Origin of the sequence: Citrobacter sp. CK195 (assembly GCF_030333365.1) — a bacterium.
Classification (GTDB): domain Bacteria; phylum Pseudomonadota; class Gammaproteobacteria; order Enterobacterales; family Enterobacteriaceae; genus Citrobacter_B; species Citrobacter_B koseri.
Genome location: NZ_JAOWGB010000022.1, coordinates 283,309 through 398,651 on the forward strand (window position 1 = coordinate 283,309; position 115,343 = coordinate 398,651).

Annotated in this window: 105 protein-coding genes, 1 tRNA gene and 1 pseudogene (2 of these 107 only partly in view); 61 read left to right on the forward strand and 46 right to left on the reverse strand. The window is 54.3% G+C overall.

Annotated elements, in window-relative coordinates:
* Positions 1 to 614, forward strand: partial view of a nicotinate-nucleotide adenylyltransferase gene (nadD, locus tag OGX93_RS06285; RefSeq protein ID WP_114847778.1) — the 3' portion only. Its footprint begins 28 nt before the window's first position; only the last 614 of its 642 coding nucleotides appear in the window; its start codon lies beyond the left edge, outside the window; its stop codon occupies positions 612 to 614.
* Here the strand turns inward: nadD and cobD are convergent.
* Entirely contained in the window at positions 589 to 1,683 is a 1,095-nt protein-coding gene (gene cobD, locus OGX93_RS06290) for a threonine-phosphate decarboxylase CobD (protein ID WP_286449691.1), read from the reverse strand. The two genes, nadD and cobD, sit on opposite strands and share 26 nt — an antisense overlap.
* A 94-nt stretch (positions 1,684 to 1,777) precedes the next feature.
* On the opposite strand from cobD, the gene OGX93_RS06295 reads away from it, so the two are divergent.
* From OGX93_RS06295 to lipA, 11 genes are all read left to right on the forward strand, one after another.
* Positions 1,778 to 2,389 (forward strand): adenosylcobalamin/alpha-ribazole phosphatase, encoded by a 612-nt coding sequence (locus OGX93_RS06295; RefSeq protein ID WP_200075475.1) that lies wholly within the window; start codon positions 1,778 to 1,780, stop codon positions 2,387 to 2,389.
* 258 nt (positions 2,390 to 2,647) lie between these two features.
* Positions 2,648 to 2,965 carry a ribosome silencing factor gene (gene rsfS / locus OGX93_RS06300; RefSeq protein ID WP_012133350.1) on the forward strand — a complete coding sequence of 106 codons (318 nt, stop codon included), beginning with the start codon at positions 2,648 to 2,650 and terminating at the stop codon, positions 2,963 to 2,965.
* Positions 2,966 to 2,968: 3 nt separating this feature from the next.
* Positions 2,969 to 3,436, forward strand: a complete 468-nt coding sequence (rlmH, locus tag OGX93_RS06305; RefSeq protein ID WP_003022725.1) for a 23S rRNA (pseudouridine(1915)-N(3))-methyltransferase RlmH — start codon at positions 2,969 to 2,971, stop codon at positions 3,434 to 3,436.
* Between the two features lie 30 nt (positions 3,437 to 3,466).
* Positions 3,467 to 5,368 carry a peptidoglycan DD-transpeptidase MrdA gene (mrdA, locus tag OGX93_RS06310; RefSeq protein WP_071259763.1) on the forward strand — a complete coding sequence of 634 codons (1,902 nt, stop codon included), beginning with the start codon at positions 3,467 to 3,469 and terminating at the stop codon, positions 5,366 to 5,368.
* 2 nt (positions 5,369 to 5,370) lie between these two features.
* Entirely contained in the window at positions 5,371 to 6,483 is a 1,113-nt protein-coding gene (gene mrdB / locus OGX93_RS06315; protein WP_012133352.1) for a peptidoglycan glycosyltransferase MrdB, read from the forward strand.
* A 10-nt stretch (positions 6,484 to 6,493) separates the two neighbouring features.
* Entirely contained in the window at positions 6,494 to 7,624 is a 1,131-nt protein-coding gene (gene rlpA / locus OGX93_RS06320; RefSeq protein WP_104868930.1) for an endolytic peptidoglycan transglycosylase RlpA, read from the forward strand.
* A gap of 139 nt (positions 7,625 to 7,763) precedes the next feature.
* The gene (gene dacA, locus OGX93_RS06325; RefSeq protein ID WP_012133355.1) at positions 7,764 to 8,975 is read left to right on the forward strand and encodes a D-alanyl-D-alanine carboxypeptidase DacA; all 1,212 of its coding nucleotides are present in this window, start codon (positions 7,764 to 7,766) and stop codon (positions 8,973 to 8,975) included.
* A gap of 106 nt (positions 8,976 to 9,081) precedes the next feature.
* Positions 9,082 to 9,345 (forward strand): DUF493 family protein YbeD, encoded by a 264-nt coding sequence (gene ybeD, locus OGX93_RS06330; RefSeq protein ID WP_000850547.1) that lies wholly within the window; start codon positions 9,082 to 9,084, stop codon positions 9,343 to 9,345.
* 97 nt (positions 9,346 to 9,442) lie between these two features.
* Positions 9,443 to 10,084 (forward strand): lipoyl(octanoyl) transferase LipB, encoded by a 642-nt coding sequence (gene lipB, locus OGX93_RS06335; protein ID WP_047458192.1) that lies wholly within the window; start codon positions 9,443 to 9,445, stop codon positions 10,082 to 10,084.
* A gap of 300 nt (positions 10,085 to 10,384) precedes the next feature.
* Complete coding sequence (locus OGX93_RS06340) at positions 10,385 to 11,359, forward strand: YbeF family transcriptional regulator (RefSeq protein ID WP_047458193.1); 975 nt, start codon at positions 10,385 to 10,387, stop codon at positions 11,357 to 11,359.
* Positions 11,360 to 11,546: 187 nt separating this feature from the next.
* Positions 11,547 to 12,512: a lipoyl synthase gene (gene lipA / locus OGX93_RS06345; protein ID WP_012133358.1), complete on the forward strand. Its 966-nt coding sequence runs from the start codon at positions 11,547 to 11,549 to the stop codon at positions 12,510 to 12,512.
* A 100-nt stretch (positions 12,513 to 12,612) separates the two neighbouring features.
* Here the strand turns inward: lipA and tatE are convergent, their stop codons facing one another.
* Complete coding sequence (gene tatE / locus OGX93_RS06350; protein ID WP_012133359.1) at positions 12,613 to 12,816, reverse strand: twin-arginine translocase subunit TatE; 204 nt, start codon at positions 12,814 to 12,816, stop codon at positions 12,613 to 12,615.
* Positions 12,817 to 12,945: 129 nt separating this feature from the next.
* Positions 12,946 to 13,734, reverse strand: coding sequence for a deaminated glutathione amidase (locus OGX93_RS06355; RefSeq protein WP_071259767.1), 789 nt, complete (start codon positions 13,732 to 13,734; stop codon positions 12,946 to 12,948).
* Between the two features lie 91 nt (positions 13,735 to 13,825).
* Between OGX93_RS06355 and crcB the strand changes: the two genes are divergently transcribed.
* A complete protein-coding gene (gene crcB / locus OGX93_RS06360; RefSeq protein WP_024130549.1) occupies positions 13,826 to 14,209 on the forward strand; it encodes a fluoride efflux transporter CrcB in 384 nt (127 codons plus the stop codon).
* 54 nt (positions 14,210 to 14,263) lie between these two features.
* On the opposite strand, the gene cspE is transcribed toward crcB, so the two are convergent.
* Both cspE and pagP read right to left on the reverse strand, forming a co-directional pair.
* Positions 14,264 to 14,473, reverse strand: coding sequence for a transcription antiterminator/RNA stability regulator CspE (gene cspE, locus OGX93_RS06365; RefSeq protein WP_000034825.1), 210 nt, complete (start codon positions 14,471 to 14,473; stop codon positions 14,264 to 14,266).
* Between the two features lie 187 nt (positions 14,474 to 14,660).
* The gene (pagP, locus tag OGX93_RS06370; protein WP_012133363.1) at positions 14,661 to 15,224 is read right to left on the reverse strand and encodes a lipid IV(A) palmitoyltransferase PagP; all 564 of its coding nucleotides are present in this window, start codon (positions 15,222 to 15,224) and stop codon (positions 14,661 to 14,663) included.
* A gap of 459 nt (positions 15,225 to 15,683) precedes the next feature.
* Between pagP and dcuC the strand changes: the two genes are divergently transcribed.
* Positions 15,684 to 17,069 (forward strand): anaerobic C4-dicarboxylate transporter DcuC, encoded by a 1,386-nt coding sequence (gene dcuC / locus OGX93_RS06375; protein ID WP_012133365.1) that lies wholly within the window; start codon positions 15,684 to 15,686, stop codon positions 17,067 to 17,069.
* Between the two features lie 275 nt (positions 17,070 to 17,344).
* Here the strand turns inward: dcuC and dpiA are convergent, their stop codons facing one another.
* Together dpiA and dpiB are read right to left on the reverse strand one after the other, a co-directional pair.
* A complete protein-coding gene (dpiA, locus tag OGX93_RS06380; protein WP_012133367.1) occupies positions 17,345 to 18,022 on the reverse strand; it encodes a two-component response regulator DpiA in 678 nt (225 codons plus the stop codon).
* Positions 17,991 to 19,652 carry a sensor histidine kinase DpiB gene (gene dpiB / locus OGX93_RS06385; RefSeq protein ID WP_012133368.1) on the reverse strand — a complete coding sequence of 554 codons (1,662 nt, stop codon included), beginning with the start codon at positions 19,650 to 19,652 and terminating at the stop codon, positions 17,991 to 17,993. The genes dpiA and dpiB overlap by 32 nt, the downstream gene beginning before the upstream one ends.
* Positions 19,653 to 20,038: 386 nt before the next feature.
* Between dpiB and citC the strand changes: the two genes are divergently transcribed.
* The 11 genes from citC (at position 20,039) to uspG (ending at position 29,126) form a co-directional block, all read left to right on the forward strand.
* Entirely contained in the window at positions 20,039 to 21,115 is a 1,077-nt protein-coding gene (gene citC / locus OGX93_RS06390) for a [citrate (pro-3S)-lyase] ligase (protein ID WP_012133369.1), read from the forward strand.
* Complete coding sequence (gene citD / locus OGX93_RS06395) at positions 21,112 to 21,408, forward strand: citrate lyase acyl carrier protein (protein WP_012133370.1); 297 nt, start codon at positions 21,112 to 21,114, stop codon at positions 21,406 to 21,408. The genes citC and citD overlap by 4 nt, the downstream gene beginning before the upstream one ends.
* The gene (locus tag OGX93_RS06400; RefSeq protein ID WP_104868931.1) at positions 21,405 to 22,313 is read left to right on the forward strand and encodes an aldolase/citrate lyase family protein; all 909 of its coding nucleotides are present in this window, start codon (positions 21,405 to 21,407) and stop codon (positions 22,311 to 22,313) included. The genes citD and OGX93_RS06400 overlap by 4 nt, the downstream gene beginning before the upstream one ends.
* 9 nt (positions 22,314 to 22,322) lie before the next feature.
* Complete coding sequence (gene citF, locus OGX93_RS06405) at positions 22,323 to 23,855, forward strand: citrate lyase subunit alpha (protein ID WP_012133372.1); 1,533 nt, start codon at positions 22,323 to 22,325, stop codon at positions 23,853 to 23,855.
* A gap of 3 nt (positions 23,856 to 23,858) precedes the next feature.
* Entirely contained in the window at positions 23,859 to 24,410 is a 552-nt protein-coding gene (gene citX, locus OGX93_RS06410; RefSeq protein ID WP_012133373.1) for a citrate lyase holo-[acyl-carrier protein] synthase, read from the forward strand.
* A complete protein-coding gene (gene citG / locus OGX93_RS06415) occupies positions 24,382 to 25,290 on the forward strand; it encodes a triphosphoribosyl-dephospho-CoA synthase CitG (protein WP_049007971.1) in 909 nt (302 codons plus the stop codon). Before citX ends, citG begins: the two co-directional genes overlap by 29 nt.
* 24 nt (positions 25,291 to 25,314) lie before the next feature.
* Positions 25,315 to 26,778, forward strand: a complete 1,464-nt coding sequence (gene citT / locus OGX93_RS06420; RefSeq protein ID WP_012133375.1) for a citrate/succinate antiporter CitT — start codon at positions 25,315 to 25,317, stop codon at positions 26,776 to 26,778.
* 128 nt (positions 26,779 to 26,906) lie between these two features.
* Positions 26,907 to 27,713: a ribonuclease I gene (gene rna, locus OGX93_RS06425; protein WP_012133376.1), complete on the forward strand. Its 807-nt coding sequence runs from the start codon at positions 26,907 to 26,909 to the stop codon at positions 27,711 to 27,713.
* Between the two features lie 218 nt (positions 27,714 to 27,931).
* Positions 27,932 to 28,342: a nucleoside diphosphate kinase regulator gene (gene rnk, locus OGX93_RS06430; protein WP_012133377.1), complete on the forward strand. Its 411-nt coding sequence runs from the start codon at positions 27,932 to 27,934 to the stop codon at positions 28,340 to 28,342.
* Between the two features lie 137 nt (positions 28,343 to 28,479).
* On the forward strand, positions 28,480 to 28,569 hold the full coding sequence (yldA, locus tag OGX93_RS06435) for a small membrane protein YldA (protein ID WP_272917174.1): 90 nt from the start codon (positions 28,480 to 28,482) through the stop codon (positions 28,567 to 28,569).
* A 128-nt stretch (positions 28,570 to 28,697) separates the two neighbouring features.
* Positions 28,698 to 29,126 carry a universal stress protein UspG gene (gene uspG, locus OGX93_RS06440; protein ID WP_024130553.1) on the forward strand — a complete coding sequence of 143 codons (429 nt, stop codon included), beginning with the start codon at positions 28,698 to 28,700 and terminating at the stop codon, positions 29,124 to 29,126.
* Between the two features lie 76 nt (positions 29,127 to 29,202).
* Here the strand turns inward: uspG and ahpF are convergent, their stop codons facing one another.
* Both ahpF and ahpC read right to left on the reverse strand, forming a co-directional pair.
* A complete protein-coding gene (ahpF, locus tag OGX93_RS06445; protein WP_012133379.1) occupies positions 29,203 to 30,768 on the reverse strand; it encodes an alkyl hydroperoxide reductase subunit F in 1,566 nt (521 codons plus the stop codon).
* Between the two features lie 239 nt (positions 30,769 to 31,007).
* Positions 31,008 to 31,571 (reverse strand): alkyl hydroperoxide reductase subunit C, encoded by a 564-nt coding sequence (ahpC, locus tag OGX93_RS06450; protein ID WP_012133381.1) that lies wholly within the window; start codon positions 31,569 to 31,571, stop codon positions 31,008 to 31,010.
* A gap of 374 nt (positions 31,572 to 31,945) precedes the next feature.
* Between ahpC and dsbG the strand changes: the two genes are divergently transcribed.
* From dsbG to OGX93_RS06470, 4 genes are all read left to right on the forward strand, one after another.
* Complete coding sequence (gene dsbG / locus OGX93_RS06455) at positions 31,946 to 32,692, forward strand: thiol:disulfide interchange protein DsbG (protein WP_104868933.1); 747 nt, start codon at positions 31,946 to 31,948, stop codon at positions 32,690 to 32,692.
* A 214-nt stretch (positions 32,693 to 32,906) separates the two neighbouring features.
* Entirely contained in the window at positions 32,907 to 33,809 is a 903-nt protein-coding gene (gene citR / locus OGX93_RS06460) for a DNA-binding transcriptional repressor CitR (protein WP_024130554.1), read from the forward strand.
* Positions 33,810 to 33,993: 184 nt separating this feature from the next.
* Positions 33,994 to 35,229 (forward strand): phosphoadenosine phosphosulfate reductase, encoded by a 1,236-nt coding sequence (locus tag OGX93_RS06465; RefSeq protein ID WP_104868934.1) that lies wholly within the window; start codon positions 33,994 to 33,996, stop codon positions 35,227 to 35,229.
* Complete coding sequence (locus OGX93_RS06470; protein WP_012133386.1) at positions 35,202 to 35,819, forward strand: IbrB-like domain-containing protein; 618 nt, start codon at positions 35,202 to 35,204, stop codon at positions 35,817 to 35,819. The genes OGX93_RS06465 and OGX93_RS06470 overlap by 28 nt, the downstream gene beginning before the upstream one ends.
* On the opposite strand, the gene OGX93_RS06475 is transcribed toward OGX93_RS06470, so the two are convergent.
* Positions 35,820 to 36,980, reverse strand: a complete 1,161-nt coding sequence (locus tag OGX93_RS06475) for a pyridoxal phosphate-dependent aminotransferase (protein ID WP_024130556.1) — start codon at positions 36,978 to 36,980, stop codon at positions 35,820 to 35,822.
* A 130-nt stretch (positions 36,981 to 37,110) separates the two neighbouring features.
* Here OGX93_RS06475 and OGX93_RS06480 point away from each other — a divergent pair, with 130 nt between their 5' ends.
* Positions 37,111 to 38,199 carry an oxidoreductase gene (locus OGX93_RS06480; RefSeq protein WP_047458216.1) on the forward strand — a complete coding sequence of 363 codons (1,089 nt, stop codon included), beginning with the start codon at positions 37,111 to 37,113 and terminating at the stop codon, positions 38,197 to 38,199.
* 183 nt (positions 38,200 to 38,382) lie between these two features.
* On the opposite strand, the gene OGX93_RS06485 is transcribed toward OGX93_RS06480, so the two are convergent.
* From OGX93_RS06485 to entC, 7 genes are all read right to left on the reverse strand, one after another.
* The gene (locus OGX93_RS06485) at positions 38,383 to 38,580 is read right to left on the reverse strand and encodes a YbdD/YjiX family protein (RefSeq protein ID WP_012133390.1); all 198 of its coding nucleotides are present in this window, start codon (positions 38,578 to 38,580) and stop codon (positions 38,383 to 38,385) included.
* Between the two features lie 60 nt (positions 38,581 to 38,640).
* Complete coding sequence (gene cstA / locus OGX93_RS06490) at positions 38,641 to 40,746, reverse strand: pyruvate/proton symporter CstA (RefSeq protein ID WP_012133391.1); 2,106 nt, start codon at positions 40,744 to 40,746, stop codon at positions 38,641 to 38,643.
* A gap of 175 nt (positions 40,747 to 40,921) precedes the next feature.
* Positions 40,922 to 41,335: a proofreading thioesterase EntH gene (gene entH / locus OGX93_RS06495; RefSeq protein WP_134769641.1), complete on the reverse strand. Its 414-nt coding sequence runs from the start codon at positions 41,333 to 41,335 to the stop codon at positions 40,922 to 40,924.
* Positions 41,336 to 41,337: 2 nt separating this feature from the next.
* Entirely contained in the window at positions 41,338 to 42,093 is a 756-nt protein-coding gene (gene entA / locus OGX93_RS06500) for a 2,3-dihydro-2,3-dihydroxybenzoate dehydrogenase EntA (protein WP_112002157.1), read from the reverse strand.
* Positions 42,093 to 42,950, reverse strand: a complete 858-nt coding sequence (locus OGX93_RS06505) for an isochorismatase (RefSeq protein WP_047458220.1) — start codon at positions 42,948 to 42,950, stop codon at positions 42,093 to 42,095. Before OGX93_RS06505 ends, entA begins: the two co-directional genes overlap by 1 nt.
* A gap of 13 nt (positions 42,951 to 42,963) precedes the next feature.
* Positions 42,964 to 44,574, reverse strand: coding sequence for a (2,3-dihydroxybenzoyl)adenylate synthase EntE (entE, locus tag OGX93_RS06510; RefSeq protein WP_112002156.1), 1,611 nt, complete (start codon positions 44,572 to 44,574; stop codon positions 42,964 to 42,966).
* A 9-nt stretch (positions 44,575 to 44,583) separates the two neighbouring features.
* Positions 44,584 to 45,759, reverse strand: a complete 1,176-nt coding sequence (gene entC / locus OGX93_RS06515; RefSeq protein ID WP_060815865.1) for an isochorismate synthase EntC — start codon at positions 45,757 to 45,759, stop codon at positions 44,584 to 44,586.
* A 187-nt stretch (positions 45,760 to 45,946) separates the two neighbouring features.
* Here entC and fepB point away from each other — a divergent pair, with 187 nt between their 5' ends.
* On the forward strand, positions 45,947 to 46,903 hold the full coding sequence (gene fepB / locus OGX93_RS06520; protein ID WP_110494549.1) for a Fe2+-enterobactin ABC transporter substrate-binding protein: 957 nt from the start codon (positions 45,947 to 45,949) through the stop codon (positions 46,901 to 46,903).
* Positions 46,904 to 46,946: 43 nt separating this feature from the next.
* Here the strand turns inward: fepB and entS are convergent, their stop codons facing one another.
* Positions 46,947 to 48,197 (reverse strand): enterobactin transporter EntS, encoded by a 1,251-nt coding sequence (gene entS / locus OGX93_RS06525; protein WP_286449690.1) that lies wholly within the window; start codon positions 48,195 to 48,197, stop codon positions 46,947 to 46,949.
* Positions 48,198 to 48,308: 111 nt separating this feature from the next.
* Between entS and fepD the strand changes: the two genes are divergently transcribed.
* The 3 genes from fepD to fepC are packed head-to-tail and all read left to right on the forward strand — an operon-like array spanning position 48,309 to position 51,099.
* Positions 48,309 to 49,316 (forward strand): Fe(3+)-siderophore ABC transporter permease, encoded by a 1,008-nt coding sequence (gene fepD, locus OGX93_RS06530; protein ID WP_058668750.1) that lies wholly within the window; start codon positions 48,309 to 48,311, stop codon positions 49,314 to 49,316.
* Positions 49,313 to 50,305, forward strand: coding sequence for an iron-enterobactin ABC transporter permease (gene fepG / locus OGX93_RS06535; RefSeq protein ID WP_214143458.1), 993 nt, complete (start codon positions 49,313 to 49,315; stop codon positions 50,303 to 50,305). Before fepD ends, fepG begins: the two co-directional genes overlap by 4 nt.
* Positions 50,302 to 51,099 carry an iron-enterobactin ABC transporter ATP-binding protein gene (fepC, locus tag OGX93_RS06540; protein ID WP_058668748.1) on the forward strand — a complete coding sequence of 266 codons (798 nt, stop codon included), beginning with the start codon at positions 50,302 to 50,304 and terminating at the stop codon, positions 51,097 to 51,099. The genes fepG and fepC overlap by 4 nt, the downstream gene beginning before the upstream one ends.
* A gap of 72 nt (positions 51,100 to 51,171) precedes the next feature.
* Here the strand turns inward: fepC and wzz(fepE) are convergent, their stop codons facing one another.
* The 4 genes from wzz(fepE) to fes form a co-directional block, all read right to left on the reverse strand.
* A complete protein-coding gene (gene wzz(fepE), locus OGX93_RS06545) occupies positions 51,172 to 52,308 on the reverse strand; it encodes an LPS O-antigen length regulator Wzz(fepE) (RefSeq protein WP_047458238.1) in 1,137 nt (378 codons plus the stop codon).
* Between the two features lie 252 nt (positions 52,309 to 52,560).
* The gene (gene entF, locus OGX93_RS06550; RefSeq protein WP_286449689.1) at positions 52,561 to 56,445 is read right to left on the reverse strand and encodes an enterobactin non-ribosomal peptide synthetase EntF; all 3,885 of its coding nucleotides are present in this window, start codon (positions 56,443 to 56,445) and stop codon (positions 52,561 to 52,563) included.
* The gene (locus OGX93_RS06555; RefSeq protein WP_058668745.1) at positions 56,442 to 56,660 is read right to left on the reverse strand and encodes an MbtH family protein; all 219 of its coding nucleotides are present in this window, start codon (positions 56,658 to 56,660) and stop codon (positions 56,442 to 56,444) included. The genes entF and OGX93_RS06555 overlap by 4 nt, the downstream gene beginning before the upstream one ends.
* Before the next feature lie 29 nt (positions 56,661 to 56,689).
* Entirely contained in the window at positions 56,690 to 57,904 is a 1,215-nt protein-coding gene (gene fes, locus OGX93_RS06560; protein WP_104868942.1) for an enterochelin esterase, read from the reverse strand.
* Between the two features lie 305 nt (positions 57,905 to 58,209).
* Here fes and OGX93_RS06565 point away from each other — a divergent pair, with 305 nt between their 5' ends.
* Together OGX93_RS06565 and entD are read left to right on the forward strand one after the other, a co-directional pair.
* A complete protein-coding gene (locus OGX93_RS06565) occupies positions 58,210 to 60,453 on the forward strand; it encodes a TonB-dependent siderophore receptor (RefSeq protein WP_012133407.1) in 2,244 nt (747 codons plus the stop codon).
* Between the two features lie 48 nt (positions 60,454 to 60,501).
* A complete protein-coding gene (gene entD / locus OGX93_RS06570; protein WP_286449688.1) occupies positions 60,502 to 61,155 on the forward strand; it encodes an enterobactin synthase subunit EntD in 654 nt (217 codons plus the stop codon).
* Positions 61,156 to 61,324: 169 nt separating this feature from the next.
* Here entD and OGX93_RS06575 read toward each other — a convergent pair whose 3' ends face one another.
* Entirely contained in the window at positions 61,325 to 63,358 is a 2,034-nt protein-coding gene (locus tag OGX93_RS06575; RefSeq protein WP_047458253.1) for a choline transporter, read from the reverse strand.
* A gap of 282 nt (positions 63,359 to 63,640) precedes the next feature.
* On the opposite strand from OGX93_RS06575, the gene betI reads away from it, so the two are divergent.
* The 5 genes and pseudogenes from betI to OGX93_RS06600 all read left to right on the forward strand — a co-directional run bounded on the left by betI (position 63,641) and on the right by OGX93_RS06600 (position 67,984).
* On the forward strand, positions 63,641 to 64,234 hold the full coding sequence (betI, locus tag OGX93_RS06580) for a transcriptional regulator BetI (protein WP_024130562.1): 594 nt from the start codon (positions 63,641 to 63,643) through the stop codon (positions 64,232 to 64,234).
* A 13-nt stretch (positions 64,235 to 64,247) separates the two neighbouring features.
* Entirely contained in the window at positions 64,248 to 65,720 is a 1,473-nt protein-coding gene (betB, locus tag OGX93_RS06585) for a betaine-aldehyde dehydrogenase (protein ID WP_286449687.1), read from the forward strand.
* A gap of 13 nt (positions 65,721 to 65,733) precedes the next feature.
* Positions 65,734 to 67,410 (forward strand): choline dehydrogenase, encoded by a 1,677-nt coding sequence (gene betA, locus OGX93_RS06590; protein ID WP_012133412.1) that lies wholly within the window; start codon positions 65,734 to 65,736, stop codon positions 67,408 to 67,410.
* A gap of 158 nt (positions 67,411 to 67,568) precedes the next feature.
* Positions 67,569 to 67,667 (forward strand): annotated as a pseudogene (locus OGX93_RS06595) (hypothetical protein); the annotation flags it as partial.
* A gap of 68 nt (positions 67,668 to 67,735) precedes the next feature.
* Entirely contained in the window at positions 67,736 to 67,984 is a 249-nt protein-coding gene (locus OGX93_RS06600) for a DUF1158 domain-containing protein (RefSeq protein ID WP_012133415.1), read from the forward strand.
* Here the strand turns inward: OGX93_RS06600 and OGX93_RS06605 are convergent.
* Positions 67,913 to 69,538 (reverse strand): alpha/beta hydrolase-fold protein, encoded by a 1,626-nt coding sequence (locus OGX93_RS06605; protein WP_115609512.1) that lies wholly within the window; start codon positions 69,536 to 69,538, stop codon positions 67,913 to 67,915. The genes OGX93_RS06600 and OGX93_RS06605 overlap by 72 nt on opposite strands.
* A gap of 157 nt (positions 69,539 to 69,695) precedes the next feature.
* Here OGX93_RS06605 and OGX93_RS06610 point away from each other — a divergent pair, with 157 nt between their 5' ends.
* Positions 69,696 to 71,840, forward strand: a complete 2,145-nt coding sequence (locus OGX93_RS06610) for a TonB-dependent siderophore receptor (protein WP_060815872.1) — start codon at positions 69,696 to 69,698, stop codon at positions 71,838 to 71,840.
* A 36-nt stretch (positions 71,841 to 71,876) separates the two neighbouring features.
* On the opposite strand, the gene OGX93_RS06615 is transcribed toward OGX93_RS06610, so the two are convergent.
* Complete coding sequence (locus OGX93_RS06615; protein ID WP_024130566.1) at positions 71,877 to 72,218, reverse strand: RamA family antibiotic efflux transcriptional regulator; 342 nt, start codon at positions 72,216 to 72,218, stop codon at positions 71,877 to 71,879.
* A gap of 29 nt (positions 72,219 to 72,247) precedes the next feature.
* The gene (locus OGX93_RS06620; RefSeq protein WP_012133420.1) at positions 72,248 to 73,348 is read right to left on the reverse strand and encodes an MBL fold metallo-hydrolase; all 1,101 of its coding nucleotides are present in this window, start codon (positions 73,346 to 73,348) and stop codon (positions 72,248 to 72,250) included.
* Between the two features lie 190 nt (positions 73,349 to 73,538).
* Here OGX93_RS06620 and OGX93_RS06625 point away from each other — a divergent pair, with 190 nt between their 5' ends.
* The 3 genes from OGX93_RS06625 (at position 73,539) to nfsB (ending at position 75,262) form a co-directional block, all read left to right on the forward strand.
* On the forward strand, positions 73,539 to 74,120 hold the full coding sequence (locus OGX93_RS06625; protein ID WP_012133421.1) for a TetR/AcrR family transcriptional regulator: 582 nt from the start codon (positions 73,539 to 73,541) through the stop codon (positions 74,118 to 74,120).
* Positions 74,120 to 74,488 (forward strand): MmcQ/YjbR family DNA-binding protein, encoded by a 369-nt coding sequence (locus tag OGX93_RS06630; RefSeq protein ID WP_058668738.1) that lies wholly within the window; start codon positions 74,120 to 74,122, stop codon positions 74,486 to 74,488. The genes OGX93_RS06625 and OGX93_RS06630 overlap by 1 nt, the downstream gene beginning before the upstream one ends.
* Before the next feature lie 120 nt (positions 74,489 to 74,608).
* On the forward strand, positions 74,609 to 75,262 hold the full coding sequence (nfsB, locus tag OGX93_RS06635; RefSeq protein ID WP_047458272.1) for an oxygen-insensitive NAD(P)H nitroreductase: 654 nt from the start codon (positions 74,609 to 74,611) through the stop codon (positions 75,260 to 75,262).
* A gap of 91 nt (positions 75,263 to 75,353) precedes the next feature.
* Here nfsB and OGX93_RS06640 read toward each other — a convergent pair whose 3' ends face one another.
* Positions 75,354 to 76,220, reverse strand: a complete 867-nt coding sequence (locus OGX93_RS06640) for a helix-turn-helix transcriptional regulator (RefSeq protein ID WP_049010291.1) — start codon at positions 76,218 to 76,220, stop codon at positions 75,354 to 75,356.
* Positions 76,221 to 76,327: 107 nt separating this feature from the next.
* On the opposite strand from OGX93_RS06640, the gene OGX93_RS06645 reads away from it, so the two are divergent.
* Both OGX93_RS06645 and OGX93_RS06650 read left to right on the forward strand, forming a co-directional pair.
* Entirely contained in the window at positions 76,328 to 77,764 is a 1,437-nt protein-coding gene (locus tag OGX93_RS06645; RefSeq protein WP_286449686.1) for an MFS transporter, read from the forward strand.
* A gap of 74 nt (positions 77,765 to 77,838) precedes the next feature.
* Positions 77,839 to 79,083, forward strand: a complete 1,245-nt coding sequence (locus OGX93_RS06650; RefSeq protein WP_286449685.1) for a mechanosensitive ion channel family protein — start codon at positions 77,839 to 77,841, stop codon at positions 79,081 to 79,083.
* Between the two features lie 2 nt (positions 79,084 to 79,085).
* Here OGX93_RS06650 and OGX93_RS06655 read toward each other — a convergent pair whose 3' ends face one another.
* The 6 genes from OGX93_RS06655 to OGX93_RS06680 form a co-directional block, all read right to left on the reverse strand.
* Positions 79,086 to 80,066 carry a LacI family DNA-binding transcriptional regulator gene (locus OGX93_RS06655; RefSeq protein ID WP_049010295.1) on the reverse strand — a complete coding sequence of 327 codons (981 nt, stop codon included), beginning with the start codon at positions 80,064 to 80,066 and terminating at the stop codon, positions 79,086 to 79,088.
* A gap of 77 nt (positions 80,067 to 80,143) precedes the next feature.
* The gene (locus OGX93_RS06660) at positions 80,144 to 81,295 is read right to left on the reverse strand and encodes a Gfo/Idh/MocA family protein (RefSeq protein ID WP_153258200.1); all 1,152 of its coding nucleotides are present in this window, start codon (positions 81,293 to 81,295) and stop codon (positions 80,144 to 80,146) included.
* Positions 81,292 to 82,320 carry a sugar phosphate isomerase/epimerase family protein gene (locus OGX93_RS06665; RefSeq protein ID WP_199971346.1) on the reverse strand — a complete coding sequence of 343 codons (1,029 nt, stop codon included), beginning with the start codon at positions 82,318 to 82,320 and terminating at the stop codon, positions 81,292 to 81,294. The genes OGX93_RS06660 and OGX93_RS06665 overlap by 4 nt, the downstream gene beginning before the upstream one ends.
* Before the next feature lie 15 nt (positions 82,321 to 82,335).
* Positions 82,336 to 83,577 (reverse strand): MFS transporter, encoded by a 1,242-nt coding sequence (locus OGX93_RS06670; protein WP_199971345.1) that lies wholly within the window; start codon positions 83,575 to 83,577, stop codon positions 82,336 to 82,338.
* Positions 83,578 to 83,768: 191 nt separating this feature from the next.
* Positions 83,769 to 85,163 (reverse strand): phenylalanine transporter, encoded by a 1,395-nt coding sequence (gene pheP / locus OGX93_RS06675; protein ID WP_153258196.1) that lies wholly within the window; start codon positions 85,161 to 85,163, stop codon positions 83,769 to 83,771.
* A 125-nt stretch (positions 85,164 to 85,288) separates the two neighbouring features.
* Positions 85,289 to 86,374 (reverse strand): YncE family protein, encoded by a 1,086-nt coding sequence (locus OGX93_RS06680; protein ID WP_024130569.1) that lies wholly within the window; start codon positions 86,372 to 86,374, stop codon positions 85,289 to 85,291.
* Positions 86,375 to 86,781: 407 nt separating this feature from the next.
* Here OGX93_RS06680 and OGX93_RS06685 point away from each other — a divergent pair, with 407 nt between their 5' ends.
* Positions 86,782 to 87,957, forward strand: coding sequence for a coiled-coil domain-containing protein (locus OGX93_RS06685; protein ID WP_012133435.1), 1,176 nt, complete (start codon positions 86,782 to 86,784; stop codon positions 87,955 to 87,957).
* Between the two features lie 64 nt (positions 87,958 to 88,021).
* Here the strand turns inward: OGX93_RS06685 and OGX93_RS06690 are convergent, their stop codons facing one another.
* The 5 genes from OGX93_RS06690 to OGX93_RS06710 form a co-directional block, all read right to left on the reverse strand.
* On the reverse strand, positions 88,022 to 88,717 hold the full coding sequence (locus tag OGX93_RS06690; protein WP_012133436.1) for a flagellar brake protein: 696 nt from the start codon (positions 88,715 to 88,717) through the stop codon (positions 88,022 to 88,024).
* 627 nt (positions 88,718 to 89,344) lie between these two features.
* Positions 89,345 to 92,491, reverse strand: coding sequence for a CusA/CzcA family heavy metal efflux RND transporter (locus OGX93_RS06695; protein ID WP_130028760.1), 3,147 nt, complete (start codon positions 92,489 to 92,491; stop codon positions 89,345 to 89,347).
* Positions 92,492 to 92,502: 11 nt separating this feature from the next.
* Entirely contained in the window at positions 92,503 to 93,780 is a 1,278-nt protein-coding gene (locus OGX93_RS06700; RefSeq protein ID WP_286449684.1) for an efflux RND transporter periplasmic adaptor subunit, read from the reverse strand.
* A gap of 98 nt (positions 93,781 to 93,878) precedes the next feature.
* On the reverse strand, positions 93,879 to 94,226 hold the full coding sequence (gene cusF / locus OGX93_RS06705; protein WP_024130571.1) for a cation efflux system protein CusF: 348 nt from the start codon (positions 94,224 to 94,226) through the stop codon (positions 93,879 to 93,881).
* Positions 94,227 to 94,257: 31 nt separating this feature from the next.
* Positions 94,258 to 95,640 carry an efflux transporter outer membrane subunit gene (locus OGX93_RS06710; protein ID WP_286449683.1) on the reverse strand — a complete coding sequence of 461 codons (1,383 nt, stop codon included), beginning with the start codon at positions 95,638 to 95,640 and terminating at the stop codon, positions 94,258 to 94,260.
* Positions 95,641 to 95,834: 194 nt separating this feature from the next.
* Here OGX93_RS06710 and cusR point away from each other — a divergent pair, with 194 nt between their 5' ends.
* A complete protein-coding gene (gene cusR / locus OGX93_RS06715) occupies positions 95,835 to 96,518 on the forward strand; it encodes a copper response regulator transcription factor CusR (protein ID WP_024130574.1) in 684 nt (227 codons plus the stop codon).
* Positions 96,508 to 97,959 (forward strand): Cu(+)/Ag(+) sensor histidine kinase, encoded by a 1,452-nt coding sequence (locus OGX93_RS06720; RefSeq protein ID WP_012133444.1) that lies wholly within the window; start codon positions 96,508 to 96,510, stop codon positions 97,957 to 97,959. Before cusR ends, OGX93_RS06720 begins: the two co-directional genes overlap by 11 nt.
* Positions 97,960 to 98,016: 57 nt before the next feature.
* On the opposite strand, the gene OGX93_RS06725 is transcribed toward OGX93_RS06720, so the two are convergent.
* Positions 98,017 to 98,093 (reverse strand) — tRNA-Arg (locus OGX93_RS06725).
* Between the two features lie 257 nt (positions 98,094 to 98,350).
* On the opposite strand from OGX93_RS06725, the gene fimW reads away from it, so the two are divergent.
* From fimW to fimZ, 4 genes are all read left to right on the forward strand, one after another.
* Complete coding sequence (fimW, locus tag OGX93_RS06730) at positions 98,351 to 98,944, forward strand: fimbria biosynthesis transcriptional regulator FimW (RefSeq protein ID WP_047458307.1); 594 nt, start codon at positions 98,351 to 98,353, stop codon at positions 98,942 to 98,944.
* Positions 98,945 to 99,122: 178 nt separating this feature from the next.
* Positions 99,123 to 99,848: an EAL domain-containing protein gene (locus OGX93_RS06735; protein ID WP_286449424.1), complete on the forward strand. Its 726-nt coding sequence runs from the start codon at positions 99,123 to 99,125 to the stop codon at positions 99,846 to 99,848.
* A gap of 19 nt (positions 99,849 to 99,867) precedes the next feature.
* Positions 99,868 to 100,590, forward strand: coding sequence for a fimbria biosynthesis regulator FimY (gene fimY, locus OGX93_RS06740; protein ID WP_047458315.1), 723 nt, complete (start codon positions 99,868 to 99,870; stop codon positions 100,588 to 100,590).
* A 602-nt stretch (positions 100,591 to 101,192) separates the two neighbouring features.
* Positions 101,193 to 101,825: a fimbria biosynthesis transcriptional regulator FimZ gene (fimZ, locus tag OGX93_RS06745; protein ID WP_012133449.1), complete on the forward strand. Its 633-nt coding sequence runs from the start codon at positions 101,193 to 101,195 to the stop codon at positions 101,823 to 101,825.
* A gap of 55 nt (positions 101,826 to 101,880) precedes the next feature.
* Here the strand turns inward: fimZ and sfmF are convergent, their stop codons facing one another.
* From sfmF to fimA, 6 genes are all read right to left on the reverse strand, one after another.
* A complete protein-coding gene (gene sfmF, locus OGX93_RS06750; protein ID WP_047458317.1) occupies positions 101,881 to 102,393 on the reverse strand; it encodes a fimbria assembly protein in 513 nt (170 codons plus the stop codon).
* Positions 102,394 to 102,408: 15 nt separating this feature from the next.
* Positions 102,409 to 103,416 (reverse strand): type 1 fimbria D-mannose specific adhesin FimH, encoded by a 1,008-nt coding sequence (fimH, locus tag OGX93_RS06755; RefSeq protein WP_104868971.1) that lies wholly within the window; start codon positions 103,414 to 103,416, stop codon positions 102,409 to 102,411.
* A 13-nt stretch (positions 103,417 to 103,429) separates the two neighbouring features.
* Positions 103,430 to 106,042 (reverse strand): fimbrial biogenesis usher protein, encoded by a 2,613-nt coding sequence (locus OGX93_RS06760; RefSeq protein WP_286449423.1) that lies wholly within the window; start codon positions 106,040 to 106,042, stop codon positions 103,430 to 103,432.
* Positions 106,043 to 106,073: 31 nt separating this feature from the next.
* Positions 106,074 to 106,766, reverse strand: coding sequence for a type 1 fimbria chaperone FimC (gene fimC, locus OGX93_RS06765; RefSeq protein WP_286449422.1), 693 nt, complete (start codon positions 106,764 to 106,766; stop codon positions 106,074 to 106,076).
* Positions 106,767 to 106,810: 44 nt separating this feature from the next.
* The gene (fimI, locus tag OGX93_RS06770; RefSeq protein WP_071260125.1) at positions 106,811 to 107,344 is read right to left on the reverse strand and encodes a type 1 fimbrial protein subunit FimI; all 534 of its coding nucleotides are present in this window, start codon (positions 107,342 to 107,344) and stop codon (positions 106,811 to 106,813) included.
* Between the two features lie 75 nt (positions 107,345 to 107,419).
* Positions 107,420 to 107,971 carry a type 1 fimbrial major subunit FimA gene (gene fimA / locus OGX93_RS06775; RefSeq protein ID WP_024130577.1) on the reverse strand — a complete coding sequence of 184 codons (552 nt, stop codon included), beginning with the start codon at positions 107,969 to 107,971 and terminating at the stop codon, positions 107,420 to 107,422.
* Between the two features lie 576 nt (positions 107,972 to 108,547).
* Here fimA and folD point away from each other — a divergent pair.
* Positions 108,548 to 109,414: a bifunctional methylenetetrahydrofolate dehydrogenase/methenyltetrahydrofolate cyclohydrolase FolD gene (gene folD, locus OGX93_RS06780; protein ID WP_012133456.1), complete on the forward strand. Its 867-nt coding sequence runs from the start codon at positions 108,548 to 108,550 to the stop codon at positions 109,412 to 109,414.
* Position 109,415: 1 nt separating this feature from the next.
* Positions 109,416 to 109,628, forward strand: a complete 213-nt coding sequence (ybcJ, locus tag OGX93_RS06785; protein WP_047458327.1) for a ribosome-associated protein YbcJ — start codon at positions 109,416 to 109,418, stop codon at positions 109,626 to 109,628.
* Positions 109,629 to 109,726: 98 nt separating this feature from the next.
* Here the strand turns inward: ybcJ and cysS are convergent, their stop codons facing one another.
* Entirely contained in the window at positions 109,727 to 111,112 is a 1,386-nt protein-coding gene (gene cysS, locus OGX93_RS06790; RefSeq protein WP_049011837.1) for a cysteine--tRNA ligase, read from the reverse strand.
* Positions 111,113 to 111,285: 173 nt separating this feature from the next.
* Between cysS and ppiB the strand changes: the two genes are divergently transcribed.
* From ppiB to mnmH, 5 genes are all read left to right on the forward strand, one after another.
* On the forward strand, positions 111,286 to 111,780 hold the full coding sequence (gene ppiB / locus OGX93_RS06795) for a peptidylprolyl isomerase B (RefSeq protein ID WP_003021875.1): 495 nt from the start codon (positions 111,286 to 111,288) through the stop codon (positions 111,778 to 111,780).
* Between the two features lie 2 nt (positions 111,781 to 111,782).
* Positions 111,783 to 112,505 carry a UDP-2,3-diacylglucosamine diphosphatase gene (lpxH, locus tag OGX93_RS06800; protein WP_286449421.1) on the forward strand — a complete coding sequence of 241 codons (723 nt, stop codon included), beginning with the start codon at positions 111,783 to 111,785 and terminating at the stop codon, positions 112,503 to 112,505.
* 118 nt (positions 112,506 to 112,623) lie between these two features.
* Positions 112,624 to 113,133 (forward strand): 5-(carboxyamino)imidazole ribonucleotide mutase, encoded by a 510-nt coding sequence (gene purE / locus OGX93_RS06805; RefSeq protein ID WP_049011469.1) that lies wholly within the window; start codon positions 112,624 to 112,626, stop codon positions 113,131 to 113,133.
* The gene (purK, locus tag OGX93_RS06810; protein WP_286449420.1) at positions 113,130 to 114,197 is read left to right on the forward strand and encodes a 5-(carboxyamino)imidazole ribonucleotide synthase; all 1,068 of its coding nucleotides are present in this window, start codon (positions 113,130 to 113,132) and stop codon (positions 114,195 to 114,197) included. The genes purE and purK overlap by 4 nt, the downstream gene beginning before the upstream one ends.
* 99 nt (positions 114,198 to 114,296) lie before the next feature.
* A protein-coding gene (gene mnmH / locus OGX93_RS06815; RefSeq protein WP_286449419.1) for a tRNA 2-selenouridine(34) synthase MnmH crosses the window boundary here: on the forward strand, positions 114,297 to 115,343 show its 5' portion. It continues 36 nt past the right edge of the window; 1,047 of the gene's 1,083 nt are visible here — the first part of the coding sequence; the start codon lies at positions 114,297 to 114,299; its stop codon lies beyond the right edge, outside the window.

Consider the following 115,343-nt stretch of genomic DNA (forward strand, 5'->3'; position numbering starts at 1 on the left):
GCACCTTTGATCCCGTGCATTATGGTCATCTCAAGCCCGTGGAAACACTGGCCAATCTGATTGGCCTGTCGCGGGTGATTGTCATGCCCAATAACGTACCGCCTCATCGTCCACAGCCTGAAGCGTCCAGCGCACAGCGTAAATATATGCTTGAGCTGGCTATCGCCGACAAACCGCTGTTTATCCTGGATGAGCGCGAACTCAAACGCGATACCGCCTCTTACACCGCGCAAACGCTGAAAGAGTGGCGGGAAGAGCAAGGCCCGGACGCGCCGCTGGCGTTTATCATCGGCCAGGACTCCTTACTGACGTTCCCGACCTGGCACGACTATGAAACCATTCTGGACAATACTCACCTGATCGTTTGCCGACGCCCCGGCTACCCGCTTGAGATGGTGAAAGAGCAACATCAGCAGTGGCTGGAGCGCCATTTAACCCATACGCCGGACGATCTGCACGCGCTCCCGGCGGGTAAAATTTATCTGGCTGAAACGCCCTGGTTCAATATCTCCGCCACCCTTATCCGCGAGCGACTGGAGAAAGGCGAACCGTGCGACGATCTCATGCCGGAATCCGTCCTGAACTACATCAACCAGCAAGGGTTGTATCGGTAAAGACTTCCGCAAGCGCCGTCAGCAGACGGCTGTTCTCTTCCTGACTGCGAATCGCCACCCGGTAATAACGCGCGTCAAGCCCCGGATAGTTAGCACAGCTGCGGATCAGAATGTGCTTCTCCAGCAAGGCGCGTTGCAAATCCAGACCTTCCCGCTCACAGCGCAATAAAAGATAATTCGCCCGACCGGGATAAACCGTTAGCTCAGGAAACGCATGTAACCACTGACGGAAGCGTTGCCCCTCCTCCGCCAGCCACTGCCTGGTCGCCTGGTGATAGGCGGCATCCTGCAAGATAACCTCTCCGGCCAGCGCCGCAAACGCGTTGATTGACCAGGGCATCTGTTGCGCTCTCATTTGCGCGACCGCCTGCTCGTCGCTGTTCACCAGATAGCCCAGCCGCAGCCCCGGAATGGCGTAAAATTTGGTGAGCGAACGCAGCACCCAGATATGCGGGTTGCCCTGCAACAGCGGAATAAAGCCCTCTTCACCCGGAATAAAATCGATAAACGCCTCATCCAGGATCAGCGCGATCCCCTGCGTCTTACAGCGATCCGCAATAGCCAGTAACAGTTCGCGGGCAGGCAGGAGTCCGGTTGGATTATTTGGCGTACAGAGAAACAGGCAGTCCAGTTCCGGGGTCAGCGCATTCAGAATGGCGTCCGTGAGTTGCCAGCCATCGGCTTCGCGAAGCGCAAATTCATGTATCTCACACGCGCCCCACTGTAGCGCACGGCGATACTCGGCAAAGCCCGGCGTGACGAGCATGGCATGACGCGGCTTCAGCCCGTGAACCAGCGTGAAGATGGATTCCGTCTCGCCATTTCCGGCCAGGAGCCATGACGCGGGGATCTGATGGTGCTGCGCCAGCGCCTGGTGCAGATGCTGATAATCCACATCAGGATACCGCTCCGCGCAGGTAAGATTGTCGATAAGCGCGCGTTTTAAGCGCCCTGGCATACCCAGAGGATTAATATTTGCGCTAAAATCCAGCAACTGTTCAGGCGAGATGCCCAACAATGCGGCGGCTTCCCGGGTGTTACCGCCATGCGCACTCTTCAGTAAAGGCATCTTGCCTCCGATAAAAAGTCTATTTTAGTGAAAAAGCGCTGCGCAATCAGGGTGAATATCATATTTTGCGCGAATACGTATCACGAGGAAAAACATGCGACTCTGGTTAGTTCGTCATGGGGAAACCGAAGCCAATGTAGCCGGATTATACAGCGGCCACGCCCCCACTCCGCTGACAGAAAAAGGGATATCCCAGGCGCAAACGCTGAATAATCTGCTGCGCAATGTCCCCTTTGACAACGTATTCTGTAGCGAACTGGAACGCGCCCGCCACACGGCGCGGCTGGTGCTTCACGACCGCGACGTACCGCAGCGCCTGTTCCCGGAGCTTAACGAGATGTTTTTTGGCGACTGGGAGATGCGTCATCACCGCGATCTGAGCCGCGAAGACGCGGCAAGTTACGCGGCCTGGTGCACCGACTGGCAGAACGCCGTCCCGACCAATGGGGAAGGCTTCCAGGCGTTCTCACAACGCGTAGAGCGTTTTATTGCACAACTTGCTGATTATAAAGATAATAAAAACCTGCTGGTCGTGAGCCACCAGGGGGTTCTGAGTCTCATGATCGCGCGATTATTGTCCATGCCCGCCGCCTCATTATGGCATTTCAGGGTTGAGCAAGGATGCTGGAGCGCCATTGATTTTTGTGAAGATTTCGCCACGCTGAAGGTGTTAAACAGTCGGGCTGTCTGGCATCACGGCGAGTGATATTTCTGTTTTTTCTCCTCGGGGGCGTTTCGGCCATTGACACCCCCTGACAGGCTGCTATCCTCCGCGCCAGACTTCTCCCGCCCTTCAGAGCTTTGCAGAAATTGTTTTACAAAAATGGCGATGCAATCTGTTGTGCGGGATGGGATGATAACCCACTTTTAAACGCCCGTTGATGACATTAGTCCCGACATCGCCTCGGGTTCAGGTATACTGACAGGCTTATTTATATTCATCCGTAATACCCAGGGGGAAAACTTGCAGGGTAAAGCACTCCAGGATTTTGTAATCGACAAAATTGATGACCTGAAAGGTCAGGACATCATCACCTTAGATGTTCAGGGTAAATCCAGTATCACCGACTGCATGATTATCTGCACCGGTACATCCAGCCGTCACGTTATGTCTATTGCTGACCACGTTGTACAGGAATCTCGCGCGGCGGGCATGTTGCCGCTTGGCGTTGAAGGTGAAAGCGTAGCCGACTGGATTGTCGTTGACCTGGGTGATGTGATTGTCCATGTCATGCAGGAAGAGAGCCGTCGCCTGTATGAACTGGAAAAACTCTGGAGTTAATGCGTGAAGCTTCAACTTGTCGCTGTCGGTACGAAAATGCCCGACTGGGTACAAACCGGTTTTACGGAGTATCTCCGGCGTTTTCCGAAAGACATGCCGTTTGAGCTGATCGAAATTCCAGCGGGCAAACGCGGCAAGAACGCGGATATTAAACGTATTCTCGACAAAGAGGGTGAGCAGATGCTGGCGGCCGCAGGCAAAAACCGTATCGTCACCCTTGATATCCCAGGGAAACCCTGGGACACGCCGCAGCTGGCGACTGAGCTGGAGCGCTGGAAGCTGGATGGTCGCGACGTCAGTCTCCTGATTGGCGGCCCTGAAGGGTTGTCTCCGGCCTGTAAAGCGGCGGCGGAACAAAGCTGGTCACTTTCTGCGTTAACCCTCCCCCACCCGCTGGTTCGGGTGCTGGTGGCAGAGAGTCTGTACCGGGCGTGGAGCATTACCACCAACCACCCTTATCACCGTGAGTGATTATTAAGCCTTGAGTAGATTAAGCAGCGGATGAAACTACAGAATTCTTTTCGCGACTATACGGCTGAGTCCGCGCTGTTCGTGCGCCGGGCGCTGGTCGCTTTTTTGGGTATTTTGCTGCTGACCGGCGTGCTCATCGCCAACCTTTATAATCTGCAAATCGTGCGTTTCACCGATTACCAGACCCGCTCAAACGAAAACCGCATCAAACTGGTCCCTATCGCCCCCAGCCGTGGGATCATCTATGACCGTAACGGCATCCCTCTCGCCCTCAACCGCACTATTTATCAGATAGAAATGATGCCGGAGAAGGTCGATAACGTTCAGCAAACGCTGGATGCGTTACGCAGCGTGGTCGATTTGAACGACGATGACATTGCCGCGTTCAAGAAAGAGCGCGCGCGTTCACACCGTTTTACCTCTATTCCCGTCAAAACGAACCTGACCGAAGTGCAGGTCGCGCGTTTTGCCGTCAACCAGTACCGTTTTCCTGGCGTGGAAGTGAAAGGCTACAAGCGCCGCTACTATCCTTACAACTCCGCGCTGACCCACGTCATCGGCTACGTTTCGAAGATTAACGATAAAGACGTCGAACGCCTTGATAAAGACGGTAAGCTGGCCAACTACGCCGCCACACACGATATCGGCAAGCTGGGGATTGAGCGCTATTACGAAGAGGTGCTGCACGGCCAGACGGGTTATGAAGAGGTTGAAGTTAACAACCGTGGCCGCGTCATCCGTCAGCTTAAAGAGGTGCCGCCGCAGGCCGGGCATGACATCCATCTCACAATTGACCTGAAACTCCAGCAATATATTGAAACGCTGCTGGCGGGCAGCCGCGCCGCCGTGATCGTAACCGACCCACGGACAGGCGGCGTACTGGCGCTGGTTTCCATGCCGAGCTACGACCCGAACCTGTTTGTGGATGGCATCTCCAGCAAAGATTACTCAGGGTTGCTCAACGACCCGAATACGCCGCTGGTTAACCGGGCGACGCAAGGTGTTTACCCGCCGGCCTCAACGGTCAAACCGTATGTCGCGGTGTCCGCTTTAAGCGCTGGGGTGATCACCCGTAATACCAGCCTGTTCGACCCCGGATGGTGGCAGTTGCCGGGTTCTGAGAAGCGTTACCGCGACTGGAAAAAATGGGGTCACGGTCATCTGAATATCACCAAATCCCTTGAAGAGTCAGCGGATACCTTCTTCTACCAGGTGGCCTATGACATGGGGATAGACCGACTCTCCGAGTGGATGAGCAAATTTGGATACGGGGAATATACCGGCATCGATCTGGCTGAAGAGCGTTCCGGCAATATGCCAACCCGCGAATGGAAGCAAAAACGCTTTAAAAAGCCGTGGTATCAGGGCGATACCATCCCGGTGGGCATCGGCCAGGGTTACTGGACGGCAACCCCGATCCAGATGAGCAAGGCGCTGATGATCCTGATTAACGACGGGGTGGTAAAAGTACCGCATCTGCTGATGAGCACGGCGGAGAATGGCAAACAGGTGCCGTGGGTACAGCCGCACGAACCGCCTGTCGGCGATATTCACTCCGGTTACTGGGAAATCGCCAAAGACGGCATGTACGGCGTCGCAAACCGCGCGAACGGCACTGCGCATAAATATTTCGCCAGCGCGCCGTATAAAATCGCCGCGAAGTCTGGTACGGCGCAGGTCTTTGGCCTGAAAGCCAACGAAACCTACAACGCGCACAAAATTGCTGAACGACTACGCGACCATAAACTGATGACGGCATTCGCGCCGTATAACAATCCCCAGGTTGCTGTCGCCATGATCCTGGAAAACGGCGGCGCGGGCCCGGCTGTCGGTACAATCATGCGTCAGATTCTTGACCACATCATGTTGGGCGACAACAACACCAATTTGCCTGCGGAAAACCCGGCGGTTGCAGCGGCGGAGGACCAATAATCGTGACGGATAATCCGAACAAAAAAACATTCTGGGATAAAATCCATATCGATCCCACAATGTTACTGATTCTGCTGGCGCTGCTGGTTTACAGTTCATTAGTCATCTGGAGCGCCAGCGGCCAGGATATTGGCATGATGGAGCGAAAAATCGGTCAGATCGCGATGGGTCTGGTCATTATGGTGGTGATGGCGCAAATCCCGCCTCGTGTCTACGAAGGATGGGCGCCCTATCTCTATATTTTCTGCATCATCCTGCTGGTGGCGGTAGACGCCTTCGGGGCGATATCCAAAGGAGCGCAACGCTGGCTGGATCTGGGGATCGTCCGTTTTCAGCCTTCTGAAATCGCCAAGATCGCCGTCCCCCTGATGGTGGCGCGCTTTATCAACCGTGATGTCTGCCCGCCGTCGCTGAAAAACACGGCTATCGCGCTGGTATTGATTTTTATGCCGACTCTGCTGGTCGCCGCGCAGCCTGACCTGGGCACCTCGATTCTGGTCGCCCTTTCCGGCCTGTTCGTGCTGTTTTTGTCTGGTTTGAGCTGGCGTTTAATCGGCATTGCGGTGGTGCTGATTGCCGCGTTTATCCCGATCATGTGGTTCTTCCTGATGCATGATTATCAGCGCCAGCGCGTCATGATGCTTCTCGACCCGGAGACCGACCCTTTAGGCGCGGGTTATCATATCATCCAGTCTAAAATTGCGATTGGCTCCGGCGGCCTGCGCGGTAAAGGCTGGCTGCACGGCACTCAGTCGCAGCTTGAGTTTTTACCCGAACGCCACACCGACTTTATCTTCGCCGTACTGGCGGAAGAGTTAGGTCTGGTGGGAATATTAATCCTGCTGGCGCTCTACATTCTGCTGATTATGCGCGGACTGTGGATCGCTGCCCGCGCGCAAACCACCTTTGGCCGCGTGATGGCCGGTGGTTTAATGTTGATATTATTCGTTTATGTCTTCGTAAATATTGGTATGGTGAGCGGTATTCTGCCCGTTGTAGGGGTTCCACTCCCGCTGGTCAGTTACGGAGGCTCCGCACTGATAGTGCTGATGGCCGGGTTCGGGATTGTTATGTCGATCCACACCCACAGAAAAATGTTGTCGAAAAGCGTGTAAGGGGTGCGCAATGCGTAAGCAGTTGCCAGGAGTCTGCGTCGCGGCAGGAATAATGTTACTCGCGGCGTGTTCGAGTGATGATGGTCAGCAGCAGGTTGCCGTCGCGCCGCAGCCTGCGGTGTGTAACGGGCCGATTGTTGAGATCGGCGGGGCGGAGCCACGTTATGAACCTCTGAGCCCGACAGCAAATCAGGATTATCAACGAGACGGTAGAAGCTACAAAATTGTCCAGGACCCGTCTCGCTTTAGCCAGGCCGGGCTTGCCGCCATTTATGATGCGGAACCCGGCAGCAATTTGACCGCATCAGGCGAAGCGTTTGACCCGATGCAGCTCACCGCTGCGCATCCAACGCTGCCGATCCCGAGCTATGCGCGAATCACGAATCTGGCGAATGGCCGGATGATCGTGGTACGCATTAACGATCGCGGCCCTTACGGTAACGATCGGGTGATTTCACTCTCCCGCGCGGCGGCCGATCGTCTGAATACATCGAATAACACCAAAGTCCGCGTTGATCCCATTATCGTTGCGCAGGATGGTTCACTGTCAGGGCCAGGCATGGCCTGCACGACAGTGGCGAAACAGACCTACGCCCTGCCCGCGCGCCCTGATTTAAGCGGCGGCATGGGCAGCGTCTCTTCCGCGCCGGAATCAGTACAGCCGCAAGGCGATGTCCGGGCGATAAGCAATTCGACGCTGAAAAGCGATGATCCAAGCGGCGCACCGGTCAACAGCAGCGGCTTCCTTGGCGCGCCGACCACGCTCGCCTCCGGGGTGCTCGAAGGCAGCGAAGCAACGCCCGCGCCACAGCCCGCCGCAGCGACACCCGCCGCGCCGGTAACGGCTCCTGGTTCGACTCAGGGCGCAGTCGCTGCCCCGACGCCGGCTCCAGCTCCAGCTCCGGCCGCCGCAAGCAGCGGTTTCGTGGTTCAGGTTGGCGCGGTCAGCGATCAAACGCGCGCGCAGCAGTACCAGCAGCGTTTAAGCCAGCAGTTTGGCGTACCGGGGCGTGTGATGCAAAACGGCGCGGTCTGGCGCATTCAGCTTGGGCCATTCGCCAGCAAAACTGAAGCCAGCGCGTTGCAGCAGCGTCTGCAATCTGAAGCCCAGTTACAGTCCTTTATCGCCAGCGCGCAGTAGCCTGCAAAGGGCATCTGAATTGTCAATTTCTGTAAATGACATTAACAAAGTCACGCGGAAAGTCAGATGCCTGCCGGTTATGCTTTTGCTATAGTAGGGCACTTTTTTTAATTCCATCACGGACGTCGTAGTTCAGACCATGAAGACCACTTTTTCCGCTCGTTTCATGCAGCGCATGGCGCTCACCACGGCTCTTTGCGCCGCCTTTATCACAAGCGCGCATGCCGATGACCTGAATATCAAAACCATGATCCCAGGCGTTCCGCAGATCGATGCGGAGTCGTATATCCTGATCGACTACAACTCCGGCAAAGTGCTGGCGGAACAGAATGCGGATACGCGCCGCGATCCCGCCAGCCTGACCAAAATGATGACCAGCTATGTCATCGGCCAGGCGATGAAAGCAGGGAAATTTAAAGAAACCGATCTGGTGACGATCGGCAACGACGCCTGGGCTACCGGCAACCCGGTATTTAAAGGCTCGTCCCTGATGTTCCTGAAACCGGGTATGCAAGTTCCTGTTTCCCAGTTAATCCGTGGTATTAACCTGCAATCCGGCAACGACGCCTGCGTGGCGATGGCCGACTTTGCCGCCGGCAGTCAGGATGCCTTCGTCGGGCTGATGAACAGCTATGTGAATGCCCTGGGTCTGAAAAACACCCACTTCCAGACCGTTCATGGCCTGGATGCTGATGGACAATACAGCTCTGCGCGCGACATGGCGCTGATCGGCCAGGCGTTAATCCGCGATGTGCCAAACGAATACTCCATCTACAAAGAAAAAGAGTTCACCTTCAACGGGATTCGCCAGTTAAACCGCAATGGTCTGCTGTGGGACAACAGCCTGAACGTTGACGGGATCAAAACCGGCCACACGGATAAAGCAGGCTACAACCTCGTGGCGTCGGCAACTGAAGGCCAGATGCGCCTGATCTCTGCGGTGATGGGTGGACGTACCTACAAAGGTCGTGAAACAGAAAGCAAAAAACTGCTGACCTGGGGCTTCCGCTTCTTTGAAACCGTGAACCCGCTGAAAGTCGGGAAAGAGTTTGCCTCTGAACCGGCCTGGTTTGGCGATACCGATCGCGCCTCGCTGGGTGTGGATAAAGACGTCTATCTGACCATTCCTCGCGGCCGCATGAAAGATCTGAAAGCCAGCTACGTGCTGAACACGGCTGAACTGCATGCCCCGTTGCAGAAAAACCAGGTCGTCGGCACAATCAACTTCCAATTGGATGGCAAAACCATTGAGCAGCGCCCGCTGGTGGTACTACAGGAAATTCCTGAAGGTAACTTCTTCGGCAAAATCATTGATTACATTAAATTAATGTTCCATCACTGGTTTGGTTAAAAATTAAGCACTTGAAAGTGTGATTTCCATCCCCATATACTGAGTATCCTGATAACTCCCACACGCTGTGGGAGTTATTATTTTTTGATGTAATGCCGGAGCTGACATGAAAACCAAACTTAACGAACTGCTTGAATTCCCTACGCCATTTACTTACAAAGTAATGGGGCAGGCGTTGCCTGAGCTGGTTGATCAGGTGGTTGAAGTGGTACAGCGCCATGCGCCAGGTGATTACTCCCCGACGGTAAAACCGAGCAGCAAAGGTAACTACCACTCGGTCTCTATCACCATCAACGCAACCCATATCGAGCAGGTTGAAACACTGTACGAAGAACTGGGTAATATCGATATCGTTCGTATGGTGCTGTAATACATCCGTTCGTTACCCGGCGTTGCCCGGGTAACATCCTCCCCCGCTGTGATATACTTTTCTCCCTCTTTTGTTCATTCTCTACGGAGATGCCGTTTTGTATCAGGATAAAATTCTTGTCCGCCAGCTCGGTCTTCAGCCCTACGAACCCGTTTCCCAGGCCATGCACGAATTCACCGATACCCGCGATGAAAACACGCCCGATGAGATCTGGTTAGTTGAGCACTTTCCTGTTTTCACCCAGGGTCAGGCCGGTAAAGCGGAGCATGTATTAATGCCCGGCGATATTCCGGTGATCCAGAGCGATCGTGGCGGGCAAGTCACCTATCACGGCCCCGGCCAGCAGGTAATGTATGTTCTGCTGAATCTTAAACGCCGTAAGCTGGGCGTGCGGGAACTGGTGACGCTGCTGGAACAAACCGTCGTCAATACGCTTGCCGAACTGGGCATTGATGCGCATCCGCGAGCCGATGCGCCCGGAGTTTATGTGGGAGAAAAAAAGATCTGCTCACTGGGTTTACGAATCCGTCGCGGCTGCTCTTTTCATGGTCTGGCATTAAACGTCAATATGGATCTCTCTCCGTTCTTACGCATCAATCCTTGCGGTTATGCCGGGATGGAAATGGCGAAAATATCGCAATGGGATAATAACGCAACGACGGATAATATTGCCCCTCGCCTGTTGGCCAATATTTTAGCCCTGCTAAACAATCCACCTCATGAATATATTCCTGCTTAATCAATAAAATATAATGACCCACGCAATTCATGGGTCATTAACTATATATTGCTTGAATGCTTTACTTCTCCGCCCGGTTTCTATATTTTCGTTATGCCTAAGCTAAAACCGTCAATGACGCAACCTCATCAGCCATCAGAATGAGGGGATTCACTGTGGCTAAAATCCGAATGTACTGTTTGTTACCCTGTTGAAATTGTTACTGATATTGACATTCAGGCGATATTTAAGCCAAATCAAAAATGCAATAAATATAAACCCTACTATTATTTATAACGTGAATAAATTCGGAGCGAGAGCGTGAATGATAATAATCTGCCGGGACGACGTCTAATCGAGCAACGGCCAGAAGACAAACCTCAAATTTTCAGAACGCTGAGAAATATTGACCTTAATCTCTTGACTATTTTTGAAGCGGTATACGTTCATAAAGGCATCGTCAATGCTGCGAAAATTCTTAATTTAACGCCATCCGCTATTAGCCAGTCTATTCAAAAATTACGCGCTATATTTCCCGACCCGCTATTTATCCGTAAAGGCCAGGGCGTGACCCCGACGGCCTATGCCACCCATCTGCATGAGTATATTAGCCAGGGGCTGGAATCTATTCTGGGCGCGCTGGATCTGACCGGCAGTTATGACAAACAGCGCACCATCACGATAGGCACGCCTCCCTCTATCGGGGCGTTAGTCATGCCAACCATCTATCAGGCGATCAAATCCCGGTATCCGCAGCTTCTGTTACGCAACATTCCGGTAAGCGACGCCGAATGCCAGCTCAGCCAGTTTCAGACCGATTTGGTCATCGATACCCATATCTACAGTAGTCGGGCCATTCATCACCATGTGCTGTTTGCCGATACTGTTGAGCTGGTTTGTCGCCAGGATCACCCTTCACTTTCCGCCCCGCTAACCGAAGAGAAGCTGAAAGCGGTCGACCATACTCTGCTGATGCTCGAAGGGCAGAATTTCAGCCTGGTGCGTCAGCGTATCCAGGACCTCTTCCCTGAACGACAAATCAACTTTAGCAGCTACAACATCTTCACCATTGCCTCACTCATCGCCAGCAGCGACCTGCTGGGGATGATGCCCACCCGGTTCTACACCTTATTTAGCCGTTGCTGGCCGCTCAAGCGCATTCCCTATGCGCCACTGAGCGATGAGAGAATCGACTTTTCGCTGCATTACAACAAATTAAGCTTACGTGACCCGGTGCTGGAGAATGTTATTGATGTGATACGCGATGCGTTTCGAACCGGAGATGTTGCTGCTTAGTCACAGGAGATGTTGGGCAAATGGCACAAAACAACAACTATTTTACATTTTGCCGACCACTCAGGCTGCTTTATGGCCCGTTTCAATGATATACTGCCTGTAGTTAATTCAAAAATAGTTGATAAATACAACATTCCCTTGAATTGAAACGCTTTCCTTCGTTATTCGCAACTGGAACACGCACGCTATGAGTAAACCCATTGTGATGGAACGCGGTGTCAAATACCGCGATGCCGATAAGATGGCCCTTATCCCGGTTAAAAATGTGGCAACAGAGCGCGAAGCCCTGCTGCGTAAACCGGAATGGATGAAAATAAAGCTTCCAGCGGACTCCACTCGTATCCAGGGCATCAAAGCGGCAATGCGCAAAAATGGCCTGCATTCTGTCTGCGAGGAAGCCTCTTGCCCTAACCTGGCGGAATGTTTCAATCACGGAACCGCCACCTTTATGATCCTCGGCGCGATTTGTACCCGCCGTTGCCCGTTCTGTGACGTTGCCCACGGTCGCCCTGTCGCCCCGGATACCAACGAACCGTTAAAACTGGCTCAGACGATTGCGGATATGGCGTTACGCTATGTGGTTATCACCTCCGTTGACCGCGATGATCTGCGCGATGGCGGCGCTCAGCACTTTGCTGACTGCATTACCGCGATTCGTGAAAAAAGCCCGGCAATTAAAATTGAAACGCTGGTGCCTGACTTCCGTGGCCGTATGGATCGCGCACTGGAGATCCTTAACGCCACTCCGCCAGATGTCTTCAACCATAACCTTGAAAACGTGCCGCGAGTCTATCGTCAGGTACGCCCAGGCGCCGATTACAACTGGTCGCTGAAGCTGCTGGAGCGTTTCAAAGAGGCCCACCCGGAAATCCCAACCAAATCGGGTCTGATGGTCGGTCTGGGAGAAACCAACGCTGAAATCATTGAGGTTATGCGCGACTTGCGCCGTCATGGCGTCACCATGCTGACGCTGGGCCAGTATTTACAGCCAAGCCGCCATCACCTGCCGGTACAGCGTTATGTTAGCCCGGAAGAGTTCGATGAGATGAAAGCCGAAGCCATGGCGATGGGCTTTACCCATGCCGCCTGCGGGCCGTTTGTTCGTTCTTCTTACCATGCAGACATGCAGGCGAAAGGACTGGAAGTGAAGTAATCGAGTAATACTCGCTTACATTTAACGCATAAAAAACCCGCTTAAACGCGGGTTTTTTCTCTTCAGAGTCAGATGAAGGAGCATCCTGCTCGCGTCATGATCACTCTTTATGAGAGAGTTTCTCAGCCTGAATATCGCCGCCCGCTTCTTTTTTCGCGCCAGCGTCTTCATCATTCATCGCCTTTTTGAAACCTTTAATTGCCGTGCCCAGGTCTCCGCCCAGCGTACGTAACTTCCTGGTACCAAACAGCAGAACGACCAGTGCGGCAACCACCAGCAGTTTGGTAATACTAATCTCACCCATAGATACCTTCTTGACTTAAAATCAGGCGGCTTAACGCGCCATATTAACCTGAGAATATTAACGGTCATTCGACGCGCGCACACAATAGCAATCTGTAACAAGGTGAATCAAGCTTAGTTTAAAAAAACATCATAATAATTGCGGTGGCGCAAAACGACGGTTACGTAAAACGGGAAGTTGCGCCCGAACTTGCCTGACGCGCTCGGCGGAGACCTCGGCCATAATCAGCGCCGGAGTCTCTGCCGCAGCGGCTACTGTGACGCCAAACGGATCGACGATTCGGCTCTGACCGATATTTTTGTTGCCGCACTCCCCTGCGGCAACGATATAGCAGGTTGAATCCAGCGCTCTTGCCGCCAGCAAGGTCGCCCAGTGATGCTCTTTCAGCGCCCCTCTTACCCAGGCGGCAGGCAGCACCAGAATGTCAGCCCCCTGCAAAGCCAGCGCCAGTGCCAACTCCGGGAAGCGCAGGTCATAGCAGGTCATTAACCCAACTTTGATCCCCTCAACATCCAGCAGCGGGGCAATGGTGTCGCCTGCATCAACGCTGCGGGACTCCTGAATCGAAAAGGCATCGTACAAATGCAGCTTGGCGTAATGCGCAACAATCTTTCCCCCGCACAACGCAACCTGCATGTTGAATGCCCGCCCCGGCGTTGAAGGAACATGAATCGTCAGGATTGTCGTCATCGTATTGCGCGCGCTCTCACGCAGCAAGCAGCGCAAAAATCCGCCCTCCAGTAGCTGCGCGGACTTAACCGACAGATCGGGATCGCGATCGTCGCGAGCCAGCAGCGCCTCAGGCAACACCAGTAAGGAAACGCCATTTTCTGCCGCCTGAGACATTAACGAAACGCATGTTTCGGCGTTCTTTTCCCAGACCGACGCCACGGCAAATTGTCCTGCTGCAACGAGCATACTCCCCTCCGACCAGATTCGTTAAACTCGCCAAAGATGCTTATTCGGCGTTACACTCATCCCATATACAATCAAATAGCAGGAATATTCAGTGTTACAACTCCTTTTAGCAGTTTTTATTGGCGGTGGTACAGGAAGCGTAGCGAGATGGATGTTGAGTATGCGGTTTAATCCGCTTCATCAGTCCATTCCGTTCGGCACCCTGACGGCGAATTTGATCGGCGCCTTCATCATCGGTATGGGCTTCGCCTTATTTAGTCGCATGACGAATATTGATCCGATGTGGAAGGTGTTGATTACCACCGGTTTTTGCGGCGGCCTGACCACGTTTTCCACCTTCTCAGCGGAAGTTGTTTTTTTGCTCCAGGATGGGCGTTTTGGCTGGGCGATGGTGAATATACTGGTCAACCTGCTCGGGTCATTTGCCATGACCGCGCTTGCGTTTTGGCTGTTTTCGGCATCCACCGCGCATTAAGGGCATAAAAAAACCCGCCAGTTGGCGGGTTTTGGAATTCTTGCTGTCGTATGCTTACAGAGCGATTACGTTAGCAGCAGAAGGGCCTTTGGCACCGTTAGTGATTTCGAACTCTACGCGCTGACCTTCAGCCAGAGTTTTAAAACCATTAGTCTGGATTGCAGAGAAGTGTACGAACACGTCTTTGCTGCCATCTTCCGGAGTAATGAAACCGAATCCTTTGGATTCATTAAACCACTTAACGTTACCTTTAATCTTAGACATCAAAATTACCTTTACATGAAAAATAGACACAAATGCTGTGTCGGGTACCAGTACATCAATTGTGGTGCATTTTGTCCAGTCCAACTTTGCCAAAAAGTGATAAATATCGCGTTATTTTTTAGATTTTTTGTACTACCTATTGTTTTATAACGCTATTTTATATACCACTAACAAGGCATATCACTCATCAAAACTGGAAACGCATCCAGGCAAAGTAGACGTTACCGTTGTTATACGTACCGGGGATGTAGGTCATCTGGAACGTTGCCGGACCGTAGCCTATCGAGGCTAACGGCAACAGAACCGGCACCGGAATGTACTTCCAGTTATCACGCGCCGTTGCGCCAGCGGTAAATCCCAGCCCCATGTGGAAGTTTTCATCTGCCAGAGGTCGCCAGGTTTTTTCCCAACCGTAACCGCCGATAGGCTCCCACTTATTGAAGGAGTCTTTAAACGCCATGATGTAAAGCCCATGCCAGTTGCCTTTATCATCCCAGCGTGACTGACCAAACCCGGCCCCCCACGGGCGCTCATTGTAGCGATCCGTTTTTTCTTTATCGTAGGCAAACCGCGCATGCCAGGTAATGGCCGGCACGTACAAATCATAATGCTCGGGTTGTTGCCAGGTTTCCGACACATTATCTTTCAGCGTATCAAACCAGCCTTTATCTGCTGAAAAGGCCTGGGGCAGAAGGGCGAATTGCACAAAGAGAAATGAAAGAACAAGAAAATATTTTTTAGCGACAATCACAACTTAATTACCATCCTGGAGTTCAATACCGATCGTAGCAAAACGAACCTGAATGGAATCTTAACAAAAAACAGGTAACGAAAAATCAGAAAACTCCCCTTTGCAATAACGAACCCGCTTATTTCCCGTTTATTTCATACGGATCATCGCCGTTTACTGAAACTTTTTATCATCAGGAAAGGGAATCTGGCCTGTTATAATTCTGTACACCACCCCATCATTAACATTACATTTCCATAAAAATAACAAATACAAAACAAATACGTTTCTACGTAAATTTTTCACCTGAGAGATTTCATATTCGTTGCCTGCATGAAAAAATAACAACACAGGACGTTTAATCCGTCCTTTTCTTGATTTTAATCAGCAAGGGGAAGCGGTTTATTCGGCACATTTTCACACCACTTTCTGTTCCTTTTTTATTCTTACTTTCTGGGCGTCCAGGCGACAGGGGAAACAATGTTAACGTTTATTGAACTCCTTATTGGGGTTATGGTTATTGTGGGTGTAGCGCGCTACATCATTAAAGGTTATTCAGCAACCGGTGTGCTCTTTGTGGGCGGCCTGGTGCTGCTGATTATCAGCGCGTTAATGGGGCATAAAGTCCTGCCCGCCAGTGAAACCAGTACCGGCTATACCGCGACGGACATCGTTGAATACATTAAGATTCTGTTGATGAGCCGTGGTGGCGACCTCGGTATGATGATCATGATGCTGTGCGGTTTCGCCGCCTACATGACGCATATCGGCGCAAACGACATGGTTGTAAAACTGGCCTCCAAACCGCTGCAATACATTAACTCACCTTACCTGCTGATGATCGCCGCCTATTTTGTCGCCTGCCTGATGTCGCTGGCGGTCTCTTCGGCAACAGGGCTTGGCGTATTGTTGATGGCAACGCTCTTTCCGGTGATGGTTAACGTCGGGATCAGCCGTGGCGCTGCCGCCGCCATCTGCGCTTCCCCCGCAGCGATCATCCTCTCTCCGACCTCAGGCGACGTGGTTCTGGCGGCAAAAGCGGCTGAGATGCCGTTGATTGATTTTGCCTTTAAAACGACCCTGCCGATCTCCATTGCCGCCATTATCGGTATGGCGATTGCCCACTTTTTCTGGCAGCGTTATCTGGATAAAAAAGAGAACATCTCCCATGAAATGCTGGATGTAAACGAAATTACCACCACCGCCCCGGCGTTTTACGCCATTCTGCCATTCACACCGATTATCGGCGTTCTGGTTTTTGATGGTAAATGGGGTCCGCAGCTGCACATTATTACTATTCTCGTCATCTGTATGCTGCTCGCTGCCGTGCTGGAGTTCATTCGCGGATTCAATACACAGAAAGTCTTTTCCGGTCTGGAAGTCGCGTACCGCGGGATGGCTGACGCGTTTGCGGGCGTGGTGATGCTGCTGGTCGCCGCCGGGGTATTCGCTCAGGGGCTGAGCACTATCGGCTTCATCCAGAGTCTGATCTCTATCGCCACCTCGTTTGGCTCCGCCAGTATTATCCTCATGCTGGTACTGGTGATCCTGACCATGCTCGCGGCAATGACCACCGGTTCCGGTAACGCGCCTTTCTATGCCTTTGTCGAAATGATTCCTAAACTGGCGCACTCTTCCGGTATTAACCCGGCTTACCTGTCCATTCCGATGTTGCAGGCTTCAAATCTGGGGCGCACGATCTCCCCGGTCTCTGGCGTCGTCGTTGCGGTGGCAGGGATGGCGAAGATTTCGCCGTTTGAAGTGGTGAAGCGTACTTCCGTTCCGGTTATGGTCGGGCTGCTGGTTGTCATTATTGCAACTGAAGTGATGGTGCCAGGCACTTCTTCCGCTGTGGCGGGTGGTTAAGCAAATTAATTTGTAGATGATTCGCCGGATGGCGGCGTAACGCCTTATCCGGCCTACAAATCTTACCGTAGGCCCGGTAAGCATAACGCCACCGGGCGATTCGCCGGATGGCGGTGTAACGCCTTACCCGGCCTACAAAACTTACCCGTAGGCCCGGTAAGCGCAGCGCCACCGGGCGATTCGCCGGATGGCGGCGTAACGCCTTATCCGGCCTACAAAACTTACCCGTAGGCCCGGTAAGCGCAGCGCCACCGGGCGATTGGTCAATCTCGAATTCAACCGTGGTAAATACGCTGCGGTCTGCCCACTTTTCCGTGAATAATCTCGGCAATAATCAAATGCTGACTGGCGCAATACTCCAGATACCGCCGGGATGTGGTACGGCTGATCGTCAGCGCCTGCGCCACCGTCTCAGCCGTATGGCGCGTCGCTGGGTCGCTAAACAGCTTCAGCACGGCATTCAGCGTCAGAGCATCAATCCCGGTCGGCAAATCACCTTTTGGCTCCCCTCGCGCATAGGCATTAAACATCTCGTCAATCTGCCGTTGGCTGGCGCTATCGTTACCCGCCAGCATACGCCGGCGTTGCTGATACCGCGTAAGCGTCTGCCCCAGACGCTCATAGGCAATCGGCTTCACCAGATAATCAAACGCCCCCCAGCGCACCGCTTCGGAGACGGTTTCCATATCACTGGCGGCCGTGGTAAACACGATTCCGCCGGGATAGCGCGCCTGCATCAGTTCATGCAGCAACGTGATGCCCTTCCCATCCGGCAGATAGTTATCCAACAGAATAAGCCCGGGTTTAAAACGTTCGATCATCATACGGGCCTGCGCCAGATTGCCCGCCAGCCATATCTGGCTGAAACCGGGAATATGGCGGATATATTCCGCATGCATTTCCGCCAGCAGCGTTTCATCCTCAACGATCAATAGGGTTAATGGTTCCGTCATCGTTTTTTTTCACTTTCGGAAGAAATAGAGAAAACAAGGTGCCACAGGGATCATTATCTTCCAGCGTAATCACCCCGCCACAGCGCCCCACATAACTTGCAATCAGATACAGCCCGATGCCATGTTCGCCTGGTTCATCGGTTCGGGTGCTGACACCCTGTTCAAATATTTTTTCGCGCAGAGATTCAGGAACGCCGCATCCCTGATCGGCAACTTCAATCACCACATCGTCCCCTTCGTCGCTCAAATAGAGTTCAACGACGTTATTCCCTTCCCGGGTACGCAAACTGGCTTCAAACGCGTTATCGAGAAGATTGCCGACAATCGCGGCAAATTCGGTGCTATCAAGCCCTTCCGGGAGTCGGTGCAGTTGACTGCCAGGCACGATCGTCATTTTTAGCCCCAGCTCCCGCGCCCGCTGGACTTTGCCGAACAGCAGACCGGCGACCTGGCGATCGGCAAACGCGCTGCGTAGACTATCGATCAGTTGCTGTTGCGCCTGCGACTCGCCCTGCACCATTTCCCTGACCCGATCATACTCTTTCATCTGGAGCAGACCGTTGAGCGTCGACATCCAGTTCAGGTGTTCATGACGCAGCGTTCTCAGGCTCTCCACATACTGTTTTATTTGCGTCAGTTGGGCGTTCAGGGTGGAAATTTCATCCTTGCTGCGAAAGCTGATGATCGCCCCCAGTAATTCATCCCCGGAGCGAATGGCCTCACGATTGGCAATAACGCTCAGCCCATTGAAATTCGCCATCACATCCTGGCGTTTTTCCGCAATCTGCTGTGTGAAGAAGTCCGCAGGATTAACAACCGTCTCTATCGACTTACCCAGCCATTGCCGCCCCGGCGAACGCAGCCCCAGCATTTTTCGCGCGTTGCGGTTAATGGCGGTAATGTGCCCTTCCGGGTCGACTGCAATTAATCCTTCATACACTGAACTGAATAATGCCTCCTGCTGGCGCACAACGCGCGCAATCTGCTTTGGCTCCATCCCCAGCATCTGGCGGCGAATGTGGGCGGCGAAAAACCAGGAAAGCAGCATAAGCACCACCAGCAGCAGGACGAATACGCCCGCCATCGGCAGTAAAAAATCCAGTCGCCAGCTGTCAATTTTACTGACCAGATAACCGATGGAAACCACGCCGATCACGTTGCCATTGTCGTCAAATATCGGCGTTTTAGCGCGCATCGCCATACCAATAGACCCCTTGCCGGTGATGAAATAGCTCTCACCGTTCTCCAGCGCGCCGGGTTTCGTGAACTGCATCGGGTAACCAATTTTTTCCGGGTTAGGATGGTAGAGGCGAATCGAGTTTTTGTCGCCGATGACCACATAATCAAAATCGGTGTCGCTTTGTAGTTTATCCGCGATGGTCGCCAGCCGCCTGTAATCCCGGTGTTTCACGGCCGTGATGATACTGTCGTTAGAGGCGATAATTTTTGCCTGGTTCATCGCCATATCCCTGACATGCGATGCCAGATAGTCTTCAAAGCTGGCGGAAAAATAGCGGGCTAACGCGGCGATGATGAAAACAGAAACGACCAGAATGAGCAGAAAAATCCGCAGCGGGAACGCGAGTTGACGAAAAAAAAGAAACCGTTTTTTATTTTTTGGGTCGGGCATTGTTATTCCTTCGCTGGCGTAAGCGTCTCATTTCCCGTATATGTAATAAAAATGTTTTAACTTTCTGCTGTGCATTTAATAGCGATCGTTACAGATTCCCCACCTTAAATCAATTAAACAAATAAAACCCACCGCGCAATTTGCTATTAAATTAATTAAAAAACTTAAAACCATTAAACACATAAAAACCATCTAAGTGTTTGTGAAATAAATCAAAATTTACCACCAAAATACCCCTTACGATGTAGGCAACAGAGAGAAAAAGAAATACGTCGTAATAAAAACAACGACCGCTCCAATTGAAAACAAAACGTTATCAGGTTGCAACGACACACAACATACGCAAAAAACTGGCAACAAAATATATCATCAGGACGCTCAATACTATGTTCGGTAATAATGTATTCACGCAAGTGAAACGCTCAGAAAATAAAAAGATGGCGGTTATCACGCAATTTCTGAAAGAGAATGATTTAAGCGTAGATACCACCGTCGAAGTTTTTATTACCGTTACGCGCGATGATCGTCTTATTGCCTGCGGCGGTATTGCCGGAAATATCATTAAATGCGTTGCTATCTGCCAATCCGTGCGCGGCGAAGGGCTGGCGCTGACGCTGGCTACAGAGTTAATCAACCTCGCCTACGAAAGGCACTGTACGCACCTCTTCATCTACACCAAAACAGAATACGAAGCGCTCTTTAAACAGTGTGGCTTCTCAACGCTGGCTGATGTGCCTGGCGTGATGGTGCTCATGGAAAACAGCAATACGCGCCTGAAACGCTACGCTGAATCCTTAACGAAACTGCGTCATGACGGGAAAAAAATCGGCTGTATCGTCATGAACGCCAACCCCTTCACAAACGGGCATCGCTATCTGATCCAGCAGGCCGCCGCACAGTGCGACTGGCTGCATCTGTTCCTGGTAAAAGAGGATACGTCGCGTTTTCCGTACGAGGACAGGTTTGATCTGGTGATCAAAGGAACAACGGATATTCCACGCCTGACTGTGCATCGCGGTTCCGAGTACATCATCTCGCGTGCGACCTTTCCGTGCTACTTCATCAAAGAACAAAGCGTCATTAACCACTGTTACACCGAAATCGACCTGAAGATTTTCCGCCAGTACCTGGCGCCAGCATTGGGTGTAACACACCGTTTTGTCGGCACGGAACCGTTTTGCACCGTCACCTCCCAGTACAACCACGATATGCGCTACTGGCTGGAGACGCCAACGCTTCCCGCCCCACCCATCGAGCTGGTGGAAATTGAGCGGCTGTGTTTCCAGGAGATGCCGATTTCCGCCTCCTGGGTGCGCAAGCTGCTGGTTAAAAAAGATCTCACGGCTATCGCACCGCTGGTTCCCAACCCCACTCTGCACTATCTGCAAGGCATGGTTGAACGTAACCCGTCCAGCGCGGTAGTCCGCCAAAAGACCCCCGCATTAGAAACAGGTGAAAAATGAAAATAGACCAGGCTGCCGTCGCTGGCACACTTGAGTCCGGTGATGTGATGATTCGCATTGCTCCACTCGACACGCAGGATATTGACCTGCAAATCAACAGCAGCGTTGAAAAACAGTTTGGCGACGCCATTCGCGCCACCATTCTGGATGTGCTTGCCCGTTATAACGTCCGCGGCGTGCAATTAAATGTTGATGACAAAGGCGCGCTGGACTGCATTTTGCGTGCTCGGCTGGAAGCATTACTGGCTCGCGCCAGCGGCATCCCCGCTCTGCCGTGGGAGGATCGCCAATGATTTCCGCTTCTCTGCAACAACGTAAATCCCGCACCCGCCGCAGCATGCTGTTCGTCCCCGGCGCAAATGCCGCGATGGTCAGCAACTCGTTTATCTACCCGGCCGATGCGCTGATGTTCGACCTGGAAGACTCCGTCGCGCTGCGTGAAAAAGATACCGCTCGCCGTCTGGTGTATCACGCCCTGCAACACCCGCTGTACCGTGATGTGGAAACCATTGTCCGCGTTAATGCGCTGGATTCCGAATGGGGCATTAACGACCTTGAAGCGGTGGTTCGCGGCGGCGCTGACGTTGTCCGTTTGCCGAAAACCGACACCGCTCAGGATGTTACCGACATCGAGAAAGAGATCCTGCGCATTGAGCAAACCTGCGGCCGTGAACCCGGCAGCACCGGACTGCTGGCCGCAATCGAGTCGCCGCTGGGCATTACCCGCGCCGTTGAAATCGCCCACGCCTCCGAACGTCTCATCGGGATCGCGCTGGGGGCGGAAGACTATGTGCGCAATCTGCGTACCGAACGTTCCCCGGAAGGCACCGAGCTGCTGTTTGCCCGCTGCTCCATTTTACAGGCGGCACGCTCCGCAGGCATTCAGGCGTTCGATACCGTCTATTCCGATGCCAATAACGAAGCGGGTTTCCTGCACGAAGCGTCACACATCAAACAGCTGGGTTTTGACGGCAAGTCCCTCATCAACCCACGCCAGATTGAACTGCTGCACAACCTGTATGCCCCGACGCTTAAAGAAGTCGCCCATGCGCGTCTGGTCGTGGAAGCCGCGGAAGCCGCCGCCCATGAAGGCCGCGGCGTCGTCTCCCTGAACGGCAAAATGGTAGACAGCCCGGTGATTGAACGCGCCCGTCTGGTGCTCTCCCGTGCAGAACTTTCCGGCATTCGCGAAGAATAAGGCAAAAAAATGACGCAGAAAATCGAACAACTTCAACGACAAGAACGGGTAGCGGCCTGGAGTCGCCATGCCGAAAGCGAATTTTCCGCTTTTCAGAGCACTTCGAAACTGAATTTACAGGCGCAAAAACCGCGCGATAAAAAACTGTGCGCCACGCTTGAAGAAGCCATCCGCCGTTCTGGTTTACAGGATGGAATGACCATCTCTTTCCACCACGCTTTCCGTGGCGGCGACCTGACGATCAACCTGGTGATGGACACCATCGCCAGCATGGGCTTTAAAAACCTGACGCTGGCCTCCAGTTCGCTGAGCGATTGCCACGCGCCACTGGTCGGGCATATTCGCCAGGGCGTCGTGAGCCGAATTTACACGTCTGGTCTGCGTGGCCCTCTGGCGGAAGAGATCTCCCGCGGATTGCTGGATGAGCCCGTACAAATCCACTCCCACGGCGGTCGCGTCCATCTGGTGCAAAGCGGTGAGCTCAATATCGATGTGGCCTTCCTCGGCGTGCCGTCCTGCGATCCGTTTGGCAATGCCAACGGCTACACCGGTAAAGCCTGCTGCGGTTCGCTGGGCTATGCGAAAGTGGATGCCGAAAACGCTCGCCAGGTTGTTCTGCTGACGGAAGCGCTGCTGCCGTATCCGCATAATCCAGCCAGTATCGCCCAGGACCAGGTGGATCTCATTGTGCAGATCGAACGGGTAGGCGACGCCGACAAAATTGGCGCAGATGCGACCCGTATGACCACCAACCCGCGTGAACTGTTAATTGCCCGCAGCGCGGCAGACGTGATTGCCAACTCAGGCTATTTCCAGGAAGGCTTCTCTCTGCAAACCGGAACCGGCGGCGCTTCTCTGGCGGTAACCCGTTTTCTGGAAGACAAAATGCGCAGCCGCGATATTCACGCGGATTTCGCGTTGGGCGGCATTACCGCCACGATTGTCGACCTGCATGAAAAAGGGCTGATCCGCAAATTGCTGGACGTACAGAGCTTCGACCGTAACGCCGCAGAATCGCTGGCCCGCAACCCGAATCACATCGAAATCAGCGCCAATCAGTATGCCAACTGGGGCTCAAAAGGCGCATCGGTCGATCGTCTGGATGTCGTGGTGCTGAGCGCCCTGGAGGTGGATACCCAGTTCAACGTGAACGTGCTGACCGGTTCCGATGGCGTACTGCGCGGCGCGTCAGGCGGTCACTGCGATACCGCCGTTGCCGCCGCGCTGTCAATCATCGTCGCACCGCTGGTTCGCGGCCGCATCCCGACGCTGGTCGATAACGTGCTCACCTGCGTAACGCCTGGCTCCAGCGTCGACATTCTGGTGACCGACCACGGCATCGCCGTCAACCCGGCGCGCCCGGAACTGGCGGAACGCCTGAAAGAAGCGGGAATGAAAGTGGTCTCCATTGAATGGCTGCGTGAACGTGCGCAGTTGCTCACCGGTCAACCTCGCGCCATTGAATATACCGATCGCGTCATCGCCGTAGTGCGTTACCGCGACGGTTCGGTCATTGACGTTGTTCATCAGGTGAAGGAATAAGCCATGCACCTGCTCCCTGAACAGGCCACTCGCCATGCGGTTTCCATTCCCGAGCTGCTCGTCAGCCGTGATGAGAGACAAGCGCGGCAACACGCCTGGCTGACGCGCCATCTCACTCCACTGGTCTCCTTTACCGTGGTGGCGCCTGGCCCGATTAAAGACAGCGAGCTTACTCGCCGAATCTTCAATCACGGCGTAACCGCCCTGCTCGCCGTGGCGAAAAAAGCAGGCTGGTCTGTCAGGGAGCAGGCTGCACTGGCCTCAGCCAGTGGGCCGGAAGGGTTCCTCGCCATTGAGGCGCCGGCCCGCGATCTCAAGCTCGCCACGATCGAGCTTGAGCATCAGCATCCGCTGGGACGTTTATGGGATATCGATGTGCTGACGCCGGAAGGCGACATTCTGTCCCGCCGTCATTTTTCGCTTCCTGCCCGCCGCTGCCTGTTGTGCGAGCAAAGCGCCGCTGAATGCGCCCGGGGGAAAACCCACGCGCTTTCCGACTTACTTATTCGCATGGAGGCGCTGCTGCATGATGCCGATTCCAGCCACATCAACTGATTCCGCCGCCATTCCTCAGACGCTGCTTGACGCGTACGCCCTGCTGGCGTGGCGCGCCATGCTGACTGAGGTCAATTTATCTCCCAAGCCGGGTCTGGTCGATCGCATTAACTGCGGCGCGCACAAAGACATGGCGCTGGAAGATTTCCATCGCAGCGCGCTGGCCATTCAGGGCTGGCTGCCGCGTTTTATCGAATATGGCGCGAGTTGCGCGCAGCTGCCGTCAGACGATGTACTGAAAGGGCTACGTCCATTAGGTATGGCCTGCGAAGCCGACATGTTTCGCGCCACTGCCGGCGTTAACACGCATAAAGGCAGCATATTTTCCCTGGGACTGCTGTGCGCCGCCATCGGACGCCTGCACCAGCAGCATTCCCCGATCACACCTGCAAACATCTGCTCGACCGCCGCAACATTTTGCCGGGGTCTGACCGAGCGTGAACTGCGACAGAACAATCAACAACTCACCGCAGGTCAACGCTTGTACCAACAGCTGGGGTTAACTGGCGCGCGCGGCGAAGCCGAAGCGGGTTACCCGTTAGTGATCCGCCATGCTTTACCACACTACCGCGCATTGCTGGCGCAGGGGCGCGACCCCGAGCTGGCGCTGCTCGACACCCTGCTGCTGCTGATCTCAATGAACGGCGACACCAACGTCGCATCACGCGGCGGCGCGGAAGGCCTGCGCTGGATACAACAGCAGGCGACAACATTATTACGGCAAGGAGGCATTCGTTCTCCTGCCGATCTTGAACATCTCCACCGGTTCGATCAGCAGTGCATTGCACGCAACCTCAGCCCTGGCGGCAGCGCCGACTTACTGATCGTCACCTGGTTTTTAGCACAAATTTCGCAAGTTAATCATTTACATAATTATTGAAAGATCCTTTTCGGAGAATCACTTATGTCTTTATCTAAAGATAATATATGGAAGTTATTGGCCCCATTAGTCGTTATGGGCATCATGTTTTTGATCCCCGTCCCGGACGGCATGCCCCCTCAGGCATGGCACTACTTCGCCGTTTTCGTGGCGATGATCGTCGGGATGATACTGGAGCCGATTCCGGCCACCGCGATCAGTTTTATCGCGGTGACCATTTGCGTTATCGGCAGCAACTATCTGTTATTTGATGCCTCAGAGCTGGCCGACCCGGCCTTTAACGCGGGCAAGCAGGCGCTGAAATGGGGTCTGGCGGGCTTCTCCAGCACCACCGTCTGGCTGGTGTTCGGCGCATTCATTTTCGCGCTGGGCTATGAAGTCACCGGTCTGGGCCGCCGTATTGCGCTCTTCCTGGTGAAATTCATGGGTAAACGTACCCTGACGCTGGGTTATGCCATTGTCATCATCGATATTCTGCTGGCGCCGTTTACGCCGTCCAACACCGCGCGTACCGGCGGTACGGTATTCCCGGTAATCAAGAACCTGCCGCCGCTGTTTAAGTCGTTTCCAAACGATCCTTCCGCGCGCCGCATTGGCGGTTATTTGATGTGGATGATGGTCATCAGTACCAGCCTCAGTTCTTCCATGTTCGTGACCGGCGCGGCGCCTAACGTTCTGGGTCTGGAATTCGTCAGCAAAATTGCCGGTATTCAGATCAGCTGGTTGCAGTGGTTCCTGGGCTTCTTACCGGTAGGGATCATTCTGCTGATCGTCGCACCGTGGCTCTCTTACGTACTCTACAAACCCGAAGTGACCCACAGCGCCGAAGTTGCGGCATGGGCTGGTGAAGAGTTAAAAACGATGGGTACGCTGACCCGCAAAGAGATGACGCTGATCGGTCTGGTGTTGCTCAGCCTCGGACTGTGGGTATTTGGCGGTGAAGTGATTGATGCCACCGCTGTCGGCCTGCTGGCGGTATCCCTGATGCTGGCGCTGCACGTTGTGCCGTGGAAAGACATCACGCGTTATAACAGTGCGTGGAACACCCTTGTTAACCTCGCGACGCTGGTTGTCATGGCCAACGGTTTAACCCGTTCGGGCTTTATCGACTGGTTTGCTACCACAATGAGCGCTCATCTGGAAGGCTTCTCACCTAACGCAACGGTGATTGTGCTGGTACTGGTGTTCTACTTTGCTCACTACCTGTTCGCCAGCCTGTCCGCACATACTGCAACCATGCTGCCGGTCATTCTGGCGATAGGTAAAGGTATTCCAGGCGTTCCGATGGAGCAACTTTGTATTCTGCTGGTGCTGTCCATCGGTATCATGGGTTGCCTGACGCCGTATGCAACAGGGCCGGGGGTCATCATCTACGGCTGCGGCTATGTAAAATCCAAAGATTACTGGCGTCTTGGCGCGATCTTTGGGGTCATCTACATCACCATGCTGCTGGTGGTTGGTTGGCCGATTCTGGCGCTGTGGAACTAAACATCGGCACATAATGCCGGATGACGGCTAACGCGTTATCCCTCTCATGCCAGTCAGATAAACCTGACTGGCTTTTTTTATGGTTAAATAGGTGATATTCAATATTTGTATGAGTTTCAGCATCCATCATGAAATCAACATGGCGTTATGGTTCTCTCCTGGCGGTATTCCTGCTTCCCCTCTTCAACGTTAACGCTGAGCCACTTCAGGCAAAACAGTACGCTGATTTTGACCGCTATGTGCTGGCGCTCTCCTGGCAAACCGGTTTTTGTCAAAGTCAGCATGAGCGCGATCATCGGGAACCCGAAGAGTGCCGTCAGCAGAAAGAGATTCCCAACAAAGCTGATTTTCTGACTGTCCACGGTCTGTGGCCAGGTCTGCCGGGATCGGTTGCCGCGCGTGGCGTGGACGAGCGCCGCTGGATGCGGTTTGGCTGCGCGACTCGTCCGATCCCCAATCTGCCGGAAGCGCGCGCCAGCCGTAAATGCGCCGCGCCTGAAACCGGCCTTTCACTGGAGAGCGCGGCAAAACTCAGCGCGGTCATGCCCGGAGCCGGTGGAAAATCCTGCCTGGAACGTTATGAATACGCCAAGCACGGTGCCTGCTTTGGATTTGATCCAGACGTTTATTTCGGCACAATGGTACGGCTGAACCATGAGATAAAACACAGCGCGCTGGGCGATTTTCTGGCCGCAAATTACGGGAAAAGGGTCAGCCGCGCCGCGTTTGACGCCGCCGTCGCCCAAAGCTGGGGGAAAGAAAACGTGAAGGCGGTGAAACTGAGTTGCCACGGGAACCCGGCTTATCTGACAGAAATACAGTTCTCGCTCAACGCCGCCAGGATTAACGATCCGCTTTCCGCTTCCTCGTTTATATCGCAACCCCATCCGGGCAATTGCGGGAAGCGGTTTGTGATTGACAAAGCGGGTTACTGAGGCGGTATACAAACTTGAGAACCATCACGGCTTGCGACTAAAATTTACGCAAAGACAACCGTATTGAGGATTTCCCCGAATGTGAGCTAAATCACTTCAAAGAAGGGGGAAGTCTCAGTATTATCATGAAAGCTAAACCCTCGCCGCCTGACGGTGAGGGTTTTCTTTTGGGATTATTTACCTGCGGCACTCGCAGCATCGACGACATGGAGTAACAAATGTCCAGACCAACTATTATCATCAACGACCTCGACGCCGAACGCATCGACCGCCTGTTGGAGCAGCCTGCGTTTGCTGGTTTACCCATTGCTGACGCATTAAATGCGGAGCTGGATCGCGCCCAGATGTGCTCGCCGGAAGCCATGCCGCACGACGTCGTCACCATGAACAGTCGGGTGAAATTCCGCAATCTCAGCGATGGCGAGATTCGCGTGCGCACGCTGGTGTATCCGGCGAATATGACCGACAGCAATACGCAGCTTTCCGTAATGGCGCCGGTGGGCGCGGCATTGCTGGGCCTGCGCGTCGGCGATACCATTCACTGGGACCTGCCTGGCGGGGCGTCCACTCACCTTGAAGTGCTGGAACTTGAATATCAGCCTGAAGCAGCGGGCGACTACCTGCGCTAAACCATCTGGATAAGCGTTCACCCGTTTACACAGAGGATGCTCCCTGCATCCTCTTTCCGAAAATCACCCATTCCTCCTGGTTCACCCCCATTCCCCGTCATCCAGAATTAATCCGTTTCATTGCCGCGAGTACGGTCATGAATGAGGCTCTTTTCATCACGCTGGCATTTCTTATTATGATGGCGATTATCGTCGTGGCCGTGCTTTACCTTGAGCGACGCTGGTAGCTTCTGGTCATAAGCATCAATCAGTCGTAAAGAAACGTTGTGATATGAAAAGTGCCGGGCAGATACCAGAAAGAAATATTATTATATGTTTGAATGAATTCAGTATTAGTTAACAGGGAGAAACGGGTATGTATAAGACAATCATTATGCCGGTTGATGTTTTCGAAATGGAACTTAGCGACAAGGCCGTGCGCCACGCAGAGTTTCTGGCGCAACAGGATGGCGTCATTCATCTGTTGCATGTTCTTCCGGGCTCCGCCAGCCTGAGTCTGCACCGCTTTGCCGCCGACGTTCGTCGTTTTGAGGAGCATTTGCAGCACGAAGCGGAGACTCGCCTGCAAACGATGGTGAGTCATTTCAGTATCGACCCTTCCCGGATTAAGCAGCACGTCCGCTTTGGTAACGTGCGGGATGTGGTGAACGAACTGGGCGAAGAGCTGAATGCGGACGTCGTGGTCATTGGCTCCCGCAATCCGTCTATCACCACGCATTTGCTGGGTTCTAACGCCTCCAGCGTTGTCCGCCATGCTACGTTGCCGGTGCTGGTTGTGCGGTAAATCGCAAGGCTGTTGCGTAAAAAAAGAGGCTGCCATTGGCAGCCTCTTGCATTGCAGGTGTAGTCTTACTTTCTTTTTATGCCGTCTTACTGCGGATCAGATAATCAAATGCGCTCAGAGAGGCTTTCGCGCCTTCGCCCGTCGCGATGATGATCTGTTTGTAAGGAACCGTGGTGCAGTCGCCTGCGGCGAATACGCCCTTCACGCTGGTTTCGCACCGGCCATCAATGATGATTTCGCCCATACGGTTACGCTCAATCGCGCCTTCCAGCCAGTTGGTGTTTGGCAGCAAGCCAATCTGTACGAAGATCCCAGACAGCGCAACGTTGTGGATGTCGCCGCTTACGCGATCGCGATATTCCAGCCCCGTCACTTTACTGCCGTCGCCTTTCACTTCCGTTGTCTGCGCGTTCAGAATAATGTCGACGTTTTTCAGGCTACGCACTTTATCTTGCAGAACCTGGTCGGCTTTCATTTCTGGCGCAAATTCCAGCAGCGTAACGTGCTCAACGATCCCCGCGAGGTCAATCGCCGCTTCCACGCCGGAGTTCCCTCCGCCGATTACCGCAACGCGTTTGCCTTTAAACAGCGGGCCGTCGCAGTGCGGGCAATAGGTTACGCCTTTCGTGCGGTACTGATCTTCGCCCGGCACGTTCATGTTGCGCCATTTGGCACCGGTGGCAATGATAATGCTGCGGGCTTTCAGCACCGCGCCGGAAGCGGTCTCAATCTGATGCAGGCCCCCTTCCGTTGCCGCCGGAAGCAGTTTGCTCGCGCTCTGGCTGTCGATCACGTCAACATCGTAATCATCAACGTGCGCTTTCAGCGCGCCAGCCAGCTTCTGCCCTTCCGTTTTTGGCACGGAAATATAGTTCTCGATATCAACGGTATCCAGCACCTGACCGCCAAAACGCTCGCCCATCAGACCGGTACGAATGCCTTTACGTGCGGAGTAAACTGCCGCTGCCGCCCCCGCCGGGCCGGAACCGACAATCAGTACGTCGTAAGCGTCACGCTTATTCAGCTCTTCCGCCGCCCGTTTTTCTGCGCCGGTATCCACTTTGGCGACGATTTCCGTCAGCGTCATACGTCCCTGACCGAATTCGTTACCGTTCAGGTACACAGCCGGAACGCCCATCACATTACGATCGGTGATTTCATTCTGGAATGTGCCGCCGTCAATCGCGGTATGTTTGATACGCGGGTTCAGCACCGCCATCAGGTTCAGCGCCTGTACGACGTCAGGGCAGTTGTGGCAGGAGAGCGAGTAATAAGTTTCAAACTCGAAATCGCCGTCGATATCGCGGATCTGCTCCAGCAGAGACTGCGCCTCTTTCGACGGATGGCCGCCAGTCCACAACAGCGCCAGCACCAGCGAGGTAAATTCATGCCCCAGCGGAGACCCCGCAAAGCGCGGCCCCTGGTCAGAACCCGGGTTTGCTATCAAGAAAGAAGGCTTGCGCACCGGCAGGCTGTTATCTTCTTTAAATGTGACTTTCTCTGACAGTTCAGCGATTTCAGCCAGCAATTCCTTGATTTCTGCCGATTTAGCGCTGTCGTCCAGCGTGGCAATCAGCTCAACAGGCCTGGTCAGTTTCTCAAGATACGCTTTGAGCTGAGTTTTCATGTTAGTGTCGAGCATTATTCTTCCCTCTCTAAAAACATCATCATGCAAGTTGCCTTATACCGGCAGCCTGAATGCGACTTGCATGATGGTGCTGGAAAAAACGGGTGCGACGCACCCGCTTAAGGATTAATTCGCCAGTATTTCGCGTTACAGGAAGGCGGCAAGCTTATGAATCCCCGGGAGCTTACATCAGTAAGTGACCGGGGTGAGAAAGCGCAGCCAACGCACCTGTAGCGCGAAAGGCGCAGCGAATTTTAGATTTTGCCGACCAGGTCCAGGGATGGAGCCAGAGTCGCTTCGCCTTCTTTCCATTTAGCCGGGCAAACTTCGCCTGGGTGAGCAGCAACATACTGAGCCGCTTTGATTTTACGCAGCAGGTCAGATGCGTCACGGCCGATACCTTCAGCGGTAACTTCGATAGCCTGGATGATACCCTGCGGGTCAACAACGAAAGTCGCACGGTCAGCCAGACCTTCGTCTTCACGCATGTTGTCGAAGTTACGGGTCAGGGCGCCAGTCGGGTCACCGATCATCGCATATTTGATTTTTGCGATGGTTTCAGAGCTGCTGTGCCATGCTTTGTGAGTAAAGTGGGTGTCGGTAGAAACAGAGTAAACGTCTACGCCCAGTTTCTGCAATTCATCGTAATGATCTGCAACGTCGCCCAGTTCGGTCGGGCATACGAAAGTGAAGTCAGCCGGGTAGAAGAAGAAGACGCTCCAGCGGCCTTCGGTATCTTTCTCGGTTACTTCGATGAATTCACCGTTTTTGAACGCCTGGTTTTTGAAAGGTTTAATTTTGGTATTAATCAAGGACATCTATACTTCCTCCGTGTTTTCGTTGAGATGTAAAGTAACCAACTTTCCGTGATTGGGCTAATGCGTTTGCATTATCAAATCAATCAGCGATACCTAACAACTCACACAAGACAACGTTGTGAACGTTTAGCGACAAAAAGTAAAAAGGCCCCCTTTACAGGCGGCCCCATTACCTGAACTACCCGTAGGTAACTTCAGCGCCAGTGAAACTGGCTATGTGTTGCGCTCTACATTACCTTAACAAAGGCTGTAACAGCGAAAGGATTACATCACCCTACCAAAGAAAGGGCAATCTTCCGACGGCAGACCTTACCTATGACTGTGATAGGTTTTGCCGTCAATGTTCCTTTTGCACTGATTTTTAAGGAAATATAATGATAAAACGAACATTGCTGCTGACGTTGCTCCCGCTCATCGCCTTTGCTGAAGAACTGCCTGCCCCGGTTAAAGCGATAGAAAAACAGGGAATTACGATCCTGAAGTCTTTTGACGCCCCCGGCGGAATGAAAGGCTATCTGGGCAAATATCAGGATATGGGCGTGACCATCTACCTCACGCCTGACGGGAAACACGCGATTTCCGGCTACATGTACGACGAAAAAGGCGCAAACCTCAGTAATGCACTGATAGAAAAAGAGATCTACGCCCCGGTCGGCAGAGAAATGTGGCAGCGGATGGAAAAAGCGTCGTGGATTCTGGACGGCAAAAAAGAGGCGCCGGTGATTCTTTATGTCTTTGCGGACCCTTTCTGCCCTTACTGCAAACAGTTCTGGCAGCAGGCGCGCCCCTGGGTCGAATCCGGCAAAGTACAACTGCGGACGCTACTGGTGGGCGTGATCAAACCCGAAAGCCCGGCAACGGCTGCCGCTATCTTATCCACCCGCGATCCGGCAAAAACCTGGCATGACTATGAAGCGTCAGGCGGTAAACTCAATCTGGCGATCCCTTCACCGCTGCCAGAAGATAAGATGAAAATGCTGAATATTCATCAGAAACTCATGGACGATCTGGGGGCGAATGCAACGCCAGCCATTTACTATATGAATAAAGAAAATATGTTACAGCAGGTCGTCGGGTTACCGGAAAAAGCGCAGCTGGACATTATGATGGGTGAACATTAAACCTAAATTAAAGGGGGGAGATTGTCATTGTTTTTCTGTCAATCTCCTTTTCCATTATAAATCGCTCGCAAAGATATTCTGAGCTATGCTATTTTAGTATTATTGAAAGAGAATTTAAGCTTAGCAAACATCACTATTGTAAAGCATTGGATGTGTTGCATAACTATAACAAATATAGTTATGACAATAGTCACAAAACAGGAAGAAAAAAAACATGGCTAATCTCTACGATCTCAAAAAATTCGATCTTAACTTACTGATTATTTTTGAGTGTATCTACCAGAATTTAAGCATTAGTAAAGCGGCGGAAACGCTGTACATCACCCCGTCTGCCGTGAGTCAATCTCTGCAACGATTACGAACTCAATTCAACGATCCTTTATTTATTCGTTCAGGAAAAGGCATCACGCCAACCGTCACCGGTATAAATCTGCATCATCATCTTGAGGAAAACCTCAATAGCCTGGAACAAACAATTAATATTATGCATAGTTCCAGCCTTAAGAAAAAATTTATCATTTACAGCCCTCAGCTACTTACTGCAATGAACGTAATAAAGCTGATTAATTTTATTATGGAAGATTCTTCCGTTGAAATTGAGCATCATGATATCCTGATGTCTGCGGAATCAGCAGAAGACCTGCTGGCATACCGCAAGGCGGACATGGTGATCACCACCACGCCGCTGAACAACCATTCGGTTGTCTGTACGCCTTTTAAAACAATCAAAAGCGTACTGGTGTGTCGTGCCGATCACCCCAGAATCAGTGACGCCAGTACATTAGCGCAAGTACTCGAAGAACCGTTTACCTCATACCAGGGAGAGGAGCCAGGCGTTAAAGAATACCAGTCGCTGGTCAACTCCCTTCTTGCCAGCCGGAAAATTGGGTTTCGCAGTGACTCAATGGTTGCAATCATTAATACTATTGCTGAAACCAACATAATTGGCATCGTTCCTGAAGTCATATATGACTTCTTTCACTCCACCCTTAAACTGCAACGGGTTAATATTGATCAGGATTTACCTTCAGTTCAGTTATACCTGGTATATAATCGAACGTCACTGAATAATAAAGGTTTTACGAGTATCATTAACAAAATGACGGAAAATAGCTGAAACGAAAACATCCGGGGCCATCGCCGACACAAGCATTCAAAATTAAAATAATTAATATAAAATTAATTTAAGTTTTGGATGCTTTTTTAAACCTTGCACATTCTGTTGATTATATCATATAATATATATAATTATTTTTCTGTATTCTACACATAGCCATTTTCCGTTCAGGTATGAACTCATTATGTCTGTTTATAAAATCCCACTTGACCAAAATGTTTTGGAAGCTGCGGAAGAGCGCATTACATGGACACTCACCACCTTACCGCGTATTTGCGTGTCATTTTCCGGGGGGAAAGACTCAGGGTTGATGCTGCACCTTACCGCCGGAATCGCGCGTAAGTTAAAGAAGAAGATCTGCGTATTATTTATTGACTGGGAAGTGCAATTCTCCTGCACAATTGACTATGTTCAGTCATTACACGAACAATATTCCGATGTCATTGAACATTTTTACTGGGTTGCCCTGCCGCTCACCACACAAAATTCGCTGTCGCAATACCAACCCGAATGGCAATGCTGGGACCCGAATGCTGAATGGGTGCGTCAACCGCCTGCCGACGCCATTACCGATCCGGCTTACTTTCCTTTTTATCAGCCAGGCATGACCTTCGAACAATTTGTTCGCGACTTTGCCGAGTGGTTTTCAGAAAAGCGTCCTGCGGCGATGCTGATCGGCATCCGCGCTGACGAATCTTACAATCGGTTTGTCGCTATCGCCTCCCTGAGCAAACAGCGTTTTGCGGACGACAAACCCTGGACGACCGCCGCTCAGGGCGGGCACACCTGGTATATTTACCCGATGTATGACTGGAAAACGGCAGACATCTGGACATGGTTCGCAAAAACGAAGCAGCCTTGCAACCCGCTTTATAACCTAATGTACCAGGCCAACGTGCCGCTCCGGTATATGCGCATCTGCGAACCTTTCGGCCCGGAGCAACGTCAGGGATTGTGGCTCTATCATGTCATTGAACCCGAACGCTGGGCAGCAATGTGCGCCAGGGTAAGCGGCGTGCGCAGCGGAGGGATATATGCAGGCCAGGATAACCATTTTTACGGCCATCGAAAAATACTGAAACCCGAGCACCATAGCTGGCAAAGCTACGCCATGCTGCTGTTGGACAGCATGCCGGAACAGAGCGCCGAGCATTACCGCAACAAAATCGCGGTCTACCTGCAATGGTATAAAAAGAAAGGAATGGAGAACATTCCACAAACGCAGGAAGGCGATATCGGCTCCAAAGATATCCCCTCATGGCGACGTATCTGCAAGGTGCTATTGAACAATGATTACTGGTGTCGGGCGCTCTCATTCAGCCCGACAAAGCCTAAACACTACCAGCGCTACAATGAACGCATGAAAGCAAAGCGCAAAGAATGGGGGATTTTATGCAACAGCGACTCACCCAACAAATAACCGACTTTCTCTCCACGCTGAACGAAGAAGAGAGAATTGCGGCAATCAACGAATTCAGGATGGCGATCCACCGCGTCAGCCCCTTTCGCGATCAGCCGGTAGACTGCGTGCAATGGGTAAAAAACGAACAAATCGAGCCTAATGATTACAACCCAAACAATGTGGCGCCCCCGGAGAAAAGGCTCCTGCTAAAGTCTATTGAGGTAGATGGCTTCACGCAGCCTATTGTCGTTGCAGAAACGGCGGCAGAAAAATATGAAATCGTGGATGGCTTTCACCGTCACGAACTCGGTAAAGGGAAATCCACATTACGCTCAAAGTTAAAAGGCTATCTTCCCGTCACCTGTCTGGAACGCAATCGCCATGAACGAATTGCGGCAACCATTCGTCACAACCGCGCCCGTGGTCGTCATCAGATTCACGCGATGTCGGAAATTGTGCGAGAACTCTCCCTGTTGGGCTGGGACGAGACGCGAATCGGAAAAGAGCTGGGCATGGATAAAGATGAAGTCCTGCGTCTGAAACAAATCAACGGCCTACAGGAACTCTTTGCCGACCGTCGATTCTCCAAAGCCTGGACCGTAAAGTAATTACAATTTACACAGGCGTTCTGCGGCCGCCAGCAGCGTGGATTCCTGCTTGGCAAAACATAATCGGATGAGTTTATGTGGGAAAGGATCGGCGCAAAATACCGACAGCGGAATCGCCGCAACGCCGATTTCCCGGGTCAGCCACTGGCAGAAATCCACGTCATTGAGGTCTGATACCGCACTGTAATCCACCAGCAGAAAATAGGTGCCTTCGCAGGGCAGGATTTCCAGACGACTGTCACGCAGGGCATTAACCAGAACGTCACGCTTCTTCCGGTAAAATGCGGGTAAATCGCGGTAATGTTCCGGTTCAGCACGCAGCATATCGGCCAGCGCCAGTTGCGCCGGTGTGTTGACGCAGAACGTCAGATACTGATGCACTTTACGCAATTCCGCGCTGATCGCCGCTGGCGCTACGCAGTACCCCACCTTCCAGCCGGTCATATGAAAGGTTTTACCGAATGACGAGACCGCGACAGCACGCTCACGTAGCTGCGGATGCGCCAGTACGCTGGCATGGCCTTCTGGCGCAAAGCAGATATGCTCATACACTTCATCGCTTAATACATAGATTTCGCGATCGCCAATCGCCTGCCACAGCGCTTCAAAGTCGGCTTTGCGCCAGACGGTCGCGCTCGGGTTATGCGGCGTATTGAGGATCACCAGCCGGGTACGTTCGCTCAGTAACGCAGCAAATGCCTGCCAGTCAACGCGAAACTGCGGCGGCTGAAGCGCCAGACGTTTCAGCACGCCGCCGGACAGTTCAACGGCTGGCGCGTAGCTGTCATAGCTGGGATCGAAGCAGATCACCTCATCTCCCGCACGAACCAACGCGGTGATAGCGGCATACAACGCTTCCGTTGCCCCCGCCGTTACCGTCACCTCGCTCCCGGCATCAGCCTTATAGCCGTATAACGCCGCCGTTTTTTCCGCAATGGCTTCGCGTAATGCAGGCACGCCGGTCATTGGCGCATATTGATTCGCCCCTTGTGCAACATGCCAGGCCAGACGTTCCTGTAGATAGCGCGGGCCATCGAAATCAGGAAATCCCTGAGACAGGTTAATCGCCTGATGCTCCTGCGCCAGGGCGCTCATTTGTGTAAAGATTGTGGTGCCTAAATTAGGCAGTTTGCTTTGCGGAATCAGTGGGTTATTACTCATAGTTATCATACCCGAGGGTGATGTCGATGTTGAAACCACTATAACACGATGTTAGCATTTGGCAATCAAGACGCTTAGACGTCTAAATAAAAACAACTCCCGGACAGCGCAGCCACAAGGACAACACACCATGAGCAACACTGACATCCGCGTCGTTACCGGCCCGGCTAACTACTTTTCCCATACCGGCAGCCTCTCCCGACTGAAGGATTTTTTCAGCGCCGGGCAACTCTCCGCCGCAGTATGGGTGTATGGCGAACGTGCGATTGCCGCCGCCCGCCCTTACCTGCCGGATGCGTTTGATCTTCCGGGAGCCAGGCACCTGCCGTTTACCGGCCATTGCAGCGAAAGCGATGTGAAACAACTGGCCGCGAAAGCAGGCGACGACCGCCGCGTAGTGATCGGTATCGGCGGCGGCACGCTGCTTGATACCGCCAAAGCCCTTGCCCGTCGGCTACAACTCCCCTTCGTGGCGATCCCGACTATCGCGGCCACCTGCGCGGCCTGGACACCGCTGTCGGTCTGGTACAACGATGCTGGTCAGGCACTGCACTTTGAAATTTTTGACGACGCCAATTATCTGGTACTGGTAGAGCCGGAAATCATTCTCCGCGCGCCAGAGGCCTATCTGCTGGCCGGCATCGGCGACACGCTGGCAAAATGGTACGAAGCCGTTGTATTAGCGCCACAGCCAGAAACCTTACCGCTTACCGTGCGTCTGGGCATTAACGGCGCGCTGGCGATCCGTGATGTGCTACTGGAAAGCAGCGAACAGGCGCTGGCGGACAAAGAGCGTGGAGAACTCACCCAGGCATTTCGCGATGTGGTGGATGCGATTATTGCCGGGGGCGGCATGGTCGGCGGTCTTGGCGAGCGTTATACCCGTGTGGCGGCGGCACACGCCGTCCATAATGGGCTCACCGTATTGCCGCAAACCGAGAAGTTTCTGCACGGCACCAAAGTGGCCTATGGCATTCTGGTGCAAAGCGCATTGCTGGGTCAGGATGAGGTACTGGCGCAGCTTATCGCTGCTTATCAGCGCTTTAGTCTGCCCACCACGCTGGCGGCGCTGGATGTCGACATCCAGAACCAGGCGGAGATTGATAACGTGATTGCCCACACCCTGCGCCCGGTTGAATCCATCCACTTTCTGCCGGTGACGTTAACGCCAGCCACATTACGCGCCGCGTTTGAAAAGGTAGAGTCGTTTACGGTTTAGCGGCGGCTTGCCGGATGGCGGCTGCGCCTTATCCGGCCTACAAAATACCCCGCAGGCCCGGTAAGCATAGCGCCATCGGGCAACACAAAACTCAGCGTAGGCCCGGTAAGCGTAGCGCCATCGGGCAAAACAAAACATCAGCGTAGGCCCGGTAAGCGTAGCGCCACCGGGCAACACAAAACATCAGCAGCAACGTGCGCCGCCTTTCCCGCCATAACGCGCATCCTGCCGCTCACGAAAAAATTCTTCGTAAGTCATTGGCGTCTGATCCGGGTGCGTCACGCGCATATGCTCAACGTAGTTGTCATAGTCCGGCACGCCAATCATCAGTTTTGCCGCCTGACCCAGATATTTCCCGGCCTTAGAAAGCGTATCAAACATCGTTACCACCTGTGACGCAAATGCCCTCTCCCGTTAAGAAGAGGGCCGCTTATTTAAAAATTAGTGCGCGCCTTTCGCCTGCGCCACAATCTCTTCAACGTTTTCCGGCATGGCTTCATATGGCGTTTCTTTCGCCGTCGGTTTGTCCTCTTTCAGCGCTGCCAGCGCAGTTTTGATTGAGAACAGGGCCAGAACCACCACCACAACCATGAAGAAGATGGTCAGACCGGCATCCAGACGGTTGTTGAACACCAGCTGCGCCAGCTGAGACTGCGTGTACTGCGCAGGAATATCGCCACTGTCGATCATCGCCTGGAATTTATTGGCGATCGCCAGGAAACCAATTTTGGTATCCGGGCTAAACGCTTTCTGCCAGCCTGCGGTCAGCGTACAAATCAGCAGCCAGGCGGTAGGCACCAGCGCCACCCATGCGTAACGCTGACGTTTCATCTTGAACAGTACAACCGCGCAGAGCATCAGCGCCATACCCGCCAGCATCTGGTTCGCGATACCAAACAGCGGCCACAGGGTGTTGATCCCTCCTAACGGGTCCACCACGCCCTGGTGCAGGAAGTATCCCCACGCCAGCACGCACAGCGCCGTCGCTAACAGGTTCGCAGGCAGTGAATCCGTACGTTTCAGACCCGGAGAGACCACGCCCAGCAGATCCTGCAACATAAAGCGCGCCGCACGCGTACCGGCATCAACCGCCGTCAGAATGAACAGGGCTTCAAACAGAATCGCGAAGTGATACCAGAACGCCACATCCATCATACCGCCCAGCGCCCCGTGCAGGATGTAGGCCATCCCCACCGCCAGCGTTGGCGCGCCACCGGCACGAGAAATAATGGATTGTTCGCCCACTTCGTTGGCAATCTGATGCAGCGTATCAGGCGTAATCGCAAAGCCCCAGCTACTGACCACCTGCGCAGCAGAGGCAACCACATCAGCGGTTCCGGCTGGCGCCAGTACAGCCATTGGGCTGTTCATGGCGAAGTAAACGCCCGGATCGATGATACATGCGGAAACCAGCGCCATAATCGCCACGAAGGATTCCATCAACATCCCGCCGTAGCCGATAAAGCAGGCCTGCCCTTCGTTCGCCAGCATCTTCGGCGTGGTGCCGGAAGAGATCAGCGCATGGAAGCCAGACACCGCGCCACAGGCAATGGTGATGAACAAGAACGGGAACAGGTTACCGGTCCACACCGGGCCGGTGCCATCCACAAATTTGGTCAGCGCAGGCATCGTCAGCGTCGGACGCATAATCAGAATGCCGACGGCCAGACCGACAATCGTACCAATCTTCAGGAAGGTTGAGAGGTAATCACGCGGCGCCAGCAGCAGCCATACCGGCAGAACCGCCGCCACAAAGCCGTAGCCCACCAGCATCCAGGTTAACTGTACGCCGGTAAAGTCAAAATACGGCGCCCAGGTTGGACTTTCCGCCACCCAGCCACCGGAGATGATGGCAAAGACAAGGAACACCAGGCCAATAACAGACACCTCGCCAATACGTCCCGGACGCAGGTAACGCAGGTAGACGCCCATAAAAATGGCCAACGGAATGGTGAACGCAACGGTGTACGTCCCCCACGGGCTGTGGGTCAGGGCTTTCACGACGATCATCGCCAGTACCGCAAGGATAATCACCATGATCATGAAACAGGCTACCAGCGCGATCACACCAGCCGTTGGGCCCATCTCTTCTTTAACCAGTTCACCCAGCGAGCGACCGTCACGACGGGTAGAAACAAACAGCACCATAAAGTCCTGCACCGCGCCTGCCAGCACAACCCCGGCAAGCAGCCAGATCATACCGGGCAGATACCCCATCTGCGCCGCCAGCACCGGCCCAACCAACGGCCCTGCCCCGGCAATCGCCGCAAAATGGTGACCGAACAGCACTTTCTTATCGGTAGGTACGTAGTCCAGACCATCGTTATGACGCACCGCAGGCGTCATGCGCGTCGGGTCAACCGCCAGCACATTTTTGGCGATATACAGACCATAAAAACGGTAGGCAATGAGGTAGACACAAACTGACGCCACGACGATCCATAGCGCGTTGATCTGTTCCCCACGGTTTAACGCAATATATCCCAGGGCAAATGCTCCCATAACGGAGAGCAATGTCCAGACGAGGTATTTCCCTGATTTGTTCATAGTTGTTGTCCGTTTGCGTGTTGTGTTCCAGAGAGATGTTACATTTTGTTTCTATAACACCTCTGCTGGTTTTAACAACCTGACAACGCTATAAAACTGATTATTTACATTGCATTGTTAACTGGATCACTTCATTGGTCGGTCAACGCTGCAACATCATTGCATTTTGTTGGGCCTAGCCCATCACCGCCGTCCCCAGGCGGCAGGTACAGCAACGCCGTCCCTGTTCGTCAAAAATCACAATTTCCCAGCTCTGGCTTTGCCGGCCCAGATGCAGCGGCTGGCAAACGCCGCGCACCTTCCCCTGCGACACGGCGCGATGATGCGTGGCATTCAGCTCGGTTCCCACCACGCACTGGCCGTCACGGGTCATCAGATACCCGGCCATTGACCCCAGGGTCTCCGCCAGCGCCGCCGAAGCGCCGCCGTGTAACAGGCCGAAAGGCTGATGCGTTCGCGTGTCGACGGGCATTTCCGCCTCCAGCACGTCATCGCCCAGACGGGTATAGACGATCGCCAGATGCGCCACCATCGTGTTCAGACTGGTGGCGTTCAGCTCATCAAGCGTTAAATGGCGTTTCCAGATCATCGTTACGCTCCCAGGGTTGAACCGCCGTCAACCACAATGTCCTGTAGCGTAATGTGGCTGGCCAGATCGGATGCGAGGAATAAAATGGTATTCGCGATTTCCTGCGGACGCGCGATTTTTCCCAGCGGAATGCCAAGCTTAAACTGCTCGCCAAAGCCACGAATACGCTGTTGCTCCGCATCATCGCTCACCCACAGCGTGCGCTGCATATCGGTATCGGTAGATCCCGGAGAGACGACGTTACAGCGAACGCCGCTGCCCGCCAACTCCAGCCCAACGGTCAGCGCCAGGCTTTTCAGCGCCGCTTTGGACGCGCCATAGGCGCTCATGCCAATGCGCGGCGTGTGCGCCGCATCAGACGCGACGGTAACAATCGCCCCGCCCTGCTGCTGACGAAATTGCGCCATCGTCTGCTGGAAGAGGTTAAACGCGCCGCCGACGTTGACGGCGAACGTCTGTTGCCAGTCCTCGGCGCTTAGCGCATCGGTCACCCCCATCCGTAAAATCCCGGCGGCATTCACCAGCACATCCAGCCGTTCGGTTTGCGCCAGCACGCGCTGGCAAACCTGCGCGACCTGCGCGGCGTCTGCGACATCCAGCACTTCGGTCGCAAAGGGATACGCATCCTGCGTGAACTCGCGATCGAATCCCGTCACCTGCGCGCCAGCCGCAACAAACGCCAACGCCGTGGTATAACCAATTCCTTTTCCCGCGCCGGTCACCCAGACGGTTTTGCCGTTAAAATCCAATCCGGCCATCACTTCACCTCACGGGAAAGCAGCGTCCACCAGGCATCAATCGTCGGGTTTTTCGCCAGCATCACGAAGTCGATATCGCCATGCACTTTACGCCAGCGAGCCGCCAGCGCCATCATACGTACAGAGTCCAGCCCGTAATCAATCAGGTTTTCATCATCCAGCGGCTCGTCGGATTCATCCAGCAGCGGCAGGATCAGCGCCCGCAACTCTGCTTTGCTCGCCGGAACCGGCGTCGGCAGCAGTTCCTGCGTCATCACCACGCGACCGGAGCGACCGGCAACATAGTTAAGCGACATCACATGTTCTTCACGGCTGAAATCGGCCAGCGCATCCGCCACCATAAACGGCTTGATATCGCGCATGAAAGCGTCGGTCGCCGTGGTCATACAGCCAATGTGCGCATACACACCCGTGATAATCAGCTGATTACGCCCGGTTTCTTTTAACATCTGCTCCAGCGGCGAACGGTGAAACGCGCTGTAACGCCATTTCACCAGCACGGTATCCGCCTCGTCCGGCGCCAGCGCATCGACAATCTTTTGCTGCTCGGGAGAACGCGTCAGGCCCGGCCCCCACATATCGTTCAACAGGGCGCGATCTTCATCGCTCTGATCTTTCGGCTGAGCGGTGTAATAGACCGGAATGTTGTGCTCTTTGCAGTACTGACGCAAGGCGGCGATATTCGCGATCACCTGTTCCATCATCGGGCAGTTGTCGCCCCAGAAGCTGACAAAATAATCCTGCATATCGTGGATCAACAGCGCAGCGCGTTCAGGTTCAAAGGCCCAGTTCACTTTATTGGGCGGAATATCGAGCGCGCCAGGCAGCGCGTACGCCTGCAATTTCGGAATTGCCATCTCTCTTTCTCCTTCAGGTCAGTGAACGTGACGCCAGCCACTGACGTAATTGTTTTTTATCGACTTTACCGACCGGGGTCAGAGGCAACGCCTCGACGCACTCCACGCGATCCGGCAATTTGAATTCGGCGACCCCCTGCTCACGCAGGAAGCGGCGTACCTGTACCGCGCGCAGCGGCTCTTTCACCACCAGCCAGGCGCAGCTTTTTTCCCCCATCAGCTCATCTTCCATGCTGACCAGCGCGGCATGGATTACGGCCGGGTGGCGCAGTAACAGGTTTTCAATCTCTTCAGCGGCGATCTTCTCCCCGCCGCGATTGATCTGATCTTTTTCACGTCCCTGCACGGTGATATAGCCATCTGGATCAATGGAGATCAGATCGCCGGAGCAGTAAAAGCCGTTGGCATCAAACGCGCTGGCGTTATGCTCCGGGCTTTTAAAATAGCCGCGAAACGTGTACGGCCCGCGCGTCATCAGGCGTCCCGTTTCCCCCTGCGGCAGCGGATTACCGTCAGCGTCAGCCACCCAGACCTCATCGTCCGGGCACATCGGGCAACCCTGAGTATTGATGATGCGCTCCAGGCTGTCGTCCAGACGGGTGTAATTCACCAGTCCTTCCGCCATGCCAAATACCTGCTGCAACTGACAGCCGATTTCCGCCGGAATACGCGCGGCAAGCGTCGCTGAAAGCCGCGCGCCGCCTACCTGCAACAGTTTCAACGAGGCCAGTTGCGCGTTGCTGCCCCACTCCTGAATCGCCTGCAACCACAGGCTCACCGCAGGCGGCACCAGCGCCGTTGAATTAATCTGATGCTTTTCAATTAACGGGAAACAGAGCGTAGCGCTCGGGTCAGCCGCCAGCACCACCGTTCCCTGGGCCAGAAAGACGCCCAGCGATCCCGGCGAACTCATGGCGTAGTTATGCGCAGCCGGAATCGCGCATAAGAAGCGCGTGGCTTCGGTAAAGTGGCAAATTTCATTGCTGCGGCGCACGCTGTAGTAATAATCATTATGGGTGCGCGGGATCAGCTTCGGCGTTCCGGTTGTACCGCCGGAAAGCTGGAAATAAGCCACCTCATCGGCAGGTGATGGCGTGGCGGTAAAATCAACCGCAGGCTGGTCAATCGCCGTTTGCAGGTTGTGTTCACCCGCATCGTTGAGCAACAGCACCACACGCACAGAATTGTGTTCGGCAATAAACGTATTGAGGAAGTCGTCCCCGGTGAACAGCGCGTGCTGGCGGTCAGCAATCACCAGCGCCGGTTCAATTTGCTTCGCGTAAGCGTTAAGTTCCGTCCGTTGATGGCTGAACAGCGCCAGAACCGGTGCGACGCCGAGCTTCAGCAGGGCGAAGAAAGTGATATACAGCTCCGCCACGTTGCCCAGTTGCACCAGCGCGGTTTCGCCGGGTTTGATCCCCTGACGACGCAGGCTACAGGCCAGATTATCCGCCGCCTGGTTCAGTTCGCGATAGCTCAGGTGTCGATCGCCATCAATCACCGCCGTTTTATCGCTGTCTGCGTGGCGGGTTAAAATATCGGTCAGCGGCAGATCCTGCCAGTACCCTTTTTCACGATAGCGGCGGGCAAACTCCTCCGGCCAACGGGTGAAAGGAATGGTCATCATCGCTCCTTAATGCAGTCCAAAAACGTTCAACATGGTAGAAAGCTTCACGCCGGTCTCACGCCACTCCGCGACCGGAGACGAAGCAGGCACAATCCCGGCGCCCGCGAACAGGCGAACCTGGTTTTGTCGCAGCTTCGCGCAACGGATCGTCACGACCCACTCGCCGTTTCCTTCAGCGTCACACCAGCCGACGATGCCGCCGAACAGTTCACGATCGAATGGCTCCAGTTCAGCAATTAATTTTTTCGCCACCTGATGCGGGAAACCGCTCAACGCAGGCGTCGGATGCAGCAGACACGCCAGCGTCAGGGCATTTTCTTCCGCATTCGCCTTACCTTCGAACGGCGTACCGAGATGCCATAACGTCGGGGTGGTGATCAATTGTGGAGATGCGGGCAGCTGTAATTCACTGCTGCGGTCGCGCAGCACCGTCTTCATGGCCTGAGTGACCAGCTCATGTTCGTGTCTGTCTTTTTCAGAAGCCAGCAGTCGGTTGCCCGCTTCACGATCCAGCACATCATCAGGCTGGCGACGCGCCGACCCGGCCAACGGCAGCGAACTAAAGCGCTCGCCCTCTTTACGCAGCAGCAATTCCGGGCTGGCGCCAAGCAGCACGCCGCCATCCTCCAGAGGCACATGGAAGTTGTAACTCACCGGATTCTGCGCCACCAGCCGCTCCAGCAGCGCGCCGCTGTCAATGGTGGCATCGGTCGTAATATCAATCAGGCGTGACAGAACCACTTTGTCGACTTCAGGCGTCGCCGTCAGCGCTGCCGCGCGCGCCACCATAGCTTCAAACGTTTCCTGTTCAGGGATACTTTTACGATCAACAACATTCAGTGCCTGATGCCCGGTAAAGTAACGCGAGGATTGTTGCTTTGCCGGTCGGGAGAAGGTCTGCCAGGACTCAGGAATGAACAGCGAGGATGGCTGGCGGGTATCGAAGGGGATAGCGCCGACCATAACAGGATTTGCGATACCCTGCGCTCTGGCGTCGGCAAAGGCTTGCTGTAATTTTTGTTGGAAGGGGCTGTCTAACGAATCCCCGTCAACCGCTGGTTCAGCGAAACGGGCGAAGCATCCTGACGTCGTAAAGCTGCGATACGGCGACATAAAGAAAAAGCGATCGGGGGTGAGCGTTGCCATTTTCTGCTGAACTTCCTCGGCCAGTGACGTATCCATATCATCCTCCAAAAATGATAAAGGCTTTAATAATGATTATCATTTATATTTTCGGGCGCTAACCTAAAAGTAAACAGACAGCATGTCAACTCTTGGGGTAGCACAATGTGCGACTTAGACTTGCATCCCTTCCCGCTAACAATGAAAATGAGAAGCATTAACTCCATTAATAACAGGACGCTGATTCGTGAGACTTCCCCTGCTTTGCAGAACATCCCTGATACTGGTTGGGCTTTTCATTTCAGGAATTTCTTTAGGTCATGCCGCTGACTGGCCGCGCCAGATCACCGACAGCCGCGGCACACATACGCTGGACCATAAACCTGAACGTATCGTCTCTACCAGCGTGACCCTGACGGGCTCGCTGCTGGCGATTGATGCTCCCGTTGTCGCCAGCGGAGCGACCACCCCTAACAACCGCTTTGCCGACGATCGGGGATTTCTGCGTCAATGGAGCGACGTTGCGAAAGCGCGCAAGCTGGCGCGCCTGTACATCGGCGAACCAAGCGCTGAAGCCGTTGCCGCACAAATGCCGGACCTTATTCTGATTAGCGCAACCGGCGGCGACTCTGCGCTGGCGCTGTACGATCAGCTTTCTACTATTGCCCCTACGCTTATCATCAATTACGACGATAAAAGCTGGCAGTCTCTGCTGACGCAACTGGGCGAGATCACCGGTCAGGAAAAACAGGCCGCTGCGCGCATCGCGGAATTTGATAAACAACTGGCGACCGTTAAACAACAGCTCACATTACCGCCGCAACCGGTCAGCGCGCTGGTCTACACCGCAGCCGCACACAGCGCCAACCTGTGGACGCAGGATTCAGCCCAGGGCAAGCTGATGGAACAGTTAGGCTTTACGCTGGCGCCCCTCCCTGCCGGACTGCAAACCAGTAAAAGCCAGGGCAAACGTCATGACATCATCCAGCTTGGCGGGGAAAACCTGGCGGCAGGTCTGAACGGCGAAGCGCTGTTCCTGTTTGCCGGTGACAGCAAAGATGCCGACGCTATTTACGCCAACCCACTGCTTGCTCACCTGCCTGCCGTGCAAAACAAACGCGTTTATGCGCTGGGCACCGAAACGTTCCGTCTGGACTACTACAGCGCAACGTTACTGCTTAACCGTCTCGCCGCGCTGTTTTAATTTATTTGCCGGATAGCGGCCAATGCCCTGTCCGGCCTGCATTTTAAAGCGGTGCGCCATCTGGCACCGGCGGCGGCTGGCGAAAACGACGCAACTCGCCCAGCATCAGCATTAACAACAACCCAACGATCACCAGCCCAAACCCGCTCACGCTCGCTGACGCAACCGGCGTCATCATGGCGCCCAGCCCGCCCAACAGCGCTGCGCCTATGGCGTCGCCGGTCACGTTTTGCGCCGTCCACAGGCCGTTGATTCGCCCGAGCATGGCTTCCGGCGTTTGCGTCTGCAACAGGGTGTATTGCAGTAACGAGCTAATCGCGCTGAGCCAGCCAAACAGCGCCAGACAGATCACCCCGAGCAGCCAGACAGGCATCAGCCCAAACAACCCAATCGCCAGGAACGACCCTACGGTGGAAACCAGCATCAACAATCCAGGGCGAACGCTGTGCGCCAGTTGCCCGCTGGTTAACGCGCCAACAGCCGCCCCCAATGGGATAGCGGCATAAAGTAAACCAATTTGCGCGGCGGACATGTGCCAGTTAATCGCCAGCGCCGGATAAAGCACGCGCACCGCGCTTGCCATCGTCAAGAGTCCGCCAAGCAACGCAATGCCGCCAATGAGCGGGCTGGAGAGCAAGAAACGGAACGCCGCCAACAGCGATTTCAACGGATGCTCACGCGGTTGCGGCGGCGGCGGGAGCGCCGGAAGGCTCAGCAACGGCAGCAGCGTGATAAATGTTCCTGCCGCCGCCAGACCGTAGTTCCAGGCCACGCCGCCGGTAGCCAGCAATACGCCGCCCAGCATCGGTGAAATCACCGATCCCAGACGCACCGTCAGCATCGTAATCGCCCCGGCCTGCATAAGGTTTTCTCGCCCTACCAGCGCAGGCGTCGCCGCCAGTAGCGCCGTAACCCCCAGCGAGGCAAAAAAGCCATCCCACAGACCGAGCAGATAGATTGCCAGCAGCGAAGGTTCCGGCAACAGCGCGTTCAGACACAGGCCAATAAAGCCAATACCGCAGGTGCCGCGCGCCAGCAGGATCACCTTTTTACGTTCATAACGATCCGCCAGCACGCCGCCGACCATCAGGCCAACAAACATCGCGCTGCCGGTCAGCGTCACCGACAGACCAACCTGCCACGTCGAGTGGGTCATCATCTGGATCTGTACCGGCACCGCTACGCCCAGCAGACCCAGCGAGACAATAGAGATAAAACGGGCGAGGAAGACAGCGCGAAATGCAGGGTGCGTCTTCAACAGGCTGAGATTCAGCAGCCAGGATTGTCGATTCATTACAACGCCTTAATGCGAACTTTTTTTAAATATCCATTCAATGGCTGCACATGCTAACATAACCGAATAAGATCGATAACGATAATTACTATCATTATCAGGGAAGTTGATATGTCATGCTCTGTTTCCGTGACACGCGCCATCGCCGTGCCCGGCTTGTTGTTATTACTTATTCTCGCCACGGCATTAAGTCTGGCTATCGGCGCAAAATCACTGCCTGCGTCCGTCGTACTTGAAGCAATTACCGGCACCTGCCAAAGCGCTGACTGCACCATCGTGCTGGACGCGCGGTTGCCGCGCACGCTGGCTGGCCTGTTGGCTGGCGGCGCACTGGGGCTCGCCGGGGCGTTAATGCAAACGCTCACCCGCAACCCGCTTGCCGACCCGGGCATTCTCGGCGTCAATTCCGGAGCCAGTTTCGCGATCGTACTCGGCGCGGCGCTGTTTGGTTTTTCCTCTCCGCAGGAACAATTGCTGATGGCGTTTGCCGGGGCGCTGGTCGCCTCGCTGATTGTCGCCTTTACCGGCAGTCAGGGTGCCGGGCAGTTAAGCCCGGTTCGCCTTACGCTGGCGGGTGTCGCGCTCGGCGCAGTGCTGGAGGGGCTTTCCAACGGTATCGCGTTGCTGAACCCGGATGTGTACGATCAGCTCCGTTTCTGGCAGGCCGGCTCGCTGGACATTCGCAGTCTGCAAACGCTCAAGGTTATTGTCGTGCCGGTGCTGATTGCTGGTGCTACCGCGCTGTTTCTCAGCCGCGCGCTGAACAGCCTGAGTCTCGGTAGCGATACTGCCACCGCGCTGGGCAGCAAAGTGGCGCGTACCCAGCTCATCGGCCTGCTGGTGATTACCGTGTTATGCGGCAGCGCGACGGCGGTTGTTGGCCCCATCGCGTTTATCGGTCTGATGATGCCGCACATGGCCCGCTGGCTGGTGGGGGCGGATCACCGCTGGTCGCTGCCGGTCACGTTGCTGGCGACCCCGACCCTGCTGCTGTTTGCCGATATTATCGGGCGACTCATCGTTCCCGGTGAATTGCGCGTTTCGGTTGTCAGCGCCTTTCTCGGCGCGCCAGTGCTTATTTTCCTCGTGCGGCGCAAGCAGCGCGGAGGTGCCGTATGATGCACCTTTCCCGCCGCCTGATCATAAGTTGTCTGTTGCTGGTGCTCGGCTGTATCGCTGTCGGCTTGTGGAGCCTGCGCAGCGGCGCCGTTACGCTGGAAGTCTCGCAAATCATCAATGCGTTGCTGGGAGACGCCCCGCGCAGCATTACCCTGGTGGTGACCGAATGGCGTCTGCCTCGCGTGCTGATGGCGCTGCTGATTGGCGCCGCGTTGGGCGTCAGCGGCGCGATTTTTCAGTCGTTGATGCGCAACCCGCTGGGTAGCCCGGACGTAATGGGTTTTAACACCGGGGCCTGGAGCGGCGTACTGGTGGCAATGGTGCTGTTTGGCCAGAACCTGACGGCGATCGCGATGGCGGCGATGGCTGGCGGGATTCTCACCTCGCTGATCGTCTGGCTGCTTGCCTGGCGCAACGGCATTGAGACCTTCCGGCTGATTATTATCGGCATCGGCGTGCGCGCCATGCTGGTGGCGTTCAACACCTGGCTGCTGTTACAGGCGTCGTTAGAAACGGCCCTCTCCGCCGGATTGTGGAACGCCGGGTCGCTCAACGGACTGACCTGGGCCAAAACGTGGCCCTCGGCACCGCTGATCGTTCTGATGCTGGCGTGTGCCACATTGCTGGTACGCCGTCTGCGCTTGCTGGAAATGGGCGATGACAGCGCCTGCGCGCTTGGCGTCAGCGTTGAACGTTCCCGGTTAATGATGATGCTGGTCGCCGTGGTGCTGACCGCCGCCGCGACGGCGCTCGCAGGCCCGATCTCTTTCATTGCGCTGGTTGCGCCGCACATCGCGCGGCGCCTTAGCGGCACGGCACGCTGGGGGTTAACCCAGTCCGCATTGTGCGGCGCGCTATTGCTGCTGGCCGCCGACCTGTGCGCCCAACAACTGTTTATGCCTTACCAGCTTCCGGTAGGCGTTGTCACCGTAAGCCTCGGCGGTATTTACCTTATCGTCTTGTTAATTCAGGAGTCCCGCAAAAAATGACCGAATCAGTAGCCCGTTTGCGTGGCGACCAGTTAACGCTGGGTTATGGCAAGTATACCGTCGCGGAAAATCTGAATGTTTCTATCCCGGATGGTCACTTCACTGCCATTATTGGGCCGAATGGCTGCGGCAAATCAACGTTATTGCGTACGCTAAGCCGTCTGATGTCGCCCATACATGGCCACGTCTGGCTCGACGGCGAGCATATTCAGCACTACGCCAGTAAAGAGGTAGCGCGACGAATCGGCCTGCTGGCGCAAAACGCCACCACGCCGGGCGATATCACCGTACAGGAGCTGGTTGCCCGGGGCCGCTATCCGCATCAGCCTTTGTTTACCCGCTGGCGCAAAGAAGACGAAGACGCCGTCGCCGGTGCGATGCGCGCCACGGGGATTACCCACCTGGCGACGCAAAGCGTGGACACGCTTTCCGGCGGGCAGCGGCAGCGAGCATGGATAGCCATGGTGCTGGCGCAGGAAACGTCCATCATGTTGCTGGATGAACCGACGACCTGGCTGGACATCAGCCACCAGATCGATCTGCTGGAGCTGTTGAGCGAGCTGAATCGCGAGAAAGGTTACACCCTCGCTGCGGTTCTGCACGACCTTAACCAGGCCTGCCGGTACGCCACGCATTTAATCGCGTTACGTGAAGGCAAGATCGTCGCAGAGGGAGCGCCAAAGGAGATTGTGACAGCGGATCTTATTGAGAAAATTTATGGATTACGTTGCACGATCATCGACGATCCGATCGCCGGAACGCCACTGGTTGTACCGCTGGGTCGCCCGAAGTAATCTCAATGGCGGAGGGTTAACCATGCAGGCCCGGTCAGCGACAGCGCCACCGGGCGATTTGCCGGATGGCGCTTAGACTAACCGTTCTTCCAGTTGAATCGCATCATCCAGTTTACGGGACAGCATGGCATGACGCAGCAGAACACCGCCGCACGCGATCATACCGCCCAACAACGCAGCCAGAATCACGATCAACGCTTTGCCCGGGCCGTCTTTTTTCACTGGCAGCGAAGGCGATAGCTGATATTTAAACGGCATAAATTTCACATCATTGATATTCATCGCGGTCAGTTGCTCTACGTAATACTGGCGATTGCGTATTTCAGCGTTAATTTCCGCAACGTCCGTGACGGACTTTTCAATTTGCAATTTTTGCGCAATACCGTCGGCGCCCAGAGAAATAGAGAAATCCGGGTCGTCTTTTACCGCCTGACCATTACTGTAGACCGGCTTCTTAATCCCGGCGGCGTTGGCAATCTCCAGGGAATAATTGAGTCGCTGAATGTTCGCATCAAGCTGGTTGCGCAATCTCACCCGGTCCATCGCCAGTTTTTCTTTCTCGAAATGCGTTCTGGTGTCCAGCTGGTTACGAATATTCTCCAGCGTCTCTTTCACGACGATGTCCGATACATACTGGATATAGCCGGCCAGCACCTTCTGCGCCTCTTCTTTCGTTGGCGCAGTAAAACTCAATGTCCACGAGGTAAATAACGACGTCTCGTTTTTCTTACCGGCGTTGGTATCCACCGCGTTCATCTTTTCACTGAGCGCAACAATCGCCCGATGCAGTTCCATTTCATCAATATCCGCCCCTTTTAATTGATCCATCACATACGGGGAGGCGCGAAGATATTCATCCAGCAGCGATGTTGAGCTGAACTTCTTAATGAAAAGCGTAAAGACGGCGTCTCGCTGCAAATTAATGTCGAGGTTCAGCACACGCAATGTGGTCAGCGTTTTTTCCAGTTCCTGCCACTGTACGGCCTCTGCCGGGGTGACAATCGCCCGACTGGTCCATTTCTGCGGCAGAATAAAGGACAGCAGAATACCTGCCAGCGCAAACGCAAAAACAGTCGCAATAATGCGATTTTTCGCCCGCCATAAAACATCAACCAGGCTTAACAAATCAATTTCATTACTGTTTGACGGCGCTAACGGATAGCCAGTAAATTCCGAATCTTTTTCCTGCTTAACATTGAGTGATGACATGTTGTGTAACCTGACATTGAGTCCAATGAATAAAAACATCCTTTCTAATATTCTAACAGCATCTCAGAATTATCCGAAACGTTCTTTGCCTGTTCCCACAGGTAGCATGCAACTTTCGGAATTTCACTAACCGTCTGATTATGTTTCACTTATGTTAAATCAATGCTGAAGACAAATAAAAAGCCCATAATAATTGGTAGCTATTATGGGCATCAGTAGAATTAGATTTTTAAAGGCGTCAGAACGCTTCGCTTACTGGTCGAGCAATGCGCGAATAATCGGCCCGATATTCTCAAACGCGGCAGGTGAAATAATATCGACGTGGGCGCAATCCTGGCGATAGATATCCAGTTCTGCCATCCACGGCGCCCAGCTGCGTTCAGGGCTTATTCCTTCCGGCAGGGTGCGCTCCGCGACAAACAGCGTCGCGCATCCATCGAACGGTACGCTATGCGCGGTTGTCAGAAGCCGCACGGCATCGGCGTAGTTTCCTTCGATGGTGCTGAATAACTCCCCGGAGGCATTTCCCTGTTGCGCAGCAAGGAACGCTTCGCGTTCACGCGCGATCTCCGCTAACACTTCAGGGTCCAGACCATTGGCCTCTTTTTCCTGCCAGTTTTGCGTTTCCGGCGGCCAGGTATCCAGCAGCCCGAGGAAGGCAACCGTTTCGCCACGCGCACGCAAGCGCGCCGCAATGCCCTGGGCCAGCGTTCCGCCCAGCGAATACCCCAGCAGGTAGTAAGGCCCGTGCGGCTGCTGCGCCAGCAGCGTTTCCAGATGACGCTCGCACACCTCATCCAGATTCGTGGCCGTTTGCATTGGTCCATCAGGCCTTGGCGACTGAATCCCCGTAATCGACCAGTGTGGGCTGAGATAACGTGCCAGCACGCTAAACTGCCAGGCAAAACCGGACGCCGGATGGAAGCAGAATAACGTTGGTCCACTGCTTTCACGCAGCGGCAGGAGCGTTTCAAAGCCCAGACGCTGAGACTGCTCGTCATCGGCGGAATCCAGCAACGCGCTAAGCTGACCAACGGTTGACGCCACCATCACCTGCCCCGGTGTCACCTGACGCCCGGACGCGCGACTCAACTGCGCGGCGAGTTTCATCGCTAGTAACGAATGCCCGCCCAGCGCAAAGAAGTCGACCTCCACATCATTGACCTCACAACCCAGCAGGCCGGCAAAGGCGTCAGCCACCGTTTTTTCCGTCCCTGGCAATGGCGCGCGCCCCGGCGTACGTTGCGTCAGTTGCGGCATCGGCAGCGCTTTACGATCCAGTTTCCCGTTTGCGCTGAGCGGCAGTTCCGCAAGCTGTAGCAGAACCACAGGCACCATATGCGGCGGTAATGTCTCGCGTAACCGTTCCTGAAGCACCGGAATATCCAGCGGTAAGCCGGACTGTGACACCAGATAGCCTACCAGTTGGCGGGCATCGCCTCCTGTCGCGGCCGCCTGGTTAAACACGCAGGCGTGAGCCACGGCGTGCTCGACGTCCGGCAGCGTTTGCATAACCCGATCAATCTCGCCCAGTTCAATGCGCTGACCACGAATTTTTAGCTGATCGTCGCTGCGGCCAAGGTACTCTACCGCGCCATTTTCCAGCCAGCGCGCCACGTCTCCGGTGCGATACATGCGTTCGCCCGGCATAAACGGATCGGCAATAAAGCGACTCGCCGTCAGATCCGGGCGCCCCAGATACCCCTGCGCCAGCTGGATGCCGGTCAGGTATAAATCACCCGCGGTGCCCGGCGGCACCGGGCGCATCATCGCATCAAGAATGCGCAGCCCGGTATTCCAGACCGGATAGCCAATCGGCACGCTGTTTCCGGTGACATCCGCCAGTTCTTTGCCGCAGGCGGGATACCAGCTGACATCCACCGCCGCTTCCGTCGGCCCGTACAGATTGTGCAGCGGCGCGCCGGTCAACTGTTCCCACTCGCGGCACAGCCCGGCGGGCAGCGCCTCGCCGCTACAAAATACGCGCTGTAGCGTAGCGCAGCTTTCATGAGCGGATTCAGGGGTGAGCGAGGCGACGAACGCCGCCAGCATTGACGGGACAAAGTGGGTGGTGGTCACACCATACTTCGCAAAGAAATGCTGCATGGCAATCGGATCGCGGTGCGCGTCCGGCTCCGCCATCACCAGTTTCGCCCCGGCAATAAACGGCCAGAAGAACTCCCACACCGAAACATCGAAACTGCACGGCGTTTTTTGTGCGACCACATCCTCTGCCGTTAACGGATAGTGATCCTGCATCCACAGCAGGCGATTCACGATCGCGGTTTGCCCGACCATTACCCCTTTCGGCCTGCCGGTCGAACCGGATGTAAAGATGATGTATGCCGTGTGGTGCGGCAACGACAACGCCAGCGATTCAGCGCCGCTCGTCGGCAGCAGCGCGTTGTAGCACAGGCTTTCTACGCCGGGGATATCGTTAAATCGCGGCAGTTGTTCTGCGGTTGTGATCAGTAATTTCGGTTGCGCGTCTTCGAGCATCATTCGCAGACGATCGTCTGGATACCCCGTATCTAACGGCAGCCAGGCGGCTCCGGCCTCCACAATACCGTGCAGCGCCAGCGTCAGGAAAACCGAGCGCGGCAACGCCACCGCGACGCTGTCGCCCGGTTTAACGCCACGTTCACGCAGCAGGTGCGCCAGAGCGATCACCTGCTCGCGCATCTCCTGATAACTGAGCTGATGGCGCGCATCAGCCAGCGCGGGCGCGTCCGGCGTTTTGCGTGTCTGTTCGTCAACCAGCGCGCTGAGCGTCGTGAGCGGTATGCTTACCGCCGTATCATTAATCTGCGCCAGTTGCGCATATTCGGCAGGCAGGAGCATTTCGGCATCGCCGCAGCGCAGCGCCGGATTGTCCGCAAACTGGCGTATCAGCGCCGTCAGCCGTGACGCATGGCAGGATAACGTCGCCTCATCATAGCGCTGTTTGTTGGCTAAGATTTCAATGCTCAGGCCGCCCTCTTCATCCGGGAACAGCGCCAGTTCAAGATCGTTAACCGGGCCGGTCGCCAGCGTATGGGTTTGCGCCTGTACACCGGGAATATCCAGTTGATAATCAAAGACCTTCACGTTCAGTACCGGGCCAAACAGCGGCTCTTCACCCGCCGCGCGGCCGCTGTCGCGAACGATCTGTTCGGCGTCATAACGCTGATGGCGACGCATTTTTTTCATCTGCCCGGCAAGACGCGTCGCCAGTTCCGGCAGCGTTTCCGCCGCATTAATGCTTACCCCTAACGGCAGGACGTTCAGTACCGGGCCGGTCGCCGTTAACGCCGCCGATCCCATACGCCGCATGAATATAAATCCGGCGGCATAGTCCATCCGACCGCACAGGCGGCCCAGCCATAGCGCCACCAGCGCCAGCGCTAAATCCGCACGCTGAATATCAGACATACGTGCCGCCAGCTGACGGAAAACACCGTCGGGCACATCCAGTTTCATACGCAAAATATCGGCGCTGGCCGCCCGCCCGGGAAGCGGCGCAGCCGACAGCGAAGCGGGAGGCGGCAACTGGCGACGCTGCTCCGCCCAGAAGGCGCCATCGCGTTGATAAGCCTCACTATCACGGTAACGCTGATACTCCTCCACCACGTCAGCAAATGGCGTAAACGGCGAGTCGGGCGTCGGGGCGTTACACTGCCAGGCGCGGTAAATCGCCGCGATCTGACGGGTTATCGCCGGGAAACTGAAGCCATCCACCAGTAGATGGTGATAACGCTGATACCAGTACCAACGGGTATCATCGACCTGAATCAACTGGTGGAACGCCAGCGGTTTGCCGCCATCAACGCGTAAATTTTGTCGCAGATCGGCCTGCATCCGCGCCAGCGCCGCCGCATGCGGATCGGGCTCGTCACGCAGATCGATAAGCTCGGGTTGTGCAAACGTTAATGCCGGGTCCACCCACTGCCAGACCTCGCCGTTATCTTCAGTAAATCGCATACGGAGGGTATCCGCTTGCGCCATACCGGTTACAACCGCCTGCGCCAGCAGAGGGGCATTCAGCGTGCCGTGTAATTCCACATAGTGCGCCACGCTCCAGGCGGAAGGCAGCGTAGAGAGTTTTTCCGCCATCCAGATCCCTGGCTGGGCGGCCACTAACGGTAAACGCGTGGTCATTGAGCCTCCTGCGCAGCGGCGTAATGGGCGGGAGTTAGCGTGGTCCAGTGCGCATCCAGCCACTGCTGGCAAAGCGCCTGCGATTGCGGTTCGCACACCACCTGCCAGCCCGCAGGGAGAGAACACTGCTGTGGCCAGAGGCTAAATTGACGCTGCGGGTTTTGCAGAATGTAAAATTGTCCCTGCGGGTTATCGAAGGGATTACTGAATTCCATACTCAACTCCTGTCGTGGAAAATCGCCAGCTACAGCGTGTCGGTTAACGGTTGCCAGAGGGTCATCAACCCCTGCATTAATCCGCCACGCCAGCAAAGCGCATCATGTCCGCCGTCAACCTGACGCCAGAAAACCGACTGCTGCGTAGTGTGTAGTTGGCTGTAAAGCGCCTGATTCGCCCGGAAAATAAGCGGCTCTCTGATACCGGCCTCCAGCACGATGCGCAATCCTCTGGCGGTCAATGTGCCCGCCTTCAGTTGTTCAATAATCTCGCCTTCCCGATCTGCGCCGCGCTGCGGCCACCAGAACGATCCCGACTGGCTCAGTACGCAGCCAAAGCGCTCAGGCCAGTTCAGACCGGCATACAGCGAGGAGAGCCCGCCAAAACTCTGCCCGGCGACGACCGTCCTTTTTGCACAATCGCTGAATGGCGCAACGGTTTTCACCAGCGGCAGGAGTTCTTGTTGTACCGCCAGCCAGAAATCGGCATTGCAGGGCAGTTCACGGCTACGGTGGGGGGTATCAATGGCATCAATCAGCAGGTAGACCGCAGGAGGGAGCTGACGCCGCCGGGTCAGTGAGGTGAGCGCGGGCCAGACGGGCATGCTTTCCGCCCAAAACTGCCCGTCGAGCAGAATCGCTAGCGGACGTTCAGGCCGGGCGTCGCCGGTCGTGAACACCCACACGCGACGCGTATTGCCCAGCCGCTCGCTGCGCCATTGCAAACATACCGGGGGAGCTGACGGATTTTCAGGCTTATCCCAGCCGGGTTGCACTGGCGCGTCTGGCATTTCCAGCGCGGAAACCGCATGGCCCCGCCCCCCCTTCCAGCTCACCGGGTTAAGAGGATCGGCAATCGCCTGCGGCAATAACTGACGCCAGCCTTCACGCAGCGTGGTTCTGTCAGGCGTTTCATCTACTGCCAGAGAAGCAAAAATATCATCGCGTTCAGAAGGGATGAAACAGTAACTGCCACGCCAGTCGGCGCTTAATGTCGTGCTCCATCGCCAGACATCCGTGCCCGCAATACGCTGCATGGATTGCGGAACCGCATTCTGGTGATGGTCGGTGACGCCCGTAATGTAGACCCATACGCGGCGAATTGAAGAGCGGCTTTCCGTTCCCTGCGGATCGCGCCACCAGAAAGTCACCCGATATTTTTCGTCTGTTTCACGCTCCCATTCGGGACCGTGTTTTGACTGCCACCAGGTCTCACTTCCTGTCGTTAACGCCGTCACCGTCATAACCTCATGTTTATTGTGTAATTTTTTATTTAATGATGAAATATATTGATAATATTATTGATAACTATTTTCATTTGCAATAGCGTATTGTCGCGCCGTGGGAAGCGCGAACATTATTTCACCACCCAGGCTGGGTCTCTCATTCGTGCATTGACGCCACGTTCAAATGAGAAACACAACCTGAAACCTGCACTGCGTGCTTTTTCTGGAATGTATGGCTTTCGCAGATGCGGGCGACATCAGGCTAAACACCTCACCACGAGAGTTTGGCGCATGTGGCTAAATAAAGATAAGCAGGAAACACAATGAACAATAAGATTCATTCCCTGGCCTTACTGGTCAATCTGGGAATTTATGGGGTCGCTCTGCCTGTTATGGCGGAGGAGACCACTGATAGCGCAGCGCTTCATGAAGACACCATCGTGGTCACCGCCGCCCAGCAGAACCTCCAGGCACCGGGCGTATCGACCATTACCGCCGACGAAATCCGTAAAAATCCTCCCGCTCGCGACGTTGCCGAAATCATCCGCACCATGCCGGGCGTGAACCTGACCGGTAACTCAACCAGCGGCCAGCGCGGCAACAACCGCCAGATCGACATTCGCGGCATGGGCCCGGAAAACACCCTGATTCTGATCGACGGCAAACCGGTGACCAGCCGCAACTCCATCCGTCTGGGCTGGCGCGGCGAGCGTGACACCCGTGGCGATACCGGTTGGGTGCCACCAGAGATGATCGAACGCATTGATGTGATTCGTGGCCCTGCGGCAGCACGTTACGGCAACGGCGCAGCGGGCGGCGTGGTAAACATCATCACCAAGAAATTCGACGATCAGTGGCACGGTTCGTGGAACACCTATCTGAATGCGCCGGAACACAAAGACGAAGGTTCCACCAAGCGCACCAACTTTAGCCTGAGCGGCCCGCTGGGCGGCGAATTCAGCTTCCGCATGTACGGCAACCTGGATAAAACTCAGGCCGACGCCTGGGACATCAACCAGGGCCATCAGTCTGAGCGTACCGGCGCCTACGCCAACACCCTGCCAGCAGGTCGCGAAGGGGTTGAAAACAAAGATATTAATGGTGTCGTACGTTGGGATTTCGCGCCAATGCAGGCGCTGGAGTTTGAAGCAGGCTACAGCCGCCAGAACAACCTTTACGCGGGTGACACCCAAAACACCAATAACGACAATGCCCTGGTGAAGAAAAACTACGGTAAAGAGACTAACCGTATTTATCGCCAGAACTTCGCAGTGACCTGGAACGGCGGCTGGGATAACGGTATCACCACCAGCAACTGGGCACAGTACGAACACACCCGCAACTCGCGTCTGGGCGAAGGGCTGGCGGGCGGTCTCGAAGGGTTGTTCAACAGCGACGAATTCACCGACACCGACCTGGCCGACGTGATGTTGCACAGTGAAATTAACCTGCCGCTTGATTTCATCGTTAATCAAAACCTGACGCTGGGTACTGAGTGGAACCAGCAGCGTATGAAGGATTCCGCCTCGAATACTCAGGCTCAACAGGGCGGAGCCATTCCAGGCATGAGCGACGACCGCAGTCCGTACTCATCCGCAGAAATCTTCTCCCTGTTTGCCGAGAACAACATGGAGATAACTGACAGCACCATGCTGACCCCGGCGCTGCGCTTCGATCACCACACTATCGTCGGCAACAACTGGAGCCCGTCCCTGAACCTGTCGCAGGCGCTGGGCGATGATTTCACCCTGAAGATGGGTATCGCCCGTGCCTATAAAGCACCGAGCCTCTATCAGACCAACCCGAACTACCTGCTGTACAGCAAAGGCCAGGGTTGCTATGCAAGCTCCGATGGCGTCGGTTGCTACATGATGGGTAACGATGACCTGAAAGCGGAAACCAGCGTCAACAAAGAGATTGGTCTTGAGTGGAAACACGACGGCTGGCAGGCCGGTGTGACCTGGTTCCGTAACGACTACCGCGATAAGATTGAAGCGGGCTATGCGCCAGTCGGCCATACCTCTTCAGGTAAAGTGCAAACCGATATCTACCAGTGGGAAAACGTGCCGAAGGCCGTGGTAGAAGGTCTGGAAGGATCGTTGAATATTCCGGTCAGCGATGCGATAAACTGGACCAACAACATTACCTACATGCTACAGAGCAAGAACAAAACAACCGGCGATCGTCTGTCGATCATCCCGGAGTACACGCTGAACTCAACCCTGAGCTGGCAGGTACATCAGGATGTGTCAGTGCAGTCAACCTTCACCTGGTACGGCAAGCAGCAGCCGAAGAAATACAACTATAAGGGCCAGCCTGCTACCGGCTCTGAGAAAGATGAAGTCAGCCCGTACAGCATTGTCGGCCTGAGCGCGACCTGGGACGTAACCAAAAACGTCAGCCTGACCGGCGGCGTGGATAACGTCTTCGACAAGCGTCAATGGCGTGCGGGGAATGCCCAGACCACGGGTAACGACGCGACCGGCGCTTATATGTACGGTGCAGGTGCTTACACCTACAACGAACCGGGTCGTACATGGTACATGGGCGTTAACACGCGCTTCTGATAACGACCACCCTCTCCCTGAACGGGGAGAGGGTTTTTATGAGAAACCATGCAAACCACTTACACCGCCCTCTCTTTTTCCCGCCACAAACTTCATCTTATCGGGTTCGATATCGATAGCTTCCACGAACACGATCTGCTCTTGTTGCCGCACCATGCGCAGCTGCTTCCCGCCGGGCGAAAACGTCAGACTGAACATTTAGCGGGACGTCTCGCCGCGTTTCATGCTCTGACTGAATATGGGCACAAAACCGTACCCGCTATCGGCGATAAACGGCAGCCCTTGTGGCCGGAAGGCCTGTTCGGCAGTATCAGCCACAGCGCCGCCACGGCGCTGGCAGTCGTCTCCCTCACTCCGGTAGGGGTTGATATCGAAGCAATCTTCACGCCTCAAACGGCGGCAGAACTCACCAGCAGTATCGTCGATAACGATGAACAACGCGTTTTACAGCGCAGTTCCCTCCCTTTTCCGCTCGCGTTAACCCTGGCGTTTTCCGCCAAAGAGAGCGTCTATAAAGCGTTCTCCGATCGCGCGGCAACGTTACCGGGTTTTGCCAGCGCCAGGATCGTTTCAGTGACGAAAACACATCTAACCATGCAAATGACGTCGGCGTTTTCGCCGCAGCTTGCTGATTGCACAGTGGATATTTCGTGGCGTGAGTACGACGGTCAGGTCATTACGCTCTGCGCGTCCGCCCTGTAGAATTTGCCCGCAGCCATTGCTGACTGCGGAGCACAAGAATTGCCATAAAAGCGTACTTCGTCAGCATATATCGCCTCCATGCGAAGAAGAGACTAACAAGCCGAATTGTCGTGTTCGGGTTGTTAGCCTCAAGGTTGACGGAACTATTTTCAGAAAACGTGAGATCCGCTTACATTCCCGGGAACAACACCCCGTTGCCAGGCGCCTCACGATCCAGATGAATAAAGTTCAGATGACGTTCATACTGATCGAGAATGTCCGTAATCACCTGCTCTTTGCTGTAGTCCATCAGGTCATTTCCCTGGCTTCCTTCCAGCAGGAACGTTTCCAGCCGGTAATAGCTCGACTTGCCGCTACGCGCCCGGTAGGTAAAGCCGGGGATTGCGTACTGCTGCGGCCAGATCTGATAGATAAAGTTGCGCTCATCGCCCATATGAACCCGCAGATCCAGATGACCAAGGTTTTCCCCTTCCTGCGGCGGCATACTTTTCAACTCCACCGATGCGCCGCGCAGTTGCAGCTCATGGGCGACCTCTTCCATTGCCGGGAAACATACCTTCTCCATCATTTCGCGGGTATAGCGCGTTCCCGGGTAGTTCATCAGGCGCGACAGTCGTTTTTTCCAGCTCAGCCGGTCCTGCACGCCCATCGGACGCGGCGCGGTATGACGACTGGCGCTTTCCCGACGATAATCTTCAACTTTCAATGACTTATACAATCCCGCCATAATGAAGAAGATCACAAAACTAAACGGCAGCCCCATGATTACCGTCGTGTTTTGCAGCGCTGAAATCCCGTTGGTCATCAGCATCCCCAGCGTCAGCAGGCCAATCGCTACCGACCAGAAAACACGCAGCCAGGCTGGCGCATCGCTGTTGATGTCTTTCAGTTTTGAGGTGAAATTGCCCAGCACCAGCGCACCGGAGTCCGCCGATGTCACATAGAACAACAGACCGGTGATTGTGGCGACAGACGCGCTGAAGGTGAAGGCCGGATACTGCGCCAGCAGGCTATAAAAGCCGCGCTCAGGGTGCGCCATCGCTTCCTCGGCAAAACCGGCATCGCCATGAATGATTTCATACAGCGCGCTATTGCCAAACACCGACAGCCACAGCAGGGTGAAAGTGAACGGGATAATCAACGTACCGAAGACAAACTGGCGAATGGTACGGCCACGCGAAATACGCGCCAGGAACAGCCCGACAAACGGCGACCACGCAACCCACCACGCCCAGAAAAAGAGCGTCCAGTTGTTCATCCACTCAACCGGCCTGTCGAACGCAAAGCTGTTCAACGTCATCCCCATAAAGCGGTTAACGTAGTCGCCCACATTCAGCACCAGCGCATTGAGCAGGAATGAGGTGTCCCCCATAAACAGCACAAAGAGGATCAACCCCAGCGCCAGCAGCACATTCAGCTCCGACAGAACCCGAATGCCTTTGTCCACGCCAGAAGTCACCGAGATCGTGGCGATCACCACCGACAGCACAATCAGCGCCGCTTTGGCCGCCATTGAATCCGGGATATCAAACAGCACGCTCAGACCGTAGTTGAGCTGCACCACACCAATCCCCAGCGTCGTGGCGATACCAAAGATGGTGCCGATAACCGCGGCAATATCCACGCTATGCCCAATCGGCCCGTTTATGCGCTTACCGAAGATTGGATAGAGCGCTGAGCGAATGGTCAGCGGCAGGTTATAGCGATAGCTAAAGTAGCCAAGCGCCATCCCCATTAACGCATACATCGACCAACCGGTCAGGCCGTAGTGAAACAGCGTCCAGACCATCGACTGGCGGGCAGCTTCAATGGTCTGCCCTGCGCCTTCCGGCGGCTGCATATATTGGGTGACGGGCTCCGCCACCGAGAAGAACATCAGGTCGATGCCAATCCCGGCGGCGAAAAGCATTGCCGCCCAGCTTAGCAGACTAAATTCCGGCTTTGACTGCTCAGGCCCGAGCTTGACGGAACCGAAACGCGAGCAGGCAATGAATATGACAAAAACGATATAGAGCGTGGCGGCCAGCAGATAGTACCAGCCAAACGTTCTGGAGACCCAGTTCAGCGTGCGGCCGATCCAGACTGCGGAGAAATCACTAAAAAAAATGGTCGTCAGGGAAAACAACAAAATCAGTCCGGCAGACGTATAAAACACGACGGGATTGATTTTGTCCTTTTCTCTGTTCTGAGCAAGGTTCGTCATCGATTACCTCTGATTAAGTAACGGTGACTACTCTGTCGAGCAGCTAACTTTTTGAGATTCTGTAAGGCGATGGCATTTTTAACAGATTTGCAAAAATAGCCTTATTAACAGAAATGATGATATTTTCAATTTATTGTTTTTATTAAGTTTATCTAATACCCCATTACATTCTCCTTACCTGTTAACCGCCAAATTGATAACAATTAAGACACATTTTATATTGAACGTCCAATCAAAAAACGGTTTAATACATAACCATAACTGATGACTGGAGCGATAAAAATGCCCAAAGTGGGGATGCAAACCCTTCGTCGCAGGCAACTGATTGACGCCACCCTGGAGGCCATTAATGAAGTCGGAATGCATGACGCAACCATTGCGCAAATAGCCCGACGAGCAGGCGTGTCGACCGGCATCATCAGTCACTATTTCAAGGATAAAAATGGATTGCTGGAAGCGACGATGCGCGACATCACCAGCCAGCTTCGCTATGCCGTCCTGCGTCGGTTGCACGCCCTTCCAGAGGCCAGCGCTGAATTGCGTTTGCGCGCCATCGTAGCGGGCAACTTTGACGACAGCCAGATAAGCCAGGCTGCGATGAAAGCCTGGCTCGCATTCTGGGCAAGCAGCATGCATCAGCCGATGCTCTACCGCCTGCAACAGGTCGCCAGCAAGCGGCTGCTGTCGAACATTGTGTATGAATTCAGGCGCGAACTTCCGCGCCAGCAGGCTCAACAGGCCGGTTATGGCCTGGCGGCGCTTATCGATGGACTGTGGCTACGCGCCGCGCTGAGCGGAAAACCGTTTAATCTCAGTCTCGCTCAGGCGCTGACCACCCATTTCATCAGTCAGCATTTGCCGAACGCCACTGACTAACCGAGGAGAACCCATGCCCCGAATGGCAGAACAACAGCTTTATATTGATGGCGCATATACTGCCGCCACCAGCGGTCGCACCTTTGAGACGATCAATCCCGCTAACGGCGAGGTACTGGCTACCGTACAGGCCGCAGGCCGCGACGATGTCGATCGCGCCGTGAAAAGCGCGCAGCGCGGGCAAAAAATATGGGCCGCGATGAGCGCAATGGCGCGCTCGCGAATCCTGCGTCGGGTAGTTGATATTCTGCGTGAACGCAATGACGAGCTGGCGCAACTGGAAACGCTCGATACCGGTAAACCACTGAGCGAAACCGCCAGCGTGGACATCGCCACCGGCGCAGACGTGCTTGAGTATTACGCCGGGCTGATCCCTGCCCTGGAAGGCAGCCAGATCCCGCTACGCGAGACGTCATTCGTCTACACCCGTCGCGAGCCGCTGGGCGTGGTGGCCGGGATCGGCGCATGGAACTACCCCATTCAAATCGCCCTGTGGAAATCCGCTCCGGCGCTGGCGGCAGGCAATGCCATGATCTTCAAACCCAGTGAAGTCACGCCGCTAACCGCGTTAAAACTGGCGGAAATCTACAGCGAAGCCGGTCTCCCGGACGGCGTGTTCAACGTGCTGCCAGGCACCGGCGCGGAAACAGGGCAGTTCCTGACGGAACATCCTGATATCGCCAAAATCTCCTTCACCGGCGGCGTCGCCAGCGGCAAGAAAGTGATGGCCAATTCAGCGGCTTCATCGCTGAAAGAGGTGACGATGGAGCTGGGCGGCAAATCACCGCTGATTATCTTTGACGACGCGGACCCCGACCTCGCGGCGGATATCGCCATGATGGCGAACTTCTTCAGCTCCGGCCAGGTCTGCACCAACGGCACGCGCGTATTCATTCCGGCGCACATGAAAAGCGCCTTCGAGCAAAAAATTCTGGCGCGCGTAAGCCGCATTCGCGCAGGCGATCTGTCTGACCCGGCAACCAATTTTGGCCCACTGGTGAGCTTCCCTCATCGCGACAACGTTCTGCGCTATATCGCCAGCGGAAAAGCGGAAGGCGCAACGCTGCTTTGCGGCGGTGACGTATTAAAAGGCGAAGCGTTTGATAACGGCGCCTGGGTCGCCCCCACCGTATTCACCGACTGCCGGGATGAGATGACCATCGTACGCGAAGAAATTTTCGGCCCGGTGATGTCCATTCTGACCTACGAAAACGAAGAAGAGGCGATCCGCCGCGCCAATAACACCGATTACGGACTGGCCGCCGGGGTAGTGACAGCCGATCTCAACCGCGCTCATCGCGCAATCCACCAGCTTGAAGCGGGGATCTGCTGGATCAATACCTGGGGGGAATCTCCTGCTGAAATGCCGGTCGGCGGCTACAAGCATTCCGGTATTGGTCGCGAGAACGGCGTTATGACGCTGCAAAGCTACACCCAGGTGAAGTCCATCCAGGTTGAGATGGGTCAGTTTCAATCCATATTTTAACCAGGAGGTTTGTTTGCATTTTGACTACATCATTATTGGCGCCGGTTCGGCGGGCAACGTACTGGCAACACGGCTGACCGAAGACAGCGACACCACCGTGTTGCTGCTGGAAGCGGGCGGCCCGGACTACCGTGCGGATTTCCGCACCCAGATGCCTGCCGCGCTGGCGTTTCCGCTACAGGGTAAACGTTATAACTGGGCGTATGAGACCGAACCGGAGCCGCATATGAACTACCGCCGCATGGAGTGCGGCCGTGGTAAAGGGCTGGGCGGCTCATCGCTGATTAACGGCATGTGCTACATTCGCGGCAACGCGATGGATCTCGACAACTGGGCGCAGGAGCCAGGCCTCGAACACTGGAGTTACCTCAACTGCCTGCCCTATTACCGCAAGGCGGAAACCCGTGATATCGGCCCCAACGACTACCACGGCGGCGACGGCCCGGTAAGCGTCGCCACGCCAAAGCACAATAACAACCCACTGTTCCATGCGATGATAGAAGCAGGCGTCCAGGCGGGATATCCACGTACCGACGACCTCAACGGCTATCAGCAGGAGGGGTTTGGGCCGATGGACAGAACCGTGACGCCGCAAGGACGACGCGCCAGTACGGCACGCGGGTATCTCGATCAGGCCAAAGGTCGGCCGAATCTGACCATCATCACCCATGCGCTGACCGACCATATTCTATTCGAAGGTAAAAAAGCGTCAGGCGTTGAGTGGCTGGAAGGCGACAGCACCATCCCGACCCGGGCGATGGCGCGTAAAGAGGTGTTGCTGTGCGCGGGCGCCATTGCGTCGCCGCAAATCCTGCAACGCTCCGGCGTGGGTGACGCATCGCTGCTGAAAGCGTTTGATATTCCGTTGGTGCACCACCTGCCGGGCGTGGGTGAAAACTTGCAGGACCATCTGGAGATGTATCTACAGTATGAGTGCAAAGAACCCGTCTCTCTCTACCCGGCGTTGCAATGGTGGAACCAGCCGAAAATTGGCGCTGAGTGGTTATTTGGCGGCACCGGCGTGGGCGCCAGCAACCATTTTGAGGCAGGTGGATTTATCCGCAGCAGCGAAGCGTTTAGCTGGCCGAATATTCAGTATCACTTCCTGCCAGTGGCGATTAATTACAACGGCTCGAATGCGGTGAAAGAACACGGTTTTCAGTGTCATGTCGGTTCGATGCGCTCACCCAGCCGTGGGCATGTGCACATTAAATCGCGCGATCCGCGCGAGCATCCGGCCATTCTGTTTAACTATATGTCTACCGGGCAGGACTGGCAGGAGTTCCGCGATGCCATACGCATCACGCGTGAAATCATCAACCAGCCTGCGCTGGACAAATACCGTGGACGCGAAATCAGCCCCGGCATTACGTGCCAGACCGACGAACAGCTGGATGCGTTTGTGCGCGACCACGCGGAGACCGCGTTTCATCCTTGCGGCACCTGCAAGATGGGTTACGACGAAATGGCGGTAGTCGACGGCGAAGGCCGGGTTCACGGCGTGGAAAATCTGCGCGTGGTGGACGCCTCCATTATGCCGCAAATTATCACCGGCAACCTGAACGCCACCACCATTATGATCGGCGAGAAGATGGCCGATGCGATTCGTGGCCGCGAACCGCTGGCAAAGAGCACCGCAAGCTATTACGTCGCAGGTGATGCGCCCGTGCGTCAGCCGCCGCTGCGTTAATCCCACCTCTTTTTCCCGCTCTGCTGCTGAGCGGGAAAAGACCACGCCCCCCTCCTCCTCCCTGACATCTATACTCAACGCAACGCCCTGACAAAAGAGAACGTTATGCCGCTACCCGATTTTCACGTTTCCGAACCGTTTACGCTGGGAATTGAACTGGCGGGGGCACGCACCCTTTTCAAAAGTGGCAGCGCCAGGAGGTGTGCGACAATGCGCGCTCCCTGCGTACGCTGGAAAACTTCGGTTATCTGATTCAGTAGGCGACGATTTGCGTTAGCCGGCGATATCCCGGACAATGGCTTTTTAACTCAAGTTTAACAATGCCATGAAACACCCGCTTGAATCGTTGATGACCGCTGCTGGCATCCTGCTGATGGCTTTTCTCTCCTGCCTGCTGCTGCCTGTGCCCTCGCCTGGCATGGTACTGGCGCAAAAGCTGGTTGCGACCTTCCATTTAATGGATCTCAACCAGCTTTACACCCTGCTGTTTTGCCTGTGGTTTTTAACGCTTGGCGCTCTCGAATATTTCGTGATCCGCTTTATCTGGCGTCGCTGGTTTTCGCTGGCTGACTAAGCCGGTGAAATCCCGCATACCGTGAACCAGCGCTTCACACCACGCGGCGTAATCGTGCCCGCTTGACCACGGATGGAAACTCACCGGATAGCCTTTTTCACGTAGTACCTGCGCAAATTCCAGCGTGTTGCGATAAATACCGCCGTCCGGGCCTTTGGTTTCAAAGCGGCCGGCCTGCAACCAGAAGCGGACAGGATAACGCGGCGAATTCTGGTACTGACGCGTCAGCCAGCTGGCCTCCTCGTCTTTTGGCGCCCACCAGTACGAACCGGATAAACTCAGCACGTTGCCGAACAGACGCGGATAGCGCAACGCGACCCAGGATGACGCCAGCCCGCCATAGCTGGAGCCCGCCAGCACCGTTTTTTGTCGTTGCGTTGTTATCCCCTGCTGACGCAGCCAGGGCAATAATTCATGCGCCATAAAGTCGGCAAAATCAGGGTTCGGCGGCAGCTCTTTCGCCCGTCTGGCGTGATCGAGCGTATCAATAAACACCACGTTTATCGGCGGCAGTTGATGGCGCGCGATCAGCCCATCCAGTACGCGATCGATATGGTAATCATCAAGATACGTTTTGCCGTCAAACAGCATCAGCGTCCAGCGTGCCGGTTGTGCGCTGTGTGGGCGATAAATCGCAATTTCACGACTGTTGCCCAGACGTTCGCTGAACAATGTTTTGCGCGTAAGCGAACCGTAACGAACAGGCTGCGCGGTAGCTTGCGCAGAGCAAAAGCGCGCGGGACTCAGATCGAGAAGGGAAAACTGATTCCAGCGATCGGCATACTTCTCGCCAAGCGTCAGCGGGTTAAGCGGATCTCTCTGCGCGCTGACCAGAATCGCCCGCCGCTGATCGCGCGGCGAACCGTTCACCAACGGAACATCCGGCGCCAGTTTGTACTGCATTACCGTATCCGCAGGCACCACATAGCTGCGGAACCAGACGTCGGAATCGCCCAGGCGGAACAGGGGATCGTGATCGCCTGCCGGAGAACCGAGAATAAAAACGTTCTGCTTCGCACCGCGCCACAGAAACGTAACCCGCTTATGGCTGTCGTCAACCGGCTCCACCAGCGGCGTGCCGTTGCGCTGTAGATCCTGCCAGAAATGAGCGGTTCCGGCGCCTGCCGCCAGCGCTTTTTCCAGTTGCTGCAAGGTTGGGCTGACGGGAGCGACGCGCTGTATTTTCGGCAGCGGTGTGGTCTCTTTCATCTGCCATGTAAACCGCCAGCGAGCGCCCTCATTACCGTGCAACACCAGCGAGGTGGCCTGTTGTACCGGCAAAGAAAACAACAGCTGATGCTCGCCATCGGCCGGACCGCCTTCCAGTAAAGTACGGATGCGACGGTTCTGGCCGTCCAGCAAACGAGCATCGGTAATCCCCGACAGGGTGGCCGAAACATAATTTTCACTCAGCGCGGGAAGCACAAAGCAGATCTCGCCGCTGGCATCAAATTTCCCCTGCTGCTCTCCCTGAACGGAGGGCGTCGAACACGGCATCGCCTGAGCCGACATCGTCCCCAGCCCAATCACCAAACCACTCCATGCCATCTTCATTAACGGTGCTTTCCTGATGAAATTTGTTAACAACGCTAATGCAAATGGTAATGATTTGCAATAACATCTGTCGCGTTTAATGAGGATGGCAGTCCGGCATTTGTCTGACAGGACGACCGGACAATTTCAGGTATGGCATAGAAAAGGATGCTAAATGATATTTAAAAATAACAAGATAATGCAGCTCTGGGTTCTCAGTCTGGCGACCGTCAGTACGACGACGTTTGCCAAAACGCAGGAGGAGACCATTCTGGTGACGCAAGGCGTCAGCCAGGAACCCACTGCGCCGGTGAAGGGAATGGTGGCGACCAAAACCCTGTCGGCAACCAAAACCTCCGCGGAGCTGGTGAAAACGCCGCAGTCCGTCTCTGTCGTTACCCGCGACCAGATGGACGCGCTGGACGCCACCTCCGTCTCCCAGGCGCTGCGCTACACCGCCGGGGCATTTACGGAGTATCGCGGCTCATCCAACCGTAACGATGAAGTGTTTGTACGCGGCTTCAGCTACGTTCCTAAATTCCTTGATGGTCTGAGCTTTGGCGCAACGGCGTCATCGCAAACCGGCACCGTTGATCCGTGGCTGCTGGAGCGGGTAGAGCTGGTACGCGGCCCGGCTTCGGTTCTGTTTGGCCAGGTGAACCCCGGCGGGCTTATCAGCATGACCAGCAAACGCCCCACCAGCGAACCGATTCATAAGGTTCAGTTCAGCACCGGTAATCGCGATCTGGCGGAAGGCGCATTTGATTTCGGCGGCCCGCTGAGCGATGACGGCCGGGTACTGTATCGCCTGAACGGGATCGCCCGCACTCAGCATAACCAGGTTGAAGACTATAAAGATTCGCGCGTCGCGATTGCTCCGGCTATCACCTGGTATCCAAACGATCAGACCCGTTTCACGCTGCTGACCAGCTACCAGAAAGATCCCGATGCGGGCTACCGTAACTTCCTGCCAGCTTACGGCACCGTCACCAGCGCTAACGGAAAATATATTCCGCTCGATTTTAACGTCAGCGATCCTGATTACGATCAGTCATGGCGTGAGCAGACGATGGTGGGTTATGAGTTTGAACATCAGTTCAATGACATGATGACCTTCCGCCAGAACGCCCGCTATGCCAGCATCAAGCAAAAATACCGCTATCTGGTTTACTTCAACAGCAAACCGGAAAGCACGCTGCTCAGCCGTCGCGCCCAGCATGAGGAGCGCACGACCAATGAGTTTGGCATTGATAACCAACTGGAAGCACAGTTTGCGACCGCGCAGATGAACCATACGCTGCTCGGCGGGCTGGATTACAAGTCCAGCAACGACAAGCAACTGTTAATGCGCGGTTCCGGCTCGCAGTACGATATGGACTGGACGCACCCGGTTTATGGCGTAAACGTCGATGAAAGCACCTTCAGCCCCGCCAGCCACGAACAGCAGAACCTCGATCAGATGGGCCTCTATTTGCAGGATCAGATGAGCTGGAACAACTGGGAACTGCTGCTCTCCGGGCGCTATGACTGGACGGAAGTTCGCACCACCGATTACATCAACAGTGAGAAAACGCAGCAGAACGACAACAAGTTCACCTGGCGTACCGGCTTGCTGTATGCCTTTGATTTCGGCCTCTCGCCGTACATCAGCTACAGCACCTCGTATGAGCCTAATCTGCAAACCAACCGCGCGCCGGGCAGCGCGCCGTTTAAACCCACTACCGGTAAACAAACCGAAGTGGGCGTGAAGTATCAGCCGGTGGATAACACGCTGATGTCGCTGGCGTTATACGATCTCAAACAGAGCAATGTGTCCACTTACAACAGCACGCTGGGCTGGTTCGAAAACGCAGGGGAAGTGCGTTCCAAAGGCGTGGAAGCGGAAATTCACTCTTCACTGTGGGATAGCGTCAACCTGATTGGCTCGTATACCTACACGGATGCGGAAACCGTCAACACCACGGTAGCGGGTACGGAAGGGAAAACCCCTGCCCGTATTCCTGCCCACATGGCTTCCGCCTTCGCCAGTTATACCTTCCCCGGCGGCCCGCTGAAAAGCCTGACGACCGGCGTGGGCGTGCGCTACATCGGCACCAGCTACGGCGATGCGAAAAACACCTTTAAAGTGCCGGCGGTGGATCTGTATGACGCGATGGTGAGCTACGAACTGGGAGAACTGAACAGCAGCCTGAAAGGCGCAGCCGTACAGTTTAATGTCAATAATATCGCCGATACGAAATACGTGGCCTCTTGCGCCAGCGACACCGCCTGCTTCTATGGCGTGGGTCGCACGGTTACGGCAACAGTGAGCTATTCCTGGTAAGAAAGATTCCCGGCAGCCAGGCGCTGCCGGGGAAACTCAGTGCGTACGGCTGTGATTCTCTTTACGGTAGGCACCCGGCGGCTGATTAAAGGTTCGGGTGAAGATCCGCGTAAAGGTCTGCTGCGAATCAAAACCGTACTTCAGGCAGATGTCATACACCCTTTGGTCGGTATCGCGTAAATCACGCGCCGCCAGCCGCAGCTTACGCTCCCGGATATAGCGCCCCAGACTCTCCCCTTTGTACTGCATAAACAGGCGTTGCAGATGCCATTTGGAGTACCCGGCGTGGCGGGCAATATCATCAATGCGCAACGGTTGATTTAAATTATCATCAATCCACTCGACAATAGTGTCGATTACCTGAGCGGAAATGGTCATCGTGCTCTCCCCCTCCGAAAAATGGTCGCTTATTCCCACCAGGCCGTAAACTGCTGGGTCGGATCGGCCAACATCACCGGTTCTCCCAGCGTCGGCGTCAGCAGGCGGTAGCGTTTATGACGACTCGCCAGCGCCAGACGTTTATACGGATCGTCCCAGCTGTGTTTCGCCAGGACAAAACGCCCGGCATGACCGGGTAAAATCGCTTTTGCGCGCAGGTCCTGCGCCGCCTGCGCGGTCTCTTCCGGCATCATGTGAATGTATCGCCAGTCCCGGTCGTACTGACCGTTTTCCATGATGGCCAGATCGACTGAGCCGAACTGTTCTCCAATCGCCTTAAAATGCGGCCCGTAACCGGAATCCCCGCTGTAATAAACCTTCTGTTCAGGCGTCTCAAACATAAAACTCGCCCACAGCGTCTGGTTACGTTTGAGCCCCCGACCAGAAAAATGGCGCGCGGGCAGGACGTGGATCAGCAGCGCGTCATCGATCCTGACGGACTGGTTCCAGTCGCGCTCGTCGATAATCCCGCCATTCATGCCCCAGTAGCGCAAATGCGATCCCACACCCAGCGGCGTAATGACCCGCTTAATCTTCGGCATCAGCGCTTTGATGGTGGCGTAGTCCAGATGGTCATAGTGATCGTGCGAGATGATCAGCAGGTCGATCTCCGGCATATTTTGCGCCGTCCAGGGGTAGTCTCCGGCAAAGGCTTTATTCAGAAACGAAAACGGCGCCGCATAGCTGCTGAATACCGGGTCGATCAGAATGCGTTTTCCCGCCAGTTGCAGATACCAGGAGGAATGGCCCAGCCAGATGAGCGTGTCCCGATCGCGCGGTACGCTGGCGAGATCGGTGTTTACCAGCGGCAACGGCTGGGCAGGCCGCGCGTTTTCACGTTTAGCGACCAGAAACTCCCACCATGCGGCGAGCATCCCCTTATCCCCGGTGTAACCGGGGGTGGGTAATTGATTATGAAACTGTCCATCACGATAGTGTGGAGACTGTTCCACCAGGCTCAGTTGAGCGCCCTGCGGCACCTGACCAAACCCGGCGTTAAGGACAAACGGCAGACTCGCTGTAGAAGCAATAAGCATAATAACAACCACACAAATTGTGAGACGCTTCATATCCTGATCCGAAAACGCGCCCCTTTCCGCTGGTTTGCGCGACTGTCACTTGATTATGAGTGAGTAAGCACTCATTATAGAAAGCGAAGGAATCTCGTCAAGATGATTTTCAATCTTTGACATTCACCGTTGCGGCGCTGCAAAGAGCGTGTTTCAATCATGTTTTTTACATCATTAAGGGTAAAGTGTAGTGGCTCGTCCGAAGAGTGAAGACAAAAAACTGGCGTTACTGGAAGCCGCAACAAAAGCGATCGCGCAATCCGGCATTGCCGCCTCCACCGCCGTCATTGCTCGCAACGCAGGTGTTGCTGAGGGAACATTGTTTCGCTATTTCGCGACAAAAGATGACTTAATCAACGAGCTTTATCTGCATTTGAAGCAGGATCTCTGCCAGTCGATGATGGCGAATCTGGACCGCTCAATCACCGACACCAGAACCATGACGCACTTCATCTGGAACAGCTACATCAACTGGGGCCTGAACAACACTAACGGACACCGCACCATCCGCCAGCTTGCGGTTAGTGAGAAAATCACGAAAGAAACCGAGCAACTGGCGGACGATATGTTCCCGGAACTGCGCGATCTCTGCCATCGTTCGGTTCTGCCCATTTTCATGTCTGACGAATACCGCGCCTTTGGCGATGCCCTGTTCCTCACCCTGGCGGAAACCACGATGGAATTTGCCGCCCGCGATCCGGCCCACGCAAATGAGTACATCTCGCTGGGTTTTGAAGCGATGTGGCGCGCCCTCACCCGCGAGGAAAAATAATGGACGGCCAGACGCTGCATCGTTGTGCGAAACGCATCGCGCTCGAACTGCCTTTCACCGAACACTGCTGGCCGTTCGGCCCGGAGTTTGATGTCTTTAAAGTCGGCGGCAAGATATTCATGATCGTTTCAGAACAACGCGGCCGTCGGTTTGTGAACCTGAAGTCCGATCCACAGAAATCCCTGTTAAATCAGCAGATTTATCGCAGTATTGAACCCGGTTACCACATGAACAAAAAACACTGGATTTCCGTTTACGCAGGAGACGATATCACACCATCGCTGCTCGCCGACCTGATCGGCGACTCCTGGAATCTGGTGGTGGATGGTCTGGCTAAAAAAGATCAAAAGCGTCTGCGCCCCACCTGATTTATCGTTGATATCGATAAGTGTTTTCGCACTTTTCTCTCTTATCTTTTATGCGCTAACCCTGTACCCTGCTGGCACGAAAACGCACCCGCAGGGTATTAAAAAACATCAGGAGTATTTATGGATATCGTTTCTGTCGCCTTAAAACGCTACTCCACTAAGGCGTTCGATCCCAGCAAACAACTGACCGCAGACGAAGCGGAAAAACTCAAAACATTGCTGCAATATAGCCCTTCCAGCACCAACTCTCAGCCGTGGCATTTCATCGTCGCCAGTACCGAAGAAGGGAAAGCGCGCGTTGCGAAATCCGCCGCCGGTAATTTCGTGTTTAACGAGCGCAAAATGCTGGATGCTTCCCATGTCGTCGTGTTTTGCGCAAAAACCGCAATGGACGACGCCTGGCTGGATCGCGTTGTCGATCAGGAAGATGCCGATGGCCGTTTTGCCACGCCGGAAGCCAAAGCGGCAAATAACAAAGGCCGTCGCTTTTTCGCGGATCTGCACCGCCGCGACCTGAAAGATGACGATCAGTGGATGGCGAAACAGGTATACCTGAACGTTGGCAACTTCCTGCTGGGCGTCGCCGCGATGGGTCTGGACGCCGTACCGATTGAAGGCTTCGACGCCGCGGTTCTTGACGCTGAATTTGGCCTGAAAGAGAAAGGTTATACCAGCCTGGTCGTGGTGCCTGTCGGCCATCACAGCGTAGAAGATTTTAACGCTGCGCTGCCGAAATCCCGCCTGCCGCAGGAAACCACCCTGACGGAAGTCTGATTTCTTGTTATGCCGGATGGCGGCTGCGCCTTATCCGGCCTACGGAGCATACGCTATTGTAGGCCCGGTAAGCGTAGCGCCACCGGGCATTTTACTGCTTATCCAGCCACGCCAGTGCCTGTTCTCCGGCCTCATCCATCGGTAAATACACCAACAACCGGGAGCCGTTACGCGGGGCGGAATACCAGTACATCTGCTGCAAACTAAAACGCCCTAACCGGGGATGGAGAAAATTCTTCACCTGGTTTTCCACGCCACGCACCTCATAACGCTGATGCCATAACGCTTCAAACTCAGAAGATGCGGCGAAAAAGCGCGCCAGTTTATTTTCCCACCCCGGATCGCCACGGTGTTCCGCCATTGCCGCACGGAAATAAGAGACAAACGTCGGCAGCACGTCGCGGTTTTCTATGCGACTGCGCCAGGTTTCGTTGGTGAGGTAGAGGTAAATACAGTTGCGATCGTCATCCGGGATCGTGGCAAAATCCACGCCCATCAGCCGACAAAAACTCTCATTCCACGCCACAATATCAAAATTGGGTTTCTGAATGCTGGCTGGCTGCGGCATCAGGCTGTCAAGCATACGGCGGGTTCCCGCACTGATCCCCTCGCACACGGTGATCTGCGTCGATTCCGGCGGCGTCAGCCCGGCCAGAACAAACAGGTGTCGGGTTTCCAGCGGGCTGCATTGCAGCGCATTCGCAACGCCAACCAGTACCGACTCAGAGGGATTCACCTCCCGCCCCTGTTCCAGCCAGGTGTACCAGGTCACGCCAACTTCCGCCAGCATCGCCACCTCTTCGCGGCGCAGACCGGGCGTTCGTCGCCGACCGACGCGCGGCAGCCCCATACGTTGCGGATCGAGGCTTTCCCGCCGGGCGCGTAAAAATGCGCCGAGCTGCTTCCGGTTGTCTGCGGGTTGCATCACCGTGGGCTCACGTCGCGTCATCACCGTCATATTACCTCCAGCATGGTAGTACCAATACCAGTATAACCAGGAACTGGTACCCGTTTAATTCTTCAGTAATGCTACGTCCATCTGTTGAATGACGCAATGGAGTTACCATGAATACGTCAGCCGTTTCACTCAGTCGCACCGGGCTATCGCTCTTGCTGACAGGCCAAATGCTGCCGCTTATTGATACATCGATTACCAACGTCGCCCTGGAGTCCATTACCCGCTCTTTACAGGCGACAACGACGCAACTGGAGTTAATTGTCGCCCTCTATGGGATTACGTTCGCGGTCTGTCTGGCGCTGGGGAGCAAGCTCGGCGATAACTACGGTCGCCGCCGCCTGTTTATATGGGGAGTCGCATTCTTTGGCGTTGCCTCCCTGCTCTGCGGTCTGGCGAACTCTATTCACATGCTGCTGGGCGCCCGTATTTTGCAGGGGGCTGGCGCGGCGTTGATCGTGCCGCAAATTCTCGCCACGCTTCACGTCACGCTAAAAGGAAGCGCGCACGCAAAGGCCATCAGTTTATATGGCGGTATTGGCGGCATTGCCTTTATCGTCGGTCAAATGGGCGGTGGCTGGCTGGTCTCGGCGGATATCGCCGGGCTTGGCTGGCGCAACGCATTTTTTATTAATGTCCCGGTCTGCCTTCTGGTACTGGCATTCAGCCGCCGCCACGTTCCCGAAACGGCCAGCGAAACCCGCGCCGACATCGACTGGTTGGGCACCGTCTGTCTGACCGCCATCCTCTGCTGCCTGCTTTTTCCTATGGCGCTGGGGCCAGAAACCGGCTGGCCCTGGCAGGCTCAGGCGGCGCTATTTGCCATTCTCCCGCTGGGATGGTGGATGCGTAAAAATGCGCTCCGGCAGGAGCTGCGCCACCAGCACCCGCTTCTGCCGCCGCGCCTGTTACGGCTGACCAGCATCCGTTTCGGCATTCTGATCGCATTGCTGTTTTTTAGCGCATGGTCGGGTTTTATGTTCTGTATGGCGCTGACTCTGCAAATGGGTCTGGGGATGGCGCCGTGGGAATCCGGCAACAGCTTTATCGCCCTCGGCGCGGCCTATTTCATCTCGGCCTGCTACGCACCGCGATTGATTGCGCGCTACAGCATGGGGCGTATTCTGTTGATGGGTCTGGCGATTCAGATAGTCGGCTTAGCCGGGTTAATGATGACCTTCTGGCATTCGGGCATGCAAACATCCACCTTCGCGCTGGCGCCGGCAACGGCCCTGATAGGTTATGGACAGGCGCTGATCGTGAACAGCTTTTATCGTATCGGCATGCGCGATATCAGTACGCAGGATGCCGGAGCCGGAAGCGCCATTTTAAGCACGTTGCAGCAAGCCACATTGGGGCTTGGCCCGGCGGTACTGGGGGCGTTATTTTTGCATCTGCAACACAATAGTCACGGCGATTATACGCAGTCGGTGATCGGTTTTCTGGCCGTCGAAGCCGCCATGATGCTCAGTCTGGTTCTGGCGACATTATGGTTTCGCCGCGCATTGAATATCAATGCAACCCGCCCCTGTATGGCGTCAAAATAGCAAACCTGCGCCGCGCAATTTGCATAATATCCGCACAGCGGTCATCATAGACCGCTGTTTATAAAGGAGACGTTATGCAGGAATTAATATCTCAGGTAGAAGAACTCGGGATCGAAATGAATCACACCACTTCGCTGGTGATGATTTTTGGCATTATTTTTCTCACTGCCATCATTGTGCATATTATTTTGCATTGGGTGGTGCTGCGAGCCTTTGAAAAGCGCGCCAGCGCCAGTTCACGCCTGTGGCTGCAAATCATTACCCAGAATAAATTATTTCACCGCCTGGCGTTTACGCTCCAGGGGATTATCGTCAATATTCAGGCTGTGCTCTGGCTACAAAAGGGGACTGAGGCGGCTGAGATATTAACCACCTGCGCACAGCTGTGGATCATGATGTATGCCCTGTTGTCCGTCTTTTCATTACTGGATGTTATTCTCAACCTGTCGCAAAAATTCCCGGCGGCGTCTCAGCTTCCGCTGAAAGGGATATTCCAGGGCATCAAACTCATCGGCGCCATTATCATCGGTATTCTGATGATCTCCCTGCTGATAGGTCAGTCTCCGGCTATTCTCATTAGCGGTCTCGGCGCGATGGCCGCCGTCTTAATGCTGGTGTTTAAAGACCCCATTCTCGGTCTGGTCGCGGGTATACAGCTTTCAGCGAACGATATGCTGAAGCTGGGCGACTGGCTGGAAATGCCGAAATACGGCGCGGACGGCGCGGTGATCGATATCGGCTTAACCACCGTGAAAGTGCGTAACTGGGATAATACCATTACCACCATCCCCACCTGGTCCCTGGTTTCGGACTCTTTCAAAAACTGGAGCGGCATGTCCGCCTCTGGCGGTCGCCGAATTAAACGCAGCATCAGTATCGACGCCACCAGCATTCATTTTCTTGATGAGGATGAGCAGCAGCGTTTATATAAAGCGCATTTGTTAAAGCCCTATTTAACCACCCGCCATCAGGAAATTCAGGAATGGAACCAACAGCAGACTGCGCCGGAATCCGTACTCAATCATCGTCGAATGACCAATATTGGCACTTTCCGCGCCTACCTGAATGAATATTTACGCCACCATCCGCGTATCCGCAAAGATATGACCATGATGGTACGCCAGCTTGCGCCGGACGATCAGGGTTTACCCATTGAGATTTACGCGTTTACCAATACCGTGGTGTGGCTGGAATATGAAAGTATTCAGGCCGATATTTTTGACCACATTTTTGCCGTGGTCGAAGAGTTTGGCTTACGGATTCACCAGTCCCCTACAGGAAACGATATTCGCACGCTGTCCGGGGCGTTTCAGCGCTAATATCAGGTACTGGCGCGGGAAATATAGCGCCAGTCCATCATCACCCTTTCGGTTGGCGCATCCGGGTGTTCAATCCGGTTCAGCAGCAGCCCGACCGCTTTACGGCCAATATCGCGGGAAGGCTGCTCGATAGTGGTCAGTTGCGGGGAGACCATCTCCGCCAGCTCCGTACCGTCAAAACCCACGACGGCGATATCCTGCGGGATGCGCAATCCGGCGTTGGCAATGGCGCGCATGGCGCCTGCCGCCAGGGTATCCGATACCGCAAAAACCGCATCCGGGCGCGTTTCTGCCGCCAGCAAAACGTCCATCGCCGCCATTCCGGCGCTGGAACTCAGTTCGCTGGCATACTCTACCGCCTGATAATCCAGAGACCAGGCATGAAGCGCCGCCTTATACCCCCGCTCCCTCAGACGCGCATATTTATAGCTTAAGTCATGGTTGATCAGCGCAATCCGCTGATACCCCTTTTCGACCAGATGGGAGATGACCGACTGTGCGGCATCAACGTCATTGATCCCCACACAGGAGACCGCGCCTTTATCGGCGTATTCCGCGCACTGCACCCACGGCGCATCGCCGATCATGGTGGTCAGCTCCGGTAATTTTGAAAACGCGTCCATAGTGATAATGCCATCGACAATTTTCCCCGAGAGCAGTTTCAGCGCCGATTTTGAACGCGCCATATCCGAGCCTGAATTACACAGCAGAATGCGATACCCGTTTTTCTCCGCTTCTTCTTCAATGCCCTTCACCACTTCTGCGCAAAAAGGGTTCGCAATATTTGAAACCATCACCAGAATCATTGAGCTGCGCGCGGTGCGAAGCTGGCGCGCCAGCAGGTTGGGCTGATAGTTACTTTCCTTGATGGCTTGTAGCACGCGCTCGCGGTTTTTGGCTTTGACGGTATCACTGTTATTGAGCACGCGTGATACCGTCGCCACCGACACACCGGCGAGCTGGGCGATTTTTTGAATAGACATAACGGCGACACATCCTGCGGTTTGCGCTTTGTGTTGAGGCTACCATAAAATCGCCCTCCGGCGAACCGGGCGAAGGTTTACCGCATCACGCTCACCCACCGCTGGTGTTGATGGCTTTTCACAATGGCGTCAATGATATACATCACGTCAGCACCGTCCGCGAACGAGGCAAAACGACGCACCTCCGGCGCGGGCATTTTTCCTGCCTGCACCGCAAGATAAAACTGCTGCATCATGTTTTTAAAGGCATCCGGCCAGCCCTCAATATGCCCACCGGGAAAGTGCGCGCTGCCAGCCACATCCGCGTTCATTAATCCGGGGTCGTCCGTCAGGATCTGATTCGCCTGCTGCCGGTGGCCGATCCACAGCTGCTGCGGCACCTCCTGATCCCAGGCCAGCGAACAGTGACTGCCGTTAATCTCAAATGTCAGCTGGTTTTTCCGCCCGGCGCTCACCTGTGAAACGCTGAAACAGCCTTTGCTGCCGTCATCAAAACGTACCAGCACCGCGCCTCTGTCTTCCGTGCTGACCGGTTTATCTACCCACTGGCGTTCCGTGAGCGGCTGAGTAAACGTCGAGCCCCCTTCCACGCTGGCCTTACGCGTTGGCCAGACCGTGGCAAGATCCGCCATCACCTCCACAATCCGCTTTCCGGTAACAAACTGCACCGTGTCGCACCAGTGTGAACCAATATCCGCCACCGCGCGTGAGTCCCCGCCAAGCGCAGGGTCTACGCGCCAGTTATAGTCGGTTTCCAGCAGCATCCAGTCCTGCAAATAACTGCCCTGCACGGAAAACTGCCGCCCGACGCTCCCGGCGCGTACCATGCTGGCGGCCTGCTGCACCATCGCAAACTGCCGGTAGACAAAACTCACGCCATGCACCACCCCCGCCTGCTCCGCCAGCGCGGCCAGTTCACGCGCTTCATCCGGCGTCATGCAGAGCGGTTTTTCGGAGAACACAGACAACCCCGCCCGCAACGCCTGGCGATTAATGTCGGCATGAAGATAGTTCGGCGTGCAGTTGTGTACCACCTGCAATCCCGGATGCGCCAGTAATGCCTCCACGCTGCCGTAAGCGTGCGGAACGTTTAGCGCCCGGGCTTTCTCCTGCGCCTTCTCCAGCGAACTGTCGCAAAGCGCAACCACCGATACGTTTCCCGGTCGGCGCAAGGCTTCAATATGCGCAGGGCCAATAAACCCGGTTCCGATAATGCCAACCTGAATCATTTACGTACCTCATCACCCGCAGCGAAATCATCAAACGCATGCTCAGAAACCGGAATAATATGACGGCGAATAAATTCACTGCCCTCACGCGCGCCGGTGGCGGCTTCTTTCAGGCAGCACTCCCACTCCAGTACCGCCCAGCCGGGGTAATCATATTGGGCGAACTTGCTGAACAGCGTTTTGAAATCCACCTGTCCGTCGCCCGGCGAACGAAACCGCCCGGCCCGCTCAATCCAGGGTTGATACCCGCCGTATACGCCGCTACGGCTGCTGGCGCGATACTCGGCATCTTTCACATGAAACGCTTTAATGCGCGAGTGGTACACATCCACAAAACCCAGATAATCCATCTGTTGCAGCAGCAGGTGGCTGGGATCGTACAGAATATGGCAACGCGGATGATCGTCGACCAGCGCTAAAAAACGCTCGAACGTGACGCCATCGTGCAAATCTTCGCTGGGGTGAATCTCATAACACACGTCCACGCCATGCTCATCAAAGCAGTCGAGAATCGGTCGCCAGCGGCGCGCCAGTTCGCTGAACGCCTCGTCAAAACGGTGACGATTATGCGGCGGCCAGGGGTAAAAATAGGGCCAGGCGAGCGAACCGGAGAAGGTGGCATGTGCGGTCAGCCCCAGTTTTTGCGAAGCGGCGGCAGCCTGTTGCAACGTCTGCGTCGCCCATGCCTGTCGCGCCTGCGGGTTTCCGCGCACCGACGGCGGCGCAAAACCGGCAAACGCCTCATCATAGGCCGGGTGTACCGCAATCAGTTGACCTTCAAGATGGGTCGATAATTCACTGATGACCAGGCCGTGATCCGCCAGCATCCCGCGAATATCATCACAGTAGGTCTGGCTCACGGCGGCCTGTTCAACATCAAACAACGCTTTATGATTGCAGGGGATCTGCAAGGCCTTATAACCCAGCCCTGCCGCCCAACCGGCCAGCCCTTCCAGCGTATTAAACGGGGGTTGCCTGCCGATAAACTGCGCCAGAAAAATACCCGGTCCCTTAATGGTTCTCATAACCCCTCCTGAAAATTACGCCTGCTCTTTCTCGTCATACTTGAAAGCGAAAAGGAAAATCGCGGCAATCACCGCAGCGGCCACTGCCGGGAGCCACCAGAACGTCACCCAGGCCTGGGGAACCGCCTGCCCCGCCACCAGGCGGTTGTACAGCGCGCCGGAGATCTGCGAGCCGAGCAGCATACCGATGCCATAGGTAAACATGACGATCATACTTTGCGCCTGCCCTTTCACCTTTTCTCCGGCAATGCGGTCGGTATAGATAAAACCCACGACAAAGAAAAAGTCATAGCACACGCCATGAAGCAAAATACCGAGATAGAGCAGGAAGCGCCCCTCTTCGCTGATGCCGAGCGCAAAGAAGGCATAACGGACAAACCAGGCGCACATCCCGATCAGCAGCATGTATTTCACCCCCAGGCGGCGGAACAGGAAGGGGATCACCAGCATAAAGACAATTTCGGACATCTGGCCGAATGACATCGCGGTGCTGACATCGCCCACGCCAGCATCCGCCAGGAACGAGGCGGTATAGGCGTAGTAAGTTCCCAGCGGCACGGAGATTAACGTCGCGCAAAGCGAGAACACAAAGAAGTGGCGGGTCTTGAGTAATGCAAACGCATCAGCGCAAAAAAGATCGCGTGTCTTCACCGGCAACCCCTTCGCTGGCGCAGGGGTGTGCGGCAGCGTCAGGCTGTAGAGCGCCAGAATCACAGAGCAGAGCGCGGCAAGCGTGAAGATCCCGGTGGTGTCGGAAATCCCCGTCACGCCGATAAAAATACCGGCCACAATCCAGCCAATCGTGCCGAACACGCGCACAACCGGGAAGGTCTTATCTTTATCTGACAGGCTATGAAAGGCGATGTTGTTGGTTAGCGCCAGCGTTGGCATGTAGCACAGCGTATAGCCAAACAGCAGCCCGATGAGCAATGCCCCGTTTTGCGCCACCAGCGCCTGCGGCACAAACCACAGAATCGCCGCCCCCGCCACATGCATCACCGCCATCACTTTTTGCGACGCAAAGAAGCGATCCACCAGCATCCCCAGTACAAACGGCGACAGGATGGAGGCGATCGGCCCGGCGGAAAACGCATCGCCAATCAGCAGCGACATGTTGTACTGGGTCATCACCAGCCCCAGCGTCACCGACCAGCTCCCCCAGATGAAGAACTGTAAGAACATCATTAACGACAGTCTCGGCACCAGCAGCCGGTACTGTACGGTCTGTTTTCCACTACTTTCGGTTGTCGACACCATTTTTTTGCCTCACCTTTAAAAAGTAATCGATTACAAATAAACTCAAAATGAAAAGTAATCGATTACAAAACAAAGATCCTGCGGATAAAATAAGAATTGCGAGGAGAGTCACGATAAAGGTGAAGCGTGGCACGATGTTGCGGGTGGCGGCTGTGCAGGCCCGGTAAGCGCAACGCCACCGGGCAGCAGGATTAACGGGTTTTACGGCGCAGTAATTTAAAGGCAACGAACAGGAACAGTATCCATACCGGCAGCAATATCGCCGACATGCGCATATCGTCAATGGTACACATCAGAACCAGAATCATCGCCAGAAAAGCAATGCACAGGTAGTTCCCGGCAGGGTACAGCAACGCCCTGAACTGCGTGTCGCGACCTTTGCGCCGCATCGCCGCGCGAAAACGCAGGTGCGCCAGGCAGATCATAATCCAGTTCAGCAGCAGCGTGGCGACCACCAGCGCCATCAGTAAGCCAAAGGCTTTCTGCGGCAGCAGATAGTTGATGAGTACCACCAGCGAGGTGATAGCGCCAGAGAGCACCAACGAGTTCACCGGTACGCCACGGCGACTGACGCGGGTTAAAAACTTCGGCGCATTTCCCTGAACGGAAAGACCGAACAGCATACGGCTGTTGGAATAGACGCCGCTGTTATAAACCGACAGCGAGGCCACCAGAATGACAAAGTTCAGCGCAGAAGCCACCACGTTACTGTCGAGATTATGGAAAATCATCACGAACGGGCTGCTGTTGGATTGCACTTCCACCCACGGATAAAGCGCTAACAGCACCACCAGCGAGCCGATATAAAACAGCAGAATACGGTAAACCACCTGATTCACCGCTTTTGGAATGCTTTTATGCGGATCGCGCGCTTCAGCGGCGGTGATCCCAATAAGCTCAAGCCCGCCGAAAGAGAACATGATCACCGCCAGAGAGAGGATCAGCCCGTTCCAGCCGGTAGCGAAAAAGCCGTTGTAGCGCCAGAGGTTCTCGATACTGGCATGTTCTCCCCCGTTACCAGAAAAGAGCATCCACAGGCCAAAGCCGATCATGCCGATAATCGCCAGCACTTTGATTAGCGCAAACCAGAACTCCGTTTCACCGTACAGGCGCACGTTCACGAGGTTAACGGCGTTGATGATGATGAAGAACGCGGCGGCCCAGATCCAGGTTGGAACATCGGGAAGCCAGTATTGCATATAGATACCGGCGGCAGTCAGCTCCGCCATCCCGACCAGTACGAACATGACCCAGTAGTTCCAGCCGGAAAGAAAACCGGCGAAGGGGCCCCAGTATTTGTATGCAAAGTGCGCGAAAGAGCCGGAAACGGGTTCTTCAACCACCATTTCACCCAGCTGGCGCATGATGAGGAAAGCGATAATTCCGGCGACGCCGTAACCCAGGAGAACCGCCGGGCCAGCCATTTGAATGGCGGGGCCAATCCCCAGAAACAGACCTGTACCAATTGCGCCGCCCAGCGCAATCAATTGAATATGGCGGTTTTGCAACCCCCGTTGAAGCGTCGGCTCTCCGTTCGACGCAGCATCAGACAAACTGTTGCCAGATGCAGTTGACGCGTTTTTCACGCCCTACCCCTGTATCGTTTTTATTGAAGGGGCACCTTTTAACATTTCGCTATAGTTGCCGCAAGGCACAATCCTCAGGGATGCGCCAGACATCCCTGCCTGACGCCCCGAGGCAACGCTATTTATTATTTGTTCAGATCAATACGCACCACGCTGTCTGGCGCATCAGTCGAGTGATCTTTATTGAATTTCTGTTTCACCGTGACATACAGCGTCTGGCCATCGGCGGACAGCAGCAGGCTGTTTGGATTCGGCGGCAGATCCCAGGATTTCTTCACGCTGTAATCCGTCGCGTTGAGACTGAGCAACTTCCCGGACTCACGCTGAGAAATATAAAGCTCATTGCGTTTCGGGTTGAATTTCACCGATAAGGAGTCACCCACATCCAGCTGTTTGATGAGTTTGCCCGTATGGATATCCAGCACCAGCGTGGTTTTCGCTTTGGAGTTGTCGGTAACAAACAGGCGACCGGTTTGCGTATCTTCCGCCATATTCAGCAGCAGCGCCGGTTTATCACCCAGCGGTTTCCAGCGTTTTTCTACGCGCTGCGTGCGAGGATTGATAACCAGAATTTCACCGCCGCCATTCGCGGCATAGATACGCTGCGTGCTGTCAGAGTAGTGCAGACCGGTCATCCATTTACCGGTATTTTTGATGCGGGTTTTCAACTTCAGGGTGTCGGCATCGACGACCCAGATCACCGCCGGATCGGCAACGGCGCCGATATACAGCAGGCCGTTATGCAGCAGAACCTGACGCGCGCCGTACGGGAATCCTTCCGGGTTACGTTCCGGGAAGAGCACACGGTTTTTCACTTTGCCGTCGGCGGTATTCAGCGCGCTCACGCCGCCATCCAGCGAATTGGTGACATAGACGGTTTTACCGTCCGGCGAAATCGCCATACCGAAGTTTTTCAGGTCAGTGTGGCTGGCGCCAATGGTTTTCAGCGTCTTCGGGTCCAGTTTGTAGACCACCCCGCCCTGCACATCTTTAAAACCTTCGGCGCTGGCAACGTAAAGCGCATCGCCTGACGGGCTTAACGCCATTTCATACAGTCCATCGGCTAAATCACGTTTCTGAACATCGGTCGCAACGGCTGGCGCCGTCGGCGTTGCCTGCGGCGCAACGGGGGTTGAAGAACCGGAAGTGGCCGCACAACCACTTAATGCAACGGCAATCAGCAGGGCCAACGCGGATGTTGTCTTTTTCATTTTGGAAATCCTTACCTGGGTAATGTGAACCATGTGAAAAAAGCCTGATAACGTCCTTTGCACACGGCAGTGACGTGATGAACCATCCGTGTAGAGAGGGAAAGTCTTACGAACCGTAAGCGCATTCGCCGCCAGGCCATTAAATAATAAAGAGAATGAGAACTATACTTATTCTCTTTAGCGAAGCAAGAATAATTCACCCGAAAGACGAAATTTCAAAACGGTGGTTTGAAGTACAAGCCAGATGGGCATACCAGGGCACGTCGTATAATTTTCATGAATTGTTCTGGACGAAAAGGCTTCACACACCACAGAATATGTTTTAATTTTTTTTCTATATTTTCAAACGCGTGAGTCGGATCTACTATCTGTCACTCGTTTTTGAGTCACGTCGGGCATCGGCTGTCATGAATAAAATCATTAAACGGTTAGAGATCGTCAAAAGCGCCATCGAACTTGAGGATGAGGAGATCATCCATCAGCAACTTGCGCACCTGAAAGACGCCTCTCTGGATGCGGCCATCGGCACCATTGCCCTGGCGATCGAGGAGCGACGTTTCGGCGACGCGATGCGTGAAATTGCCGCCTGGTTACAGTCCCAGCGCGCCGTCTCGACGTGGCAGGACCCCGGCATCGCCGCCAGCAAGCTGGAACTGAAGGCGCTCGAAACGCAGCTACGCGAGCTGATCGACAAACGCAATGCCCGCATCCAGATCCTCGACGATTTCAACGATTTGTATCACTTGCGCCTTGGCCCGCTCATGGGCCGTATTCTGGAGCTACGCAAACAGCTGGCCGCCAGCGCGCAGCGTAGGCAAGAGGCCGAACTCAGACGACGTGAAAAGGACTATCAGTCCTGCCAGCAGTATATTTCTCAGGCTATCGATCAGTTAGTGAAGCTTAAACAGCACTGGGTGAGCCTTAGCTCAACCTCCCGGGAAGCGGTGGAAACCAGAGAGCGTATTCAGCAGCAGACGGAACTTATCACCTCCCTGCTGGCGGAAATTCGCGAACTGGAGAATGATTTCTCACGTCAGGATGACAGCGCAACCCGACAGGCGCGTGAAGAGGCCGATCACGAATATGAGGAATATCAGGAGCAGCATCAGGATGCGCAGCACCGCTATGCGCGCGATCAGCGCCTCTCCGCTGATGAACGTAATGAGCTTAAACGCCTGTGGCGCCAGGCCAGCCGACTCTGCCACCCGGACGTGGTCGCCGATGAGCTGAAAGAAAAAGCGCACCAGATGATGGTTCAACTTAACCAGGCCCGGCAGAATGCCGACCTGGCCACGATCCGTTCGCTACTTACCCAGTTGCAAAGCGGTCTGGAGCCGATGCTGGCGAGCGACAGGCTGAACAATCTTGCCCATCTGCGCAGTAAGATAGAGCAACTCAGAACGCAAATTAACGCCCTGCTCAAAGAGATAAGCGAGCTGGAAACGGAGAACGCCTGGCGTCTTGCCACATCCGTAACCGACAAAGAAGCGTACTTTGCCGAGCAGGAGCGCGCATTAGCGGAAATTCGCGATACGCTGGAAGTTCAGGTAAAACATGCGGAACAAGAGATCCTCGCCGGGTAAGGCGGAGCGTCAGGGAGGCAGGGATACCGTTGCTCACAACATCATCATGACCACCCTTTACCCTTTATAGCCGTCGAACTTTATTGCCCATTAAAAAACTAATGATGATTCTTTCGATCTCTGCTTCTTCACGCGAATTTTTAAAATCAAAACGACAGGAGACCTGATAACAGGAATACAGCTGATTCTCTGCATCAAATTCATTGACCATCACCACATCCACCACTTTTAAGTCGAGTTGCAAATAGCCGAATTGCTCAAAATCCAGAGACGCGCCTTTTATGACGGCATCTTTATAGAGAAAACGCGTATTCGCATCCTGCGCAATTAATGCACATCCCCCCCTGGACATATTTTTAATTTTGAAAGAATAATTCTCTCCATTTTTATATCGTCCAAAGCAGTTGAAACTGTGTCCCTTCAGGAAGGAGAAGCGCTGATGCTGGCGTCGTTGTATAAGAAAGACCATCTCGGGAATGAAATACGCCAGCGCATTCTCCATGCCGTCTGACATTTCCTGATCAATTCTGGCGTTAAATTTTATAATTCCATTTTCACTATGGAGAATAAACGTTTGGATCTTTTTGGTGACAATATCCTTATGGTGAGGGATAACAAAATGTTCAAAATCAACTTTTTCCAGCTGCGTGACCACACTAGTGTTGGCATATTTAAGCTCTAGTTTAGTCTTCTTTAGTAGCTCTTCACGGAAAACAGCGATAATTTCAAACTTGTTATCCTTCATCAATCCAAAACTCATCAGCAAGTCCTTATTTTTTATTCGAGATACATCTCATTCTCGTTTATGTGAAAAACGCAAAATCGTCCCCCATCCCTGGCTTTTGATTACCATAATGGATTCCAGATCAAATAATTCGTGAGAAATTAAGTTTTTAACTATTTTTGCCGTTTTATTGATACATAAAAACATTCATAAATGATTAAAGTTAGCGTAACTTATGTGCTACACAATACAAATTTAACTCAAAATTATAACAATTTGGAATAACATCGCTGCTCGCGCCGCGATTCTGAAATAAAAAAAGAGGGATTGCAATATAAACTAAAGGAGTAGACTGTCGGATTTTTTCATTATGCGTGGAATTTACACTGCGGCATCGTCTTTAATATTGAAGAAGATCTGGAGAACAAAAATGTAACGTCAGGAGGGAAAAAATAATAATGAACCTGAGCAGAAACACTTAAAATAAATTAACCTGTTAAGGCTTACTTTCTTTGCGGCGATAAAGACAAAATATTCACCACGCAACAGTAATAAATTGATTTTAAAAGATAAACATAATTCACCGTTCAATACGCTATGGCATCTCATCCGGCCCATGAAGCGTACTCCACGAGCCGGACGACTGGCGCAGCAGGTATAACGTTATGAGCGCTTATGTTGATGCGTGCGCAACCACATCAGTTTATACGCCGCCGGAATGATAAATAGCGACAGCAGCGGCGCGGTGATCATACCGCCAATCATCGGCGCGGCAATACGGCTCATCACTTCTGAACCCGCCCCGGTTCCCCATAAAATAGGTAACAGACCGGCGATAATCACCGCCACGGTCATGGCCTTTGGCCGCACGCGGAGAACCGCACCGTGGTACAGCGCCTCATCAAGTTTCTCTGCCGTAAAGGTTTGTGGATTATCCAGAGACGGCTCCGCTTCAATCGCATGACGCAAGTACATCAGCATGACCACGCCAAACTCTGCGGCGACGCCTGCCAGCGCGATGAATCCTGTTCCGGTGGCAACGGACAAATGAAAGCCCATCCAGTACAGGAACCAGATCCCGCCGACCAGGGCGAAAGGAACGCTGGTAATGATCAGCAGCGCTTCCCCCACCCGACGAAACGCCAGATACAGCAGAACGAAAATAATCATCAGCGTCATCGGCACCATCAGCTTCAGCTTATGGCTGGCGCGTTCAAGAAGCTCAAACTGCCCGGAAAACGCCACGCTGGTTCCCGGTTTCAACTGCACCTTTTCCGCGATCGCTTTTTTCAGATCGTTAACTACCGACACCATGTCACGATCGCGCGCATCAATATAGATCCAGCTTGCAGGTCGGGCATTTTCGGTTTTCAACATCGACGGTCCTGGCGCGATCTTCACGTCCGCCACATCCGCCAGGGTAATTTGCTGCTGCATTGGCGTCAGAATCGGCAGTTGACGTAAGGTTTCCGGGCTGTCGCGATAGCGTTGCGGGTAGCGCAGATTAATGGGATAACGCGCAATCCCTTCCACGGTTTCGCTTACCATCGCCCCACCGACTGCGGAGGTAATAAACAGTTGTACATCACCGACGGTCATCCCGTAACGGGCGGCTTTTTCACGATGAATGTCGATATTGAGGTAACGGCCTCCTTCCAGCCGTTCCGCCAGCGCCGACGCAACGCCCGGCACGGTTCTGGCAACCTCTTCGATCTGCTCCGCCGTGGCATCAATATCAGCCAGCACGGTGCCGGACACTTTAATACCGATCGGGCTTTTTATCCCGGTAGACAACATGTCGATTCGGTTACGGATTGGCGGCACCCACAGATTCGCCAGCCCCGGTAAGCGCACCGTTTTATCCAGTTCTTCGATGATTTTGTTCATCGTCATTCCCGGTCGCCACTGATCCTGCGGTTTCAGTTGGATTGTCGTTTCCACCATCTCCAGCGGCGCAGAGTCGGTGGCCGTTTCCGCCTTGCCGGTTTTGCCGAACACGCGTGCCACTTCCGGCACCGTCATGATCAGTTTATCGGTTTTTTGCAGCATATCCGCCGCCTGCGCCGCCGAAATCCCCGGTAGCGTGGAAGGCATATACAGCAGATCGCCCTCGTTAATTTGCGGTAAGAACTCCCCGCCCACTTTATTAAGCGGCCAGATGACCGTCAGGATCGAAAGTACCGCCACCAGCAGCGTGGTCTTCGGCCAGTGCAGCACTTTCAACAGCAGCGGGTGATAAATGCGGATCAAAAAGCGGTTAAGCGGATTACTGCTCTCTGCCGGGATCTTGCCGCGAATCCAGTAGCCCATCAGGATCGGGATCACCACGATCGCCAGGAAGGCTGCCCCTGCCATCGCATAGGTTTTGGTGAATGCCAGCGGGCCGAACAGGCGTCCTTCCTGCCCTTCGAGGGTAAAAATCGGGATGAACGACAGGGTAATAATCAGCAGACTGATAAACAGCGCCGGGCCCACTTCCACCGAGGCGTTCGTGATAACTTTCCAGCGCGTTTCGTTATCCAGCGGGTCGCCGGGATGCTGGTGCGCCCACTCCTCCAGCCGTTTATGCGCGTTTTCGATCATCACAATCGCGGCATCCACCATTGCCCCTACCGCAATGGCGATCCCGCCGAGCGACATAATATTGGCGTTCAGCCCCTGAAAATGCATCACGATAAAGGCAATACAGAGGCCCAGCGGCAACGAAATGATCGCCACCAGCGCAGAGCGGACATGCCACAGGAACAGCGCGCAGACCAGCGCAACCACAATAAACTCTTCGAGCAATTTGTAGCTGAGGTTATCAATGGCGCGGTCAATCAGCTGGCTGCGATCGTAGGTTGTCACGACGTCAACGCCTTCCGGCAGGCTGCTTTTCAGCGTTTCCAGCTTCGTCTTCACGGCGGAAATAACGTCCCGGGCGTTTTTACCGGAACGCAGGATCACCACCCCGCCCGCCACTTCGCCTTCGCCGTTCAGCTCAGCAATGCCCCGGCGCATTTCCGGGCCAATCTGTACGCGGGCGACATCGCGAAGGTACACCGGAACGCCGTTCTCACCGGATTTCAGCACAATGTTGTTGAAGTCATCGAGGGTCTGCAAATAGCCGCTGGCGCGCACCATGTATTCCGCTTCTGACAGTTCGACGGAGGAGCCCCCCGCCTCCTGGTTGGACATGTCCAGAGCCGACTTCACCTGCGCAAGGCTAATGCCATACTGCGTGAGTTTCATCGGGTCGATAACGACCTGGTACTCTTTCACCACGCCGCCGACCGAGGCCACCTCCGCCACATTCGGAATGGTTTTCAGCTCATACTTTAAAAACCAGTCCTGTAAAGAGCGCAGTTCCGCCAGATCGTGTTTACCGCTGCGATCCACCAGCGCATATTCAAATATCCAGCCGACGCCGGTGGCGTCTGGCCCCATTTCCGCGCTGACGCCCGCAGGCAGTTTCCCCTGCACCTGATTGAGGTACTCCAGCACGCGGGAACGCGCCCAGTAGGGATCGGTGCCATCTTCAAAAATGACGTACACGTAAGAATCGCCAAACTGCGAGAAACCGCGCACCGTCTTCGCGCCTGGCACCGACAGCATGGTGGTCGTCAATGGATAGGTCACCTGATTTTCAACAATCTGCGGCGCCTGTCCCGGATAGCTGGTTTTCACAATTACCTGCACGTCAGACAGGTCAGGCAGCGCATCAACCGGCGTGTTAATGATGGTCCAGGTTCCCCAGATGCTGAGGAACAACGCCCCCATCACAACCAGAAAACGGTTCGCTACGGAGCGGCGGATAATCCATTCAATCATTTGTCATTCCCTCAATGTGAATGGGCCGCATGATCGGGCGCAGCAGAGGAAGATTGCGCCCGCATACGATCCAGCGCGCCGGAGATATTGGCTTCGGAGTCAATCAGGAACAGTCCGCTGGAGACCACTTTTTCACCTTCGGCAAGCCCGGCGCGAATCGCCGTCACGCCTTGTGATTCATGGAACACCGAGACCTGTTTCGGTACAAAGCGACCGTCGTTGTCAACGGCGATCACCCGCTGTTCCGTTCCATTATCAATCAATGCCTTAGACGGGATTAGCAGCATCGGTTCGCTTTGCGTTTTCAGCTTCAGGTACGCATTCATTCCAGGCTTGAGCGCTTCATCAGGGTTATCAACCTGTAAGCGCAACTGGAGGGTACGGGTGGTGGCGTCCACGCTTGGCAGAATCGTCCATTTACTGATGGTGAAGCGTTTATCCGGCCACGCGGGCACGGTAATATCGAACTGCGAGGCATCTTTAATCAGCCATGCGATGGATTCAGGAACGGCCGCGCTGATCCACACCGGGTCCATCCCCTGGATTTTCGCCACCACGTTATCTTTGGCGATATTCATCCCGGCGCGCAGATCGAACGCGGTGATCACCCCATCAATAGGCGCTTTCAGGGTAAAGCGGGTCTGAATTTTACGGGTCGAGACTAAGCGGCGGATATCCTCTTCCGGCATCCCGGCCAGACGCAGTCGTTCAAGAATGCCTTCCACCTGCGTTGCCGTACCGCCCGTTTCCCGCAGCAGTAAATATTCACTCTGGGCTTCAACCCAGTCAGGAATGGTCAGGTCGATCAGCGGCGTTCCTTTCTTAATTTTATCCCCCACCGTCAGCGGCCAGACTTTATCGATAAAGCCAGCGGAACGCGCCTGCACAATCACAAACTGATATTCATTGAAACTGACGTTAGCCGGAAAAGTTTGCGCGTAGCGCAGCGGCCCACGGCGGACAGCCTCCGTCTTTAACCCTAAATTCTGCGTCTGTACCGGATCGATACGCACGCCTGGCGCAGAGGTCGTGTCTGACTCTTCGTCAGCGTATTTCGCCACCAGATCCATATCCATAAACGGCGATTTACCGGGCTTATCAAAGCGCGTATTCGGATACATGGGGTCATACCAGAACAGAACCTTACGGGCCTCTTTTTCGGAGGCAGGCGCAGTATCGACAGGCTGATGCGCAGACGCAAAATAAGCGTAAACGCCGACCGAGATAATCCCTCCGACGATCATACTGCCGAGAATAAGCGCGGTATTTTTTATTTTTAAAGACGCCATAGTGACTTCCATTCGATCCATTTTCTGGATCAGTTACGCGGGAGATATGCCCGCGCTTCTGTAAACCCGGGCAAGAACAAAGAGACAGCGAATACGCTTTACTGGCTGACCTGAATATCGCGTAATAAAGAGAGATTGCCCTGCTGAACGAAAGTAAACGCCACTTTGTCGCCGGGTTTAATGTCACCGGAACGGGTTTCCGGGGTCAGGGTAAAGCGCATCGTCATCGCAGGCCAGTTGACCGCCGGAATAGGTTCATGATCGATAGTCACTTTTTTCGTGTCTTTGTCGATGGCTTTAACCACGCCGGTTGAATGAATCACCTGCTCCTGCTGCGCCGCTGATGCGTTATTCATCATCTCGCCGTGGTGGTGTTCATTCGCCTGAACGTTAAATACCACGGCGGAGAACAGACCCAAAATCGCCGCTTTTACTGTATTGTTCATCATGCTTTCTCCTGAAAATAACGATAAATTTTTATTCCACCCAACCGCCGCCCAGCGCGGTGAACAGCGTAATTTCATTAGCCTGTCGGGCGTAATTCAGATCGAGTAACGTTTGTTGGGTTGAAAACAGAGAGCGCTCCGCATCCAGCACTTCGATATAGCTGACCGCGCCATGCTGATAGAGCGCTCTGGCGCGTTGCAGCGTAATACGCAGCGAGCTCAGATAACGCTGTTGCGCGGTTATCTGGTCGTTCAGGCTCTGACGCAAAGCCAGCGCATCCGCCACCTCTTTAAACGCGGTCTGGATCTTCTGTTCATAATTCACAACCGATTGCTGCTGGCGAATTTCCGCCAGATCGAGGTTGGCCTGATTACGTCCGGCGTTAAAAACCGGCAGTTCCACTTTCGGGATAAAATTCCACATCCCGCTCGCGGCATTAAATAAACGGGAGAGATCGCTGCTGCTGCCGGACACCCCGCTGGTCAGGGTAATGGAGGGAAAAAAGGCCGCGCGCGCCGCGCCAATATTGGCATTCGCCGCCATCAACGTATGTTCAGCTTCCATAATATCCGGGCGCTGCAACAAGATTTGCGAGGAAAGCGACGGCGGGAGCGTCACGTTTTTAATATCTCCGCTATCGCGCGCCCTGTCATCCGGTAGCACAGAATAAGTGCCCAACAGCAATTGCAGCGCATTATTGGCCTGCGCCAGCTCGCCCTGTCGTTTCGCAATATCGCTGCGGGTGCTTTCAATCACGCCCCGCGCCTGTTCCAGCGCCAGCACGGTCGTGCTGCCGGTCAGCAACTGCTTTTCTACAAATGCGTAAGAGCGTGTATAGTTTTCCAGCGTTTCTTGTGCGATTTGCAACTGCGCGTACGCCAGCCGTTGATTAAAATAACTTTGCGCCACGTTTGAGATTAATAAGATATGCACTGCCCGGCGCGCTTCTTCGCTGGCAAAATAGTTCTGTCGGTCAGCCTCACTCATGTTTTTCAGCCGGCCAAAAAAGTCCAGATCAAAACTCAGATTCAGCCCGGCTTCATATTCGCGGGTACTGCTGCTGTCACCCTTTAATTTTCCTTCCCAGCTTCCGCTGGCATCGGAATTAAGCTGCGGATAACGATCGGCATCCGTCACCCGGTATTGCGCTCTGGCTTCCTGCACTTTCAGCGTCGCCATGCGCAAGTCACGGTTATTGCGTAACGCCTCGCCGATCAGCAACTTTACTTGCTCATCAACAAAAAAGGTTCGCCAGCCGGTCTCCTGATACCCCGCAGGCGCAGAAACCAGCGCATTCTGGCTCAGGGAGAATTGTTGCGGCACCGGCAACGCGGGCCGCTGATAGTCCGGCGCCAGCGAACAGCCCGTCAGAACAAGCATCACGCTGAGGGTAAGAAGCTTAAATTTGCGCATAGCGTTTCTCGTCCCAACGGGACTGATAACCATATAGTGAATGTGAATTTATGCCCTGTACCTTAACGAAGTGACTCTGTTCGGCCCGTGACAGGAAAATGACAAAGTTGTCATTTTCCCAATAACCGATTGCTATCCGATCCTGCTCCTCTAGAATTGAAAACCCGCCCAACCTTTGCGTGAAGGAAGACGTGATGAAGATTCTGATAGTCGAAGACGAGAAAAAAACCGGTGAATACCTGACCAAAGGTCTGACGGAAGCGGGCTTCGTGGTGGACCTGGCGGATAACGGGCTTAACGGGTATCACCTGGCGATGACGGGAGATTACGATCTGCTGATCCTCGACATCATGCTGCCGGATGTGAATGGCTGGGATATTGTCCGTATGCTGCGCACCGCCAACAAAGGCATGCCAATCCTTCTTCTTACCGCGCTGGGCACCATTGAACACAGGGTAAAAGGTCTGGAGCTGGGGGCTGACGACTATCTGGTTAAACCGTTCGCTTTCGCTGAATTACTGGCTCGCGTCAGAACGCTGCTGCGTCGCGGCGCGGCGGTGATGGTCGAAAGTCAGTTTCAGGTCGCGGATTTGACGCTCGATCTGGTCAGCAGAAAAGTGACCCGCAACGGCATGCGCATCACGCTCACCAGTAAAGAGTTTACGCTACTGGAGTTTTTCGTCCGCCACCAGGGAGAAGTCTTGCCCCGCTCGCTGATCGCTTCCCAGGTCTGGGATATGAACTTTGACAGCGATACCAACGCGATTGACGTTGCCGTTAAACGGCTGCGCGCGAAAATCGATAACGAGTTCGAACCGAAACTCATCCAGACCGTGCGCGGCGTGGGCTATGTGCTTGAGGTACCGGATGGTGACTAAACGCTTTCAACGCCCTTTCTCGCTGGCGACGCGCCTGACATTTTTCATCAGCCTCGCCACCATTGCCTCTTTTTTCGCGTTTGCCTGGATCATGATTCACTCCGTAAAAGTGCATTTTGCCGAGCAGGATATCAATGACCTGAAAGAGATCAGCGCGACGCTGGAGCGAATCCTCACGCATCCCGACGAACCGGAAGCGCGTCGGCTGGAAATCCTAAAAAACGTTGCCGCCGGTTACTCGAACGTCATCATTTCGCTGGAAGATGCCAACCAGCGGGCGATTTTTCACTCTCCCGGTTCGCCTGACCTTCGCCAGTTCATCGCCAAAGCCACGCCGGATAGCAGCGCGCGTAACGGCGATGTCTTTTTGTTGTCCAGCCCGGACTTACAAAGCAAGAGGCACGCTAACGGGCACGGTACTCATTCCGCATGGCGCATGATTCGCCTGCCGGTCGGGCAACTCGCAGACGGGCAACCGGCCTACACGCTCTATATGGCGTTATCGATCGACTTCCATCTGCACTATATTAACGATCTGAAAAATAAGCTGATTATGACGGCTTCGCTGATTAGCATGATGATCATTTTTATTGTGCTGTTCGCCGTCTACAAAGGCCATGAACCGATTCGCAGCGTCAGCCGCCGGATTCAAAATATTACGTCGAAAGACCTCGATGTGCGTCTTGACCCGCAGGCCGTTCCGATTGAGCTGGAGCGGCTGGTGCTCTCGTTTAACCATATGCTTGAACGCATTGAGGATGTTTTTACCCGCCAGTCGAATTTCTCTGCGGATATCGCCCATGAAATTCGCACCCCGATTACGAACCTGGTGACGCAAACAGAGATTGCGCTAAGCCAGACCCGCAGCCAGAAAGAGCTGGAAGACGTACTCTACTCCAACCTCGAAGAGTTTGGCCGTATGTCGAAGATGGTAAGCGACATGCTGTTTCTGGCTCAGGCCGACAATAACCAGCTAATCCCGGAGAAAAAGGCGCTCGACCTGGCGGATGAAGTCCACAAGGTGTTCGACTTTTTTGAAGCCTGGGCGGAAGAACGCGAAGTGCGTTTGCATTTTGAAGGACGCGCGTGTTGGGTATCCGGCGATCCCATCATGTTACGCAGAGCGCTCAGCAACTTGCTGTCTAACGCCATGCGCTACACCCCGAAAGGCGAAGCCGTTACCGTGCGGCTCAAAGAAATGGACAGACAGGCGCAGATTACCGTTGAAAACCCCGGCGCCCCCATTGCGCCAGAACATTTACCGCGCCTGTTTGACCGCTTCTACCGGGTTGACCCTTCCCGACAGCGTAAGGGCGAAGGCAGCGGAATTGGGCTGGCGATTGTCAAATCAATCGTCATCGCCCATCAGGGAACCGTGTCCGTAACGTCCGATCTGCGCGCAACGCGCTTTATTCTGACATTGCCGAAACATGGCGATTGAAATGCAGTGATAACGACGCAGCGAAATGGAGTCTGACAGAAAGGCGAGAATAAAGACTGGCGCGCCCTGCAGGATTCGAACCTGCGACCCACGGCTTAGAAGGCCGTTGCTCTATCCAACTGAGCTAAGGGCGCACTGTGTGAAGCGATGGCTTCATGCGGATGAAACGCGTGAATTATACGGTGAGCGCCTGCTGAGTCAATGGCTTTTGTTCTGGTTGCTGAGGAAGTGTACGAATATCTTTTTTTCTGGCGCTACGCAAGTATCCAGGAAATCACCTGGTAAGAACTCGGCCTGCATAAAGTGGCATTTTAAGGATAAATGTATTTAGAAAATTAATGCGTTTACTTACTATTTCCTCCCCACTTCCCAGCTGTTCAGGATATTTTTTATGCTGAGTGTCGCCATAAAAGAACAAAATAGCCATTTCGAACACGGTCTTAAAATCATCATGACTCGTCTGACTCATCAGTGGCATCAGAAAATTCAATTTCTACCTGCTGATGATATAGACAAAGCGGATATCGCATTTTTATCGCTGGATGAAGACTGGTTTAGTGCCGGATGTTATCAGATACCGGTACATACCCGGCACCAGCAGAGAGTCATTATTTGTAATGAATACGATAAAGACAAACTTATGTTCAGGCCGTGTCTCTATATGCTGCCGCATATTTACCGGGAGGACGATGTTGATGAGATAACCAAAAAGATGGTGCTTATCCTGCATAAACGGGCACTTCGCCGCAGCGTTCCCCCTTCTGTTTGCCATTACTGTACGACTCGCCATTTCTCCATTCTGGAACGCCAGTTTTTAAAGATGGTCGCCCGCGGGCACCGGTTAAGCGAAATTGCCGTACTCCTTTCGTTGAGCGAAGAACAAACCAAATCAATTCGCCGTAGCATCATGAAGAAACTGCACGTAAAAAATGAACAGCAGTTCTTAAATTACATCAGAGTTAACCTGGGTTTTCTGCAAGAATAGACATATTCTCAATTTTCCATCCATCATGTTGAGAAATATCTCACAGATGATTAAGTAACGTCATCTACAGCGATTTTTCGCATACTGCCACAATGACACTTATCATATTTCCTGATTGCACAACCGTCAGGAACCGAAAATATTCGGCGGCATTCTTTATGCCTACAGGAGTGTTTTTGTGGCAACTCGCCCGGTATTACAGGGAAATATTCTTGACTCTGCAACATTGCGCACTCAAAAGGAACGTCCTTTTTGTTGGGAATATCCTTTAAAGCTTGAACCGATAGTCCATTTATCTTCTGCCCGTACCTTTGGCTATGAAGTTCTGACTCAGGTTCCTTTTCATGTCAATACTGAGCATTTTTTTCACCACCTTCCGCCAGAAAAAATAGTGGCGAATTTTTATCAACAAGTCGCCACTATTACGCATTATCCCAAAGGCGTACATTATTTTCTTAATTTACCGCTGAAGGTATTTTTACACCTGGATTTTTTTAATTCAGGAGTAACCCCCTGCCCGTCCAATCTGATCCTTGAAATCCAGGACCCAGAAACGCTTTTTTCACTTAATAGCCGCCAGCGTTCCCAACTCTATGAAAAAATAAAACAGGTTGAGTCTATCGGAATTCCCGTCTGGCTGGATGATGTCGATGAAAATTTGATCAAAGAAGTGGCTGCCGCCCGCTGGCGTTTTAGTGGTCTGAAACTGGATAAAAATGCGTTCTGGGATCTAATTCTGCATCCTCAGAAACTGCGCCAGGTGATTTTTATGGGGTATAACATTGCAGATGTCATACTCATTGAAGGTATTGAAAATCATGCGCAAAAAGAAATTGCTTTTCAGTCTGGCGCCCAATTAGGCCAGGGATACTTATGGCCTGCGCTTTTGCAAAACAAAGAGTAGAAAAACGGAAAGGGAAAGGATGCGCAGCGCACTTCGCAAAGAAAGACATCGCCGTTTAAGAAATACTGATTGCACTCACCACTACCATCACCTTGAACCACAGGTATTTGATCGTCTGGAATATCTGACCCAACGTCTCAATTATGCCCTACCGGACAATACAATCTCTCAGGTTATTATCACGACGGATAACTATCTCGGATATACACTGAATCGCTATTTATTTTCTGGAAAACGCACGGCGGTGTTCAGCTCTCTGGAATCACCCTCACGCAGGCTGGAAGAGACGGGCATCAGACAATTGATTGTTGATATGGCTGGACTGGCAGTCTCCTGCTACGAAACGCTTGAGCGATTACGCCTGCTTATCCGAGAGCGAAGCGATATCCAGGTTTACTTACTGGTGCCGGATAAGGATGTTAGTCTGACGCGTTTTATGCAAAAAGCCGGTAAGTTTTATATTCTGCAACGTCGTCAGAATCTCTCATCATTACGTAACGCCTTATTATCTCCCCCCTCCGTTCAAAATACTGATGGCACCTTTAGCCATACTGACTGGAAGATCATTTCCGCGTTATCTCAGGGTATGTCTTTAAAGGAAATCGCGCTTTTACTCAATACGCCTTATCACCGGGTGATCTACCGACTCAATCAACTTATTACTCAGTTGGATCTGCCGCATCGACACAGTTTGCTGTATCTGATACACCGCCTTAGCGTCACTTCTCTTCACTTAATTTAACACGCTAACCTCTTAAGCTATAAGATTTTTTAAGAAATTACTTATTTTAACGCCTGACTAAATGTAAATTTTTTACATAAAATTAATATTTACAACTATTCCTGGTATCATAGGAAAATCCCTCTTTCTCTATAATCCTTCAATTGACAGGCTCTCACGGCCTCATCGTTGAAAATTCGCCCAAAAATCACATAACAGAAACTAAACAATTGGTTTTTTATGTTGTTTTTATATTTAAAAAAAATACTTTTAGCCACAAAACATTGATTCAACAGAGAATAAAACCAAACGCTATTAAACAGTCTAAAACATGCAGAACATCCTAACAGCCAGCACCGATTTGTGTACCGTAAGCCTTTTCCGAAAAAATAGACCAGGTATAATCCTCCCTATTCTTAGTTAATCAGAATTTTCTTTTTTGTTGGTGCGAAATGGATATTCCCCACGCTTATTGCTCTTACGCAAAATAGTCAGTTAACAAGGATGGTATTACCTTCACCACTTCCCAGGTTCGTAAGGTATATTCTGGCTATTTGATAATTAATAGTGTCTGACGCTTATCCGCAAACGGAAGACGCGCAAACAGTCTGAGGCATACAACAATGAAACCTGCATCCGTTATCATTATGGACGAACACCCTATTGTCAGAATGTCGATAGAAGTGCTTCTCGAAAAGAATAGTAATATCCAGGTTGTCCTGAAAACCGATGACAATCGTACCGCGGTAGATTATCTGCGCACATATCCTGTGGATCTGGTCATCCTGGATATAGAGCTGCCGGGTACAGATGGATTTACACTGCTTAAACGAATCAAATCAATACAAGAAAATACCAAAATTCTTTTCTTGTCGTCTAAATCTGAATCTTTTTATGCCGGGAGAGCTATCCGGGCAGGCGCAAACGGATTTGTCAGTAAAAGAAAGGATCTCAATGATATTTATAACGCAGTGAAAATGATCTTATCAGGATATTCTTTTTTTCCTTCAGAGACGCTAAATTTTATCAGTAATACCAGTTCACGAAAAGGTGAGCACAATGATATGCCGCTCTCAAACAGGGAGGTTACGGTACTGCGCTATCTCGCCAACGGGTTATCGAATAAAGAAATCGCAGAGCAGCTCTTGCTGAGTAACAAAACCATCAGCGCGCATAAAGCGAACATATTTTCGAAACTCGGCCTGCATACCATTGTTGAGCTTATTGATTACGCGAAGGTACACGACTTGCTGTGATCGTGGCTGACTCCCGACGAGAGATCGTTCGGGAGTACGTTATTGGGATCGGGCTTCAGTTGTAATTGATCATAAAAGTCGCATCCGCCTTTGCGACTCCTGGCTGAACGCCATCGGCCAACGCAATGTAATTCGCATAAAACGTCAGCGTAGCATTACCGTTTTCATCAACGCTTACCGCCTGGCTGGCTTGCTCAAGCGGTAATCTGCTGCGATCGCTGTCGCGGATCTCAATGGCCACTTTTTGCGCCATGACCGCATCATCCAGCGCCAGCAGCGACGTCCCCGCCGCTGGCGTTCCTGAAAAGGTCATCGACGCCGCGCCCGGCGGGCAGCCCTCAAGTTTGATGCTGAAAGGCACGGGCTGGGTGGTATCGCCGCTGGTTTTCAACTGCTTCGTGGGCCAGGTGCCCAGCTCGACCGTTTTGTTACTGTCACCGGTCACTGCGGTGCAGGTGAAGTCCACAACATTACCGCGCAGTTCAATATTAATCTCGCCCAGAGCGGTGTCAGCCCGGCAAAGCGGGCTCAGCAACACGCTGCAAAAAATAGCCAGCAAAAGTCTCATGGCTGTGCGCTCCCCTTAGTCGTAATCCACACGCAGATACCCACGAGCGGTAAAAGGCCCTTCCGTCGGTTTACTCCCCGTGATGCTTACCGGCCATGCGCGGATCCCCACGCTGGCGGCGGCGCTGTCATCCAGACGGAATGGAATTTTGCTGGCCAGATTGTTAGGCGTCAGCGGCACGCCGCCGCTGTCGGAAACGATAAAGCCTAAGTCGGGATTATCAGAGACCATCGCCTGCCCGGAGATTTTCTCCGCCTCCAGACGCATCGACAAATAGGCCTGCGCCGCGACGTTCGTACATTTTATGGCGACCGTTTTTGTCTGCGGCGTCACCCCTTCCGGGCGATTCCCCGCCCCGGCTTTGCTGAACAGCGCGGCGCCGATATCGCCAAAATCAAATTCCACAACCTGCCCGGCATTCACTTCACAGCTTTGCGGAACCTCGACTTTACCGCTGTAGCTGATGGTATAAACCGGCGTGCTCAGGGCATCGCCGGTGCTGGTGGTGACATACACCGAGAACATGGTCTGGCGGGGAATCGGCACCATGTTGATAAAAGGCCGTATCACTTTGAGTTTAAAGATCAGCTTAGAGTCCATCACGCCGAAGGGCTTTTGTTTCGGTACATTGGGGTGCGTCCCCATGCGAATATAATTACGGGGCGGATAAAATAATCCGGCAGCGCTGTCGGTGATACTCATCGCCCCCAGCAGGTAGTCATTGAGCTTGAGATACTGGAATCCTCCTTCCGTACTTTGCACGGGAAGTTCGGTCACATAGCTTCGAAAGGTATAATCCACATTCGTACCAGCAGGACACGTCGCCTGTACGCCAACCCAGCCCGATTTCTCCGGCAGCGTCACCACCTGTCCTACCTGATTATTGCTGCTGGTAAAAACATTCGACAGATCGTAAAACACATCGGTCGGCGTACCGTTCGAGTTATGGCAGACCGTCGCCCATGCCGGATTCGCCAGCAATAATGCGATGGCGCCCGGCAACAACCCTGATTTCATTTTCATCTTTTCTTACCTTTCATGACGACGGACGTTTACAGGTTGCATTAAGCAGCGTCACCGCCTGCTTCAGGCTCTCTTCAGGCAGGGAATAATGCGCCACGCAGCGGGCGTTCGCTCCCTCTCCCCACTGAATCAGCAGTTCCCCTTTCAGCGGCAGTCCGCTCAGATAAATTTGCCCGTCGTCGCCCGCCATACTGGTGACGCCGCTGGCGGTTTCGCGCACAATTGAGCCAAACGGCACCGGGCGATCGCCCTGTTTTGCGGTAACAATTGCGCGCACGCCAATTCGCGTGTCAAAGGCAGCGCGTACCAGCGCCCCTTGCGTCGGCACCACGCTGCTGACGTTATTTTCCACATCGGTGTGGTTATCCATTGAGTTGGTATCCAGCGCGACACGGTTATAGCGATATACGGTGGCATAAGGCATGACCGCATATCCGCGCCAGTCGGTTTGCACCCCGGTCTGGTTTTCTATATGCACCCCTTCGGCGCCTGGCGCTTTAATCAGGACGTTGGTATCGCCTAAAGGCTGACTGAGCGTGATGCCGTCCGCATGACCGACCACGCCGCCAGACAGCTGCCAGTTGTAGTCATGCTGGTCTCGATCGTAGTTGTACCCCACGCCGAGCGTCCCGTAAGCCGCCTGCCAGTTCGCGCTGGCGCTGCCGCTGTAGCCATTGGTGCTGCTGTGTCCCTGGTTCACGCTGTAGCTCAGGTTACGCCCGTCTAACAATGTCCCGCCGATGCCGGTCTGCCAGCTGTTCTGCCCATTGCTGTTCCGGTTCGCGTTAAAAGTGGCATAGGTGCGATCCAGGGCATTGTCGCGCGAGTAGCGCCGACCGGTGAGCACGCTGAACGGAACCGACATGTTGAATGCCAGAATGCGATCGGTGCCGGAAATCCCTACGGATTCATTCCACGACCAGGAAAGGGAGTAGCTGATCCCTTGCCAGCCGCTGGCATATCCCAGTTGATACCAGGTATTGGCATCCGACGTGTTCCAGTATGTTTGCTGACTGCCGGAGATATACAGCGAGCCGTAATCCCCCAGATTCTGTGAAATGTTGACCTGGAATCGGCCTTTTTTGCTGTAGTTCAGGTTGTGATAGCTCTGCACTACCGGCACTTTATGACGCTTACCTTCGCTGTCATATTCATACTCGTACCCTTCCATACTGCGGTACGCCACATCGTCAAGCGTGTAGAATCCGCGCGTGGAATAGCGATAGCCCAGTAACTGGAAGTTAGTGCCGTAGTTGTTCAACGACTTGGCGTACAGGAAACGCAGCGACTGCCCCTGGTGGGTGCTGTCATCCGCCAGTTGGCTGCGGGCGTGGGTGACGTCTACCGAAACCGCGCCCCAGTCGCCCAGGTTCCGTCCGACCCCCAGCACCACCGAGCTGTAGCGCGAAGCCAGCTGCGTGCCGCCATAAGCGGTATACCCTTCAGGCAGACCGGCGATCAGCGTTCCCTGGAAGAAGAATGGCGAAGATTGCTGGCTATTGCCGCTGCGAAAATCCCCCGCCACCAGGTCGAACTTCATACGTCCTTCGCGCTGCAACAGCGGAACGGTGGAGTACGGCACCGTATAGTGCTGCTGACTGCCGTCTTTCTCATCAACCGTCACTTCCAGGTCGCCGCTTGAAGACGTTGGGTTGAGGTCGGTGATCGCGAAAGCGCCCGGTGAAACATAGCTCTGATAGATCACATAGCCGTTCTGGCGGATAGTCAGTTTTGCGGCGGTACGGGCGATCCCACGCACGGTCGGCGCATAGCCTTGCAGGCTATCAGGGTACATATTGTCGGAAGAGTAGAGCCGCGCCCCGCGAAAGCCCACGCTGTCAAACACGTCGTTGCCGGTGTTGCTGTCCCCCATCACCAGTTCGCTTTTCAACGGGATGATGGCGCGTTGTACCCAGGTGCCGATGTTTTTCCAGCTTTGCGAGTGGTATCCGTCGCCTTTGGAATAGCTCCACGCGCCGTTGTTACGCAACCGCCACGGGCCATAGTTCAGGCCGCTCATCAGGCTTAAAAAATAGCTGTCGCTGTTTGTCCCGCGACTGCCGGTAAAACTGTAGTTGATAAGCGCGGCGGGAATCCCCTCATCCCACTCTTCCGGCGGAATATACCCGCGCGCGCTGTTCAGCATTGACGCCTGTGGAAGACTGATATTTAAACGCATTGAGGAAAAATCAAAAGCGATTTCAGCGCCGGGAATCGCCTCTGGCAAATTGATGCAGGTCTCCTCCTGGCTTTGCCCAAGCGCAGGAAAGGCGGTGGTATTTACCCCCAGCCTTTTGATCCACGCCAGATCAAAACAGGGCATTAATCCGCCTGATTTTTCACCGGTTTTCGTCGACGAGGTTTCAAAGCGAATATCCTGGGTCGCGACGAACTCATCGTTGCGCCAGATATCCACCCGATAGATGCCCGGGGGCTGGTGATTGCCTTTCTCAAAACGTGACAAATCTGCCACGGACGCAGCATCTGCCGACAAAAAAGCCGGGTTAAAGTAACTTTCGCCATGACTTATCGCCGGATAAAGCGCCGCCAATATGGACAACGCCACCCCCGTCAGATGTGGCGTATACCCCGGCAGTGAACCGGGAAGATACGTTATCTTCTTCATCGTTTTCTCAGTGTGGCTTCACACGTTCCGATCAGCGCAAGCTAACCGTTTTCGCCGGTGTCAGCGCACCGTAATCATTTACCGTCTGGAACGTCACACTTCCCTGCGCGCCTGCCGGAAGCAGAATCCGGGTATTGTTCTTCGGCGCGACCATGACGTTATCAACCTTCTGACTTCCCACTTTGAGATTGACCAGCGTGAGATAGTAAGCAGACGGATTGGTGATTTTCAGGTGGTTCCCGGAACGGGAGAATTGCAGCATTCCTGGCGCGTCTTCCTGCACCTGCGGCAGATTGGCAGGGCGAACAAACAGCTTAATGCGCGACAGGATCGCCAGTTGCAGGACGTTTTTGCCTTCAAGGCTGTTTTTATCCACCGACGGTATCGCTTTCACATTCATCCAGAACAAAGACTCCCGATCGGCAGGCAGGGGTTGTCCGGCATAAATAATACGCAGCGTGTTTTCACTTTTGGGTTCGCTGACAAACAGCGGCGGTGTAACAACGAACGATTTTTCTTTGATGCCAGCGCTGTTCTCAATCCATGAATTAACCAGATAACGCTCTTTCGATGCGCTGTTGCTAATTGCCAGCGAGGTCTGTTTGGCGTCTGCCGGATAAATAACGCGGGTGGCGCCTAATGCAATTCCCCCGGCCGCCTGCGCACTCATTGAAGTCCATAAGGCAATAAAAATAATAAGGCCTGATTTTATATAATTAAGCATGGCAAAAAATACCTTTTGCGTTTTATCAACGCCCGGAAAACAAATCAGGGGTAAACCAGCGTAAACCACACATCTGAATGAATACTTCCCGGCGTCATATTTTCCGAGATTGCCCGATAGCGAGCCGTGAAATGAAATGTCATTTCTTGCGTTAAAATAGGGGCATAATGAAGCGGCAAGGAATTGGGTATGATTTGCCGTTGTTCTTCATCAAATAATGCCAGACCAATACCGGAGGTCGCCGCCGTGTCGCTGCGCGCCAGGAATACCTGCGGATCTTCTGCGGGAGTCACACCGGAAAAAGCGATCCCAACATGGCTATAAACCTCTGAACTACAATCGGTTAATCGCAGCACGAAAGGAATGCTGGTCGGGGCGAAACTCCCGGTGCCAGAAAAGACATTGGTGCGGTATTGCCCCATCTGTACACGGAGATCCTGGCTTTCGGAATTCACCGCGCAGGCGCCGTTTACCAGCTGGCCTCGCAGGTGAAGATTACCGCTCTCCAGTATCACCGTATGCGCGAATGCGGGCATCGCGCAAATCAGCCCCACCAGCGCCACGCCTTTGCTAATCATCTGCTGTATCACTTATCGTCCCCGGATAGCGCCTCATCCATTGAGGCTTGCCACATCCCTGAATCCCTGGTGGGTTTATTCGTACTTCATGATGAAGGTTGCGTCGGCGTTAGCCTGACCCGGCGTGGTGTCCGCAGCAGTCGCTTTATAACGCGCGGTGAAACGCAGCGTGTTGCTACCTTCTACCAGCGCCTGAGCCGTAGAGAAGGTCGCGCCGTCTGGCTTCAGCGGAGAAGAGGTGTTATCAAGAATTTCGATCCCTACGCCGCCTGCCGTGGTGCCATTGTCACCAGACACGACTGCCAGCAGGCTGTCGTTTGTACCGTCAGCCTGACCAGAGAACGCAACGGCAGCGGTCGCTGCTACGCTCGGATCGCAGTCATTCAGTACAATGGTGAACGGAATCTGTGCGCTGGTATCGCCAACAGCGGTAAAGCTGGCGGTACGATACTGGCCCAGGGTCACGGTCTGATCGGCAGATTTCGTGCTAACGGCACACGCTGCATTGACCAGCTCACCTTCGAAGTGAACCGTACCGCCGCTAACGCTTACCGGATCGGCATGAGCCGCACCAGCAGCAAACATCAGGCCAGCAATAACGGAAGAGGTCATTAATTTAAGTTTCATGGATTTCCCTTGAATTACGCACATTCGGCTCCAGTTTCCTGCGGGAACCGTTTGAATCACTATCGACATAATAATGTCAGGCTAATTATCTCTGCATCCTGTAAAGATATATATCGAAAGAGAATTAGCTAACCTTTTTACCCCAACTCTCCTGAGCATTAGATTCACTAATTAATCTTTACGAATATGACAATTCGTCACAGGGATAAATTAAACATTTCAATAAGTGAAAAATACCTTCAATCTCTTTAATTAGCCCAGGTAAATTCTTATTGGGATATAGGACAGGTCTAAGCCTTTTTTATATAAAAGTGTTCAATATCACACTTAACGCCACGTTTTTCGCGGCATTCCCCCTAATTTTAGCAGGGTGATGAATTGTTTCTTTTAGGTTAATTTTGATTAGGTTGCTCATTAATTGCCCACAGGATTTTGCCCCTCGCCGCAGCCCGTATCGCAGCGGTCACTGCACCGATCACACGTAAAGACGCAAACGATAACTGACAGCGCGCCCCGCTTCTGACAAAATAGCCACATCCCCTTCGACTTAATGTAACAGACGGAATCCTCTCTCTGATGGCAGCAAAGATTATTGACGGTAAAACGATTGCGCAGCAGGTGCGCTCTGAGGTTGCTCAAAAAGTTCAGGCGCGTGTCGCGGCCGGACTTCGCGCCCCAGGGTTGGCCGTTGTATTGGTAGGCAGCAACCCGGCTTCGCAGATTTATGTGGCGAGTAAGCGCAAAGCCTGTGAAGAGGTGGGATTCGTCTCCCGCTCCTATGACCTGCCCGAAACCACCAGCGAAGCAGAACTGCTGGAGCTGATTGATACGCTTAACGCCGACAACACTATCGACGGTATTCTGGTGCAGTTGCCGTTACCGGCGGGCATCGATAACGTCAAAGTGCTGGAACGCATTGCGCCGGACAAAGACGTAGACGGTTTCCATCCCTATAACGTAGGCCGTCTGTGCCAGCGCGCGCCGCGTCTGCGCCCCTGTACGCCGCGCGGCATCGTCACGCTGCTGGAGCGTTACAACATCGATACCTTCGGACTGAATGCCGTCGTCATCGGCGCCTCGAATATCGTCGGTCGCCCGATGAGCATGGAACTGCTGCTGGCAGGCTGCACAACGACCGTGACTCACCGCTTCACCAAAGATCTGCGTCGCCATGTTGAACACGCCGATCTGCTGATTGTCGCCGTCGGCAAACCCGGATTTATTCCCGGCGAGTGGATTAAAGAAGGCGCCATCGTGATTGATGTCGGAATCAACCGACTGGAAAATGGTAAAGTGGTCGGCGATGTGGTCTTTGAAGACGCTGCCGCGCGCGCATCCTATATCACCCCGGTGCCGGGCGGCGTCGGTCCGATGACGGTCGCAACACTTATCGAAAACACGCTACAGGCGTGCGTTGAATATCACGATCCACAAGGTAAATAACATGGCAACATTCTCTTTAGGCAAGCACCCGCACGTTGAGTTGTGCGACCTGCTCAAACTGGAAGGCTGGAGCGAAAGCGGCGCCCAGGCGAAAATTGCCATTGCAGAAGGTTTAGTGAAGGTTGATGGCGCGGTTGAAACCCGCAAACGCTGCAAAATTGTTGCCGGACAAACCGTCAGCTTCGCAGGGCAAAGCGTTAACGTCGTCGCCTGATTCAGAGTGCCGGATGGCGACGCTATCGCGTCTTATCCGGCCTACTGGTTATGCCAGTGTAGGCCGGATAAGGCGTTAGCCGCCATCCGGCAATGACGTTATTTACGGCGCCAGGTTGTCCCTTGCGGACCATCTTCCAGCACGATGCCCATCTCATTCAGACGGTCACGCGCCGCATCCGCCGCCGCCCAGTCTTTGGCTTTACGCGCATCCAGACGCTGTTGAATTAACGCTTCGATTTCAGCCACTTCGCCGTCATCCGCCTGCGCTCCGCTTTGCAGGAACGCTTCCGGCTCCTGCTCCAGCAGCCCCAGTACGCCGGAAATTTTACGCAGATGTGACGCCATCGCATTCGCGGCAGCCATATCCTCACTCTTCAGACGGTTCACCTCACGCGCCATATCAAACAGCACGGAGTAGGCTTCCGGTGTGTTGAAATCGTCGTTCATCGCCTCCACAAAACGCGCTTCAAACGCTTCGCCGCCCGCAGGCGCAACGGTTTTGTCCGTTCCGCGCAGCGCGGTGTACAGACGCTCCAGGGCGGAACGCGCCTGCTTGAGGTTCTCTTCGCTGTAGTTGAGCTGGCTACGATAGTGGCCGGACATCAGGAAGTAGCGAACGGTTTCCGCGTCGTAGTATTTCAGCACATCACGCACGGTAAAGAAGTTGCCCAGTGATTTCGACATCTTCTCACGATCCACCATCACCATGCCGGAGTGCATCCAGTAGTTCACATACTCACCGTCGTGCGCGCAGGTAGACTGGGCGATTTCGTTCTCATGGTGCGGGAACATCAGGTCGGAACCGCCGCCATGAATATCAAAATGGTTGCCCAGCTGTTTGCAGTTCATGGCGGAACATTCAATGTGCCAACCTGGACGACCCGCGCCCCACGGCGACGGCCAGCTCGGTTCGCCCTCTTTGGACATCTTCCACAGCACGAAGTCCATCGGGTTGTGTTTTACGTCAACGACGTCAACGCGGGCGCCCGCCTGTAGCTGTTCCAGATCCTGGCGTGACAGCTGACCGTAGTTCGGGTCGGTCGGCACGTCGAACATCACGTCGCCATTGTCCGCCACATAAGCGTGACCTTTGGCGATCAGCTGTTCGGTGATCTCAATAATTTCGGCGATATGGTGCGTTGCACGCGGCTCCAGATCCGGGCGCAGAATATTCAGCGCGTCGAAATCTTTGTGCATCTCCGCAATCATACGATCGACCAGCGCGACAAAGCTTTCACCGTTTTCGTTCGCCCGTTTAATGATCTTGTCGTCGATATCGGTAATGTTACGCACGTACTTCAGCGTATAACCGAGGAAACGCAAATAGCGCGCGACGACGTCGAAGGCGACAAACGTACGCCCGTGACCGATATGACAGAGGTCGTAAACGGTAATACCACACACGTACATGCCGACTTCCCCGGCATGAATAGGTTTGAATTCCTCTTTTTGGCGCGTCAGTGTATTAAAGATTTTTAACATCGAAGATTCCGTATAGACGTGTGTGGGTAATAATATCCGTATGATACATATTATTCGTAATCGAAGCAGCACACTTTGCGAGGTGATCGCAGCGTGCGGTTATGCTATAACACCCCCCTATATGTGACCCTTATCGGGGTCGAAGCACCACTATATCGGAACAGGATGCAAAAATGGTTACTTTCCACACTAATCACGGCGATATCGTAATCAAAACGTTTGATGACAAAGCGCCTGAAACAGTTAAAAACTTCCTGGACTACTGCCGCGAAGGTTTTTACAACAACACCATTTTCCACCGTGTTATTAACGGGTTCATGATTCAGGGCGGCGGTTTTGAACCTGGCATGAAGCAGAAAGCGACCAAAGAAGCGATCAAAAACGAAGCCAACAACGGTCTGAAAAACACCCGTGGCACGCTGGCAATGGCGCGTACTCAGGCTCCACACTCCGCAACGGCGCAGTTCTTCATCAACGTGGCCGACAACGACTTCCTGAACTTCTCTGGCGAAAGCATGCAGGGCTGGGGCTACTGCGTATTCGCTGAAGTCGTGGAAGGCATGGACGTGGTTGATAAAATCAAAGGCGTATCAACGGGCCGCAGCGGTATGCATCAGGACGTACCAAAAGAAGACGTTATCATCGAAAACGTGACCGTCAGCGAGTAATCGTGGCGACACTGTTTATTGCAGATCTTCACCTCTGCACGGAAGAACCGGCGATCACCGCCGGTTTTCTGCGTTTTTTAGCCGGTGACGCGCGCCAGGCCGATGCGCTGTACATTCTTGGCGACCTTTTCGAAGCCTGGATAGGCGACGACGATCCCAACCCGCTGCACCGCGAAATGGCCGCAGCCATTAAAGCCGTTGTAGATTCCGGCGTTCCCTGCTTCTTTATTCACGGCAACCGTGATTTTTTGATCGGCAAACGCTTTGCCCGTGCAAGCGGAATGACGCTATTGCCGCAGGAAAAGGTGCTCGACCTCTATGGCCGTCGCGTATTGATTATGCACGGCGACACGCTCTGCACCGACGATGCCGGTTACCAGGCGTTTCGCGCCAAAGTTCACAAACCCGGGCTACAGACGCTGTTCCTCGCCCTGCCGCTGTTTATCCGCAATCGTATTGCCGCCAGAATGCGCGCAGGCAGCAAAGCCGCCAACAGCAGCAAGTCACTGGAGATCATGGACGTTAATCCACAGGCCGTGGTGGCCGAAATGGAAAAACACCATGTGCAATGGCTGATTCATGGTCATACCCATCGCCCGGACGTTCACGAACTGAGCGCTAACGGCAAACCCGCGTTCCGCGTTGTTTTAGGCGCCTGGCACAGCGAAGGGTCGATGGTAAAAGTCACGCCGGATGACGTTGAGCTTCTCCATTTCCCGTTTTAACCTCGCCCGTGAATTGACGACGTCATAAGGTACGCAACCGTTTTCCTTGGCGTATTTCCGTGCTATTCTCTGTGCCCTCAAAAGCCGAGAGTTGTGCACCACAGGAGTTTTAAGACGCATGTCTTCCCGCAATAATCCGGCGCGTGTCGCCATCGTGATGGGGTCCAAAAGCGACTGGGCTACCATGCAGTTTGCCGCCGAAATCTTCGATATCCTGAACGTTCCACACCACGTTGAAGTGGTTTCCGCACACCGCACCCCCGATAAGCTGTTCAGCTTCGCCGAAAGCGCCGAAGAGAAGGGTTATCAGGTGATTATTGCCGGTGCTGGCGGCGCGGCGCATCTGCCGGGAATGATTGCGGCAAAAACGCTGGTGCCGGTACTGGGCGTGCCGGTGCAAAGCGCTGCGCTGAGCGGCGTGGACAGCCTCTACTCTATCGTCCAGATGCCACGCGGCATTCCGGTCGGCACGCTGGCGATCGGCAAAGCGGGCGCGGCAAACGCGGCGCTGCTGGCAGCGCAAATTCTGGCGACACACGATAAAGACCTGCGCCAACGTCTGGCGGACTGGCGTAAAGCCCAGACCGATGAAGTGCTTGAGAATCCCGACCCACGAGGTGCGGCATGAAGCAGGTCTGCGTACTGGGTAACGGCCAGTTAGGACGGATGCTGCGTCAGGCGGGCGAACCGTTGGGCATCACCGTCTGGCCTGTCGGGCTGGACGCGGAACCTACCGCCGTTCCGGTTCAACAAAGCGTGATCACAGCGGAAATCGAACGCTGGCCGGAAACCGCGCTGACCCGCGAACTGGCGCGCCACCCGGCTTTCGTCAACCGCGACGTCTTCCCGATTATTGCCGACCGTCTGACGCAAAAGCAGCTTTTTGACAAACTCTCGCTGGCGACGGCGCCCTGGCAGTTGCTGGCAAGCCGGGACGAGTGGCCCGCCGTATTTGCGCGTCTGGGCGAACTGGCTATCGTCAAACGGCGCGTTGGCGGTTACGACGGCCGTGGGCAGTGGCGTTTACGTGCGGATGAAACCGCTCAGTTCCCGGACGACGGTTACGGCGAGTGCATTGTTGAACAGGGCATTAACTTCTCTGGCGAAGTGTCGTTAGTCGGCGCACGCGCCCATGACGGCAGCACCGTGTTCTACCCGCTGACGCACAACCTGCACCAGGACGGGATTCTGCGCACCAGCGTAGCGTTCCCGCAGGCCAACGCGAAACAGCAGGAACAGGCGGAGGCCATGCTCTCCGCCATCATGCACGAACTGGGTTATGTCGGCGTCATGGCGATGGAGTGTTTTATCACGCCGGAAGGGTTGCTCATCAACGAACTGGCGCCGCGGGTACACAACAGCGGGCACTGGACGCAAAACGGCGCCAGCATCAGCCAGTTTGAGCTGCATCTGCGCGCGATCACCGGCCTGCCGTTACCGTCACCGGTCGTGGGCAGCCCGTCCGTGATGGTGAACCTGATTGGCAGCGCTCTGAATTACGACTGGCTGAAACTGCCGCTGGTGCATCTGCACTGGTACGACAAAGAGGTTCGCGAGGGGCGTAAAGTGGGCCACCTGAACCTGACCGACAGCGATACCGATCGCTTAAGCGCAACGCTGGAAGCCTTAGTTCCCTTGCTGCCGCCGGAATACGCCAGCGGCATCATCTGGGCGCAAAGTAAGCTTAAGTAATACATAAAATGCCGGGAAAGGAATCTTATCCTTTTCCGGCTCCTCCTTCAGCGCGTAAAATCCCCGTCATTGCCGTTTGTTTTTTTTCAGGATTCCACAATGAACGATGGGACGGACTATCGCGCCATTCTGGCGGCCGATACGCCTTTAATCGACGTTCGCGCGCCGATAGAATTTACGCAGGGCGCCATGCCCACTGCGATTAACCTGCCCTTAATGAATAATGAAGAACGCGCGGCAGTCGGCACCTGTTACAAACGCCAGGGGCCGGAAGCGGCACTGGCGTTGGGCCATAAACTCGTTGCCGGCGACGAGCGTCAACGGCGGCTGGAGGCCTGGCGAAAAGCCTGTATTCAACATCCACGGGGTTATCTCTGCTGCGCGCGCGGCGGTCAGCGTTCGCATATCGTACAACAATGGCTACATGAGTCCGGCGTGGATTATCCGCTGATCCAGGGCGGCTACAAAGCGCTCCGCCAGGCGGCCATGCACATCACCGACACGCTGGTACAAAAACCCATGATCTTAATTGGCGGCTGTACCGGCAGCGGAAAAACACAGTTGGTTCGACAGCAGCCGAACGGCGTGGATCTGGAAGGACTGGCGCATCATCGCGGTTCGTCATTCGGCCGCACGCTGAAGCCGCAGCTGAGTCAGGCCAGTTTTGAAAACCAGCTCGCCGTGGAGATGTTGAAAACCGACGCCCGTCAGGAGTTGCAGATGTGGGTGCTGGAAGACGAAGGCCGGATGATTGGCGCAAATCATCTGCCCGAATGTCTGCGCGAACGCATGGCGCAGGCATCCATTGCGGTTGTGGACGATCCGTTCGAGCTGCGTCTGGAACGGCTGCGCGAAGAGTATTTTATCCGCATGCATCGCGACTTCACCCATACCTGCGGAGAAGAAGATGGCTGGCAGGCGTACAGCGACTATCTGCATCATGGGCTTTCCGCCATTCAGCGCCGCCTTGGTTTGCAGCGTTTTAAAGAGCTGACGGTAAAACTAGATGCTGCGCTGACCATGCAGCAGGCCAGCGGCAGTACCGACGGGCATCTGGCCTGGCTGGTGCCGCTCCTCAACGAATACTACGATCCGATGTATCGCTATCAACTGGAAAAGAAAGCCGCGAAAATCGTCTTTCGCGGC

Coding starts and splice junctions, on each gene's coding strand:
- cobD (WP_286449691.1), bottom strand. CDS start 1,683: ATGCCTTTACTGAAGAGTGCGCATGGCGGTAACACCCGGGAAGCCGCC.
- OGX93_RS06295 (WP_200075475.1), top strand. CDS start 1,778: ATGCGACTCTGGTTAGTTCGTCATGGGGAAACCGAAGCCAATGTAGCC.
- mrdA (WP_071259763.1), top strand. CDS start 3,467: ATGAAACTACAGAATTCTTTTCGCGACTATACGGCTGAGTCCGCGCTG.
- rlpA (WP_104868930.1), top strand. CDS start 6,494: ATGCGTAAGCAGTTGCCAGGAGTCTGCGTCGCGGCAGGAATAATGTTA.
- dacA (WP_012133355.1), top strand. CDS start 7,764: ATGAAGACCACTTTTTCCGCTCGTTTCATGCAGCGCATGGCGCTCACC.
- ybeD (WP_000850547.1), top strand. CDS start 9,082: ATGAAAACCAAACTTAACGAACTGCTTGAATTCCCTACGCCATTTACT.
- lipA (WP_012133358.1), top strand. CDS start 11,547: ATGAGTAAACCCATTGTGATGGAACGCGGTGTCAAATACCGCGATGCC.
- tatE (WP_012133359.1), bottom strand. CDS start 12,816: ATGGGTGAGATTAGTATTACCAAACTGCTGGTGGTTGCCGCACTGGTC.
- OGX93_RS06355 (WP_071259767.1), bottom strand. CDS start 13,734: ATGCTCGTTGCAGCAGGACAATTTGCCGTGGCGTCGGTCTGGGAAAAG.
- cspE (WP_000034825.1), bottom strand. CDS start 14,473: ATGTCTAAGATTAAAGGTAACGTTAAGTGGTTTAATGAATCCAAAGGA.
- dcuC (WP_012133365.1), top strand. CDS start 15,684: ATGTTAACGTTTATTGAACTCCTTATTGGGGTTATGGTTATTGTGGGT.
- dpiA (WP_012133367.1), bottom strand. CDS start 18,022: ATGACGGAACCATTAACCCTATTGATCGTTGAGGATGAAACGCTGCTG.
- dpiB (WP_012133368.1), bottom strand. CDS start 19,652: ATGCCCGACCCAAAAAATAAAAAACGGTTTCTTTTTTTTCGTCAACTC.
- citC (WP_012133369.1), top strand. CDS start 20,039: ATGTTCGGTAATAATGTATTCACGCAAGTGAAACGCTCAGAAAATAAA.
- citD (WP_012133370.1), top strand. CDS start 21,112: ATGAAAATAGACCAGGCTGCCGTCGCTGGCACACTTGAGTCCGGTGAT.
- OGX93_RS06400 (WP_104868931.1), top strand. CDS start 21,405: ATGATTTCCGCTTCTCTGCAACAACGTAAATCCCGCACCCGCCGCAGC.
- citF (WP_012133372.1), top strand. CDS start 22,323: ATGACGCAGAAAATCGAACAACTTCAACGACAAGAACGGGTAGCGGCC.
- citX (WP_012133373.1), top strand. CDS start 23,859: ATGCACCTGCTCCCTGAACAGGCCACTCGCCATGCGGTTTCCATTCCC.
- citG (WP_049007971.1), top strand. CDS start 24,382: ATGATGCCGATTCCAGCCACATCAACTGATTCCGCCGCCATTCCTCAG.
- citT (WP_012133375.1), top strand. CDS start 25,315: ATGTCTTTATCTAAAGATAATATATGGAAGTTATTGGCCCCATTAGTC.
- rna (WP_012133376.1), top strand. CDS start 26,907: ATGAAATCAACATGGCGTTATGGTTCTCTCCTGGCGGTATTCCTGCTT.
- rnk (WP_012133377.1), top strand. CDS start 27,932: ATGTCCAGACCAACTATTATCATCAACGACCTCGACGCCGAACGCATC.
- yldA (WP_272917174.1), top strand. CDS start 28,480: ATGAATGAGGCTCTTTTCATCACGCTGGCATTTCTTATTATGATGGCG.
- uspG (WP_024130553.1), top strand. CDS start 28,698: ATGTATAAGACAATCATTATGCCGGTTGATGTTTTCGAAATGGAACTT.
- ahpF (WP_012133379.1), bottom strand. CDS start 30,768: ATGCTCGACACTAACATGAAAACTCAGCTCAAAGCGTATCTTGAGAAA.
- ahpC (WP_012133381.1), bottom strand. CDS start 31,571: ATGTCCTTGATTAATACCAAAATTAAACCTTTCAAAAACCAGGCGTTC.
- dsbG (WP_104868933.1), top strand. CDS start 31,946: ATGATAAAACGAACATTGCTGCTGACGTTGCTCCCGCTCATCGCCTTT.
- citR (WP_024130554.1), top strand. CDS start 32,907: ATGGCTAATCTCTACGATCTCAAAAAATTCGATCTTAACTTACTGATT.
- OGX93_RS06465 (WP_104868934.1), top strand. CDS start 33,994: ATGTCTGTTTATAAAATCCCACTTGACCAAAATGTTTTGGAAGCTGCG.
- OGX93_RS06470 (WP_012133386.1), top strand. CDS start 35,202: ATGCAACAGCGACTCACCCAACAAATAACCGACTTTCTCTCCACGCTG.
- OGX93_RS06475 (WP_024130556.1), bottom strand. CDS start 36,980: ATGAGTAATAACCCACTGATTCCGCAAAGCAAACTGCCTAATTTAGGC.
- OGX93_RS06480 (WP_047458216.1), top strand. CDS start 37,111: ATGAGCAACACTGACATCCGCGTCGTTACCGGCCCGGCTAACTACTTT.
- OGX93_RS06485 (WP_012133390.1), bottom strand. CDS start 38,580: ATGTTTGATACGCTTTCTAAGGCCGGGAAATATCTGGGTCAGGCGGCA.
- cstA (WP_012133391.1), bottom strand. CDS start 40,746: ATGAACAAATCAGGGAAATACCTCGTCTGGACATTGCTCTCCGTTATG.
- entH (WP_134769641.1), bottom strand. CDS start 41,335: ATGATCTGGAAACGCCATTTAACGCTTGATGAGCTGAACGCCACCAGT.
- entA (WP_112002157.1), bottom strand. CDS start 42,093: ATGGCCGGATTGGATTTTAACGGCAAAACCGTCTGGGTGACCGGCGCG.
- OGX93_RS06505 (WP_047458220.1), bottom strand. CDS start 42,950: ATGGCAATTCCGAAATTGCAGGCGTACGCGCTGCCTGGCGCGCTCGAT.
- entE (WP_112002156.1), bottom strand. CDS start 44,574: ATGACCATTCCTTTCACCCGTTGGCCGGAGGAGTTTGCCCGCCGCTAT.
- entC (WP_060815865.1), bottom strand. CDS start 45,759: ATGGATACGTCACTGGCCGAGGAAGTTCAGCAGAAAATGGCAACGCTC.
- entS (WP_286449690.1), bottom strand. CDS start 48,197: ATGAATCGACAATCCTGGCTGCTGAATCTCAGCCTGTTGAAGACGCAC.
- fepD (WP_058668750.1), top strand. CDS start 48,309: ATGTCATGCTCTGTTTCCGTGACACGCGCCATCGCCGTGCCCGGCTTG.
- fepG (WP_214143458.1), top strand. CDS start 49,313: ATGATGCACCTTTCCCGCCGCCTGATCATAAGTTGTCTGTTGCTGGTG.
- fepC (WP_058668748.1), top strand. CDS start 50,302: ATGACCGAATCAGTAGCCCGTTTGCGTGGCGACCAGTTAACGCTGGGT.
- entF (WP_286449689.1), bottom strand. CDS start 56,445: ATGACCACGCGTTTACCGTTAGTGGCCGCCCAGCCAGGGATCTGGATG.
- OGX93_RS06555 (WP_058668745.1), bottom strand. CDS start 56,660: ATGGAATTCAGTAATCCCTTCGATAACCCGCAGGGACAATTTTACATT.
- fes (WP_104868942.1), bottom strand. CDS start 57,904: ATGACGGTGACGGCGTTAACGACAGGAAGTGAGACCTGGTGGCAGTCA.
- OGX93_RS06565 (WP_012133407.1), top strand. CDS start 58,210: ATGAACAATAAGATTCATTCCCTGGCCTTACTGGTCAATCTGGGAATT.
- entD (WP_286449688.1), top strand. CDS start 60,502: ATGCAAACCACTTACACCGCCCTCTCTTTTTCCCGCCACAAACTTCAT.
- OGX93_RS06575 (WP_047458253.1), bottom strand. CDS start 63,358: ATGACGAACCTTGCTCAGAACAGAGAAAAGGACAAAATCAATCCCGTC.
- betI (WP_024130562.1), top strand. CDS start 63,641: ATGCCCAAAGTGGGGATGCAAACCCTTCGTCGCAGGCAACTGATTGAC.
- betB (WP_286449687.1), top strand. CDS start 64,248: ATGCCCCGAATGGCAGAACAACAGCTTTATATTGATGGCGCATATACT.
- OGX93_RS06600 (WP_012133415.1), top strand. CDS start 67,736: ATGAAACACCCGCTTGAATCGTTGATGACCGCTGCTGGCATCCTGCTG.
- OGX93_RS06605 (WP_115609512.1), bottom strand. CDS start 69,538: ATGAAGATGGCATGGAGTGGTTTGGTGATTGGGCTGGGGACGATGTCG.
- OGX93_RS06615 (WP_024130566.1), bottom strand. CDS start 72,218: ATGACCATTTCCGCTCAGGTAATCGACACTATTGTCGAGTGGATTGAT.
- OGX93_RS06620 (WP_012133420.1), bottom strand. CDS start 73,348: ATGAAGCGTCTCACAATTTGTGTGGTTGTTATTATGCTTATTGCTTCT.
- OGX93_RS06630 (WP_058668738.1), top strand. CDS start 74,120: ATGGACGGCCAGACGCTGCATCGTTGTGCGAAACGCATCGCGCTCGAA.
- nfsB (WP_047458272.1), top strand. CDS start 74,609: ATGGATATCGTTTCTGTCGCCTTAAAACGCTACTCCACTAAGGCGTTC.
- OGX93_RS06640 (WP_049010291.1), bottom strand. CDS start 76,220: ATGACGGTGATGACGCGACGTGAGCCCACGGTGATGCAACCCGCAGAC.
- OGX93_RS06645 (WP_286449686.1), top strand. CDS start 76,328: ATGAATACGTCAGCCGTTTCACTCAGTCGCACCGGGCTATCGCTCTTG.
- OGX93_RS06650 (WP_286449685.1), top strand. CDS start 77,839: ATGCAGGAATTAATATCTCAGGTAGAAGAACTCGGGATCGAAATGAAT.
- OGX93_RS06655 (WP_049010295.1), bottom strand. CDS start 80,066: ATGTCTATTCAAAAAATCGCCCAGCTCGCCGGTGTGTCGGTGGCGACG.
- OGX93_RS06660 (WP_153258200.1), bottom strand. CDS start 81,295: ATGATTCAGGTTGGCATTATCGGAACCGGGTTTATTGGCCCTGCGCAT.
- OGX93_RS06665 (WP_199971346.1), bottom strand. CDS start 82,320: ATGAGAACCATTAAGGGACCGGGTATTTTTCTGGCGCAGTTTATCGGC.
- OGX93_RS06670 (WP_199971345.1), bottom strand. CDS start 83,577: ATGGTGTCGACAACCGAAAGTAGTGGAAAACAGACCGTACAGTACCGG.
- OGX93_RS06680 (WP_024130569.1), bottom strand. CDS start 86,374: ATGAAAAAGACAACATCCGCGTTGGCCCTGCTGATTGCCGTTGCATTA.
- OGX93_RS06685 (WP_012133435.1), top strand. CDS start 86,782: ATGAATAAAATCATTAAACGGTTAGAGATCGTCAAAAGCGCCATCGAA.
- OGX93_RS06690 (WP_012133436.1), bottom strand. CDS start 88,717: ATGAGTTTTGGATTGATGAAGGATAACAAGTTTGAAATTATCGCTGTT.
- OGX93_RS06695 (WP_130028760.1), bottom strand. CDS start 92,491: ATGATTGAATGGATTATCCGCCGCTCCGTAGCGAACCGTTTTCTGGTT.
- OGX93_RS06700 (WP_286449684.1), bottom strand. CDS start 93,780: ATGGCGTCTTTAAAAATAAAAAATACCGCGCTTATTCTCGGCAGTATG.
- cusF (WP_024130571.1), bottom strand. CDS start 94,226: ATGAACAATACAGTAAAAGCGGCGATTTTGGGTCTGTTCTCCGCCGTG.
- OGX93_RS06710 (WP_286449683.1), bottom strand. CDS start 95,640: ATGCGCAAATTTAAGCTTCTTACCCTCAGCGTGATGCTTGTTCTGACG.
- cusR (WP_024130574.1), top strand. CDS start 95,835: ATGAAGATTCTGATAGTCGAAGACGAGAAAAAAACCGGTGAATACCTG.
- OGX93_RS06720 (WP_012133444.1), top strand. CDS start 96,508: ATGGTGACTAAACGCTTTCAACGCCCTTTCTCGCTGGCGACGCGCCTG.
- fimW (WP_047458307.1), top strand. CDS start 98,351: ATGCTGAGTGTCGCCATAAAAGAACAAAATAGCCATTTCGAACACGGT.
- fimY (WP_047458315.1), top strand. CDS start 99,868: ATGCGCAGCGCACTTCGCAAAGAAAGACATCGCCGTTTAAGAAATACT.
- fimZ (WP_012133449.1), top strand. CDS start 101,193: ATGAAACCTGCATCCGTTATCATTATGGACGAACACCCTATTGTCAGA.
- sfmF (WP_047458317.1), bottom strand. CDS start 102,393: ATGAGACTTTTGCTGGCTATTTTTTGCAGCGTGTTGCTGAGCCCGCTT.
- fimH (WP_104868971.1), bottom strand. CDS start 103,416: ATGAAAATGAAATCAGGGTTGTTGCCGGGCGCCATCGCATTATTGCTG.
- OGX93_RS06760 (WP_286449423.1), bottom strand. CDS start 106,042: ATGAAGAAGATAACGTATCTTCCCGGTTCACTGCCGGGGTATACGCCA.
- fimC (WP_286449422.1), bottom strand. CDS start 106,766: ATGCTTAATTATATAAAATCAGGCCTTATTATTTTTATTGCCTTATGG.
- fimI (WP_071260125.1), bottom strand. CDS start 107,344: ATGATTAGCAAAGGCGTGGCGCTGGTGGGGCTGATTTGCGCGATGCCC.
- fimA (WP_024130577.1), bottom strand. CDS start 107,971: ATGAAACTTAAATTAATGACCTCTTCCGTTATTGCTGGCCTGATGTTT.
- folD (WP_012133456.1), top strand. CDS start 108,548: ATGGCAGCAAAGATTATTGACGGTAAAACGATTGCGCAGCAGGTGCGC.
- ybcJ (WP_047458327.1), top strand. CDS start 109,416: ATGGCAACATTCTCTTTAGGCAAGCACCCGCACGTTGAGTTGTGCGAC.
- cysS (WP_049011837.1), bottom strand. CDS start 111,112: ATGTTAAAAATCTTTAATACACTGACGCGCCAAAAAGAGGAATTCAAA.
- ppiB (WP_003021875.1), top strand. CDS start 111,286: ATGGTTACTTTCCACACTAATCACGGCGATATCGTAATCAAAACGTTT.
- purE (WP_049011469.1), top strand. CDS start 112,624: ATGTCTTCCCGCAATAATCCGGCGCGTGTCGCCATCGTGATGGGGTCC.
- purK (WP_286449420.1), top strand. CDS start 113,130: ATGAAGCAGGTCTGCGTACTGGGTAACGGCCAGTTAGGACGGATGCTG.